Here is a 114,198-nt window from a genome sequence, read left to right on the forward strand (position 1 = left end):
GCTTCTGACACCTGAAATCCTTAGGGGTTCAGGTGTTTTTGTTACCTCTTAAATGGTGTCTGAGCTTTGACAATTGTTACTGTTCAGTTATAGCAAGATCCGTCATAGCATTTTTGTCGATTCATGTCTCTAACAAACATCATTTTGAAGAATTGACAGAAAACTCTGACAAAGAAAGCTAAATATGGTAGAATATAGAAAATATAGGATAAGAGGACAGGTTAATGACAGCTAATCATTTAAAAGACTTACGCCATCGTTCAGCAATCTATGATTCCATGGTCAAATCACCCAACCGTGCCATGCTTCGTGCAACTGGTATGCAGGACGAAAACTTTGACTCCCCAATCGTCGGAGTCATTTCAACTTGGGCGGAAAATACCCCTTGTAATATGCACCTGCATGACTTTGGAAAATTAGCCAAAGAAGGTGTCAAAGACGCAGGTGCCTGGCCTGTTCAATATGGTACCATTACCGTTGCGGACGGGATTGCCATGGGAACTCCTGGTATGCGTTTCTCCTTGACTTCCCGTGATATCATCGCAGATTCCATTGAAGCCGCCATGGGGGGGCACAATGTTGATGCCTTCGTCGCTATCGGTGGCTGTGATAAAAATATGCCAGGCTCCATGATTGCCATTGCCAACATGGACATTCCTGCTGTTTTTGCCTACGGCGGAACCATTGCTCCAGGCAATCTGAATGGTAAAAATATTGACCTCGTTTCAGTCTTTGAAGGTATTGGTAAGTGGAACAACGGCGATTTGACGGCCGAAGAAGTCCGTCAAATTGAGTGTAATGCCTGCCCTGGCCCTGGTGGCTGTGGCGGTATGTACACTGCTAATACCATGGCGACAGCCATTGAGGTCATGGGTATGTCCATTCCAGGCTCTTCCTCTCACCCTGCTGAATCTCCCGAGAAAAAAGCGGACATTGAAGAAGCAGGTCGTGCAGTTGTCCGCATGTTAGAACTGGGCATCAAACCATCTGACATTATGACGCGTGAAGCCTTTGAAGATGCCATTACAGTCACCATGGCACTCGGTGGCTCCACCAACGCTACTCTTCACTTGCTAGCCATTGCTCACGCTGCAAACGTTGACTTGACCTTGGAAGATTTCAATGACTTCCAAGAGCGCGTGCCTCACTTGGCAGACCTGAAACCATCAGGAAAATATGTCTTCCAAGACCTCTACAATGTCGGCGGCGTTCCAGCTGTCATGAAATACTTGCTTAAAAACGGCTTCCTCCATGGCGACCGCATCACCTGTACAGGTAAAACCGTTGCTGAAAACCTAGAGAATTTTGCAGACTTGACTCCAGGTCAAGATGTCATCATGCCACTTGAAAATCCAAAACGTGCGGACGGACCTCTGATTATCTTGAAAGGAAACCTAGCACCGGAAGGAGCTGTTGCTAAGGTTTCTGGCGTGAAAGTCCGCAACCATACTGGACCAGCTAAGGTCTTTGATTCAGAAGAAGAGGCAATTGAAGCTGTCTTGACTGACGAAATCGTCGATGGTGATGTTGTCGTTGTCCGCTATGTTGGACCAAAAGGTGGGCCTGGTATGCCTGAAATGCTGTCTCTTTCTTCCATGATTGTCGGAAAAGGCCAAGGAGACAAGGTAGCCCTTCTGACAGACGGTCGCTTCTCTGGCGGAACCTATGGTCTGGTCGTCGGTCACATTGCTCCTGAAGCCCAAGACGGAGGACCAATCGCCTACCTCCGCACAGGAGATTTGGTAACGGTGGACCAAGATACTAAGGAAATCACCATGCACGTGTCCGACCAAGAAATCGAAGACCGCAAGAAAACGACGGTCATTCCACCGCTTTACTCTCGCGGTGTCCTCGGTAAATACGCCCACACCGTGTCTTCTGCCTCTAAAGGAGCTGTTACCGACTTCTGGAATAGGGAGAGAAGTGGAAAATAATAACATTTAGCCCCTCTTGCTCCTGTCTATATGAGTAGAGGGAGGAGGAAGTAGATGACCGAAATAGACACCTCTCTTTTAACGTCCAAGTATCAAACCCAAGATGAACCAAAGAAAGAACTTCAGGCAGTCGTTTTAGCTGGTGACTATGGCTACATTCGCCAGATTGAAACCACAATGAAGTCGCTAATCTTTCATAACAGCCATCTTAAAATTTACATTTTCAATCAGGATATTCCTAAAGAATGGTTTATCCATTATAAAAGATTACTAAACCAGATAGGAAGTGATTTAGTTGATGTGAAATTATTAGATGTCCCTCTAAACACCGAATGGTACGCTGGTTTTTCACATATCACTTACATGGCTTTTGCACGTTACTTTATTCCTCAATTTGTCTCTGAGGATAAGGTGCTTTACCTAGACAGTGATATCATCATCACCAATCAACTTGATGACCTATTGTCCACAGATGTTAGTGCTCATTATCTAGCTGTTGTTCGAAGTTGTTTTGGTTATGGAATTGGCTTTAATTCTGGCATGATGCTAATCAACAACAAACGGTGGAGAGCTGAAAATATCACGGCAACATTAGTTGAAAGAACCCAGCAAGAAAAAGAAACAATCCGAGAAGGGGACCAAACCATTTTGAACATGGTTTTAGGGCATGAAGCTATTTGGCTAGATGATCGATACAATTTTCAAATTGGTTTTGATCAAGGTGCTTTTTCCTATCGACATAGGCGCTTATTTGAATTAAGTCTTGATCCTCTTCCTAAAGTTCTTCACTACATTTCTGGAGATAAGCCTTGGAACACCTATTCTTCTGGGCGTTTGCGTGGGGTTTGGTGGGAATACCATGTATTGGAGTGGGCAACTATTTTGAAAAAATGGGAGTCTCTTCAAGTGGCTCTTCCTCAAAAACGCTACAAGGGAAGGTTGCTCATGATAACCAATACCCATTGCTTACAAAACATAGAATACCTTGTGAAGCAGCTCCCTGATTATGAATTCCATATCACAGCTTTTACAGGTGTTGCCAATAACTTAAAAAAATTAAGTAGTCAAGAAAATGTCTTTCTCCATCCACGTGTTATTGGTTACATCTTAGAAGATATGATAAGGAATTGCGATATCTACCTTGATATCAATCATGGGACCAAATTAAATGAGCTGTTGGAGCACGTTATTACCAATCAAAAACCAGTGCTATCTTTTGATAATATCGCGGCACCTATTTTTGAACATTACCCCCTCAAACAGAGTTTTTCTTACCACCATCCCGAGGATTTTGTTGCCGCCATAAAAGGGCTTACCAAATAGAAGTGGTAAGGGATTCATCAGACTTCTGTAAGGACGGAAAAGTTCTATTTGAATATTGGAAAAGGCTTAGAAAATGTTCTAAGCCTTTTGATATGAAGGGCCTACAGTTTGACAAAATGGGCAATAGCTTGGCTGACAAACTGGCTAACCCCTTGTCCAGCATGCTGATCAATGGTCTCCGTAAATCGGCTATCCGAGCTGTACATTTCCCCAAGACCTTCTAGTATTTGATTGTTACAAGGGTAAAAGTGTTGGCTGATATAGCTTTGCAAGTGTTTGACCTGTCGCTGAACCAAGCTGTCGTCAACTGTCAAGGTCATCAAGGGCTTGAATTGTGCAAAGATCGTCATCATGTCGCTATTGAGTTTAGCGACATCGGCTACGGCATTTCTAGCTTGAAAGTCTTGATAGGCTTCAGTATGCCCCCATCTTGACTTAGCTTCTTCTTGTAAGGCTTTTAGCTCTTCTTGATTGAATGTTGTGAAATCCATTTTATCGTCTCCTTTTATCAGTGCTTGCGTGAGCCCGATGATTTTGTCTAAATGGCGCCGTTTTAGTTGCAAAATTTGAAGTTGCTCTGCTAAAATATGTTGCTTCGTGACTTCATCCGCATCAAGCAAGTCTAAAATGTATTTGAGAGGCATGTCGAGTTCACGAAATAACAGTATGGTCTGCAGACGCAAGAGTGCCTGGTCGTCGTAGAGGCGGTAGCCTGATTGGGACAAGGCCGTCGGTTTTAGTAACCCTACCTTGTCGTAATGATGTAAAGTACGAATACTAACGCCAGCTAGCTGACTCACTTCTTTTACAGTTTTCATCACTCTTCTCCTCTCAAAGTTTATATTAAAGGCTGACGTAAGGTCAGAGTCAAGCCTTTTTTGGTATTTTTGATAAAAAAATAAGCCCAGAGGCTCATTTTCCGCCACGAGGGCTAATCCCAAGGGCGATACGCCCGTAACGTGAAATGCGGGTCATCTTCCATACAGGGGTATAGGTAATGTTGACCTTAACGGAGTTAATGCCGTCAATCTTGGTTAATTTGTCAGCAATTTCGGTGGGCATAGTATCTGCGCAACCACAGTTAGTGTCCGTAAAGGTCATTAGTAATTCTAGATGTCCGCTTTCGTCTAGGTTGATGTCATAAATCAGTCCCAAATTGTAGATATCCAGCTCAATTTCAGGGTCAAATATGGTTTCAAAGACTGTAATCAGCTGATCTGACAGGGAAGCGGCACGACTATTTAAGGTGATATCGTCTCTCATGAGTCTCCTTTGCTCTGGTATTTGTCAGTTACGGATTTAATTTGGGCTAGGTGGGCTTGTATTTCCTGATTAAAAACTCGGAACTGGTAGGTTAAGTCTTGATTGATAGTTTCCAGGTTAGCTTTTTGTTCTGTTAAGGTTGTCAAGCTATTCTTAATCGTTGAAAGGCTTGTTTGGCTTTCTTTGATGCGAGCGCTTGTCTCATTGAACTGACGTGTGATTTTGTCTTGATTTTTGTAGAGATAAGTCGCTCCCGCAGCCAGAAGTCCTGTGATGAGAAAGGGTTTAAGCTTCATCAGTAACCTCCTTGGCAATCTGCTCTGCCATTTTTCCCAAAACCGCAAAATCAGGTTCGTTGGTCGTGTAACGGATAGAAAGGCCGTCTTCTGAGCCGTATCGGGGAACGAGATGAATATGGGCGTGAAAAACCGTCTGACCAGCTATTTCTTCGCTGTTGTTAATGATGTTCATGGCTGGTGCTCCAGTAGCTTTTTGTAGGGCACGCGCAATTTTTGGCAGGCGAGCAAAAAGGCTAGAAGCAGTGCTTTCGGTCATGTCTAGGATATTTCTAACGTGGATCTTTGGGATGAGTAGGGTATGCCCTTTAGTCGTTTGAGAAATATCTAGAAAAGCTAGCACTTCCTCATCCTCATAAATCTTACAGGAAGGGATATCCCCAGAGATGATTTTACAAAAAATACAATCTGCCATTTTACTTACCTAACTTTCCATCATTTTTGGTATAATCATTATATCAAAAAAGTGAGAGAAAAGAATGCTAAAACTAGAAAATGTAACAGGCGGATATGTCAATCTGCCAGTCTTAAAAAAAGTGACCTTTGAGGTTGCTGATGGTGAATTGGTGGGCCTTATTGGCTTAAATGGTGCAGGGAAATCTACCACGATCAATGAGATTATAGGACTTTTGACGCCCTATGAGGGGAGAATTGCCATTGATGGCCTCACGTTATCTGATGATGCAGCAGCTTATCGTTCAAAGATTGGTTTTATTCCAGAGACGCCGAGCCTTTATGAAGAGCTGACCTTACGTGAACATATTGAAACAATTGCCATGGCCTACGATATTCCTGTGGAGACAGCTCTAGATAGGGCCAAGTCTTTACTAGATACTTTCCGCCTCTCTGATAAGTTAGATTGGTTTCCAACCCAGTTTTCAAAAGGAATGAAACAGAAGGTGATGATTATCTGTGCCTTTGTGGTCAACCCAAGTCTCTTGATTGTGGATGAGCCATTCTTAGGGCTTGATCCTTTAGCCATCAATGATTTAATCGGTCTTCTAGCAGCTGAAAAAGAAAAAGGGACATCGATTTTGATGTCAACACATGTCCTGGACTCGGCTGAGAAAATGTGTGATCGCTTTGTCATTCTTCACAAAGGAGAAGTCAGGGCACAAGGGACACTAGATGACCTTCGAGAGACTTTTGGGAATAGCAGTGCTTCTCTTAATGATATTTATCTAGCACTGACGAAAGAAGGTTAAGATGAATCGTCTTTTTATTAAACGCAGGCAACAGTTTCATAAGCAGTGCCTCAACTATTTAAAATATGTTCTCAATGACCATTTTGTCTTAGTATTGCTTTTTTTAGCTGGTTTTCTGCTCTATCAGTATAGTCAGCTGTTGCGACAGTTCCCAGATAATCCTTTTGGAGTCATCACAGCTTTACTCGCCTTGATTTTGGTTTCACTGTCATTTGGAAGTCCAGCAACTTATTTGGAATCTGCTGATCAGCTCTACCTCCTTCCCAAAGAAAAGGAACTAGTAAGCTGGATCAAACAAGCAGGTTTATATGCTTTTCTGATCTGGGGGGGACTTCAGATGCTTCTTCTGATTGGCCTTTATCCTATTTTTCTAGCCTTAGGTCGCTCCTTATGGGAGTTTATAGCCCTTGCTACGATATTATTGATTGTAAAATTCTTAGTCATGCAATTCAAAGTAGGAAAACTGCTATCAGGAAATCAGTTGAATTGGCAAATTGCCATTGAGGCAGAGCGCAGGCGACAGCAGACAATTTTGAAATTTTTTGCTCTGTTTACAAAGGTTAAGGGGATTTCTTCTAGTGTCAAACGCCGTTCTTATTTAGATGGTGTGACAAAATGGCTTGCAAAGACTCCTAAAAAAACTTGGCAAAATCTTTATTTGCGTGCTTTTTTAAGGTCGGGAGATTACCTAGCTTTGACCCTAAGATTAGCTTTCTTGGCGCTTCTTGCGGTCCTATTTATCAAAGAATATTGGCTAGGAGCTGGGATAGCGTTCTTCTTCAACTACCTATTGGCATTTCAACTCTTAGCACTGGCTAAGCATTACGATTACCAGTACCTGACACAGCTGTTTCCAAGCGGAAATGCTTTAAAAAAAGCCAATCTGCATAGTTTTCTTAGAGTTGTCCTGTATCTATTGACGCTAGTGGAAATGGCTGGTGCAGGAGATAGGTATAAAATCGCTCTGCTATTGCTCACCAGCGTCCTTCTGGTTGAGGGTTACCTAGCCTACAAAGTAAAGAAGATAATTGACTAGAGGCTTGAAAACAAGTAAAATAATAAGGAATGACAAGAGAAAAAGGAGGGTTAAGGTGACTACGACAGATAAAGACTTAACCTTAAAACCCTTAATGGGAAAAAGTGGCCAAGCTTTTATGGGTGTTTATCCAAATGGCGAACGCGTTTTTGTAAAATTAAACACAACACCGATTTTGGCAGCCTTAGCTAAGGAGCAAATTGCGCCGCAACTGTTGTGGGCTAAACGCACAGTAAATGGCGATATGATGAGTGCTCAAGAGTGGTTAGACGGTCGATTATTAAGCAAATCAGACATGAACAGCAAGCAGATTGCTCAAATTTTACAACAGTTACATCGCTCAAAAGCATTAGTCAATCAGCTCTTACAACTGAATTACAGTATTGAAAATCCTTTTGAACTTCTTCAAGACTGGGATAAAAATGCTCCTATGCAACTGCGGGAAAATACCTACTTGCAATCCATTGTTAGTGAACTGAAACGGACGCTTCCAGATTTTAATCCCGAGCTTGCAACTATTGTTCACGGGGATGTTCGTCATAGTAATTGGATTATCACGACGAGCGGTATGGTCTATCTGGTGGATTGGGATTCGGTTCGCTTGACAGATCGTATGTACGATGTGGCGCACATCTTAAGTCACTACATTCCGCATGCTCGTTGGGAAGAATGGCTGAGCTATTATGGTTATAAAAATAATGACCTTGTTAAGAAAAAGCTCTATTGGTACGGCCAGCTTTCTTATTTGTCACAGATTTTGAAGTTCTATGACGGTAGGGATATGGAGCATGTTAACCGTGAAATTTATGAGCTCCGCCAATTTAGACAATTATTTTAGAAAGATGACATGAGAGTTAGAAAACGAAAAGGTGCAGAAGAGCACTTAGCAAACCATCCCAACTTAGTTATCCTGACCCCAGAGGCTTCCAAAGGAAAGTGGCACGAGGTTTTTGGTAACAATAACCCTATTCATATTGAGGTGGGATCTGGTAAGGGAGGATTTATCACAGGGATGGCCTTGAAACATCCAGATATCAATTATATTGGTATTGATATTCAACTATCTGTGATTAGCTATGCCTTGGACAAAGTTCTAGAAAGTGGCGCAACAAATGTTAAGTTGCTTCGTGTCGACGGGTCTAGTCTCACTAACTATTTTGAAGATGGTGAAGTTGATTTGATGTATCTAAATTTCTCTGATCCTTGGCCAAAGACTAAGCATGAGAAGCGCCGCTTGACCTATAAAACATTTCTAGAGACCTATAAACAAATCTTACCGGAAAATGGAGAGATTCATTTTAAAACAGATAACCGAGGACTTTTTGAGTACAGTCTAGCCAGCTTTTCGCAGTATGGTATGATTCTCAAGCAAGTTTGGCTAGATCTTCATGCTGATGATAGCTTTGAGGGGAATGTCATGACGGAATATGAAAAGAAATTTTCTGATAAAGGTCAAGTTATTTATCGGGTGGAAGCTAGATTTTAAAACTAAAATATGATATACTTGATGAGTTGAAAACTCATCGAATGGAGAGGTCGCATAGTGGCCGAGTGCGCACGCTTGGAAAGCGTGTAGTCCTTAACGGGGCTCGGGGGTTCGAATCCCCTCCTCTCCTTAACTAACTAACAAAACCTCAGCATTGCTGAGGTTTTGTTAGTTATGACATGATATAAACTAATAGGATAGTGCTCATGCCTCCACAGATAAATCAACCACGATTATTCATAAGCAAAAAACTACTAGCAGTGACTAGTTTCAATAAGATTTTTTGAGAAAGAAAAAAGCGCTGAAGAATCAGCCTTTTTACTTATCATACCCCCTACAGGGATCGAACCTGTGACCCACGGATTAAGAGTCCGCTGCTCTGCCAGCTGAGCTAAGGAGGCAAAAAAGCTGCATTGGCACCGGTGATTCACGTTTTGTATTGAACCCGCGCAATAAAAGCAGGTGGGCAACTCGCTTCGCCTTAGTTGTTTCCGCGTGTAACGGCCTACATACTGGAGAAAGACTTTTGTTTCCCGGTAAATACAAAAAATAGTCGGTCAACACATAGATGTGAATTCGTATGCCACAGCAAGATTTCTGTATCTTAATGATACCATTTTTTATCAAAAATTCAAGGGATTTTACAAAATTTTGTAACCGCTTATCAAAGATTGAAGTCAGTACTTATTTTCTCCAAGCATTGCTTAAGAAATCCTTTATTAAGAGTATATCGGGAGAGGTTTTTATCAATGGAAAAGTTGAGAAGGCCAGCGTTAATGAGTTTTTGGATGTGGAAAGAGACATTAGCAGGAGTGGTATCAAGTTGAGCTGCGATCTCTTTGTTTTTCAAAGTGGTGCTGGAAACAATGCTTAAAATCTCATAACGAATAGGGTCACTCAACGCCTTGATGGCGATATCTAGAGTGTCTTTTTGAAGTGCCTGACGCCCTTTGACAAAATGTTCAGCTCTAGCGTAAGTTTGAATATAGACCGGTTGGTCAGGGGCGTCTTCATCATTCATAAAGATGTTGGACAGGTGAAGTGGTGAAGTCACAAAGACGCGCGCTTTAGTTTTCTTGGTCTTTTCTAGGAAACCCACGCCATCAAAGGGAGAATCTCTGTACAGCTCTAGGATATCCAGACCCTCAATCATCTGATCAACCTCAGGTTCATACTTGGCATAGAAAGGCTGATAGATAGGGACGATTTTCTTGTAAAGTGCCACCATATTAGCAAGGGTTTCCTTGAGATGATGGTAGGACCAAAAGACCCGCCACTTTTGATTTTCTGAAATGCTATCTTCTTCCAAAAAATTGCGGAGCTCTTCTTCGGTTGAAATGGTTTCGCCGTCTGGCGAGATGACATCAAGAAAAATGTTGCGTAGCTTGTCCTCTGATGTCTCTAACAGGAGAGGGTAGAGTTCTTGTATGGTCTTGGGATCTTTTCCCTCCTTTAGGATGTTGCGGTAGAGCGCTAACATCAGATTATCAATATCGCGAGTTAGGACATACCGGGAAATACCATCTTTATAGGGCTCCAAGAGTTTTTTCAAGGTTTCCAGATCTGCATAAATATCACTGATAAGCTCGCGTTCTTCCCGTGTCAGATCCACCTGACTATAATCGGCTAACAGAAGGGTTGGAATGCAGAGGTATTCGATGATTTGGCTTTGGTGTTTGCTGATTAAGAATTCCATAGAGACACTTTCTTTTTGATAAGATCACTCATAGTATAACCCAAAAGTGCCAAGCTGAGCAAGAAAAGAAGCAGACTTATCCAAGTTACCGAAAGAATTGGCATGAGAGTTGATAGAAAAAGGCGCGTAGCAACAATACCTAAGCTAAACCATGTCACAATACCTGCAGTGACGGTAGCAATCTTATCTTCTGAAATAGAGTTGTAAATCACTGTTTGCAACTTTGGATTGACAGCTCCTGAAATGATGCCCATAGGGAAGAGAAAGATAAGGACAATCCAAATGTTTTGGCAATAAAAGCCAAAAAGACAACCAGTCATCAGAAATGTAGCTAGTTTCATGGCGTTAAAGGTTGAGAGAGGCTTCAAGAGATTCATAGAGAGAATGCCACCTAGTAGAGCACCGATAATATTGCTCGTATTGAAGATAGCAAGGGAAGTGGCAGGACTAATGATGATAAAATCCTTATTGTCACTCATGACAAGGGTCAAAATGGTTGTTAAAATAGCTCCGAGTCCGTTCAAAAGTGGCACAATGATGAGACAGTCCCTAAGTTCAGATATACCTTTCATCTCACTAAAGGCTAAGGTGAGATTTAGCCATATGTCCTTGAAAAGAGACTTCGTCGATTGGTTGTTAGTTTCCTCAAGTGGCTTCTGAATAAATAGTTGTCTGATTCTCGGCTTGATCAGCGAGAAGACAGTGAAAGATAGTCCAAAAGTTGCGGCATTGACAAAGGCCAATTGGGAAAAAGTCATGACCGTGATGAGAAGAGCACCTGCTGACTGAAACAGAAGGCTAGAGACAAGCCCCATACTCTGGCTAAAGCCTGTAAACTCAGCTCGGTCTTCTTTGGAAATGATACGCAGACTAATGGGGATGTAAAGGCCATTTTCGTATTGTCCCGCCAAATCCGAAAAAAAGTTAAAGACAGCCGCTATGATGACAATCCAAAGTGCGGGCTTAAACGTCATAATGAGTCCTAAGATACCATAGATGGCCATGCGCAGGAGCATGGTCATTTGAATAGTGCTTAGTTTGTTTGGTGTCCGATCTGCCCAGTAGCCAGTCAGTAAGCGACTAAAGGTGGGAAGGGTCTCAGATATGGTGATGATGGACAAAGCGAAGCTAGGATTGGGAAGAAGGAGAACATAGTTCATCAGTGCTATGTAGTAAAGGACATCACCGAAATTGGATAAGAGATCAGATGTGATAATCGCTAGATAGGTTTTATTGGCAAAAATCTTTTTCATAAAACACCTCAAGTAAATATTGTATAAAAAATAAAGTAATTACTTAATGAAAGGATATCACGTTAATTCTGAAAAGTCAACACTTGTTTTTTTGTAAAGTAAAAACTTTATCCTGAAATAGATTGACAGATCTTTTTAATTCTTATATGATAAGAGTAAAAATAAGGAGATTTTTAATATGAAAAAGAAATTATTGCTTTTGGTAACAGCTTTATCAGCACTCTTTGTAATGGTTGCTTGCAGTGGCAGTTCAAGTGATGGTACCTACTCACATACTGAGAGCGGTATGACGATGACTGTGACACTTAAAGGGGAAAAGGTTACGGGAACGCTATCCACTTCTCAACTTGGACTTGAGATGGAAATCCCAGTTACTGGAACACTTTCGCCTAAGGACAAAACCATCTCTATTGCTTATGATGATTCAAAAGCATCTGAACTAATCAAAGCAGCGATCGAAACAATCGGCGGTGCGGATGCCTTGTCTATTGAAGGGACGTATAGTATCAACAAAGCTAAAAATTTAGAAATAACGGTTAACGGCTCAACAGTTGAGCTTGAACGCCAAAAATAAATCAAAAAGGGGAGTAGGTCTCCCCTTTTTCTTATTTTTTGGTGTATAATGAGAGAAAATAGCTTAAAAAGGAGCACTTATGGACTGGAAAAGCTTATTTCCCAATGCTAGATTAAGCAGAAGCTTTGCGACAGAAACGGACATGATAACTGTTCCCTATAAGAAGTCATGGCTTCAGATTGCTAAAGCGGATTTGACAGAGAGAGAGTTAGCCTTCTTGCAACTGTTGCTAGAAGAAGAAGCTTGGCAGGAGAAGAAGTCTCCCTGGGCAAGTTTTTTACTGGGGGATAGTCAAGTACAACCCGAGCAATACCTGACCTACCAATTTCTTCATATCCAACATTCTCAAGACTTATCGCAAGATTTATTACAGCTTCTAGGGGACTTATTGATGGGACAAGTTGCCCTGATTCAAACAGAAAGAAATCGTACAGCTCTCTTGTTAGTAGAGGATCAAGGGGGAGATTTTTTGATTCTCTTGCGTGAATTACTGGCTACAATTGAGAGTGATTTTGGCCTGTCTTTAGAAGTGTTCTTGGGAAATAGTTGGTCTCAGTTAGATAGTGAGAGCTTGCCATCGATCTTTCAGGCTGAAATGGCCCTTTTTACAGACTTTATAGTAGGTCATTCTTCGGAAAAAGTTCAGAGCTTTTCGAAAATCATGCTCTGGGCTTTAAGCAACAACCGAGGAGGCGGTATTTTCAAGGAAAAACTCAAGTCCTATCTATCACAGCAATCTGAAATGGTAGATGTGATTCATGCTCTGTGGGAGAGTCACGGTAATCAGGTGCAGGCTTCCCAAATGCTATACCTTCACCGCAATAGCCTGCAATATAAAATGGACAAATTTCAGCGTTTATCTGGACTTAATCTGAAAAAACTAGATGATTTAGCCCTTTGTTATTGGCTTTTATTGGAAGATTAAGCCTACTATCCAAGTCAATGGTTGTCTTTCAGATTGTAGTAAAAGTTCTTTTAGCTACTTGCCTTAAGTGGTACGAACGACAGGGGTATCCTTTGAAAGTCTATACCTTATTTTGAGCTCAAGGTCTCAAAAATGACGAGCGGGGAAACGATAAGTGTTGCCATCACTTTTACCAATGCAGGAAGCATCTGATATTACGTGCTTTTTCTGACAAAATCGGGAACCAGTCCTTAAGCTAGCAGAACTAGTTAGTTTGTTTTAGTTGAAACTAAACTTTATCTACACGCTATGCCCAAGTCAATCTTGGGTTTTGTGCATGTTGCCCAAAAATCTGTTTAGGCTGACCATAGACAAAATAAAAGCGCTTTTGGTATGATTAGAGTATCAAAATAAGAGATAAGGAAATGCACTTATGACAACACTAAAACTGAATAACATTTATAAAAAGTATCCAAAAAGCACTCATTATTCTGTTGAAAATTTCAACCTAGATATCAAAGATAAAGAATTTATCGTTTTCGTAGGACCTTCAGGATGTGGTAAATCAACAACTCTTCGCATGATTGCGGGACTTGAGGATATTACAGAAGGTGAATTTTACATTGATGATAAACTCATGAACGATGAAGCGCCAAAAGACCGTGACATCGCTATGGTTTTCCAGAACTATGCCCTTTACCCACATATGACGGTGTATGACAACATGGCATTTGGTCTGAAATTGCGTAAATACTCAAAAGAGGAAATTGACAAGCGCGTTAAAGAAGCAGCTGAAATCCTTGGTTTGACAGAGTTCTTGACTCGTAAACCAGCAGACCTTTCAGGAGGACAGCGCCAGCGTGTTGCCATGGGACGTGCTATTGTCCGTGACGCAAAAGTTTTCCTCATGGATGAGCCTTTGTCAAACTTGGATGCAAAATTACGCGTGTCCATGCGTGCAGAAATTGCTAAAATTCACCGTCGTATTGGTGCGACAACGATTTACGTTACCCACGACCAAACAGAAGCGATGACATTGGCTGACCGTATCGTTATCATGTCGTCAACTAAAAACCCAGAAGGGTCTGGAACTATTGGACGTGTGGAACAAATCGGTACCCCTCAAGAGCTTTACAATGAACCAGCAAACAAATTTGTTGCAGGATTCATCGGAAGCCCAGCTATGAACTTCTTCACTGTAAAAGTAGAAGATGGCAAACTCATCAGCAAAGACGGTCTGTCATTGAAATTGCCAGAAGGTCAAGTGAAAATGCTTGAAACTGCAGGATACAAAGGAAAAGAACTGATCTTTGGTATTCGTCCAGAAGATATTTCAGGCAATCCAATCGTGCATGACACGTATCCAGATGCGACTGTTAAAGCTGAAGTTATGGTATCAGAGCTTTTAGGTAGCGAAACCATGCTCTATGTTAAAGTAGGTGAAAGCGAGTTTGCTTCTCGTGTTGATGCCCGCGATTTCCATAATCCAGGTGAGCAAGTTGAGTTGACATTTAACGTTGCTAAAGGTCACTTCTTTGACTTAGAGACAGAAAAACGCATTAAATAAGATACTCCTAAATCAAGCCCGCATTTGCGGGTTTTTATGCTTTCTTAATTTTAGACAGAAAGCTTTTTTTTGTGCTATAATAAAAGTTATGACTACAAGAGAATTTCACCACGTGACAGTCTTGCTTCAAGAGACCGTTGATTTACTTGATATTAAGCCAGATGGTATTTATGTTGATGCTACTTTGGGTGGGGCAGGGCATTCGTCCTATTTGTTATCCCAACTTAGCGATAAGGGGCATTTGTATTGCTTTGATCAAGATCAAAAGGCTATTGATAATGCTAAAATAAAACTCAAGGATTATATGGATAGAGGCATGGTGACTTTTATCAAGGATAATTTCAGGCATTTAAAAAGTCGTTTGAATCAGCAAGGGGTGTTTGAAATTGACGGTATCTTGTATGATTTAGGTGTCTCTAGTCCACAATTGGATGAGCGTGAGCGTGGCTTTTCTTATAAAAAAGAAGCACCGCTTGATATGCGGATGAATCAAGATTATCCATTGACAGCCTATGATGTCGTCAATGGCTATGATTACCATGAATTGGTTCAAATTTTCTTCAAATATGGTGAGGATAAATTTTCTAAGCAAGTAGCGCGAAAAATCGAACAAGCTCGGGCGATAAAACCGATTGAAACGACGACAGAACTTTCGGAGCTTATAAAATCAGCCAAACCTGCTAAAGAGCTTAAGAAAAAAGGACATCCAGCCAAGCAACTTTTCCAAGCAATCCGTATTGAAGTTAATGATGAGCTTGGAGCAGCAGATGAGTCTATTCAGCAAGCTATGGACATGCTCAGGGTTGGTGGGCGCATTTCGGTAATCACCTTCCACTCTTTGGAGGATCGTTTGACCAAACAACTCTTTAAAGCTGCGTCAACAGTAGAGGTGCCAAAGGGTCTGCCTTTTATCCCAGAAGAGTTAAAACCCAAGTTTGAATTGGTTTCTCGAAAGCCTATTTTACCTAGCCAAGAAGAACTTGATGCTAATAACCGTGCGCATTCAGCTAAGCTGCGTGTCGCTAGAAAAATACATCACTAAAAGAGGTTAATTATGTCAGCAGATAAACAGCAAGAGGCTCTTACTCAAATGGTTCAACGGCGCTTTCGTCAATTTACGCGCCTAGAAAAAGTTTTTTATGCCACAATTATTATCTCTGCTATTACTATGGCCATTAGCCTGATTTATTTACAAAGTAAAAACTTACAATTGCAACAAGTTATTTCAGAACTTAATGGAAGTTTAAATACACAACAGACAGAATACAATAATGCCAAGCAGGAAGTTAACGAACTTCTTCAGAGAGAGAGGGTTATTAAGATTGCTGAAGAGGCAGCATTGGAGCCCCGAACGGATAGCATCCAGAAAGTTGAATAATCATGAAAAAACTAAGCCAGTTATTTTTGGACTATGCTGTGAAAGATCGGAAGAGTCCTAACCTCAATAGAAAGCGTGTCGGACAGAATCTGATGATTGTGTCCATTTTTACCTTCTTTATTTTTTTGATTAACTTTGCCATTATTATTGGGACAGATAGCAAAAATGGTCAAAAATTATCTGAAAAAGCCTCTCAGGTTTACCAATTACAGGTAAAGGCTCAGGCAAAGCGAGGCACGATCTATGACCGACATGGTAATATCATTGCTGAAGACTCGACAACTTATTCTGTTTATGCGGTTATCAATAAGGATTATGTTGATGTTAAGGGGAATAAGCTCTATGTGCAGTCGTCTCAATTTGATGAATTAGCCACCATTTTTGAAGAGCATTTAGGCATGGAGAAGGACTATGTTGTCAGCCTATTGGAACAAGACGGTCTTTCTCAAACGTCGTTTGGTGTCAAGGGAAATAATCTCTCTTACAGCACGATGTTGACAGTTTCAAAGGCTGTTGAAGAAGCGGGGATTAAAGGTGTCGGTTTTGAAACGAACCCTGGGCGTATGTATCCAAATGGAACCTTTGCTTCTCAATTCATTGGCTTAGCCCAATTGGTCGAGGAAAAGGATGGCACAAAATCTTTTGAAGGAACGATGGGTCTAGAAGCCTCTTTAAATAGCCTTTTGTCAGGGACTGATGGCATTGTTAGTTATCAAAAAGATAAGAATGGTAACGTATTGCTAGGGGCAGCTACCCCAGTGAAACCCTCTGTTGAAGGCAAGGATGTTTACACGACCTTATCACAACCCCTACAAGTCACCTTAGAGACTCAGATGGACCTTTTGGCTGAAAAAGCCACTGCTAAATATATTAGTGCGACTCTGGTCAATGCTAAGACTGGGGAGATTTTAGCGACTAGTCAAAGACCGACCTTTAACGCTAGTACCCTAGAAGGTCTAAATAGTGACCAACTTGGGACTTGGAGCACATTGCTTTATCAGGGGCAATTTGAGCCAGGTTCAACCATGAAAGTCTTTACTTTGGCATCTGCTATCGACAATGGGACGTTTAATCCGAATCAGACTTATTATAGTGATAAGTATCAGATAGCCGATGCGACCATTAAAGACTGGGATGTCAACCAAGGATTGACTGATGGGAATTACCTGACGATGGCTCAAGGTTTTGCTCACTCTAGTAACGTTGGGATGTTGCACCTGCAACAAGCAATGGGAGACGAGCTCTGGCTTGATTACTTGTCGAAATTCCGTTTTGGTACTCGTACTCGATTTGGCATGTTAGAAGAAGGTGTGGGCTCACTTCCCGAAGATAACCTTGTAAGTATTGCCATGTCAGCTTTTGGCCATGCTATCAACGTTACTCAAATTCAAATGCTACGAGCTTTTTCAGCCATTTCAAATGACGGTGTTATGTTAGAACCACATATCATCAGTCAAATTTACGATCCCAATACAGATACTAGCCGTGTGATTTCACCAGAAATCGTGGGAAAACCCGTATCAGAGAAAGCCGCGAGAGAGACAAGGCAGTATATGGTAACGGTCGCAACAGACCCTGTTTGGGGAACGCTCTATGCTTCTTCTGTCGGTGGCCCTATTATTCAGGTTAACAATGAGAGTGTTGCCGTAAAATCAGGAAGCGCTGAAATCGCTGATGAAAAAAATGGCGGATACTTGGAAAAAAGTACGGACGTGATTAACTCAGTCATTGCCATGGTTCCTTCTAATGAGCCTGAATTTATGATGTATGTTACCGTACAGCAGGGTGAGACTTTCAATGGTATTTATTGGAAAGATATTTTCAATCCTGTCTTAGAGCAGGCGATGCTGATGAAAGAGGAACTCACTAGCCAGGTCGTACCAGTGAGCTCAAAGGTATCCACTTATAAACTTCCGACCGTCATTGGAAAACCGTCCGGAACCACAGCAGACACCTTACGCCGTAATCTGGTACATCCGATTCTCGTTGGAAATGGTGAAACCATTCTTCAAAGCTCTGTTAAAGAAGGCAGCAAATTGACTGAGAATGCTCAAGTGTTACTGCTCACAGACAATCTTAAAACCTTACCAGACATGTATGGATGGACTAAGGAAAATATGGATACCTTTGCGGAATGGCAAGGCATTACGGTAACTTACAAAGGTTCTGGAAAGGTCGTTGTTAAGCAGAGCGTTGATGCAGGAAGCGATATTTCCAAACTTAAGGAAATGACAATTACTTTAGGAGACTAAGATGTTATTAATTTTGATGGCAGGCCTAGTGGCTTTCCTATTGACGGCTATTGCCATGCCACATTTTATCCGATTTTTTCAAATCAAAAAAATTGGTGGACAACAGATGCACGAAGATGTTAAGCAACACATTGAAAAAGCGGGAACTCCGACTATGGGGGGGACAGTTTTTCTAATAGTAGCCTGTTTAGTGACCACGATCTTTTTTGTCATCGTTAATGCCAATGGTAGCTTGAAAACTCCTTGGACTGCAGTTGTCGGTATTTTATTTGTTCTCGCAATTTACGGCACGATTGGCTTTCTTGATGACTTCTTGAAAATTTTCAGGAAAGTCAACGAAGGTCTGACTTCTATCCAGAAATTGCTGGCGCAGATTGTAGGTGGTTTGATATTTTACCTTGTTCATGTGCAGTCGACTGGTCAAGACAGTCTCAATGTTTTTGGGCATCAGATTCATCTCGGTATTTTCTATATCGCTTTTGTCCTCTTTTGGCTAGTCGGTTTTTCCAATGCTGTTAACCTGACTGATGGTATTGATGGCTTGGCTTCAATTTCAGTAGTGATTAGCCTAACGTCCTATGCCGTTATTGCCTTTAAGCAAGGACAGTTTGATATTTTACTGACAATCGTCACCATGATTGGGGCACTGCTAGGTTTCTTTCTTTTCAATAGAAAGCCTGCCAAGATTTTCATGGGAGATGTTGGTTCATTGGCCTTAGGCGCATTGCTTGCAGCGCTTTCTATTGCACTCCATCAGGAGTGGACCTTACTACTGATAGGACTGGTCTATGTCCTTGAAACCTCATCAGTCATGCTTCAGGTGTCCTATTTTAAATACACCAAGAGAAAATTTGGTGAAGGTCGTCGGATTTTCCGTATGACGCCATTTCACCATCATCTAGAACTTGGAGGGCTTTCAGGGAAAGCAGAGCGCTGGAGTGAGTGGAAGGTTGATGCCTTTTTGTGGACTGTAGGAGCAGTTGCTAGTCTTCTCACCCTTGCCATTCTCTATCTATAAAGCAATCAGCGGATTTCCGCTGATTTTTGTGCTATAATAGATAAGATTAAGAATAGAAACGAAGTAACTAACATGTCATTTAAAGATTTTAATTTTAAAACCTACATTCAGGAAGCGCTTGATGAGATTAAGTTTGTCCAGCCGACGGATGTTCAGCAAAAGTTGATACCTGTTGTGCGTTCAGGTCGTGATTTGGTCGGAGAGTCAAAGACTGGTTCGGGTAAGACGCATACCTTTCTCTTGCCGATTTTTGAGAAATTAGACGAGACAGGCAAGGACGTGCAAGTCGTTATCACAGCACCTTCGAGGGAATTGGCAACGCAGATTTACCAAGCGACTAAGCAGATTGCTGATAAGTCTGAGACGGAAATTCGTGTGGCCAATTACGTGGGTGGAACAGATAAGCTTCGCCAAATTGAAAAGCTAAAAGTAGCGCAGCCTCACATTGTTATCGGAACACCAGGACGTGTCTATGATTTGGTGAAATCAGGGGATCTTGCCATTCACAAGGCGCATACGTTTGTGGTGGATGAGGCAGATATGACGATGGACATGGGCTTTTTGGAGACGGTGGATAAGATTGCTAGTTCCCTTCCAAAAGACGTGCAAATCTTAGTCTTTTCAGCAACCATTCCACAGAAGTTGCAACCTTTCCTTAAAAAATACCTGACAAATCCTGTCATGGAGAAAATCAAGACGTCAACAGTGATAGCTGATACCATCGATAACTGGTTGATTTCTACCAAGGGTCGCGATAAGAATGCTCAGATTCTGGAGTTGGCAAAGTGTTTAAGACCTTATCTGGCTATGATTTTTGTCAATACCAAGGAACGTGCGGATGACTTGCATGCTTACCTGGTGGCTAATGGGCTTAAGGTAGCCAAAATTCATGGCGGTATCCCGCCACGTGAGCGTAAGCGTATCATGAGTCAGGTGAAACATCTGGACTACGAGTATATTGTCGCCACAGATTTAGCGGCGCGTGGGATTGACATTGAAGGGGTCAGTCACGTGATCAATGATGCCATCCCTCAAGACTTGTCCTTCTTTGTGCACCGTGTGGGACGTACGGGTCGCAACGGTCTCCCGGGTACAGCTATTACCCTCTATCAGCCAAGTGATGACTCGGACATCAGAGAGCTTGAGAAGTTGGGCGTGGCCTTTGTACCGAAAATAGTCAAGGATGGGGAGATTCAAGATACCTACGACCGTGACCGCCGTGCCAATCGCGAAAAGTCTTATAAGAAATTAGACACTGAGATGATTGGTCTAGTCAAAAAGAAAAAGAAAAAAGTCAAGCCTGGCTACAAGAAGAAAATCCAGTGGGCGGTTGACGAAAAACGTAAGAAAGAACGTCGTGCAGAGGCGCGTGCCAAAGGCCGTGCTGATCGTAAGGCCAAGCGACAAAGCTTCTAAGGTGAGCAGAGGCTGGGACAGGGTTCCTGGCCTCTACGTTTTTGCCTAATCTGTTGGTACAAGAGCTGATGAGGGTTTAATTCCAGTTGCAATCAGCTGTTTGGCAGTTGAACGGTATGATTGATGGTTTTTTAGACGACAAGTTTCTGCGCTAATTTTATGCTATAGTTTTAGCTTATTAGAGAGATAGGTAAGACCTATCATGATGACGTAGCAAGTATTTTACACCTGACTAGCTAGCGTGTTACAATAAAAAGTAGTGAATGAGAGAATGAGGAGACAGCAGTGGCTTCAATAACAAAAATGTGGCAGCAGTACAGGAAATGGATATTAGTGGCACTTGCACTGATGGCCATTTTGCTTTTTTATCGTTTATGGTATCAGGATTTTGCAGTTTGGATTGCGGATGAGTATGGGAAATGGGTTCAACAGATTCCTACAGGCAAGCGGTTTTCACCACGAGCAATTTTTGATGCGGTACCTGACATTTTAGGGAAATTACCAACAACGGTTGGTCTAACTCTAGTAGGCGCTTTTTTTGGCCTCGTATTAGGGCTTGTTTTTGCTATTGTGAAAATCAAGCGTGTGCCGGTTCTTTATCAAATACAATCGGTAGCGGTTAGTTTTTTACGAGGGACACCAATCTTGGTGCAACTATTGCTTAGCTACTATGGGATTCCGATGTTGTTGCGTGAAATCAATGCGGTTTATGGCTTAGAGCTCAATGTAGACAATGTGCCAGCTGCGGTATTTGTCATCACAGCTTTTGCCTTTAATGAAGCGGCCTATGCTAGTGAAACGATTCGTGCAGCCATCCAATCAGTTAACGCTGGTGAAATTGAAGCGGCTCGTAGTCTTGGGATGACAGAAATACAGGTCTATCGCCGAGTGATTATTCCAAATGCTGCTGTCATTGCAACGCCTACCTTGATTAATTCTTTGATTGGATTAACCAAGGGAACTTCCCTAGCTTATAACGCTGGTATTACTGAAATTTTCAATCAGGCTAAGATTAGTTCAGGAAATGATTACCGCTATTTTGAGCGCTATGTGGCGGTGTCTCTGATTTACTGGTCTCTTAGTATTTTGATTGAGCGCTTTGGTCGCCGTGTGGAAAATAATCTTGCTATCAAAACGCCAGAACTTCAGTCGCTACCAGTGGGAGGTGATCGATAATGATTACAATTTCAAATCTGAGTAAAGAATTTTCAGGACAGAAGGTCCTAGATAACCTTAATCTTTCGATTAAAAAAGGTGAAGTGATTGCACTTGTAGGAGCATCTGGTGCGGGGAAATCAACTTTTTTACGTTCCTTGAATTATCTTGAAGAGGCTGATTCAGGGCGCTTAGCCATTGATGACTTTTCCGTTGATTTTACAGACATCAAAAAAGAAGAAGTGCTGATTCTGCGTCGCAAATTGGCGATGGTTTTTCAACAGTTCAATCTTTTTGAGCGTCGCACTGCTCTTGATAATGTCAAGGAAGGCTTGAAAATTGTCAAAAAAATGTCTGATGCAGAAGCGACAGCGATTGCCAAGGAAGAGTTGGCAAAAGTGGGGCTATCAGATCGTGAAAATCACTACCCAAGACACTTATCGGGAGGGCAAAAGCAACGGGTGGCCATTGCTCGTGCACTTGCCATGAAGCCTGATGTGCTTCTGCTTGATGAGCCGACTTCAGCTCTTGATCCAGAGCTGGTGGGAGAGGTCGAAAAAGCTATTGAAGCTGCTGCCGAGGCAGGACAAACAATGATTTTAGTGAGTCATGATATGGGCTTTGTCTATGAAGTGGCAGATCGGGTTCTCTTTTTGGAAAAGGGCAAGATCTTGGAAGAAGGAACACCTTCTCAGATTTTCCATGATCCAAAAGAAGAACGGACAAAAGAGTTCTTTGCTAATTACAAAAAGACGGTCATTTGATATAATAGACTTATCTTTAAAAGGAACGCTAGTTCCTTTTTCAATCTTTTTGAAAGGATCGTTTGCCCTAAAGGTAGACGAATGAGACTTGGGATGTGACATCATCAGACTCACCAAGCTCTATAGCTTAGTTATGCTTGCAACTATTTACCGTTTCTATTTAACAGGTTTGACAGTTTCTGCCTTGGTCACTTTCGTTGGCTTATTTGTCTGGCTCATTTTTCGGGCTAGTCGTCGACTTGATAAAACTAGGGAAGAGCGCCAAACGAGACTCTATGAGGCTCTCCTCATTTTCTTGATTACCACTCCCTTGCTTTCTTTTGCTGTTATAGCTATTCTTTTAATGCTTGAGGCTTAGGAAAATAGCGGAGCTTTTATAAAAAATAGAAGGAATGATTATGTACGATACAATTGTTATTGGAGCAGGTCCAGCTGGTATGACTGCTGCGCTTTATGCAGCACGTAGTAACCTCAAAGTGGCAACGCTAGAGCAAGGTGCTCCAGGTGGACAGATGAATAATACCTCGGATATTGAAAATTACCCAGGCTTTGAGCTGATTTCTGGACCAGAATTATCCATGAAAATGTTTGAGCCGCTTGAAAAATTGGGTGTAGAAAACCTGTACGGCATTGTGACTGGGATAGAAGATAAAGGCGATTATAAGATTGTCAAAACAGACGACGAAGAATACCAAACCAAGACAGTTATCATTGCCACAGGTGCTAAGCACCGCCATATTGGAGTGCCTGGAGAGTTTGAATACAATAGTCGCGGTGTTTCCTATTGTGCGGTTTGTGATGGTGCGTTTTTCCGTGGTCAAGAGTTGTTGGTTGTTGGCGGAGGGGATTCGGCGGTTGAAGAGGCTCTCTTTTTAACCCGATTTGCTTCTAGCGTGACCATTGTGCACCGCAGGGATGAGTTGCGTGCTCAAAAAGTTCTCCAAGACCGTGCTTTTAAAAATGAAAAAATTTCCTTTATTTGGGATTCTGTGGTGAAAGAAATCAAGGGTGATGATCTTAAGGTGCGTCGTGTTGATATTGAAAATGTCAAGACAGGTCAAGTGACCACTCATGACTTTGGAGGTGTCTTTATCTATGTTGGCCTTGATCCGGTTTCAGATTTTGTCAAAGATTTAGGGATTACGGATGAGGATGGCTGGATTCCAACAGATCATCACATGAGAACAGCTGTTGATGGTATATTTGCCATTGGTGATGTCCGTCAAAAAGACTTACGCCAGATTACAACAGCTGTCGGAGATGGCGCTATGGCAGGACAACAGGCTTACCAGTATATTGTAGAACATGACTAAGTAAGGGAAGTTAATAGCAGAGGTGTCGTTTCAGATAAGGGAAGTCACCTCAAACAAAAATCCATGAATGAGATGTCATGGATTTTTATTATTCAATCAGAATAACGGGATTTATGTTATAATAGTCACAAGAAAAATTGGGAGAGATAGCATGTATCAAGACGACAGTTTAACCTTACATACCGATTTGTATCAAATTAACATGATGCAGGTGTATTTTAATCAAGGCATTCATAATAAGCATGCCGTTTTTGAGGTGTATTTTCGTAAGTTGCCTTTTGAAAACGGCTTTGCTGTTTTTGCAGGTTTGGAACGGATTGTTCGCTACTTGGAAAATCTACGCTTTACGGAGAATGACTTGGCTTATCTGCGCCAGGAAGGCTACCCAGAAGACTTTTTGAACTATTTGAAAGATTTCAAGTTAACCTTATCTGTGCGCTCAGCTCGTGAAGGGGACTTGGTGTTTGCCAATGAGCCAATCGTACAAATCGAAGGACCACTGGCCCAATGCCAACTGGTTGAGACAGCCATTCTCAATATCGTTAACTTTCAGACCCTGATTGCTACCAAGGCTGCTCGCATCAAGTCTGTTATTGAGGATGAGCCTTTGTTGGAGTTTGGCACGCGCCGCGCTCAAGAAATGGATGCTGCCATCTGGGGAACCCGTGCGGCCGTTATCGGAGGCGCAGATGCGACTTCTAACGTTCGTGCAGGCAAAATTTTCGACATTCCCGTTTCTGGTACTCATGCCCATGCTTTGGTGCAGACCTATGGCAATGACTACGAAGCGTTTAAAGCCTATGCCAGCACTCACAAGGATTGTGTTTTCCTAGTTGACACCTACGACACCTTAAAAATAGGCGTTCCTGCAGCCATTCGTGTGGCAAAAGAATTTGGAGACCAGATTAACTTTAAAGGGGTTCGATTGGACTCAGGAGATATGGCTTATCTCTCCAAGCAAGTGCGTAAACAACTGGATGAAGCAGGCTTTACAGAGGCTAAAATCTATGCGTCAAATGACTTAGATGAAAATACCATTCTTAACCTTAAAATGCAAAAAGCTAAGATTGATGTTTGGGGAGTTGGAACCAAACTCATCACAGCCTATGACCAGCCCGCGCTGGGAGCTGTCTATAAAATCGTCTCCATAGAAGACGATAAAGGGCAGATGATTGATACAATCAAGCTCTCAAATAACGCAGAGAAAGTTTCTACCCCGGGTAAAAAGCAGGTTTGGCGGATTACCAGTCGTGAAAAAGGCAAGTCAGAAGGAGACTACATTACCTTTGATGGGGCAGATGTCAATGGTATGGATGAGATTTTCATGTTTCATCCAACCTATACTTACATCAATAAGACGGTGAAAAATTTTGATGCAGTGCCACTCTTAATCGATGTTTTTAAAGATGGCCGTTTGGTTTACAAACTCCCAACACTCCCTGAAATCAAAGCCTATGCCAAGTTTGTGCTTGATGCCCTTTGGGATGAGTATAAGCGCGTGCTCAATCCACAAGAATACCCTGTTGATTTGGCGCAAGAGGTTTGGGACAATAAGATGGAACTGATTGATAAGATGCGTCAAAAAGCTAAAAATGGAGAATTATCATGAGCCTACAAGCTAACATTATCAAGGAATTAGGGGTCAAACCAAGCATTGATCCGCAAGAAGAAATCCGCTTATCGATTGACTTTCTTAAGCAATACATGATAAAGCACCCTTTTCTTAAGACCTACGTTCTAGGTATTTCAGGCGGTCAGGACTCGACGCTAGCTGGGCGTTTGGCACAGCTAGCAATGGCAGAGCTCCGTCAGGAAACAGGAGATGAGAGCTATCAATTTATCGCAGTTCGCTTACCTTATGGCACTCAGGCAGACGAAGCTGACGCTCAAAAGGCACTTGCTTTCATCCAACCAGATATCAGCCTCACGGTCAATATCAAAGAAGCAGTTGATGGGCAGGTGGCTGCATTAGCTAAAGCAGGCCTAGAGATTTCAGATTTTAATAAGGGAAATATCAAGTCCCGTCAACGCATGATTAGCCAGTATGCCATAGCAGGGCACTATAGCGGAGCTGTTATTGGCACAGATCACGCTGCAGAAAACATCACCGGATTCTTTACTAAGTTTGGGGATGGCGGAGCAGATATTCTCCCTCTTTTCCGCCTTAACAAGCGTCAAGGGCGTCAACTCTTAGCAGAGCTTGGTGCTGACAAAGCCCTCTATGAGAAAGTTCCAATCGCAGATTTGGAAGAAGACCGCCCTGGTCTAGCAGATGAGGTGGCTTTAGGCGTGACTTATCAAGCGATTGATGACTATTTGGAAGGCAAGCCTGTTTCAGATGAGGATAAGGCGACTATTGAAGCTTGGTGGCACAAGACAGAGCACAAGCGCCACTTACCAATCACTATTTTTGATGAGTTTTGGAAATAAAGGATGGAGGAAGCTACTTTGTCACAAGCCCTGCCCCTTATCACACTTGATAGGCTTGATATTTTTGAACATTTAGACCGTGAAGTTGCTGTTTTAGTTGACGACCAAGGCAAACCGTGGGGAAATCACATTGTGGTGTGTTTATCTCCTAAGAGCCTAGCTCAACAAATACAGATTCATCAGCGACCTGCCAAGACTTTTCCCCTTGCTAGAGTGATTGATTTTCTTCTCAAAGAGAAGCGAGAAATCTTACAGCTTTACGGCTTTGCCCTTGGAGATTATGCCCTTGAGAGAGAGGAACTTTGTAAAATAGCAGGGCCTATTGAAACTTTTTGTCTCTTGTTAACCTGTATTAAAGAACAGTTAAGTCCAGAGGAAACCTTTGAGCGGATGAAACAGGCGACGGTTTATTATCTAGGTTCACCGATATTGAGTCCTCAAACAGCTAGTTTTGACTTTGAAGTACAAGAGATAGATGGGAAGGCTTATATTACCCTATTTTTATCCGAACAAAGTGCAAGGCGTTATGCCTTTCATCAAAAACAAGTTGTTCCGGTGCAGCTGGCTAGTTTTAGAAGTTTTGTCCAAGAAAAATATGGTTTAGTGCTAGAACCTCGCCGTCCGTACTGTTTACGATTTTAATTGAGGAGGAATATGGTGTGAAACGATTATTGGCTTATCTTTTGTGTGCGAGTCTACTGTTAGTGGCTTGCGGAAAATCTCAAAATACTGATAACACCTCTCAATCAATAAGGAGTCAGGTAACCAGCAGTAGCAGTGAAGCAAAAAATACAACCGCTCAAATATCCAGTGAGCGGTCTGAGAATACGACAGAGGTAGACCATACTGTCGCAACATCGACAACTGCCACTTACAATGGCCTATACTACAGTGTTCAAGGCAAATATGGTGATGTGATTATCGTGAATAAAAAACACCCTGTAGCCATGAATTACGCTCCAGGAGAAGATCTAACGGCACTGGAAGCTTTTCAGGTACTGGTGTCAGATATGCAAACGCAAGGTTTTTCAGTCAGCAATTCTTATAGCGGTTTTAGGTCTTATGAGACACAAGCAGGCCTTTACAACAATTATGTTGCTAGGGATGGTCAAGCTGAGGCGGATCGCTATTCTGCGCGTCCAGGTTATAGCGAACATCAAACTGGTCTAGCTTTTGATTTATTGGATGGCAATGGGCAATTACTGACAGAGACCACTGCCACTGCTTGGCTAGCTCAAAATGCCCATTACTATGGGTTTATTGTGCGCTATCTTCCAGGCAAAGAGTCTAGTACAGGCTATATGGCAGAGAGTTGGCATATTCGTTATATTGGTCTGGAGGCGACAGACATTTACCAATCTGGCTTAACCTTAGAGGAATACTTTGGTTTACCAGGTGGAGGTTACTGAGTTCTAGCCTTAACCAGTTGTTATTAACTCATAAAGAGTCTTGATAAAAAGTCTTAAAATAGAAAACAGCTTAGAATTGCCTTATCAGAAAGGGTAATTCTAAGCTGTTTTTGCTTGTTAAAATTTTAATCGGAGGGGGAATTTTTAAGTTTTTACCCAGCCTGTTTATTACGGCTTAATCACATCAACCCCACCCATGTATGGACGGAGAACTTCTGGAATGGTCACAGAGCCGTCCTCGTTTTGGTAGTTTTCAAGGATTGCCGCAACCGTACGACCTACTGCTAGGCCAGAGCCGTTGAGGGTGTGGAGCAATTTAACCTTGCCGTCAGCAGCATCGCGGTAGCGGATTTGGGCACGGCGAGCTTGGAAATCTTCTGTGTTTGAACAGCTGGAGATTTCACGGTAGGCATTTTGGGCAGGAATCCAGACTTCCAAGTCATAGGTCTTAGCAGCTGAGAAGCCCATATCTCCTGTACAGAGGGCTAACACGCGGTATGGCAAGCCTAATTTTTGAAGGATATTTTCTGCATTTGCGGTCATTTTTTCCAATTCATCATAAGATTGCTTCGGTGTGGCAAATTTGACCATTTCAACCTTGTGGAATTGGTGGAGGCGGATTAGACCACGGGTATCACGACCAGCAGAACCAGCTTCAGAACGGAAAGATGGACTCATGGCTGTGAAGTAGATTGGCAGGTCTTTTTCTTCCAAAATCTCGTTGCGGTAGTAGTTAGTCAATGGCACTTCCGCAGTTGGGATGAGGACGAAGTTGGTATCAGCCAACTCAAAAGTATCTTCCTTGAATTTCGGATATTGTCCTGTACCAAACATAGAGTCATGGTTGACCATGTAAGGTGTGATGATTTCTTGGTAGCCTTCTGCGATATGCTCGTCCAACATGAAGTTGTAGAGGGCACGTTCCAAGCGGGCACCCAAGTTTTTGTAGAAGAGGAAGCGGGCTCCAGTTACTTTTGCGCCACGTTCCCAGTCCAGAATATCTAGGTCTTCGCCCAAATCCCAGTGAGCTTTTGGCTCGAAAGTGAATTCACGAGGTGTGCCCCAGCGACGAACTTCCACGTTTTCTTCTTCGTCGGCACCAACAGGAACAGAATCATGTGGCGTATTTGGAAGGACTTGGATGATAGCTTGCACTTTGTCATCGATAGCAGCCAATTCGGCATCGATGGCTTTGATATCAGCAGACAGGGTCTGCATAGCAGCGATTTGGTCACTAGCATCTTCTTTATTGCGCTTAGCTTGTGCAATCGCCTCAGAAGCTAAGTTGCGCTCTGCTTTGGCTGTTTCAGCTTTGACCAAGAGTTGACGGCGTTTTTCATCGAGCTCTTTAAGCTCGGTCAGTGTCTCGGCAGCTACCCCACGTGTCGCCAATTTGGCAGCCAAGGCATCGAATTCTGTACGTAAGCGTTTAATATCTAGCATTGATCGTCTCCTTTTGAAAAAATAAAACACTCCCGTCAAGTGTTGGAGTGCATGATGCACGGTTCCATCCAACTTCACGAGAGTGCGCTTAATTACAAATTATAAAAGTTTTAATAACGGTAGAATTTCATTTGAGCCCCATATCTGCTCGCAGCAACCGCAGACTTTCTGAAAAGAGAAAACAAACTACTTATCCGTTGGGACTATTATACAGTATTGCTTTCCAAATGTAAAATGAAAAATTATGGTAAAATAAATTATCAAGAAAAAGAGGTGTTTTATGGCTAAATTTGGCTTTTTATCGGTGTTAGAAGAAGAATTGGAAAAGGCATTGTCTTGCGACTTTGCTATGGACTGGGATAAGAAAAATCACGCAGTCGAAGTGACCATTGTCCTTGAAGCGCAAAATCAATCGGGGGTTGAAACCATTGATGCTAATGGCGAAGTGTCTAGCGAAGATGTGGCCTTTGAAGACTATGTGCTCTTTTACCATCCTGAAAAATCCCGTTTTGATGCGGAGGATTACCTGGTTGCCATTCCTTACGACCCGAAAAAAGGGATGTCGCGTGAGTTTCTAGCTTATTTTGCTGGTCAACTCAATGACGTTGCCACAGAAGGTCTTAGTGATCTCATGGACTTTTTGACTGATGAGACAGCGATTGACTTTGGCTTGACCTGGGACGATGAAGCGTTTGAAAATGGCAGAGCAGAAGTGGTTGAGACAGACTTTTACCCTTATCCGAGGTATTGACTCAAAGACAGGTGTCACTAATTGAATGCACAAAGTGGCTAACCAATGGGTTAGTTGCTTTTTATTTTTTACGAGCAGTCCGTATCAAGAGCTTAGAATAGACCTAGAATAAAAGCTCCGATAAAAGAGGATTTTGTGTTATAATAAATCAAAAAAACAGGAGACATATTGTTGTGACGAAACTATCTAGTCTAGGAAAAACTGGTTGGCAGGCCATTCGAAATGGTTTGCTTGATATTCTTTTGGGTTTGGCGCTTGTACTGTATGGGCATATGGTGCCACGTCTAGGTTATCAGCTCTTCTTTACTTACGTGTTTTTCTCAGCAATATGGTCCCTCTTTAGTCGCTGGTTTCGTCCAAAGGCTCTCAGAGAAAACCTCTGGGTGACTTGGGCAAAAATCATCTTATCTGTTATTTTGTCGAATAGTCTATGGTTAGAAAATACAACGGTCTATCTCTTTGTATTTGCCATAGCCTTTTATCAGATTTTTATTGCTTTTGTTCATCTGGTCACTTGGTATCTTTATCGGAAAAACGGCATTAAACCACGTGGTCGCTATCTTTTTGACGGGCTATGGATTGGTTGGTTTGGTTTATATAGCTTATCACCCTTTCACAACGCAGCCGATTTTGAGCTTTTCTTGTTAGGCTGGTACTTGATCTCCCTAGGGATAACGCGGTTGCGGGACGGTATTTTCTTTGAAGCCGACCTGTCGCAAAATAAATTAAAACGCCGTGTTCGAGTGACCTTGCCGATTTTTCTGACTGCTCTTGTCCCAGCAACTACTCTCGCAAAGGTTAATAAATTTCTCCAAGAAAATGCGGAAGAGAGTGCAGAAGAGGCCTATAATCAAGTGAAATCTGGTAAGACAGCGGAGCTTGAGCTATTCATTCACACCGCGGAGACATCGCTTTTTTCTGCTATCGGGCATGTCGATCTCTGCTATAATGGGCGAGTCATTTCTTTTGGCAATTATGACCCAACTTCTGAACGTTTTTTTGGCATGATTGGTGATGGGGTGCTCTATACGTGTGATAGGGACAAATACATTTCACTTTGTAAGCGTGTCAGCCAGAAAACTCTTTTTGGATATGGGATTGATCTTACAGAGGATATGGAAAAAGCGGTGCAGACAAGACTTGCTGAGATTGAAGATTTATTGATTCCTTGGGAACCAAGTGACGAAAAAGTAACGGCTGCTGATGGCAGTAGCGATTACAGCTATGCTTATCGCATCAAGCATGAAACGGATGGCAAACTCTATAAGTTTACAAAGTCCAAATTCAAATCCTACTTTGTCTTATCGACCAACTGTGTCTTATTGGCGGATTCGATTGTCGGACAAGCTGGCACCGATATTCTCAGTCCTAAGGGATTTATTGCTCCGGGCACTTATCAAGCCTACCTAGATGAAGAATACGAAAAGCCAAACTCCTTGGTGGTGAGCAAGTCGCTTTATTAGGCAACTGAGTTATGGGCAATTTAATTGCTAGTTTTTTTGAAAAGGTAGAGGGGCTTGGAGTAAAGGGGAGTCTTATTGGAACATTGAGATAGGAGGAAAGGAAACAAATATGAACTCATGGCAAGAATTAACGATTCACGTACATCGTGATGCAGAAGAAGCAGTTTCAAATCTAATGATTGAAACGGGCAGTCAGGGGGTGGCGATTAGCGACTCGGCTGACTATGTGGGACAGGAGGACCGTTTCGGTGAACTCTATCCCGAGGTGGAGCAGTCAGACATGATTGCGATTACGGCCTACTATCCTGACACTTTGGATATTGAGGAAATCAAGGCAGATTTGGCTACTCGCTTGGCGGATTTGACAGGCTTTGGCTTGGAAACGGGTCGGGTCAGCCTAGAAAGTCAGGAATTGGCAGAGGAAGACTGGGCGGACAATTGGAAGAAATACTATGAGCCAGCTCGCATTACCCACGATTTGACCATTGTGCCGTCTTGGACGGACTATGAGCCGACGGCAGGTGAAAAAATCATCAAGCTGGATCCTGGCATGGCCTTTGGCACGGGCACTCACCCGACCACCAAGATGAGCCTTTTTGCTCTTTCTCAGGTCTTGCGTGGAGGTGAGACCGTCATCGATGTCGGCACGGGTTCTGGGGTTCTCTCCATTGCTAGCTCGCTTCTCGGAGCCAAGGAGATTTTTGCCTATGATCTGGACGAGGTGGCGGTGCGTGTAGCTCAGGAAAATATCGACCTCAACGCCAATACTAGCAACATTCATGTCGCAGCAGGTGACCTTTTACGTGGTGTTGACATTGAAGCGGAAGTCATCGTTGCCAACATCTTGGCGGACATTCTCATCCATCTGACCGAGGATGCCTACCGTCTGGTCAAGGACCAAGGCTACCTGATTATGAGCGGCATCATCGCGGATAAGTGGGACATGGTGCGAGCATCTGCGGAAGCGGCTGGCTTCTTCCTTGAGACCCACATGATCCAGGGCGAGTGGAATTGCTGCGTCTTTAAGAAGACGGCTGACCGCTCAGGTGTGATTGGAGGCTAAGATGCAGCAGTATTTTGTCAATGGCAGAGCACCGCAGGGCGTGTTCCAGATTAGCGATAAGGACACCGCCAAGCATATGTTTTCTGTCATGCGATTGCAGGCAGATGAACAGATTGTCCTAGTCTTTGACGACGGGATTAAACGCTTGGCACGGGTAGTAGACAGCCAGAACCAATCTGTTGAAATCATCGAAGAATTGGCAGACAATGTCGAATTACCTGTCTCCGTTACCATTGCCATGGGCTTTCCCAAGGGAGATAAGCTCGAATTTGTCGCCCAAAAGGCAACGGAATTAGGCATGACAGCCCTCTGGGCCTTTCCAGCGGACTGGTCAGTGGTCAAATGGGACGGCAAAAAACTAGCTAAAAAGGCAGAGAAGCTAGAAAAAATCGCCCAAGGAGCAGCCGAGCAAAGCAAACGAAATCGCATTCCAGTAATTCGCTTGTTCGAGAAAAAATCGGATTTCCTAGCTCAGCTGGCAGATTTTGACCAGATTATCTTAGCCTACGAAGAATCCGCCAAAGAAGGCGAGCAAGCCAATCTAGTAAAAATCTTGTCTGGCTTAGAAGCTGGTCAATCAGTTCTGGTTATCATCGGTCCAGAAGGTGGTGTGTCGCCTGAGGAAGTAGCCGCATTTGAAGAAGCAGGGGCGGTCAAAACAGGCCTTGGTCCTCGCATCCTCCGAGCAGAAACGGCTCCACTCTATGCTCTTTCTGCCATTAGCTACGCAACGGAATTGTTGAGGTAGTCTATGTTTGCTTTAGGAACGATTATCAATACAGTGGCGGTTGCATTGGGCGGTCTCTTGGGTGCTTGGTTCGGTCATCTCTTGCAACCTCGTCATCAGTCTGGACTAACGCTAGCTAGCGGTGTTGCCATTCTCTTTTTAGGGATTTCAGGAACGCTGACAGGCCTTTTAAGAGTAGAAAATGGTCAACTGGTCACCCAGAACACTATGCTCTTTGTGCTGAGTCTAGCCTTTGGGACCTTTCTGGGCGAAGTCCTGCATATTGAAGGCTGGTTTGAACGATTGGGCATTTGGTTACGGGAAAAGTCGGGCAATGGTCAAGACTCTCAGTTTTTAGATGCCTTTTTGACTGCCTCTCTGACTGTCTGTATCGGTGCCATGGCCATTATTGGCTCTATACAGGATGGTCTGACGGGAGATTATAGCCTTTTGGCCATTAAGAGTATTCTGGACTTTATTATTATTTTTATCATGACAGTCAGCTTGGGTAAGGGAGCAGGCTTTTCAGCAGTACCCGTCTTTCTGTTTCAAGGATTGATTACCTTCTTAGCCCGCCTGATTGAGCCTCTGATGACGACCCAAGCCCTTGCCAACCTTTCCTTTATCGGCTCTGTCCTCATCTTCTGCGTCGGAGTCAATATCATTTGGGACAGAAAGATTCGCGTCGCCAATATGCTACCAGCCATTCTCATTGCAGTGATTTGGAGCTATTTTGCATAAGAAATTAGAACGTGAGCAAGCTGTTACTTGGGTGACGAGGTAACAAGGTCTTGTTCGCTTTTTGATGAGGAGTCGCTTATAAACCAGAAAGTAGGGAGGTTACGGAGATGGCTAGCATGTGGAATGACTGCTTAAAGTTTATAGATGATGAGAAAGCTAGGAGCTTGTCCAGTTTTGTGCTATAATAAGAAAAAATCATTTTCAGAAGGGAAGTAAGATGGAAATCATTGAGAAAGCACCAGCTAAGATTAACTTAGGACTTGATGTTATGGGCAAACGTCCAGATGGTTTCCACGAATTGGCAATGATTATGGTGAGCGTTGATTTAAACGACTACGTCATCTTAAAATCATTGGAGATGGATCGGATTATCATGACATCTGATAGTCCTAAGATGCCACATAATGAAAAAAACGATGTCTACAAGGCAGCCCTTCTAATCAAGGAAAAATATGGCATTACGACAGGTGTCGAGATTAATTTGCAAAAGTCCATTCCAATTTGCGCTGGTTTAGGAGGAGGATCTAGTGACGCTGCGGCTACCATTCGTGGGCTCAATCAGCTATGGAATCTCAACATGAGTCGTGAGGACATGATTGAGATTGGTTTTAAAATAGGCAGTGATGTCCCTTATTGTCTAGAGGCAGGCTGTTCGCTGATTACGGGTAAGGGAGAGCTTGTGGAGCGACTAGATACTTGCCTATCTTCTTGGGTGGTTTTGGTCAAGCCGCATTTTGGGATTTCCACGCGGACGATTTTCCCAGAAATTGATCCCGAAACGATTTCACGGGTAAACATAAGCTCTTTGAAAGAGGCTCTGCTATCTAAAGATTATGCCCGTGTGGTTAAGTACATGGGCAATTCTCTAGAGGATGTGACTATTAAGCGCAAGCCATTTATTCAAAAAATAAAGGATCGTATGATTAAGGCGGGTGCTGATGTGGCTTTGATGACTGGATCAGGGCCGACAGTTTTTGCCCTTTGTGCTACGGAAAAACGTGCAGATCGTGTGGTCAATAGCATGAAAGGCTTTTGTAAGGAAGTCTACAAGGTTAGAATTTTGCAGGGGTGATTCTTGCCCTTGTTTTTTCTTTGTGCTATAATTAACCAGTTAACAAAGGAGGTCGTATGAAAATACTTGCAAAAGAAATTGATACCTTAGTATCAAAAATCTTGCTGAAAGCAGAAAATCATAATGAGCTTTTGATCGGTTCTTGTCAGAGCCCTATTCAACTAACCAACACACAAGAGCACATTCTCATGCTTTTATCACAGGAAAATTTAACCAATACTGATCTTGCTAAGCGTCTCAAGGTCAGTCAGGCGGCAGTCACTAAGGCTGTTAAAGGATTGATTCAAAAAGGGCTATTGGAAAGCAGTAAAAAGACAGAAGATGGCAGAAGTTTGCATTTGACTTTGACGGAGCAGGCTCATCCGATTGCAGAAGAACATCATCACCATCATGTCAAAACACTTGCAGTTTACGAACAAGTATTGGAAGAATTTTCGACCAGCGAAAAGGCTATTATTAGCCGATTTGTGGCAGCTTTTGAACGAGAGTTGGAGAAATAAATGCGTTACATCACAGTTGAAAATCTGACCTTTCAGTATGATAATGAACCTGTCTTAGAGGGTGTTTCTTATCATCTAGATAGTGGAGAGTTTGTCACCTTGACCGGTGAAAATGGTGCAGCAAAGTCCACCCTTATCAAAGCAACGCTAGGTGTTTTAAAGCCTAAAGTGGGTCAAGTCACCTTGTCTAAAACCAATAAAGATGGTAAAAAATTGCGTATTGCTTATTTGCCACAGCAAATAGCTAGTTTTAATGCAGGCTTTCCTTCTACGGTCTATGAGTTTGTCCGCTCAGGCCGTTATCCAAGAAGAGGATGGTTTCGAAGGCTCAACCAGCATGATGAAGAGCACATTAAGGTGAGTCTTGAAGCTGTAGGAATGTGGGAAAATCGTCACAAGCGTTTAGGTGCTTTGTCAGGAGGTCAAAAGCAAAGGGTTGTTATTGCTCGCATGTTTGCCAGTGATCCAGATATTTTTGTCCTTGATGAACCGACTACCGGCATGGATGCTGGCACAGCAAAGACCTTCTATGAACTGATGCATCACAGTGCTCACAAGCATGGCAAGTCTGTCTTGATGATTACCCATGACCCTGAAGAAGTGCGCGATTACACAGATCGCAACATTCACTTGGTTCGAAATCATGATTTACCGTGGCGTTGTTTTAATGTCCATGAGGCTGATGAGGAAGGAGAAACACATGTTCACTGAGATTTTAGCTTATGATTTTATGCAACGTGCTTTATTGGCTGCGGTAGCCATTTCTCTTTTTGCTCCGATTTTGGGAATCTTTCTCATCTTGCGTCGCCAAAGTCTCATGTCTGATACGCTGAGTCACGTTTCTCTGACGGGGGTAGCTCTTGGAGTTATTATGGGGGTAAACCCTACTTGGACGACGATTTTAGTGGTGTCAGTGGCAGCGCTTGTCTTAGAGTATCTCCGAACGGTTTATCGCCATTATATGGAGATTTCGACCGCCATCTTGATGTCAATGGGACTAGCTCTCTCTCTGATTTTGATGAGTAAATCTAATGCCCGATCAGGCGTTAGTCTAGAGCAATATCTTTTTGGCTCTATTATTACTATCAGTCCCAGCCAAGTCATTTCACTCTTTGTGATAGCAGCTTTGGTTCTGTTATTAACGGCTCTTTTTATCCGTCCTATGTATGTCCTGACCTTTGATGAAGACACAGCTTTCGTTGATGGGCTACCAGTAGGCCTCATGTCTGTTCTCTTTAACCTGGTAACAGGCTTGGCCATTTCTTTGACGATTCCAGCAGCAGGAGCTCTTTTAGTATCGACAATCATGGTACTACCAGCAGCTATTGCTATGCGTTTGGGGGATAATTTTCGATCAGTTATTGGTATTGGTGTCATCATAGGCTTCATTGGAATGGTGTCTGGCATTTTTCTGTCCTATTATTGGGAGACGCCAGCTAGTGCTACTATTACCATGATCTTTATTAGCCTCTTTTTACTGACAAATGTCGTGAATGCCTTAGTTAAAGAGTAAAATGTTGAGCTATCTTCGGATAGCTTTTTTCTTTTGCCATTAAAAAAATATATTTTTTGTAAAATGAGCTTGACATTTTTTGTAAAGCAAGCTATACTTTATTTGTAAAGTGAACTTGACAAAAGGAGTTGAAGCAATGAAAAAACTCACTGAAGATAAGATTATCAAAAAATCGAAGGAGACTCTCTTAGCCTTTCTCATTTTAGTGGCTATATTTTTCTGGCTTGCTAGTCAGAGAGACTTTAGCACGATTGAGTGGTGGATTACTGGCGGGGTGTTTACCTTGATGGTAGCAACAGAGGTCTATCCGTCCACACGCCTTCTATATGACAGTGCTTATCGTAGACGGTATCTGATAGCGCGTAATGATGAGCGTAATCTAGCGGTTGAAAATATGGCTTACCGTAAGCTTGTTCACGTGATATCCTACACCTATCTCTTTATTGCAGGTCTTGTGATTGGTTATTTCTCAGACAGTCTGACAAATGAGCAAACAGGCTTGCTCACTCTAGCTTTTTTAGCTTTTGCTCTCTTTGGGTTAATGGCTTACCTTGTGACAAAGTGGTACTACCAACACCAGCTGTAATGGAAAGGATGTGTCACGATGGAGACAAGGATTCAAGAGCTGCGTAAGGCTCAGAAACTGAGTCAGGCGGAGTTAGCAGATCAAATGGAAGTCACAAGACAAACCATTATTTCATTGGAAAAAGGACGCTACAATGCTTCTTTGGAATTGGCTTATAAAATTGCTAAATTTTTTGGCAAGACCATAGAAGAAGTTTTTATATTTGAAACGGTAGGAGAAGGTCGTGAAAAAGAGTAAGACATGCTTAGAGATTATACCCCAAGCCATTCCTTTATCTATGATAAAACGATTTTTGCATAAAATCCGTGTTGTTTTGTCTATAGGCTTCTTTGCGATTTCAGTGATTCAAAGGGTTACAGATTGGATGAGACGGAGAAGGGGGAACTTATATGCTTAATACCTTACAATCTTTTGGTCAGAAAAAATCTAAAACCGCTTTAAGAAAATCTCTACGCTTTAATGCCCTCATATCTGCTGGCTTAGGTGCGGTAAGTATCTATTTTGGACAATATGGAGACATGACAGACTTCGGCTCAGGATTTCTTTTTGGAATGGCGATTGCTCTGATGGCCGGAAGTCTCTACTTTCTGGTATTAACGAGTCAGGACAAAGCCTTCAATCGCTATTATGTCACCTATTATGATGAGCGGCAAAAACAGATTCGAGGGCTAAGTTTACAGCTAACACTGACTTTAGTAGTAATCTTACTAGTCGCACTCATTAGTCTATATGCCTTCTGGCAGATCAAACTGCCTTATCTAACCTTGATGATTACCTTGCTCTATACCATCCTTATTGGGAGAGTGTTCATCACTGTGATATTGAATAAATTGATTTAAGCAAATGTAAGGAGAAAATATGACTCTTATTAAAGTGACACAACTAACCAAAACTTTTGGGACACAGACAGCCCTTGATGATATTTCATTCGAGATTGGACAGGGACAGATTTTTGGCTTTTTAGGCCCATCTGGATCTGGTAAAACGACCACGATCAATATCCTGACAGGTCAGCTGTTAGCAGACAGTGGTTCGGCGGAAGTTTTTGGCAAGGCGGCACGAGAACTAGATGCCAAAGATTTAGCTCAGATTGGGATTGTCAGTGACACCAGTGGCTTCTATGATAAGCTGTCGCTTTATAAAAACATGCAAGTTTACGCTAAATGGCACGGTGTTTCTAATGAGCGTATTGACGATCTTTTGAAAGCTGTCGGCATTTATGAGGCTAAAGATAAACTAGCTGAAAAATTGTCTACAGGGATGAAGCAGCGGATGCTTCTGGCGCGTGCTCTGCTCAATGCTCCGAAAGTTCTTTTTTTAGATGAGCCGACTAGTGGGCTTGATCCTTCAACATCACGTGTCATTCACCAATTGCTCATCGATTTGAAAGAAAAGGGAACAACCATCTTTCTAACGACCCATGATATGCACGAAGCAACGCTTTTATGTGACCACTTGGCTTTGCTTCACAAAGGAAAGCTTGTAGAGACAGGAAGCCCAGCGGAGTTGATTCGTAAGTATTACACCGATAAAAAAGTGAGAGTCAACAGTATTGATGGTAAGTCCGTAGAGATATCGTATGACGAACTCGCACAGCTTGACCCCTCACAAATCGAGACACTTCATTCATGTGAACCCACATTGGAAGATATCTTTATTACCCTAACAGGAGGAAGTTTGAATGTTTAGACGCCTATCAGCCTTACTTTGGAGTCGCAAGGAGATTCTTCTTGCCAATAAACAATCTGCACTTATGCTGTTTATGCCAGTTATCATCATTGCTCTCTATAGCTTCATGTTTAAAGATATGATGGGTGCATCTGAGATGATTTTTAGTTTGGTATTACCCATGATTCCAATTATGATTGGCTATATCTTGCCGACCTTAGTTTCTGAAGAAGCTGAAAAACATAATCAGCAAACTTTAATCCTATCAGGTGTTAAGGTTTGGGAGTATATCACTTCTAGTCTTATCATACCTCTTAGCCTTATCTCCATTTACCTACTCGCTCTGCCATTTGCCTTAGGAATTAGTATCCGTAATTGGCCTGCTTATTTGGGCGTCAATATTGTGACAGGCCTTGTCCTTGTCCTTCTTTATATGGCTGTAGCGCTAGCTTGTGATACGCAAGCCAAGGCTTCCATCGTCGCTATGCCTATCATGATGATGGGGATGCTACTTCCTATGATGTCAAGGACTAGTGAAGGCATGGCAAAACTGACTAGCTACAGCTTCATGGGTGCTTACAGTGCTTGGGACAAGACTGGTTCAGATTACCAATTGACTGACAAGAGTTTTTTAGTCTTACTGCTTTGGTTGGTGCTTGCTGCGGTTACGACCTTGTATGTGACCAAGAAAAAACAGGTCAAAAATTGATTGACCGATTTTTAGGATAATCGAAAAATAAAATAGGGAGAGAATTGTGAACAACACATTTTTTAGAACATCAGTATTTGGTCTCTTGGCAATAGGATTCTACTATGCCAGTCAATATGTACAACTACCAGCCCTCCTCTTTTTGAAGGAAAATCAAGGGGCTTCTTTGACCTTGGCTCAAACCAGTATCAGCATAGGGATTTATCTTCTGCTGATAGTGACAGCACTGGCGTTAGCCATTTACTGGAAATTTGTCAACATCAAGGAAAAGTTGAGTTTTAAAATGTTGGCCTTGACCTTATCGGTTGGAGAGATAGCTACCTATATGGTTGGATTTATAGGTGCCTTGATTTCCTTTGCTTTGGGAGATGAGCTGATCTCTAGTAATCAGCAAGCCATTAATGAGTTGGTCTCTCTGTTACCAATAGCCCTTCTCTTTACCATGACTGTCATTGGAGCACCAGTTATCGAGGAAGTCATCTTTCGTGGTTTTCTTCCGGCTATTTTTTCAGAAAAATGGCGCTGGATAGGTTATGTCATCGGGGCAATTTTGTTTGGTTTGGCACACCATCCTAACACTGTAGGAGCAGCTGTCCAGTATATTGGCATGGGGGCGGTATTCTCTCTGGTGGCTTATTTTGGCAAACGTTTGGAATATAGTATCTTCCTACACATGCTCCACAATGGCATTGCATTTTTTGTGATGATGTCTCAAAGATAAAACGTTAATGTCTTTTTTAGGGAAAGTGAAAAGATTTTCTAGAGCTACCCTTTGATAACAAAAAGGAATCTCCTTATGGTAGGGGATTCCTCTTTTTTGTACATAGAATCTGAGATTGTGCTATTTTAAAGCGTTTTAGCTTTCTCAATGGTTTTGTCAATGGCAGAGCAGAGGGCTGGGGTCAGTCCTTCTTTTTCAAGCTCCATAAGGCCAGCAATGGTGGTGCCCCCAGGACTACAAATTTTATCAATCAAATCACTTGGACTGTCTTTGCTGGTAAGAAGGTTTTGAGCGGTAGCTTGGACAGTTTGATTGATAATGGCTAAAGCTAGGTTTTTAGGCATGCCGTTTTTGACACCAGCTTTAGCTAAAGCTTCGATAAACAGAGCGATGTAAGCAGGGCTAGAACCTGCCAGTGCTGTAAAGGTATCAAAATCTTTTTCCGCAATCTCAAAAGTCGACCCCAAACTTTCACAGATAGCCTTACAGTTTTTAGCCAAATCAGGGGAAACATTAGCGTTAAAGGTAATAGCTGTTGTGCTGGATAGTATTTGAGCGTTGATATTAGGCATGATACGGATGAGTGGCAAGTCTCTACCAACTAAATGGGCTAAGCGTTCCAAAGTGATGCCTGCTGCCATAGATAGAACTGGCTGTTTGAAAGTCAATTCCGACAGGACTGTCTCAAAAAGTTGGGGTTTGATACCTAGGATGATAAGGTCAACAGTCTCAATTAATTCTTGATGAGAAGTTGCATAATGGAGATTGAGTTGATCCGCAATTTCCTTGGTTCGTGTTAGGGAAGAGCCTGAAATGAAGAGTTTGTGCTCTGTTTTTTTTAGCCCGGTAATAATAGCAGAAGCCATTTTTCCGACACCGATGAATCCAATTTTCATAGTTGAAGTACAAAGGGACTTCTGAAATCTCGTCCCATGTTCGGTTGAGAGTGACAAACCGAACCTTCCTTTCTAAAATTTAATATCCTTTAATGGTATCGACCGTCGAGCGATCTAAGCGCTTGATGATAGCTTGTAGGAAGGCTTGTGCCTCAAGGAAATCATCCATAGCATATAGGGTTTGATGACTGTGGATATAGCGGGCGCAGACTCCAATTGTGGTTGATGGAACACCACCATTTTTCAGGTGAGCAGCTCCAGCATCTGTCCCCCCTTTGCCACAGTAATACTGAAATTTGACTCCAGCTTCTTCAGCGGTTGTCAAAAGAAAATCTTTCATGTCTTTTAACATGACATGGCCTGGATCATAGAAGCGTAGTAGGGTACCCTCTCCGATTTTTCCTTGATCGCCATAGACATCACCAGCAGGTGAGCAATCTACCGCGAAGAAGAGTTCTGGATCAAACTTAGTGGTTGAGACATGTGCTCCGCGTAGCCCAACTTCTTCTTGGACATTAGCCCCCGCGATGAGCGTATTCTTAAGTGGGGTATTTTTGAGGTTTTCAAGAAGTTCGGTAACCATGAGGATACCGTAACGGTTATCCCAAGCTTTTGAAATCACATTTTTACCGTTAGCGGTTAAGATAGTTTCTGCTTCTGGAACGATAATATCGCCAGGCCTCACCCCAAAATTTTCTGCTTCAGCTTTATCCGAAAAGCCAGCATCGAAAATGATGTCAGAGACTTTTGGGATATTAGCTCCGCTATTGCCACGCATAAGATGTGGAGGCACAGAACCAGAAATGGCAGGGAGTTTAGCCCCACTTTGAGTGTGGAGGGTAAAGCGTTGGGCAGAGACAACAAGCGGGCTCCAACCTCCAATCTCAACGACTCGGAAAGTCCCGTCTGCCTTAATATCTGAAATCATAAAGCCAACTTCATCCATGTGAGCGGCTACCATAATGCGAGGGGCATTTTCTGTGGTAGAGTCCTTGATACCAAAAATTCCCCCCAGACCATCTGTTTCTATACGGTCAACTAGAGGACTTATTTTTTGGCGTAAGTGGTTGCGGACATCATGCTCAAAACCAGCGATGCCATGTAGCTCAGTTACTTCTTTAATTTTTGTGAATAAATCTGTCATAGGGCCTCCCAAAGATGAATCTTATTGCTTTCTATTCTATCACTAAGTGTTTCTTTTGTCAGTTTTTATCAGACATGGATTTCTGTGGGACAAATTCCTATCTTTTTGTTAAAATAGACTTATGAAACAAAAAAAGTGGGCCTTCCTAGCGGGTCTATTGGGGCTAGGTGGTTTGGCAGCAGCAGGTGTTGTTGCCCACCAGAAGCAACAAGAAAAGGAACGTCAGCAACTTCTATCTGAAGTTAGGGATTTTTTTGCCCCTTTCGGAGCTATTTCAGTGGTTTACGTCAATGATTTTGAGACGGTTGGCCGATTGGTAACTGGTGGCGTTGTCTTTGAAGATGGTGTGACTTATTATTTTAGTTACGACAAAGGAGAGATTAATTATCGCCTAGAAGAGGAGCTCAATCAGTGATTTATCCAAAACATATGGAAGAATTGGCGGTCTTGGTAGAAAGCTCAGAAAAGGTCGTCTTCTTTTTCACGGCGGATTGGTGCCCGGATTGTCAATTTATCTATCCCTTTATGCCTGAAATTGAGGGGACTTTTCCAAGTATGACCTTTGTTCGTATTGACCGTGATGTTTTTATTGAATTGGCACAACTTTGGAATATTTTGGGGATTCCTAGTTTTGTCGTGACTCAAAATGGCAAAGAGCTGGGTCGTTTGGTCAATAAGCTACGCAAAAGCAAGGAAGAAATTGTAGCTTTTCTAAAGAGTGTAGAGTAAATGACAGGCGACAATGCCCAATCCCACTATGGATGTGACAGCTACCAAAGCCTGATTTTTAGCAGAAGAAAACTTTTCTGCCATTGATAAGCTTTGCGCTGTTCTTAAGTAGCTTTATCAGATTGCAGGTGGCATCTGGATGAAGCAAGAGACCTTTTTCATGACAAATCTGTCAAAGGTCTTCTGAGACTTTAGAGAAGGATAGAAAGTGGCCTGGCAAGTGTGCCTTTGTCTAATAATAAAGTGATAACAAGAAAAGAAATAGAAAGTAATATGATGATTTTTGCATATAATAAAGAACAAGTCGGAGATGTCCTTATGGTCATTCTTCAAGATACTTCGGACGTTAAACGTTCGGTCGAGCGAAAAGGGAAGGTTGCGCGTGTTTTTGAGCAAGCGACAGGAAAAACGTTAGCTTGGAATATTTTTGAAGCATCTAGTCTTATCCCTATCGAAGGTAAGGGACAGGTGTTCTTGACCGAAGATCAAGTTGCAGTGCTTAATCAGGTTTTTGTTCAGGAAGGGTTTGAAGCGGTTCTTGAAGCAGATACAGCTCCTAAATTTGTGGTTGGGCAAATTGTTGAGATGGTTGCTCATCCAGATAGTGATCATCTGAATATCTGCCAGGTACAGATTTCTGCTGATAAGATAATTCAGATTGTTGCAGGAGCTCCAAATGCTGTTGTCGGTTTGAAAACCATTGTAGCCTTACCGGGGGCAATGATGCCTAATGGAAGCTTAATTTTCCCAGGGAAGTTACGTGGCGAAGAGAGCTACGGCATGATGTGTAGCCCAAGAGAGTTGGATTTGCCAAATGCTCCTCAAGTTCGTGGCATTATCGAGTTGGATGAGAAAGCTCAGGTAGGTGAAGCTTTGGACATCGCGAAACACTGGAAGGCGTAATGGATAGATGGAGAAGCCAAATCCCTAGTGGTATTGGCTTTTTTTCCTTTTGTGGTATAATGTATAGGAAAATGTATTAGATGGGATTGTCGTGTGAAAAAAAGCTATCGTCTAAAGCGAGAAAAAGATTTTAAGCAAATTTTTGGCAAGGGGACTAGCGTCGCTAATCGAAAATTTGTGGTCTATAGTCTTTCCAAAGAACAGTACCATTTTCGAGTAGGGCTTTCAGTCAGTAAAAAATTAGGGAACGCAGTCGTCCGAAATCACATTAAACGTAGGCTACGTCATTTGGTTCAAGAATTATCTCCTCATCTTGAATCCATGGATTTTGTGATTATCGCCCGTAAGGGCGTTGAACTGCTGACCTATCAGGAAATGAGGCGACATTTGATTCACGTCCTGAAGCTGGGACATCTTTATAGGGAAGGAAATCAAGGTGAAGAACATTAAATTATTGGGAATAGGTCTCTTAGGGCTTATGGTTTTATCAGGTTGTGCGAGTAGTGGTCAGAGTTTAGCGCCAATCACTGCTGAGAGTACAGGGCTTTGGGCTCAGTTTGTTTATTTCTTTGCGCAAGCTATTTCGGCTTTGTCCTTTGGTAGTATCGGTATTGGGATTATCTTATTTACCGTCATTATTCGTACGGTACTTTTACCTCTTTACAATATGCAAATCAAGTCCAGCCGTAAGATGCAGGATATCCAGCCTAAAGTGCGTGAGTTGCAAAGACAATTTCCAGGTAAGGATAGAGATAGTCGCTTGGCCTTTGCCGAAGCTCAGAGTGCTTTATTTAAGGAAGAGGGAGTCAGTCCCTATGCTAGTCTGTGGCCACTTCTGATTCAATTACCTGTCATGCTTGCGCTTTATCAGGCAACGACTCGTGTTGAATTTCTTAAAACAGGTTCTTTCTTATGGTTTAAATTGGCAGAGCCAGATCCATACTATATTTTACCGGTTTTAGCAGCACTGTTTACTTTCTTGTCGACTTGGTTGACCAACAAAGGGGCGCGTGAGAAAAATATGGCTCTAACCATTTTATCTGCAGTAGCTCCGGTTATGATTTTGATTGTTGGCCTTAATTTTGCTAGTGGGGTCTCTCTATACTGGACCGTATCAAATGCCTATCAAGTCGTACAAACCTTGATTTTCAATAATCCATTTAAACTCATTGCAGAGCGTGAGCAATTGGCGCAAGCCGAAAAAGAAAAAGAAGCGAAAATTCGTCGTGCTAAAAAGAAAGCGCAAAAGCGCAAGTAAGGAGAAATAACATGGTTATTTTTACAGGAAAAACAGTTGAAGAAGCAATTGAAGCAGGTCTACGCGAGCTTAACTTGCCACGTATGAAAGCCCACATTCGTGTTGTTGCACGTGAGAAAAAGGGATTCTTAGGATTTGGTAAGAAGCCTGCTCAAGTGGATATTGAGAATATCGATGAGAAGACCGCGCATAAGGCAGATCAAAAAGCTGTAAAAGGTGTTCCAGATGAGATCAATCAAAAAAATGCGCCTGTGACCTCTAGTCTTGAGGACACCATCGAATTGAGCAAGGTGACGAGCTTAATTAAAGAGATGGAAGCGCGTGGGGAATTGGAAGTTGATCAAGAGGTCAAGGAACAATTTTTAGTCAATAAAAAATCACCACAGACAATCTTAGAAGAGACTGGTCACTTTGAAGTGTTAAAAGAGCTTCAGGTAACCGAGGAAGCTTCCCAAAAGGTTGAAGAAGCACCAGAGGAAAAACAAGCTGACAAGGACGATTTCCAGGCTTTTGTTGACAGTGAATTTAGCCAGGAAAAACCTGCTGAGGCGCCAACTGCCGATATCGAAGAGGCGGCACAGGCTGTTAAATCTTATGTCGAGACGATTATCTACGAAATGGATGTTGAAGCGAGTTTTGAAATCCATACCAATCGTCGTGACATCACGATTCAAATTGAAACACCAGATGCAGGTCGTGTGATTGGTTATCATGGTAAGGTCTTGAAGTCATTGCAACTGTTGGCGCAAAACTTTCTACATGACCATTATTCTCGCTACTTTTCAGTGTCACTAAATGTTCATGATTACCTCGAACATCGTACTGGTGTTGTTATTGACTTCACTAAGAAAATGGCTAAGCGCGTGCTCGAAACAGGTCAGGACTATGTTATGGACCCTATGAGTAATAGCGAGCGTAAGATAGTTCATAAGACGGTTAGTAAGATAGCAGGTGTAGAGAGTTATTCAGAGGGAGATGACCCTAACCGCTACGTTGTGATTAGCAGAGTTGATTAAAAAAGCTAGAAAGTTCTAGCTTTTTTCTACGTCTCTAGTAGGATTTCTCGATCTTTGTAGGACGAAAATGAGCAGCTTTTTAGGGTCTATGTTATAATATTGCTATGACTTTTATTGAATTGTTGAAGAAAAAATTTCGACCAAATAAGGCTTCCAAAGCAAGTACAGCAGAGGTATCGCAGCAAGGGAATGACACGATACCCTTCGAAAGTAACGAGGCTAGTCAAGATAAGCATCTTACAGATTACAGTAATCAGGTAGAACAAGATGTGTTAACCTATCAGCGCCGTCGCTCGAAAGTCCAAAAGGATGATAAGGGACCAGAATTACTTAAGCAAGCTCAGAAGCTCAAGTTAGCACCTCAAAACCCTTTGAGACAGTTTTGGCGTAGGTATCAAATCGGAAAGATTATCCTGATTGGAATGGCTGGCTTTACACTCTTAGTAGGAAGTTACCTTTTTTACTTAGCTAAGACAGCGAAAGTGTCTGATTTACAAGAGGCTTTAAAAGCAACGACAGTTATCTATGATAGGGCTGGGGAGTACGCAGGAAGCTTAACAGGACAAAAAGGAACCTATGTGGAGCTTGATAGCATCTCTGATGATTTGGAAAATGCGGTGCTAGCTACTGAAGATAGAACCTTTTATGAGAATAATGGTGTCAATTTTCAGCGTACCATTTTAGCAGTTTTAACTCTTGGGAAATCAGGTGGTGGGTCCACCATTACACAACAGCTAGCCAAAAATGCTTATCTCACACAAGACCAAACCATTAAACGTAAGGCACGTGAGTTTTTTCTTGCTCTAGAGTTGACTAAAAAATACAGCAAACAAGAGATTCTAACCATGTATCTCAATAATGCTTATTTTGGAAATGGTGTCTGGGGAGTTGAGGATGCTAGTCGTAAGTATTTTGGAACGAGTGCAGCCAATTTAGCTTTAGACCAAGCAGCAACATTAGCTGGCATGCTCAAAGGTCCAGAAATCTATAATCCCTACTATTCTATCGAAAACGCGACCAATAGAAGGGACACCGTTCTACAAGGAATGGTAGCAGCTGGCTATATTGATCAAGAAACAGCAGATGCTAATATGGCCATAGGCATTGGAAATCGCTTAGCAGATACTTATTCTGGTAAGAGTGATGATTACAAATACCCGTCGTATTTTGATGCGGTTATCAGTGAGGCAATTGAGACCTATGGCTTAAGTGAGAAGGATATTCTCAATAACGGCTATAAAATTTATACCGAGCTTGATCAAAATTATCAAACCGGTATGCAAGATGCCCTTAATAATTCTGATTTTGTTTATGTGTCTGACTATGATGGCCAAAGTTCCCAAGCAGCCAGTGTTGCCCTAGATCCGACAACAGGGGGCGTTAGAGGATTGGTGGGGAGAACTTTCAGTACCCAAAATCCGACATTCCGCAGTTTTAACTATGCAACGCAAGGGCGCCGTAGTCCTGCATCAGCAATCAAACCTCTTCTGGTTTACACCCCTGCTGTTGCATCGGGTTGGGACATCAATCAATTGTTACCAAATACCGTCCGTGATTTCAATGGTTATGCCCCTTCTAACTATGCTGGAATAGAGACAGAAGACCTTCCAATGTATCAAGCTTTGGCAAATTCTTATAATATCCCAGCGGTTTATACATTGGATCAGATTGGGGTCAAAAAAGCTTTCTCATACGGGAAGAAATTTGGTCTGGACATGTCACAAGTTCCTGAAGAGCTAGGAGTGTCCCTAGGGGCTAGTATGACGGTTAGCCCTCTTCAGATGGCTCAAGCCTATGGCGCTTTTGCCAACGGCGGTGTCATGAATAAGGCGCATCTTATCACCCGTATTGAGACGGCCAGTGGTCAAGTGGTTAAGAAATATACCCCATCTGCACAGCGAATTTTCAGCAGAAGCGTAGCAGATAAGATGACGAGCATGATGCTAGGAACCTTTACCAATGGAACAGCAACAGGAGCTAATGCTTATGGCTATACCATGGCTGGTAAAACAGGAACCAATGAAGCAAGCTTTAATCCCAATGTCATCAGTGATCAGTGGGTTATTGGTTACACGCCTGATGTGGTCATTTCTCAGTGGATTGGCTATGATAAGACGGATGAAAATCACTATATTCAGGATCCTTATGGCAATGCCTCTTCTCTCTTTAGCACAGTGGCCAGCTCTATTTTACCTTATACCGAAGGAAAGGCCTTTACGGTGGAAAATGCTTACGCTGCTAACGGAATAGCTGCTGTTTATGGTAGTGATGCAGAAGCTAGTCAGGAAGAGTCGCGAAGCATTATTGATGATTTAGCTGACTCCGCAGCACAGGCCAAAGAAGATTTGCAAAAGGCGCTAGAAGAAGCAGATATTCCAGGAAGGGCAGAGAACCTTTGGAATAATATCGTGGACTTTTTCAGATAAGTTGCCAAGCCTTTAAGAAAATGGTATAATGGCAGTTACGGAGGCAGTATGGCACAGAAAAAAGCAAGTTTAGCGTGCGCAGATTGTGGCAGTCGTAACTACTCAATCGCAGTGAGTAGCACGCCAAAACCGACACGCTTAGAAGTTAAGAAATTTTGTAAGCATTGTAAAGGCTACACCCTGCATAAAGAAACACGCTAAGGAGTTAAGATGTTTAAAAAAAGTATTTTTCAGGTCTTAAAAGAGACAAGCTGGCCGACGCGTAAGCAACGTTGGAAAGATTTTATCTCAGTCCTTGAATACACAGTATTTTTCACCCTGATTATTTTTTTGTTTGACCGTTTGATTTCAACGGGACTTCTAGAATTCTTTAAACGCTTCTAGAATTAAGAAATGTGAAAAATAGTCAGAAATGATGGCTTATTTGGTTAAAACTGTGATATAATATCAGTAAACGTAAAAAGCCGCTTTGCCGGCTTTTTTACATGGTTGTTTGAGTTGAGAAGACATAAGACTTTTCTGATTCAAATCAGGTAATATGACAAAATAGGAGCAAGATATGTTAGATTCATTTGATAAAGGTTGGTTTGTTCTCCAGACTTATTCTGGTTATGAAAACAAGGTTAAAGAAAATCTTTTGCAACGGGCGCAGACTTATGACATGCTTGAAAATATCCTTCAAGTTATCATTCCAACGCAGACCGTGAATGTGGAGAAAAATGGTACCACTAAGGAAGTTGAAGAAAACAGATTCCCTGGTTATGTCTTGGTTGAAATGGTCATGACAGACGAGGCTTGGTTTGTGGTTCGTAATACGCCTAACGTTACAGGATTTGTGGGTTCTCATGGAAACCGTTCAAAACCGACACCACTTTTGGAAGAGGAAATTCGTTCCATTCTCATCTCTATGGGACAAAAGGTAGATGTGATCGATACCAATATCAAAGTGGGTGATATGGTTCAAATTATTGATGGTGCCTTTATGGGACAAGAAGGGCGCGTGATTGAACTTGATGGTAATAAAGTTAAGTTGATGCTCAGCATGTTTGGTACAGAGACTCAGGCGGAAGTAGAACTTTACCAAATTGCAGAGTTGTAAGATAGGGATTAGAAAGAAATCTTACCCCTTTATTAAAAATAGCACTTGGCGTGAAAACCAAGTGCTATTTTTTTTCGACAAATAATTGTTGGGCGACAGCAGCTGGAATGGCAAGTTCCTTGCCCTTGAAGGCAATGGTCGTGGTCTGAGCAAACTGGTCCATGTCCAGAATGGTCAGGGAATCGCCGATAGCTAGGTCATGCTGCTCCAGATATTGCAAGAGCTGGTAGTAGTCGTGGACGCGGACTAGCTGGTAGTTGCCTAGCTGGTCCAGACTGGCCAAGGTGGTCTGGTAGCGTTCTTTTAGAAGCTGATTAGGCTGAGGAATGGTGCCGCCGTGTGGGCAGGTTTGCGGTTGCCCTAGAAGCATATCCAAGCGGTCGATGAAGCGGTCGGACACAGTGTGTTCTAGGATTTCGGCTTCTTGGTGGATTTCTTCGGGGGAATAGCCCAGCTGTTCAACCAGAAAAACTTCAATCAGTCGATGCTTACGGTAGAGGTTGGCGACCATTTCCAAGCCTTCTTGGCTGAGCAGGTAGCCAGCTTCCTTGTCCTTGCTGATGAGATCTTCTGCCAGCATTTTTTTCAACATTTCAGACACAGCAGGGGCTGAAAAATTCATCTTTTCCGCAATCTGTTTATTGGTGATTTTTTGCTGGAGCTGGCCCAGTTCATAAATGGTTTTCAGGTAATCTTCTTTGTTAGGGGTCATAGTCTTGCCTTTCTTTTTTTATTATACCAAAATTTTTAATAAAGAGTTGACAAACGTCTCTAGTTAATGTATATTAAAACTATAATTAGGTATACATAAAAATATAAAAAGGAGAACATAATGAAACGATTTGTAAACTTTATAGCTCTGCTATTGTCCCTCGTGATCTTGGGAGCTTGTGGTCAGAAGGTTGGTCAAGAGGTGGAAGGAAAGCCCAAGGTGGCTGTGACGACCTCTTTCTTGTACGATATGGTCGGTCAGTTGGCTGGTGATGAGGTGGAGCGGGAACTCTTGATTCCTGCGGGAGAAGACCCGCATCTCTACGTGGCAAAGTCTAGCGATTTGACTAAGTTGCAGTCGGCAGATTTGGTCCTCTATCATGGTTTGCACTTTGAGGGGAAAATGGTGGAGGCTTTGGAGCAGTCGGGCGTGGCAGTGACCAAGGAGATGAAGGAGGCAGACCTTCTTCGCATGGATGAGGATGGTGAGTCGGTGGTTGACCCGCATTTTTGGTTTTCGATCCCCCTCTATCGCTCTGCAGTTGGTGTAGCTTCTGACGAGTTGCAGAAACTTTTACCGGAAAAAGCAGAGCAGATAAAGGCTAATACGGAGGCTTATCTGAAGCAGTTGGATGAGTTAGATAGTTGGGTCAAGGCAGAGCTGTCTAGCTTGCCAGTAGAAAAACGTTATTTGGTGACGCCGCATGATGCCTTCAACTATTTGGCGGCCAGCTATGATTTCACACTCTATGCACCGCAAGGAATTAGTACGGAGTCAGAAGTTGCCAATAGTGACATGATTGAAACGGTCAATATGATTTTGGAGCACGATATTCAGGCAATTTTTACAGAATCGACCACTAATCCTGAGCGTATGGAAAAATTGCAAGAGGCCGTTGCAGCCAAGGGCGGTCAGGTTACAGTCGTTAGTGGAGAAGGTAAGGAATTATTTTCAGATTCATTGGCACCTGCTGGGCAGGAGGGTGATAGCTATATCGCGATGTACCAGCACAATATCCGTTTGATTGTGGACCATTTGAAGTAGGAAGAGGAAGATGCAGGAAGCGATTAGAGTAGAAAAGGTGAGCCTGACCTATGTAGGCAGTCAGGTGAAAGCCTTGGAAGAGGTTGATTTTGTCTTACCAAGGGGCGTACGAGCTGCCTTGGTTGGACCAAATGGAGCTGGAAAATCCAGCCTAATGAAAGTTTTGTTGGGGCTTGAGCCTGTCAGTGAAGGAAGGATTTCTTTATTGGGTCAGTCCACTGGTCTGGCACGGCTATTGGAGCAGAAGATGGCCTATATTCCACAGGCTAATCAGGTCAACTGGTCCTTTCCTGCGACGGTTTTTGAGATTGTTCTCATGGGACGGTTTGCTCATACCAAGGGTTTCTTACGGAGACCAAGTCGGAAAGACAAGGAGTTGGCAGAAGAGGCTATGAAAAAAATGGGTTTAGAGGATCTGCGGCATCGGCAGATTGACCAGCTGTCAGGTGGTCAACGGCAACGGGTTTTTATTGCCAGGGCCTTGTGTCAGGAGGCGGAGCTCTATCTGCTGGATGAGCCCTTGGCTGGGGTGGATCGTGTGACAGAACAGATTATCATGGATAGCTTGGTGGATTTTCAAAAGGAGGGAAAGACGTCTTTGGTCATTCATCATGATTTGTCTACGGTGGCTAGTTATTTTGACTATCTGGTCTGGTTTAATCGTCGTGTGATTACTTCGGGTCCTGTAGACCAGGTCTGGACGAATTCGTTCTATGAGAAGACCTACGGACGAGGGCTGAGTTTGCCTGTGCAGGAGGGAACCAATGATTGAGGTGTTAGGGGATTATTCCTTTTGGACGGTGGCCGCTGGGACCATGTGTTTGGCTGTGGCTAGTAGCGTGATTGGAACGATTAGTGTGCTGACACGGCAGAGTTTGATTGGGGATAGCTTGGGGCACGCTTCTTATCCTGGTGTTCTCCTATCCTTTATGGTCTTTCAATCCCGCAATCCCTTTCTGTTGATGCTGGGAGCTATGCTGTCTGGCTACCTTTCCTATGCTCTTGTCCGCTGGATGACCAAATCTGCTAGGCAAAGTCTGGTCAATGCCTTGTCTCTTGTATCTGCTGGATTTTTTGGTCTAGGCATGGTCTTGAAGCAATATCTACAGGGAAACGCCGCTTATCAAGGAGTAGCTCAGGCGGGTTTGCAGACTTATTTGTTTGGACAGGCGGCTTTTATCCAGCGAGATGATGTCCTCTTGATTTTTGGGGTTTCGATGATTAGTTTGCTCCTGTTCCTTCTTTATTACCAGTCTTTCAAGCTGTATTTATTTGACAAAGCCTTTGCTCAGGTTAGCGGTGTGAAGGTGGCGTTTTTGGAAAGGATGACCACGCTGTTGATGATTGCCTTGATTGCCCTTGGTTTGAAGGTAGTCGGAGCTGTCCTGATGAGTAGTTTCTTGATTGCTCCTGCTGTATTTGGTCTGCTCTTGGGGACTTCCTACCGGCAGGCTCTCCTTCTCTCTGCTGCTAGTGCGGTCCTGTCTGCTTTTTGTGGAACTTTCATCAGTTCGCTGGTGGCAGGCTTGTCTACGGGTCCGACTATGATTGTTTTTCTCAGTTTGTTTGCCTTTGGGGCTTTCATCTGGATCAATCTGTTTTCAAGGGGAGGCAAGCATGGTTGAGGTGTTCTGGATTTTACTAACAGTGGCCAGTTCCTGCGGTTTGCTGGGCTCTACTCTAGTGGTGCGAAATCAAGGGATGTTGGCAGATGCCTTGTCGCATTCGGTCTTATTGGGGATTGTGCTGGGCTTTTTCATCAGTCAGAGTTTGGAATCGCCTCTTCTGGTCATCGGTGCGACTGGTTTTGGCGTCCTTTCGGTCTTTGTGATTCGAAGTTTGCACAGGCCTAAATTGGCTGAGGATGCGGCGACAGGACTGGTCTTTACCTTCTTTTTTGCCCTAGCCGTTTTATTGATTTCCCTCTTTGCCCGCAATGTCCACTTGGACATGGATATGGTCCTGATGGGAGAAGTGATTTTTGCTCCCTTGAATCGTGTGGCTTTTGGCACTATTTCCCTGCCGCTAGCCTTGGTTAAGGCAGTGGTGCTCTTGTTTTTGAATAGCTTGTTCCTTCTGCTGACCTACCAGCCTTTGAAGTGCTACCTGTTTGATGCCAGTCAGGCTAGATTAACAGGTGTTCGGACAGGCTTGTTGGATACTGGTCTCTTACTCTTAGTATCTCTGACAACGGTTGTCTCCTTTGAATCAGTTGGGTCCATGACTGTGATTGTTTTTCTACTGGCGCCTGCGATGACAGCTCTGCCTTGGTCACGGTCCTGGGGGCACTTGTTGGGGATGGGTCAGCTGGTAGTCTTTGTATCAACCTTCTTAGCTTATCTGGTTGCGGTCAGCTTTGACTTGACCATGTCAGGAATGTGTGCGGTGGTCAGTCTGGTCTTGGTCTGCGTCAGCATTTTCTTGAAACAGTTATGGAGAGTTTTAATCTTTTAGTAATAATGTCAAAGAAAAGGCTACAAAATGGCTAAGAGGTGTTTATCAAATAGTCAGTAATGAATGAAATGGCTAGTGCGCTCTTAGGCTTATTGGGATTAAAGCTAAAAAACAGCTCACAATAATCGGCTAAAGCAATGGTTCTTTTATAATATAAAAACTCTTAACGATAGTAGTCGCTCGTTAAGAGTTTTTGATTATTTGGACTGTCAATGCTTAGGCATGATCTCATGGACTTACTTATAAGTTTTTCTCCAACGTTGAGGCGATATTTGATAGTGTCTTTTAAAAGCCGTTGAGAAATTGAACTGATTTGAATAGCCGATGGCTTCTGCAATTTCTTGCAAGGTTTTATCGGTGTTTTTTAGGAGTTCACAGGCTTCGCTGAGCCGATATTGGATGATAAATTGTTGAGGAGAAATATTCATCTGCTCCTTGAAAAGGCGACTGAAGTAGTGGCGATTGAGATTGCAGACCTGTGCCAAATCATCGACGGAAATGGCTTTTTCATAATTTCGCTCGACAAAATTGATGGCTTCACGGATATAAAATTCTTTACTTTCGTTGTGATGACTGGTTGTTTTGGTCAGAGAGTAATCGATGAGATTAGAAATAAACAGGTATAGGTGTCCGATGATGGCTGAGCTCTTTTGATGGTGCAGTGAGAGAACTTGTTTCATTGTATGATAAACAGGACTTTCTGTTGGGGCTGCATGCTGTGAAAAAATGGGTTGTGTTTTTGAAAGTCCAGCTTGATGAAGGAAGTGTTCCGTTTTTAAGCCATCAAATTCAATCCAAATATAAGTCCAAGGATTGTCTTTATCAGCCTCGTAGCTACAAATCGTATTGGGACAGATGAGGAAGCCTTGCCCTGCTTTTAGCCGATATTGCCGCTGTTCGGAAGTGTCATAAAAAGTTCCAGACCCTGAAATAATGTAGTGAAATAAGTAATGTTGTCGCATGGTTGGACCGAATGAATGGAGTGGTTTACAGGCCTCCATTCCGAACTGAACGGGATAAAAATCAACATAGGAACGGTTATTAAAAACATAAAACTCAGGTTGTATTTTCATGGGAACTCCTCTCATAAAAATCTGCAAAGGCTTACATTTAGTATAACATATTTATATGTAAATGTGACATTTTATTTGAAAAAATTAGAAAACATCGCAAAATCATATAGAAGATGTCAAATATTCCTATTCAATATTAAAACGTTTACATGGTATAGTTGTATTGAAAAAAACAAAGATAGTCGACTTAGTCGACAACAAGAAAAGGAGTGTTACCATGAAGAAATTTGGTCGCTATATTGCCCTGTTTACGGCCAGCTGCTTGCTTGCGGCGTGCTCACCATTAACGGAGTCCAGCAAAGCATCAGGAGGCAGTAGTTCTGATAAAACAGAAATATCCTATGCCATTTGGGATTCTGGTCAGGAACCTGGTTTGAGAAAGATTGCAGATGAATTTGAGAAAAAGAATCCAGATATTAAAATCAATATTCAAGTATCGGATTGGGATTCTTACTGGACCATGTTAGAAGCGGGTGCCACAGGCGGTTCACTTCCAGATACTTTCTGGATGCACTCAAATGAAATCTACCGCTATGGTTCCAATGAAATGTTATTGCCATTGGATGACTATTTGGCTAAGAGTGAAGATGCCAAATTAGCTAATTTCCCTGAAGGCTTAAATGAGATTTACAATATCAATGGCAAGCAATATGCCATGCCAAAAGATTTCGATACGATAGGTCTTTGGTACAATAAAAAATTATTTGATGAGGCAGGTATTGCCTATCCAGATGAGACTTGGGATTGGAATAAGCTGAAAGAAGTGGCTAAACAATTGACCAAGGAAGATGGCAGTCAGTATGGCTTTGGGGCTGGTTTGAGTAACCAAGAAGGCTACTATAACTTTATCTATCAGAATGGTGGAACAGTCATTACCGATGATTTGAAATCAGGCTATGATAATCCTAAGACCATTGAAGCCTTGGATTACTACTTTAGCTTTATCAAAGAAAAAATCTCTCCTGCCATTACAGTGGACAAAGAGCGGGCGGAAGCTTTCCAAAACGGCCAAGTGGCCATGAGTGTCTTTGGATCTTGGAATTTGTCAGGATTTACTGCCAATGACTATATCCGTGAAAATGCTGATGTTGCTGTCTTGCCAAAAGGTCCAGATGGCACACGTGCAACCATCTTTAACGGCTTGGGGCATGCCATCGCTGCGACTACTAAACATCCAGACGCTGCTTGGAAATGGGTAGAGTACCTCAGTTCAAAAGAAGCACAAGAAATGCAAGCAACCCTCGGTGTAGCCATTTCAGCCTATAAAGGTGCAGCAGATACTTGGGTAGCATCAAACAAAAACTTTGCCATCAAGAACTATGTTGACATGGTAGACTATGCACAGATTCGTCCTTATTCACAAACAACCATCAAGTGGGAAGATAAAGCTTATGAACTTTTGAAACCTGCTTATCTTGGCGAAAAAGCAACTGAAGAGGCTGCTAAGGAAACAGCTGATATGATGAATGCCCAATTGGCAACTGAAAAATAGCGAGGAGGTCTTGGGGAGTGATACTTCCCTAGACCTTCTTATTAGATAGAGGAGGAAGGGGATAAGATGTTCCGAAAAAAAGGAAGTTTAAATGAGGCCATGTGGGGATGGGGAATGGTGGCGCCGACCATCATTGGCCTAATAGTGCTTAATATCATCCCTATTTTCCAAACCATGAAGATGAGTTTTCATAAGAGTGGAGACTTTGGTAGGAATGATATTTTTGTAGGATTGGCTAATTATCAGCGAATGCTAGGAGATGTTCAAGTGTGGCAGGCAACTTGGAATACCTTGAAGTATACGATTCTAGTTGTTCCAGCTACTGTTGCCTTGGCTATGTTGCTTGCGGTTTTGCTAAATTCTAAGATTAAAGGAAAGCATATTTATCGCACCATTTTCTTCTTACCTATGGTGGCGGCACCAGCTGCGGTCACTATGGTTTGGAAATGGCTCTACAATACAGACTTCGGCTTGATAAATTATGTTTTACGCCGTCTAGGATTTGGAACGGTCAATTGGATTGAAGATCCAAAGATTGCCCTCTATTCCATTGCTCTGATTGGAATTTGGAGTACAGTTGGCTATAGCATGATTTTAATCTTGGCAGGTTTGCAGGAGATTCCAACGGATTTTTATGAGGCGGCTCGCATTGATGGGGCTAGTCCAACCAAGCAATTTTTCTCCATCACCTTGCCCTTGGTTTCACCGACCTTATTTTTTGTGGTGGTGACCAGTGTGATTCAATCCATGCAAGTCTTTGATGTTATCTATATGATGGAGGATATTCGTAGTCCTGCCTATGATAAGACGGTATCTCTGGTTTATCTGTTTTACAACAATTCCTTTAAATATTCGGATAAGGGCTACGGCTCTACCATTGTCATGTTGTTGTTATTGATTATTCTTGTCATTACTTTCGTTCAAATGAAGGTACAGAAAAAATGGGTGCATTACCGTTAAGGAGGTTCATGTGAAACAATCAGCTTTTAAATCAACTATTTGGATGCATGCCTTCTTGATTTTAGTGGCAATGGGCATGCTGATCCCGTTTGTTTGGATGGTGTTGACGTCTTTTAAAACGGTGACGGAATCTACTCAAATGAATCCTTTCCAATTTTTACCAAGTCAGTGGATGGTGAGCAATTATACGGAGGCTATTCGGACTAATAATTTTCCGATACTCTATCTGAACACCATTTTGATGATGTTATGGCGTATTTTTAGTTCGGTCATGTTCTCAGCTATGGCAGCTTATGCCTTTGCTCGCTTGGAATTTCCTGGGCGGAATGTCTTGTTTGGTCTGGTTCTTTTCCAGATGATGGTACCGCCTCAGCTATTCGTCATTCCTCAGTATTTGATGATTGACCAACTTGGTATGCGCAATACGATTTTTGCTCTGGTATTTCCAGGAATTGTCAGTGCCTTTGGTACATTCTTACTCCGTCAATTTTTCATGGGTCTTCCAAAAGAATTGGAGGAATCTGCAAAATTGGATGGTTGTAATATTGGGCAGACCTTCTTTAAGGTCATGTTGCCTCTGGCCAAGTCTGGCTTGATTGCCTTAGCGATTTTTACGGCTTTGTTTGCTTTCAAGGATTTGTTGTGGCCATTGATTATCAACTCAGAAGCGGACAAGGCTACTCTGTCTAGTGCACTTTCTAAGATTCAGGGAGCTTACGCTGTTAACTATCCTCAGCTCATGGCTGCAAGTGTTTTGGCTATTTGGCCCATGTTGGTACTTTATGTGGTATTCCAGAAGCAGTTTATCCAAGGGATTGCGACATCTGGTGGAAAATTATAGGAGGCTACAATGGGAATTATCTTTCATGAAAAGACAAAGGAATTCCATCTTTACAATGAGTTTATTAGCTATGTGTTGACGGTTTTGCCTAATGGTCATATTGGTAGTTTGTATTATGGAAAGCGTGTAACAGAAACAGCTTCCTATCAGTATGTGCGTGAAGATGAGTATCGTGCTTTGACTTCCTTTGTAGAAGACGATGACCGTTTCTTTTCACTCCAATATGCTAATCCTGAATTTGCTTGTTATGGTACAACGGATTATTTTTCTCCGACCTTTGAGTTGGTGCAGAAGGATGGTAGCAGCTTATCGCATTTTGTCTATCAAGGGCATAGGATTTATGCTGGACGTTCGGCTTTGAAGGGTCTTCCTCATCTTTATCTGGATGAGGAGGGACAGGCAGATAGTTTGGATATTTATTTGTTGGATGAAGCGTCGCAAACTCGTTTGGTCTTGTCTTATACGATTTTTCGAGATTATCCAGCGGTGACTCGCTCTGCTCGTTTTGAACAACTCGGAGAAAAATCTATCTGTTTGAACCGTGCCTTGAGTATGACACTTTGTCTGCCTGATATGGACTATGACTGGTTACATTTGGACGGGGCTTGGGGGCGCGAGCGGCATCTGCAAATATCGCCTCTTCATCAAGGTTGTCAGTCTATTTACAGTCTCAAAGGGGCAAGTAGTGCGGAGCATAATCCTTTCATGGCTTTGAAACGACCAAATGCGGATGAGCAACAGGGAGAGGTACTGGGCTTCTCGCTCGTCTATAGCGGAAATTTTTTGGCGCAGGTAGATGTGAGTTCTTTCCAAAAGACGAGAGTGAGTATGGGAATCCATCCTGACCGTTTTTCTTGGACATTAAATAAGGGAGAAGAGTTCCAGACGCCTGAGGTCGTTATGGTTTATAGCGAGCATGGTTTGAATGGCATGAGCCAAACCTATCACCGCCTCTTCCAAAAACATCTGGTACGTGGCTATTGGCGTGATAGAGAACGGCCTGTTCTCTTGAATAACTGGGAAGCTATGAGTTTTGATTTTGATGAGGAAACAATTCTTTCCTTGGCCAAAGAGGCTGCAGGTCTTGGTGTTGAACTCTTTGTCATGGATGATGGTTGGTTTGGCAAGCGAAACCATGACCGAGCAGGCTTGGGAGACTGGACGGTCAACCGTGAGAAATTGCCAAGTGGCTTGACAGGGATTATTGACCAAGTGCATGCTATGGGAATGAAATTTGGACTTTGGATCGAACCTGAAATGGTCAATAAAGACAGCGAACTTTACCGAGCGCATCCAGACTGGATTTTCCATCATCCTCAGCATAGTCAATCGCATGGACGCCACCAATATACCTTGGATTTGTCAAGAGAAGATGTTTATCAAAATATTCATGACCAACTCCATCGGCTGTTGGCTGAGCATGATATTGACTATATCAAGTGGGATATGAATCGCTATATGACAGAGGTCTTTACATGTACGCGGGAGTCGGAGCGGCAAGGTGAGACCTTCCATCGCTATATTCTCAATCTCTACCGCTTATATGATAGCCTGATAGCAGCTTTTCCGACGGTTCTATTTGAATCTTGTTCAAGTGGTGGAGCTAGATTTGACCCGGGAATGCTCTACTATGCACCGCAAACCTGGGTCAGCGATGACACGGATGCCATGGAACGCTTGAAAATCCAATATGGAACGAGCATGGTTTATCCTCTAAATAGCATGGGTTGCCACGTGTCAGCTAGTCCCAATCAGCAGTTGGGGCGAGCTACTCCACTAAGCACACGTGCCAACGTTGCTTTCTTTGGTAGTTTTGGCTATGAATTGGATTTGTTTGAGTGTAGCCAAGAAGAGTTGGAAGAGATGAAGGAGCAGATTGCCTTTTACAAGGCTCACCGTAAGATCTTCCAACAGGGTATTTTCACTCGCCTTAAAAGTCCATTCGATGGTGAAATAACGGCTTGGCAGGTCCAATCCTTAGATGGTCAGCAAGTTATCGTGGGCTATTACCGTCGGTTAACAACTGCCAATCTTTCCTATCAACGCTTGTACTTGCAGGGGTTGGAAGAAGATGCGGTCTATCACCTTGATGGAGAAGTTTATACTGGTAGCCAATTAATGCATACAGGTCTATCTATTCGACATGGGGACCATGTTGGAGACAATAAGGACTTTACATCGTGGGTAATGGTCTTTGAAAAGCAGGGCTAATAACTTGTTACAGAAGATGTTCACTATATAAAAAACGAGGTTAACGGTTGGTTAGACCTCGTTTTTCTATGGGGCATGGAAGGAACTCTCTTTATCCCTTATTTCTGCCTTTTTTCTTTCCTGTTTTCGTGATATAATAAGAAAATAATCAATTTTATTGGAGAAATGACATGAGCTTCTACAATCACAAGGAAATCGAGCCCAAATGGCAAGAATTTTGGGCAAAAAATCATACTTTTAAGACGGGAACAGATGTGGACAAGCCAAACTTCTATGCCCTAGATATGTTCCCTTATCCGTCTGGTGCAGGCTTGCACGTTGGTCACCCAGAGGGTTATACGGCGACAGATATTCTCAGCCGTTACAAGCGTGCCCAAGGCTACAACGTCCTTCACCCAATGGGTTGGGATGCCTTTGGTCTGCCAGCTGAGCAATATGCTATGGATACGGGCAATGACCCAGCAGACTTTACAGCGGAAAATATTGCCAACTTCAAGCGTCAGATTAACGCCCTTGGCTTTTCTTACGACTGGGACCGCGAGGTCAATACGACAGACCCTAACTACTACAAGTGGACCCAGTGGATTTTCACTAAGTTGTATGAAAAAGGCCTAGCCTACGAGGCAGAAGTGCCTGTTAACTGGGTAGAGGAATTGGGAACAGCTATCGCCAACGAAGAGGTCCTTCCTGACGGAACATCTGAACGTGGTGGCTATCCAGTTGTCCGCAAACCAATGCGTCAATGGATGTTAAAAATCACAGCCTATGCAGAGCGTCTGCTCAATGACTTGGAAGAGGTTGATTGGCCTGAGTCAATCAAGGATATGCAACGCAACTGGATTGGCAAGTCAACAGGTGCCAATGTGACCTTCAAAATCAAGGGCACAGACAAGGACTTCACTGTTTTCACAACTCGTCCAGACACCCTTTTTGGTGCGACCTACGCAGTTCTTGCCCCTGAGCATGACTTGGTGGATAGCATTACCTCACCAGAGCAGGCAGAAGCGGTAGCAGAGTACAAACGCCAGGCCTCTCTCAAATCAGACCTAGCCCGTACAGATCTGGCAAAAGACAAGACAGGTGTCTGGACAGGTGCCTATGCGATCAACCCTGTTAATAACAAAGAAATTCCAATCTGGATTGCGGACTATGTTCTCGCAAGCTATGGAACAGGTGCTATCATGGCTGTTCCTGCCCACGACGAGCGTGACTGGGAATTTGCCAAGCAGTTTAACTTGGCTATCATTCCAGTTCTGGAAGGTGGCAATGTAGAAGAAGCTCCTTACACAGAGGACGGTGCCCATATCAACTCTGATTTCCTAGATGGTCTTAACAAGGAAGAAGCTATTGCCAAAATGGTGGCTTGGTTGGAAGAAAATGGTGTCGGTCAGGAGAAAATTTCTTACCGCCTCCGTGACTGGCTTTTCAGCCGTCAGCGTTATTGGGGTGAGCCAATTCCAATCATCCACTGGGAAGACGGCACTTCCACAGCAGTACCAGAAAATGAGTTACCTCTGGTATTGCCAAAAACCTCAGACATCAAGCCTTCAGGTACAGGGGAGTCACCTCTTGCTAACTTGACAGACTGGTTGGAAGTGGTGCGGGAAGACGGCGTAAAAGGTCGCCGTGAGACCAACACCATGCCACAATGGGCAGGTTCTAGCTGGTACTACCTCCGCTATATCGACCCACACAACGATGAGAAATTGGCAGACGAAGAGCTTCTCAAAGCTTGGTTGCCGGTGGACATCTACATCGGTGGTGCCGAGCACGCAGTCCTTCACCTGCTCTACGCTCGCTTCTGGCACAAGTTCCTCTATGACATCGGTGTTGTGCCGACCAAAGAGCCTTTCCAAAAACTCTTTAACCAAGGGATGATTTTGGGGACTAGCTACCGCGACAGCCGCGGTGCGCTTGTAGCGACCGACAAGGTGGAAAAACGCGATGGTTCTTTCTTCCACATCGAAACTGGTGAAGAGCTGGAGCAGGCGCCTGCTAAAATGTCCAAATCCCTTAAAAACGTGGTCAACCCAGATGATGTGGTTGAGCAGTTCGGTGCGGACACCCTCCGCGTTTATGAAATGTTCATGGGGCCACTTGACGCTTCGATTGCCTGGTCAGAAGAAGGCCTTGAAGGCAGCCGTAAGTTCCTTGACCGTGTTTACCGCCTCTTGACCACCAAGGAGATTGTGGCGGAAAATAGCGGAGCTTTGGATAAGGTGTATCATGAAACCGTGAAGACGGTGACTGAGCAGATTGAGAGCTTGAAATTCAACACGGCTATCGCTCAGCTCATGATTTTTGTCAACGCAGCCAACAAGGAAGATAAGCTCTACGTCGAATACGCCAAAGGCTTTGTTCAATTGATCGCCCCATTTGCACCACACTTGGCAGAAGAACTCTGGCAAGGTTTGACAAACACTGGTCAGTCAATCAGCTATGTCGCATGGCCAAGCTATGACGAAAGCAAGCTGGTAGAAAGCGAAGTGGAAATCGTTGTCCAAATCAAAGGCAAGGTAAAAGCTCGCTTGACCGTAGCTAAAGATCTGTCACCAGTTGACCTTGAAAAAGCAGCTCTGGCAGACGAAAAAGTCCAAGCTGAAATCGCTGGTCAAACAGTGGTGAAGGTGATTACGGTTGTAAACAAATTGGTTAATATTGTGGTGAAGTAACCAATTTAGTTGCTCATTTCCTACCTTCAACTAATTTATTGAACTGTTTTACGCACGAAGCTGTTAGAAGGTTCATCAAAAAGACTTTTTGATTAAGAAAGTTTTAAGAAAGAGCTGTTATACTTTATTCATCCTAGAAATAGGAACCCTAAAACTTTTTCTTTTTCATATCTCCTAAACTGCCCTAGCTCAATAGTGCTAGGGCAGTTTTTTGTCTGTTAAGATGACTTTTCTTAACCAAAACTTAAAAATAATTTGTAATGATTCTAAATTATTGAAATAGCGTTTTTACCATGTTATAATGTTCCAAGTTTGCAAAGAACGATGTTAAAAATAGAGAATAAGAGGATTTTCCGTGCTAAAAAAATTCAAGCAATGATTATTGCTGCTATCGCTCTAGTTGCTGGTACAATCAGTACCCTGCTTATTTTTTTGACAACAAACCAGGATGTGACATCTTCATCAAGTGCTTTAAGTCAAGAAACTGGTAATGAAACAAATGAGGCAAGCCAGACAGTTCAAGCATCTATAGCGACCTCAGATGCCGTTAACTCAAGTACCGATCAAACGGCTAAAAAGCTGGCTGATGGTATTTATACAGGAGCTATCACCTCTACGCGCCGAGGGGATTATCAGGTTCAAATGAGCGTTAGTGGTGGTACAATTACAGATATCACTGTCCTAGAGTATCCCAATAAAGACCGTGAATCGCAACAGATCAATGCCAATGCCCTTCCTACTTATACAGCGGAGGCCTTGACCAGCCAGTCCGCAGACATCAATGCCATTTCTGGAGCAACAGAAGCCTTCAATGGTTTTACAGGCTCGCTCCAAGATGCCATTAATCAGGCACAAGCATGATAGAGGAAATCCGTTTAGTGAGTCGGTTAGTGGGAGCTATGACTATTCCCTTTACCATTACAGTGGCCAGCAGCCAACCAGAATTAGTAGAGGAAAGGATGGACCAACTAGCGACCAAAATCTTAGAAGAGTTGCAACGTTTGGAGGCAAAATTTTCAGCCTTTCGAGCAGATTCTATGGTCAGCCGTTTTCAACAGGGAGACCAGACAGTCTTGCTGGATCCAGAATTTCAGGAAGTATATGCCCTAGTATTAGTGGCAGAAAAAGAGACTGGAGGAGCTTTTGATTCCTACTATAAGGGTGTTTATGACCCGACAGGTTTGACAAAGGGCTGGATTATCGAGAAGATTTTTCATCAACAGCTCAAGCCACTTTTGGCTTATCCATGGATTGAGGCAGTCAGCCTTAACGGTGGTGGGGATATGCAGTTTGAAACCAAGGCAGGTAGCGATTTTGTATGGAAGATTGGCATTGAAAGTCCAGAGGATGCACAGCATCTTTTGGCTTCCCTAACTATGAAGACAGGGGCTGTTGCCACCTCTGGTTTTAGCAAGCGGGGCCAACATATTCAATCAGCTAACTCTTTCCAGCAGCTAACCATTGTAGAGAAAAGTCTGACGCAGGCTGATGTCTGGGCAACGGCAGGCTTGGTCATGACAGAAAGTGACTTTCTGGATGCCATTGCTCAGCATGGTCTTAGTGGGCTCTATATCAAAGAAAATGCCCCTCACTTTTTTCAAGAAGGAGAACTGAAAATTGATTAAAAAAAATAATTATGCTTTAGGATTGGCTTGGCTAGTAGCCGTCTTCATCCTGCCGTTTCCATTTATTGCCACCTTTGCGACAGGGTTACCAGCTGTCTATGCCAATATGAAACCAAGCATTGCCAACGGGATTGTGGCTTATGTGTGGCTTTTACTGGCCATTTACATCGGGACCAAGCCCAAGTGGTTGGATCGTTTGATTGGCTTGCCAGCAGTCTATATGATTCACGGGATTTTGAGTTTGGTGGCGATTGTCTTGGCTTTCATGCACAAGAGTATGTTGCCGTCAGCTGGTTTGGTGAAGAATACAGGGGATTGGGCTTTTGCTCTCTTGCTCGGTTTGGCTATCTATTCCATGGTCTTCATGGCAGGCTGGTTGACCAGTCGTGTGCCGCTCTTGGCGAAAATCAAGAGAAGCTTGGAGAAGTTCTTCAAGCATGAAATTTCCGTTTGGTTGCACCGTTTGAATCTGTTGGCTGTTTTCCTGATTTTTGTTCATGTGCAGCTGATTGATTTCATCGCAAGCATCACTAGTTTTATGATTTTGTTCAACCTTGCGACAGCTTTTGTCTTTGCTAGCTATCTCTGGGCTAAGTTTAAGCCCGCAGCCAAGGGTTATGCGGCCAAGCTGGTTACCAGTCGTTTGTTGGCGGACAATATCACAGAGTTGGTCATCCATATTCCCAAAAACAAGGTCAAAAACTTGAAAGCGGGTGATTACGTCTTCATTTCCTTCCCGCAGGTGAAGGGACTCAAGGAGCCACATCCATTTTCCATTGTTAATGCTCCAACAAGCTCAGGCGAGTTGATCTTGGCCATTCGTGGTGACGGGGACTTTACCCGTGCCTTACAAGGCGTTCAAGCTCCGAGTCGGGTTGTGGTTGACGGTGGTTATGGTATGTTCCAGACCATTGTTGATGACCAGCAACCACGTCAGCTCTTGATGATTTCAGGCGGTATCGGAATTACTCCGCTCTTGTCCATTATCGATGCGAATCCAGAGATTACCACTCAGGTCTTCCACGGAGCGACGACAGAAGCAGCTCTCATTTATGGGGATAAATTTGCCCAGTGGTCAGAGGAACGGGATAATTTTCAAGTTCACCGTGAAGTTGGTCAGATTGAGGAGGGATTGATTTTATCCAGCTTACCAGATGATGTGGCTGACTTGACAGTTCTTATCAGTGGGCCGCCAGCTATGGCTCGTTACTGGATGAAAACCTTGGCGAAAAATGGCGTGCCCAAAGGCCAAATCTTCTACGAAGAATTTGGTTGGTAGACAGCTACAGAGAAGTCACGATGATGCCAGTGATGATCATGTTACTCTGGGGTCATCATTTGTGTAGGGGATTAAAAATGTGGCAGAACAAGTAGCATAAGATGATCTCAACTAACTGAAAACAGAAAACGACTTAACATCAAGTGAGTAAAGCTCGATGTTAAGTCGTTTTTAGTTTCTAAGGGCATGTTAGTTTATCAATAATCATCCTATTAATTGTCAAGTGGCAGGCTGATTTTTTCTACTCTCATTAAGCCAAAAGACATCATGGTGGTAAGCACTAAAAAATCAGAAGAAAAGGAGCAAATTCTCCACAAAACAGTCAGAGGTTTGCTCATTTGATCCCGATAGGACGATTACAGTAATTCCGCATGGTCAATTTTGATACAGCGGTTCATGACGATGTGATTTCGGTCTGCCTCTCGAAGGATTTTTTCGGCTTCCTGGCTTTCCAGTCCTAGTTGTGCCCAGAAGATTTTGGCATCTGTGTCAAGAAAATCTTTTGCCACGTCAGGCAGATAATCACTTCGTCTAAAGACATCAACGATATCAATATGAACAGGGATTTCTTGTAAACGAGCATAAGCTTTTTCTCCAAGAATCTCTAGCCCAGCTAACTTAGGGTTGACGGGAATAATGGTGTAGCTAGCGTTTTTAAGGTAGTTGGCTACACGGTATGCTGCTGTATCTTGACGGTCAGAAAGTCCGACAATAGCAATCGTTTTTGCGTTTAAGAGATATTCACGGATAAGAAGGTCCGTTGGATTTTGAAAGGAATAAGTCATAATTACCTCCATTAAGATAAATCAAATTGGAACACAAATAACAATAAAATGAGGGCAAGGCAAACAACCAAGTGGCTGGTCTTCTCATTTCAGCCTCTTTTTGAGCCTCTGGTTTATATAGGGTAGTGGTTAAACTATCTCAAGAATGTGGCTTTTACGCTTTTTTGGAGAGTTGATAAAGAACAGTTTTCAAATAGCCGATGGTTGTGTGTAAGTCGGATTCTAAGTCGCGACCTTCAGCTGAGATTGGGAAAATAATGGCCCCAACAAGAATAGAATCATCAAAATTCCCAGTATTTTCTAATCTGTAAAAAGTGAGCTTAGCAGTATTGTTATTTTCCTTTTCTTCATAGCCGACATACCATTCTTGATCGTCAATCTGAATGTTCGTTATAGCTTGAAAATACTGACCATCACGAGTCATGACCTCATTAAGGTTCTCAATGTCATGAATTTCTCCCCCATCAAGCGGAGATTGCTCATAAGCATCGAGAGTATAAAGCTGGACAATAGGTTGGATATGTTGCCCGTAAGCTATGTAGTCAATATCTGCATCAGGAATACGTGATTGATAAAGTTCCCAGGTAGAGGGATAGATATAATCACGGTAATGAATGATTGGATTACCTTGTAAATCAGTCTGAACAATACCGTTATCAGCAGGTGCTAAGCGAGCTTTATTGACGGGAGCGACTGAATCTGTTATTGGTTTGATAGGAACAGCTGCTAGTGTTTCCAAGCGCTCTTTTTGGGAAGGATTAGCTAGCTCTGAGCTTGTCTTATTTGTAGTTGTTTGAACATCGGTCTCTAGCGAGTAGGAACGACAAGCCACCAAGGCTAAGCTAAGCAAACAGGTGGTCAGGAGATAGTAGCGTTTCATATTGGATAGACTCCGTTCTAATTAGATGTGATGCTATGATTTCTTTGACAAAAATAATCCTAGTTTTTGATGAGGTTGGAAGTAATTGTCTGTTGCAATTTTTTATTTAGCCTCATACCAGTTTCCACCTGTCTCGGCTTCGGCGATGAGGGGAACCGCTAGTTCTACAGCTGATTGCATCGTATCCTGGACTAAAGTTGTCACAGCATCTAGCTCATCTTTTGGCACTTCAAGAACAATTTCATCGTGTACTTGGAGCAACATTTTAGCCTTGTAGCCGGCGGCAAGCAAAGCCTTATCTAGGTTAATCATCGCGATTTTGAGAATGTCAGCTGCGCTCCCTTGAATCGGTGAGTTGATGGCTGTTCGTTCTGCAAAATTACGGACATTGAAGTTGCGTGAGTTGATATCAGGTAATTCGCGACGGCGCTTAAAGAGGGTTTCGACGTAACCTTTGTCTTTAGCATCACGAACCACTGACTCCATATAATCTTTAATGCCTGGATAACGTTTGAAATAGGTATCGATGTATTCTTTAGCTTGCTTTCGGAAAATCCCAAGGTTATTGGCCAAGCCAAAATCAGAAATCCCATAAACGATACCAAAGTTGACTGCCTTGGCATTGCGACGATCATTATCTGTCACATCTTCTGGTCTTTCAATTCCAAAAACACGCATAGCCGTTGCGGTATGAATGTCCGCGCCCTCATTAAAGGCAGCGATGAGGTGCTCATCTTTTGAGATATGGGCTAAGACCCGCAGTTCGATTTGTGAATAGTCAGAACTCAGTAGCACAGCATCTTCAGAAGATGGCACAAAAGCCTTACGGATCAAGCGCCCTTGCTCTAGACGAATGGGAATATTCTGCAAGTTGGGATCAATGGAAGACAAACGACCGGTCTGAGTTAAATCTTGTACGTAACGGGTATGAATCTTGCCATCAGCCAAGATATAATTGGGCAGACCTAGAAGGTAGGTAGATTGCAGCTTGGTGATTTGACGGTATTCTAAAATCTTAGAGACTATAGGAGCGATCGGGGCGAGACGTTCCAAGACGTCTACAGCTGTCGAATAACCAGTCTTGGTTTTTTTAGTGTATTCAAGTGGCAGTCCCATCTTGTCGAAAAGGACTTCTCCCAGTTGTTTTGGCGAGTTGATGTTGAAATCAAATCCCGCCATTTCATAGATTTCCTGTGTCAAGCGGTCAATAACGACTTGGTTTTCGATAGCCATTTCAGCTAAGGTGCCACTTTTGACGGTAATGCCTGCGATTTCCATCTTAGCCAAGACATTTGCCAGTGGTTGCTCCATGTCAAAAAGCAGGTCTGACTGACCGTTTTCAGCCAGTTTGTCAAGCATGGTAGTTTTGGATGCTATCAAGACTTTGACTTTTTTGGCTAAATGGCTGAGCAGTACGTCTTTTTCTGGAACAGCACGTTTAGCGCCTTTTCCATAGACAACTTCATCTGTTTCAAGAGGCAGAGCAGTATAGAGACGAGCGATTGTTGACAGTTCATTGTCTTCGACGGTTGAAAGAAGGTACTTGGCCAGACGAGCATCAAAGGCGAGAGTTGGCAAATCAATCCCCAAACGATTGAGCAAAACTTTTCCGCGTTTAAAATCATAGGTGTTGATAGCAGAGCTTAGAGCTTTTTGGAAAGGCTCCGATGACAGCAAGGTCAAATCCGTAGAGGCATAGATAGTGTCAGCATTCCCCCAAGCAAAACCAATCATGTCTTCCATGTGGTAGTTATCGTTGAGGATTTCAAAATAAAAGAAATCGTCTACCGTAAAATGGTCTGAGCTGACCTGCTCAGGCTCAGTGTAAGCCACATCAAAGGTCTCAAGGACAGCCTCGCCAGCTAGGGCATTTTTAAACTGGACAAAGCCCATGTCATCGTAAAAACGAGCTAATTTTTCCAAATCAGGTCCTGCAAAAAGGGTATCGTCAAGGCTGATTTCAATAGGTGCTTGGGTATTAATGGTAGCAAGGGTCTTAGAAAGGAAAGCCTGTTCTTTATCCATGATAAGGTTTTCTTTCATTTTAGAGGCTTTCATGCTATCGATATTGTCATAAATGCCCTCCAAGCTACCGTATTCGTGTAGGAGTTTAAGACCAGTTTTTTCACCAATTTTGGTCACACCTGGGATGTTGTCAGAAGCATCTCCCATAAGTGCTTTTAAATCGATAAACTGATCTGGCGTGATGCCCATTTTTTCCATCAGGTAAGCGGGAGTAAATTCTTCGAATTCAGCGACCCCTTTCTTAGAAATCTCGACAATGGTATTTTCGTCGGTCAACTGAACCAAGTCTTTGTCTCCGCTGACAATGGTCACCTCAAAAGGCCTGTCAGATCGCTCTGCCATTTTGTCCAAGGTGCCGATAATATCGTCTGCTTCGTAGTTAGTAAGGTCATAATAAGAAATGCCACGTGCTGCAAGCATTTCTCGAATATAGGGAAATTGCTCACGAAATTCCTCAGGCGTCTTGGCACGACCCGCCTTGTAATCGGCGTACATTTCCGTACGAAAAGTCGTCTTACCAGCATCAAACGCGACTAATATATGAGTAGGCTGGATGCGTTCAATCAGGTGATCTAGCATTAGGTGAAAGCCGTAGATGGCATTAGTGTGTAGCCCTTTACTGTTTTTAAAACGATCAATTTGATTGTAAAGGGCAAAGAAGGCACGAAAGGCTACAGAAGAGCCGTCAATAAGTAATAGTTTATTCTTAGTTTCCATAGGCTTATTATAGCATAATGGAGCAATAAGCGTGAACAATTCAATCTCTCTAAGGCTTCTTATCTTAACGTGTCATCAAAAAGATAGAGTCAATCTCAAAGAACAAAATAAGGTCACGCTGAAAGCAATAACAAAAAGTGATAGCAGCGCCACTATCATCGAACTATTGAGAGAGCAACTAGTAGTTATAGTGGCTTAAATGTTGCTAGCTATTTTCACTAATATTAGCTTGATTTGATACGATGAAGGGACCTCTTGATGATGTAAGGTCACTCAAGTCATGGCGCGGGTAGGAAGACGGATTAGCTAAATAAAGAGCGTGACAAGTGATCTTTTTACACGTTCCTTCTCCTTTTCCAAAAGTGTTTGCTGAGCTTTTTTAACCGACTTGTTTCGTAAAAATTATGGGCAACTTTCACTAGGTAAATTGGCCAACTTATGATAGAATAAAAAGGATGGAAAATAGAAATAAGGAGTGATTTTGTGGAACCCAAATACAAACGTGTCTTGATTAAATTATCAGGGGAAGCTTTAGCTGGGGAAAAAGGTGTTGGTATTGATTTGCCAACGGTTCAAGCCATGGCTAAAGAAATTGCAGAAGTGCACGCTTCAGGGATTCAGATTGGCTTGGTCATTGGTGGTGGTAACCTTTGGCGAGGAGAACCAGCTGCCGAGGCAGGTATGGATCGTGTTCAGGCAGACTACACAGGGATGCTTGGGACGGTTATGAATGCTCTGGTGATGGCAGATAGTCTTCAACAGTATGGTGTTGATACACGTGTCCAAACCGCCATCGCCATGCAAAATGTAGCAGAGCCTTATATTCGGGGACGTGCCCTGCGTCATCTTGAAAAAGGTCGTATTGTGATTTTTGGTGCTGGTATCGGCTCTCCTTATTTCTCAACAGACACAACTGCTGCCCTTCGTGCAGCTGAGATTGAAGCGGATGCTATTCTCATGGCTAAGAATGGTGTGGACGGTGTCTATAATGACGACCCTCGTAAAAATGCTGATGCTGTCAAATTTGACGAATTGACGCACGTAGAAGTGATTAAACAAGGCCTTAAAATCATGGATGCTACCGCCTCAACCCTTTCTATGGACAACGATATTGACTTGGTGGTCTTTAATATGAACGAACCAGGCAATATCAAGCGCGTGGTCTTTGGAGAAAACATCGGAACAACCGTTTCAAATAAGGCCAATAACTAAATGGCTAGTGTCATTACAAATAGATAAAGAAAAGGAAACATTATGGCAAACCCAATTATTGCAAAAGCTCAAGAACGTTTTACCCACTCACACGAGTCATTGGCGCGTGAATTTGCTGCTATCCGTGCAGGTCGTGCTAATGCTAGCCTCTTAGACCGTATTCAAGTAGAGTACTACGGAGCACCAACGCCGCTTAACCAATTGGCTTCTATCACCGTGCCAGAAGCTCGTGTTCTTCTCATTACACCGTTTGACAAGTCAGTTTTGAAAGATATTGAGCGCGCGATCAATGAGTCAGATTTAGGCATTAACCCTGCAAACGACGGTTCTGTGGTGCGTTTGGTTATTCCTGCTTTGACTGAAGAAACACGTAAAGAATTAGCCAAAGAAGTGAAAAAAGTTGGTGAAAATGCCAAAGTGGCTATCCGTAACATCCGTCGTGATGCTATGGATGAGGCTAAAAAGCAAGAAAAGGCTAAAGAAATCACGGAAGACGAACTTAAAACGCTTGAAAAAGACATTCAAAAAGCGACAGATGATGCTGTTAAGAAAATTGACAGCATGACTGCGGACAAAGAAAAAGAACTCCTAACTGTCTAAGGGGTTAATAAGATAAGTCATGAGGAGGTGGAGGATCTGCCTCCTCCATTTTATAGGGAATTAACGATGAATACACTATTAGCAACTGTTCTCACGGGTCTTGTGACAGATGAGAATGATCAATTTTACTTTGTGCAAAAAGATGGTTTGACCTTTGCACTTGCAAAAACCGAAGGTGACTTCAAGCTGGGTCAGTCTGTGTCAGGTTTTGCCTATACAGACATGAAGCAAAAACTCCGTCTGACAACTATGGAAGTGACGGCCAGTCGGACCAGCTTTGGTTGGGGGACGGTCACTGAAGTTCGCAAGGACTTGGGTGTTTTTCTGGATACTGGTTTGCCAGACAAGCAGGTGGTGGTTTCCTTGGATATTCTGCCAGAAATCAAGGAACTTTGGCCTAAAAAGGGTGACCAGCTCTATGTCAAGTTGACGGTGGATAAGAAGGATCGGATTTGGGCCCTTCCGGCTTTTCAGGAGGACTTTCAAAAGTTGGCTGGTCCTGCTTATGACAATATGCAAAATCAGACGGTACGTGCCATTGTCTATCGCTTGAAACTGAGTGGGACCTTTGTCTATCTGCCTGACAATAATATGCTGGGCTTTATCCACCCAAATGAGCGGTTTTCGGAGCCGCGTTTGGGTCAGGTAGTGGAAGCTCGGGTCGTTGGTTATCGGGCGGTGGATCGGACCTTGAATTTGTCTTTGAAACCACGCTCATTTGAGATGTTGGAAAATGATGCTCAGATGATTTTGACCTATCTGGAAAGCAATGGTGGCTTTATGACCTTGAACGACAAGTCTGCTCCGGAAGATATCAAGAGCACCTTTGGTATTTCCAAGGGACAATTCAAAAAGGCTCTTGGTGGGCTGATGAAGGCTGGAAGGGTCAAGCAGGACGCCGTTGGTACGGAGTTAATCTAGGAGGTTGTTATGTTAGTCTATATCGCAGGTAGTGGGGCCATGGGCTGTCGTTTTGGTTATCGTTTGTCTAAGACGGAACACGAGGTCATTCTTTTGGACAACTGGGAGGCTCATATCGAGGCGATTCGCAGTCAGGGGCTGAAGGTGACGGGGGATTTTGAGGAAACGGTTCAGCTACCGATTATGAAGCCGACGGAGGCGACGCGAGAGGCGGATTTGATTATCCTCTTGACCAAGGCGGATCAGTTGCCTAAGATGTTGCAGGATATCAAGGGGATTATTGGGAAAGATACCAAGGTCCTTAGTCTGCTCAATGGTCTGGGGCATGCGACAACCATGCGGCGTTATGTGCCTGATGAAAGCATTATGGTCGGTGTGACCATTTGGTTGGCCCAGTTAAAAGGGCCAGGTCATGCACATTTGCAGGGACCAGGCTCGCTATCAGTGCAAAATCTGGTCGGTGACGGTCAATCTGCGGCAGCCATTATTGAGATGTTTAATGAGGCTGGGCTCAATGCGACCTACGATGAGCAGGTGATTGGTGCCATTTGGCAAAAAGCCTGTGTCAACGGGGTCATGAATCCGACCTGTACTATTTTGGACTGTACCATTGGTGAGTTATTCGGTACAGAAGGTGGTCTGAATTTGGTGCAGGGTATTTTCAAGGAATTTATCGCTGTGGCCAAGGCGGAAACAGATGTAATTGATGAAGCTGCTATTTGGAAGTACATCATGGATGCCTCCAAGAAGGCTTCTAATCATTACCCGTCCATGCATCAGGACTTGGTCCAACATGGGCGTAAGACGGAAATTGATTATCTCAATGGAGCTGTTGTCTTCAAGGGCAGACGGGCAGGTATTCCTACGCCTTATTGCCAAATGATTACAGAAATGGTTCATGCAAAAGAAAGTATTCTGGGACTGCGTTGATAGCAACTAAGAAGAGATGTTATTAAGGTTACCTGCTGTTTTGTAGAGCACCTATTGTCGACTTTCAATCTTTTAAATCAGAATGAAACACGCTTTTATGGGCAGATTAGGGACTTTTCGCAGAAGGAAGTCACACCTATTTTGTTGAAGCCTAGCAGATAAATACAAGTATTGGGGCTGGACCTGTGTCAGCCTCTTTTTGTACCCGATTTTTTCGATTTAATCGATTGCTGATTAAGGAAAGATGTTGTGAAGTGTTTAAAGAAAAAGCAAAGTTTGTAGAATAATATATCAATATTTGATATACTAGATGAGGTCATTATTCATTACGAACATGAAGACAACTAGGAGGAGTGACTATGCCTATGAAAAATGAACAGCGTTCGATTTTTTCCATTCGGAAATTAACGGTTGGTGTCGTTTCCTTATGTATCGGGCTAGGGCTATTTTCTCTGAATAGCTCTTGCAGTTTAGTTGAGGCAAGTGAACGGATTGCCAGAGTGGATCAGGAAGTTCACTTTCAATATGTCTTGGAGGAAGAGCTGACAGAGGAAGAAAAGAGCAGGATTGTCCAAGCCTTGCCTGAGCAATTACGGCAAGAAGCAACGTATTTTTTGGTCTATCGTCCTCGTGTATCAAAGGCTCTGCCTACAACTGGGGATAAGTTTTCATCAGCCCCACTTTGGTTTGCGGCAGGTTTTTTGGTTATCGCTGTGACAGCGTTTGGGTCAAAGAAGGCTCGTATTTACGGTCTCTTTTGTTTGATGATTGGCGGCAGTGTCCTCTCTGTTTTTGAGGTGGAGGCTATTACAGGTCAGGCTCTAGCTGCTTATAATCAAACCAAACGATTGAAGGCGGGAGATTCCTTGCCGGATGGGAAGTTGCAGTTGGTAGACTATGACTTTGTCGGCTATATCCTTGAAGAAGGACAATTTACCAAGGAAATCCGTCCAAAGAGTGAGGAGCAGGGACCGGAAGTTGAGACGCTTGAGCCCTCGGCTGAGTCTTTTGGTTCAGACAGTAGGGATTTGCTTTCTACGGGACTGGAAAATGAGGCTATTGCCCCAGAGAGACGGTATCGAGAGGAACGTCTGCCTTTACCTCTGGAACAAATGGTAGTCGAAGATGCCCAATTGCCTTCGGGTCAGGAGAGAATAGAGGCAGGGGTTGCAGGAACTCGTATCAATCGTTATGAAGAAATCTGGCTAGACGGTAGACTCTTGTCTAGTCAATTAATAGAAACGATGGAAGAGGCAGGAAAACCTGAGATTATCTATCGTGGGACAAAGGTAGAGCTGTCTGAAGAGCAGCCATTCCTCACTGAACTTCCTACTACCGCTCCGCAAATCCTCCCTCCAACCCAGCTGGAATTTAGTCTGGCAGAACGGGTAGACCGGCAACCCCTTGCCATTCCTGAAGAAATGATAGAGACAGACCGTCTGGCTCAGGGTGAAAGAGAAATTGTTGAAGGTCAGGAAGGCTGGTTGGAGATCACCTATCAGGATGTTGTGGTTTCAGGCCAAGTCGTAGCCAGCAATGAAATCAGTCGTCAGGAAACGCCTCCTGTAAGTCGCAAGATTTATGTGGGAACTCGTGTGGATTCCGCCACTGAGGATCTCAGTCAAACAGAACCGCTGGAAGTCCAGGTTCCTACTACAGCTCCGCAAAGTCTTCCTCCAGTCCAGCTGGAATTTAGTTTGGCAGAACGGGTAGACCGGCAGTCCCTTGCCATTCCTGAGGAAATGATAGAGACAGACCGTCTGGCTCAGGGCGAGAGGGAGGTTGTTGAAGGCCAGGAAGGCTGGTTGGACATCACCTATCAGGATGTTGTGGTTTCAGGTCAGGTTGTAGCCAGCAATGAAATCAGTCGTCAGGAAACGCCTCCTGTAAGCCGTAAGATTTACGTGGGGACTCGTGTGGATTCCAAAGTTGTTGCTCCATTGACACATCATCTACCAGACGCGACGCTTATCACCGAAGAGGTTTCTATTCCTTATGTTCATCAGGAAGCCACGGATCCTGATTTGTCTCAGGGTGAGAGTCGTGTTGTTCCAGGTCAAGTGGGTCTTCAGCGTTTGACTTATGCGGAGCTGGATGGTATTCGCACACTCATAGCAACTGAGGAAGTGCGGGCACCGCAGGCTCAGATTACCTACCGCGGAACCCGTGTGGTTGAGGAGAGTATTGAGGAGGAACTGCCTCTGGTTGAACGGATTATTGAGCATGAGGATCAATATGAGGACTACCTTTGGGTCGAACAGACAGGACGTCCTGGTCGCAGACGAAAAATCTACCAGAATGGCCAGTTTATCAGAGAGGAAGAACTGGATGCTGGTCAGGAGCGGATTGTACACAAGGGAACAAAACCGATTCAAGGAAGTCTGGTTGACAGGGTTAGAGAAGAGCTAGCTTATCAACTTATTTTCCAAGCCGATTCGGAACTGGATTATGGCATTCGAGAAGAAAGTGGCGGTCAGCTTGGTGAGGAGATATATGAGGTTACCTATCGAACGGTGAAGGGGCAAATCGCAGAAGAACTGGATAGACGATTGCTATCACGCACCGCTGCGGTTGATAAAGTGATCAGAGTTGGTACCAAGCCGACAGAGGAGATTGAGACAGAGGCTTTGGCTCCTGTCTATCAGGCAGATGAAAATCTTGTTCTCAATCAGCAAGTCCCACTCAGTCCAGGTCGGGAGAGAGTGCGGGTTTATCGGACGACCTACCATTTGGATCAGGCGACTGGTCAGCTTACCAGTCAGCGAGACCAGGGGCAAGTGAGAGATCCAGGTCAGGCTCCGATTGTGCGAGTGGGAACCCAGGCTACTATTGAGCTTGTGCGAGAAAGTCTGCCTATGGTCTACCAGGCAGATAGCAGTAGACCGATATCAAGTCCTCATTTGCACCAAGCAGGTCGGGACAAGGTCACACGTCTGACGACAACCTATAGCCTGAATGAGCAAACTGGAGAGACCAGTCCGCTTGTGACGACCAGTCAGGTGATTGATGTAGGTCAAGCAGGTCAGATATTAGTTGGTGCGGCACCAAGTGTGCGACAAGAGTCGCTTGATTTACCGACGATTTATAGAGAACGGGCAGATGAGGAGCCACCGTATCGGGTGGAGCTTACCCCAGCAAGACCAAAACGGACGGACTATGTGACGACCTATCAGGTTGATGCTCAGACAGGCCAGCTCATTCCGCAGGCAGAAACAAGTATCCTGGTGGATTCAGGGCAATCCGCTGTCTATGAAGTTGGCATTAAAGCCAAGGTAGAAAGACAGGTCTTACCTCATCGGATTATTCGAGAGGATGATGAGAGTCTGCCAATCGGAGAGGAAGAGATTGGACCAGTGGGAAGTGACGGCAGTATCACTCGGACTACCCCTTATCGTCTGGACCAAGTGACAGGACTGGTGGAAACTCTTCCAACGATTGAAGAGGTTATTCCAGCTCAAGACCAACTGATTCGAGTGGGGACCAAGGTAAGGGAGGTTCCGCCTCAAGCACTTGAAAAACCAAATGTCAGCTTAGATAGTCAGCGGACCGAGGGAGCTTTGGTGATTGATGAGGAGCATTCCTTGGTAGAACTCTACTATCGTGTGGCAGATCCAGATAGGACCTTACTTGGTCTACGTTTAGAAATTTACCATAATGACCAGCTGGTCAAGACGATTGATCATACCCACCAAGGCTTAGACACAGATAAGATTCAGGTCACTGGCCTTGAACACTATGTACCTTATCAAGCTCGGCTATCCTTCCGCTATCAAAGTCCAGAGGGCGAGCGAGAGGAGGAAGTTGTTTCCTCTCTACCATTTGAACTGAGTCCTAAAGCCATTGAATTGAACAGGGTCAGCCAGAGGGACTTGTTCTATCGCAATCAACAGGGAGAATTAAAACAGGTAACAGGCCTTTTCCAAGAGCCGGCAGATTTAACGGGCTACTTTGTTCGTTACCAGACACGTGATGCCAAGGAATTCCTCTGGGAAGTCCAGTCTATTCAGGATGGAGGAGATCAGTTTGAAGTGTCTGTTAGCCTGCCAAAATTAGTTCAGGCAAGAAATCAATCGGATGCCAACCAGCTAGAAGCCTTGGATCGGTTCAGCATTCCTAAAATTCAATTAGCTGAAGGAACTTATGCGGACTTTGACCAACTGATTGAAGCCATGCGAGAGAATCCAGAGGGCAGCTTTAAGTTGGCGGCAGATTTGGTGGCCAGTCCAAAATCGACTGGAGCCTACGTCGAGAACTTTAGTGGTCGTCTGGAAGGATTGGACGGCAAGACCTTCCGTATCCTCCAGCTGACCAAGCCACTGTTCCAAAATATGACCGGAGCTCAGATTGAACATATCCGACTTGACGATGTAGCCTTGGAGGGTGAGAATTCACCTACGGCAGCCCTGGCAGTTACCGCAACCAATAGCCAAATTCGGGATGTCCATGTGACTGGCCGAGTACAATCTTATGCAGGAGCAGCTGGACTTGTCTATGACGCTAACGCCAGTCAGTTTGAGTCGGTTTCCTTCAAGGGGCAAATGGACCTGTCTGACCACCATACAAGTAGTCAGATTACCTCAGGTGGCTTGATTGGTTATCTACGACTTGGCAGCAGTTTACGCAAGGCCTATGTTGATCTGACAGCACAATTTGGCCCACGTTTGTCCATGCAGGATCGATTTGGGGCAGTCGTTGGCAATGCTGTGCTTTCGACCATTGATTCGGTCTTTGTTGACGGGCAGGTTGAGAAGACGACTTCAGGCGGTACACTTGCAGGAATTGGTACGGGAGGGTACGGAGTTGGCATTTCCAATCTTGCTTCTGCTCTAGCCTTGCCAGAAGAGGGCTTCTATTCTGGCTTATGGACCAGCCTTCCTTTCCAACTCATCCTTCAAGAAGGTCAAGCGACAGGTAGGACGGGTGACAATCTACAAATCAGCTGGAAATCAGCAGAAGAAATCCAGCAGTTCCTCAGAGAACGAGGTCTGGATCTACTTGTTAATCCGCCTCAGTCAGCAGGAAGTGCTGAGAATTTGGCTCCGTCATCACAGCCTGATTTCCACCTTCTGCGAAATGGTAGGGAAGAACGGAAACTGGCCTATGAAAATATGTCCAAGTTACTGCCTTTCTATGACCGTCATACCATTGTCAGATTGGGCAACCAGCTGGCAGATGATTCCTTATTTGTGACCAAGAGTATTCAGTCCATCCTGGCTCTCAAGGATAGGGAGGTGGTATCAGACTTTTCTGACCGACCTGACCAGGTCAACAAGCTCTTGGTGCACTTTGCAGACCAGGATGTTCAGATATTTGACCTGACCTATCAAGGAGCCTTTGATCAAACAGGCGTTTTGGAATACGGATTTGGTGACAACTTGCTCTTCACCCCTTATCAGTGGGTGACGGGTGCCACAAGTAGTTCCTTGCTGTCTACTCTTCGGAGCTCGTTTGAAGGCCTGGATGTTGAGTCTGAGGACTATGCCCAGAAGACTCGAATGGACGATTACCTACAGGAGCTCCGCTTTACCCGGGGCAATCCAAATCTGGTTATTTCCATGAAGCAACTCTACCTCAAGCATAGCCAGCAGCAGTTGAAAGACCAGCTGGACAAGGAACTCCGGTCTCTGATTGCTAGTCAATGGGTGACCAGCCAGCCTTCCGCTGCCATTGAAGGCTATATTCAAGAGGAAATCGAGAAGCACAAGGAGTCCATCTGGCTTGCCTGGACCTACTTGGCACGCTACTATGCTATCGACTACGACAGGCTCAATACACGCAATCTGGCGACCTACCATCCAAACTTCTATGGACAAAACCTGTCTACTCTGGATTGGTTGAAGCAGGTGGGCGAGTTAACCTATAAAGACTTGGCTCCATTTAGAGCACCTCAAACCTTTGAAAGTCTTTTTGAGAAACAGTTGGCACAGCCAAGCAACCTGTTTGACTACCTAGAGTTAAACCGCCGTCTCTTCTCACCAACTCAAACAGATGCGGCTTGGTTCAAGCAGTCCAGCAAGGCCTTTATACATGAGGAGGCAAGCCCGAGCCGACCAGACCAGTCAGTTCAGGTTTACGACCAGTTGAAAGGCCATAGCGACTACCACCGCTATGTCTTGCCACTGCTCAATCTACCAGAGGAAGACCAGATTTACCTGGTTTCCCTAGCCAATGTCCTTGTCTTTGGTAGCTACGGCCGCTATGTTGACCACCAGTTGCAAAAGACACAAGCAACTGCTTATCAGGCTAAGGTCAAGGAGATTCAAGAACAAGCGATTCCAAAACACGCTCGCATTTGGAACAGCTACATGGAATTTATCAAGTCCCTAGTCTCTCCAGAAGCCCGCCAGTCTATCGAATCCAAGTTGATTACCGTCCGTGAGGGCTATAATATCAAGGATGCTGCTGGCAAACCGCTCCGAGGAGATGAGGCCGACCATCGTCGTTGGGCTAGTGAATTTGGTGATTCCTACCGCCCAATCGATGATTTCTTTGGTCCGACAGAGCTCTACTATGGCAGCTTTGAGATGTCAGGAGCAGCTGACTTTGAGTTCAAGAAATACATCATCTATGGCAATGCGGACCTGCTAACTCCTACTGGCAATTCAACCTTCACCCATGAGATGACCCACATCCTAGAAGATGAATTGATGAATCTAGCGGGCAGAAGACAGGGGCAGGAATCCGAATCCTATGCCCTGGGTCTCCTACAATCCATCGCTTCTTCCAATGCCTACTATTACGGTTTCAATCTGACAGAGGAATTGGACAGTCGTGCCAGTCACAACTCTAGCCCAAGCCGTCTGACCAGTAAGGAAGACTTGAGGGACTACCTCAAGGGCTCCTTTGACACCACCTACTTCCTGGATGCTCTGGAAGCAGAAGAGCTCCTGAAGCTACCAAAAGCCCAACAGCAGACTGTCTTGCGTAAGATTGAACTAGAGCTCGGAACAGCCTACTCTCAAAATGGACAGACCTACCGCGACGCCCATGACAAGATTCGGAATCTAAGTCCGGAAGAGTGGCAAAACATTCAACTGACCAAGGTGGAAGATCTGGTTACCCACAATCTCCAGTTGGCCAATACCATCAACAATGTCGGTACCTATCTCAGAGACAACGATAAGAATTACTACTTTGTGCCTCTCTACTACCCAATTTATGCAGGCTTACTCAATGATCAAGGTACAGTTGGCGGGCTCCAGTTCCGACGGACTGCTCTGGAACTCTTGGCCGAAAAAGGTTGGGACCAAGGCTTCCTGCCATATGTCAGCAACCAATTGGCTCAGGAAGCTCAGGCCAATGGCAGAGCTTTGACAGATAGCTATATCTGGGAAAAGATGATGCCTGATTACCAAGATTATGCCAGCTTCAAGAAGGCCCGTTATCAGACCAGTCTGAGCCAGAAAAATGCCATGAAACCGATCCAGATACACTGGAATGGCAGGCAGTATGACCTGCAAAATGGCCAAGCCATCCAAGACCTGATGAGAGCAGCTATTGCTGCAGATGTGGCCAATCCAACAAGTAGCTTCCAACGCCAACAGCTTAAAGAGGTCTTGTACAAGGCCTTCCATGAAAGCAGTCAGGAATTTAGAGAAAGTATCTTCCAAGCTCAACCAAGTCAACCAACTGCACGGAGCTTGGAGCCACGATTTGAACTCAAGTCGGTGGAGGGAGCAGAGCTCTTCTATTTAGAAAATGCGACTGCGAGACCAATCCTGGCTCTGACAGAAAAACCAGCAGATTTGACCAACTATGTTGCCAAATTCACCTCTGACCAACACCAGGCAGTCTATCTTCCAGTCAGTGATATAGTAGAAGTGCAGGAGGCAGGGCAGACCTACTTCAAGGTCCTTACAAGTTGGGGAAGACAGGCTTCTAGCCTAAGAAGTAGCCAGCAGTCTGTAGCTCCTAGCTTCCTGCTCGCCAAAACGGGCAGTCCTTCCACAAGTCAGGGAATTTCCAGCTTCCAAGACCTCCTGACACAAATCGGTCAGAACAGCAACGGGAACTTTGTCTTGGCTAATGACTTGTACGTTCCAGCAGGAGAAGTAGCAACCAGTACCTACATCCCTCATACCTTTACAGGCCAGTTGGACGGCCGAGGATACCGAATTTACGGCCTTCAGGCCCCCCTCTTTAAGACGGTGGCAGGAAGAGTGGCCAATCTGCATTTAGAACAGGTTGCCATTCAGCGACCGACGGCTTCCAATCTTGGTAGCCTAGCAGAAACCATTCGAAATGGGCAAGTGGAAAATGTCCATATCACAGGTGATCTGCGAGCCAGTCACAACCTAGGAGGCCTGGCTGGCGAAGTCTATGACCGGTCCCGCCTTTCCAATGTGAGCTTTACAGGTACCATCACGAGCAGCTACACAGGCAGTCAGAATAATTTTGTCGGTGGTCTGGTTGGTTGGCTAGCAACAAGCCAGCTTGAGAAAGCGAGAGTATCAGCTGACATCAGTGCCTATTCTGCTAGCCTTCGGGCTGGAGGCTTGGTTGGTCAGGCTGAACGGACAGGCACTAGCATCGGACAAGCCTATGCAGAAGGGGCTATCTATACTGTACGGGCTAGCGATGCGGAAGCCGGTGGTTTAATAGGCTCTGTTCCAGACGGAGGCAGCGTTAGTCTACGGGATGCCCTTACGGCTGTTCAGGTCTTCAACGGCAAACAAGTCTACGGTTTTGCGACAGATTCTAGCCTAGCTGTTGAGCGTGTGGCCGCCCTCGCAGGTCAAGCCAGTGGAAGAGAGCAGGCAGGGATTGCCAGCTTGCAGTCAGGCGACTTGCCAGCTCGCCTACAGGCCCTGGGTCTTCATGCCCCAACGAGCAACCAACCGAGTGGAGCTATTATAAACCGTAGGCAAGTTGACTACCTGGCCTTGCCAGATGCCAGACCAGAACGCCTACAGGCCTATAAAAATGTCGCCCGTCTCCTGCCTCTTCTGGTTAGTGACTTGATAATTTCCCATGCCAATAGTCTGGATGCCGAAGATGATCTTGTTCGCAAGGTACTGGTATCCGTTCTGCCAATGGTTGACCAGCAATTTGTCTATGATACATCGCAGCAAGCGAATGCAATCAATCGTCTGGCTCTTCACTTTGCGGATCATAGTCTGACCTACCATGACCTTGAAAAAGTACAGGAATTTCCAGACCTGGCACTGGTGGAATACCGCTTGTTAGACAAGGGCATTTCCTATACCAGTCATCAGGCAGTTGAGGGATCAGTCCTTGAGCAAATTGTGACTGCTGTTCTGCCTCAACTACAAGAGCTGGACTGGTATTCCCCTGCTGTTCGCCAGGCACTTGGTTTGAGCCAATGGGCCCCTCGTCAAAATCTAGACCAGCTTCAATTGCGGGATAGTTTTGAGGCTATCAAGGCCAATCTTGGTCAAGACCTTCGAGACCTCCTGGCGACTAGCGGTCTCAGTTATCAGGTCAGCCCAGCCTATCAGACCTACTTGACCAATTATCTGATTCAGAACAAGGCAGAAGTGATGCTGGGGCTTGCCTATCTCAACAAGTGGTATGCCCTTCAATTTGGTCAGACTGCTGTTCGAGATTTGCTGGTGAAAAAAGGGGATTTCTTCGGTCGTCCAGTAGACTCTCTCCAACAAGTAATCGAAATTGGTCGTTTGGGTCAGGCCTTCTTGAAACCCAAACAAAATGCCTTGGTAGCCAAGAAAGTTCTGGGAGAGACACGCATAGGTGGCGATCTCTTTACCCTTCTGGATGCCTACCGCAAAACCTTCTTACCAACTACCACGACAAATGACTGGTTTAAGCAGGCTAGCAAGGCCCGGATTATAGAGACCTATTCTCGAATTGAGGAGGTGCGTGCCAAACAAACCCAGTCTCCGACAGGAGTCTATCACAATACCCTCTTCGAGAAAATGGCTGATCCAAACTGGACCTATAAGGAACTGGCTTTGCTGCTCCTGCATTTGCCGAAAAAGGAACTCTTTCTCCTGACTGATATGACCAATACGGTCATTGGTAGCTACGACCGCTATGCTGACCCAGAGCAATTGGATAAGGAATTGGAACAGATTGCTCAGCAATGGGCAGGTCATGCAGACTTCTGGTACTCTATTTTGCCAGCAGCTCATAAGGACAAGATGTTCAAGCGGGTTATGACGTGGGATAGTCGCTATTTTGGAAATGATTGGGCAGATTCCAAGGACAGTCACCTTTCTGTTGTCCGCCATTTCTATGCCCCTATGGAACTGGATTATGAGATCCAGCCTGCTTCCAATGCTTACTCAGATTTGACGGATATTTACTTCATGCGAGCGGATATTCGTGGCATGGAAGGAGCCAGAGTCTATTCTCATGAAATGGTCCACGTGTCTGACGACGATACCTACCTCTTAGGACATGGTCGCCGTGCAGGTATGGGCTTGGAGTCCTTTGCCCAAGGCCTCTTCCAGTCCAACACCTGGCTGACCCAAGAGAATCTCAGCCTTAACACTATCATGGACTATACTGCCTATGCAGCTCAGTCACCTGGTAAACTCTTGACCAACAGCTCGCCAAGTCGCTTCAACAGCCCAGAGGATGTGCAAGTCTATATGAGGAACTACATGGATGTGTTCTATAGTTTGGATTATCTAGAGGCTGAGGCAGTCCTGCAACTGTCCAATCCAGAAGCCAAGGCCAATTGGTTTAACCGAATGGTCACACTGGATAACAACCACACCCAGATTCAGCAAACGGCGTCTTCTATTCAGACCTTCAATGACCTCTTGGAACAGGGACTGGTATCCCGCCGTTCCTATGATCCATGGTCAGGTACGACGGCCAACGAGTTTCACAATGCCTACCTAGATGTCAATGCCCTCAATCCGCTCTTTGCAGCGACAGGCAACAACGGAACCAGTCGAAACGAGTACGAATTCCGCAAGATTGCCTTTGAACTGCTGGCGGAGAAGGGCTACGAGGCTGGCTTTGTACCTTATGTCTCCAACCAGTACGGCCAACAGTTGACTGGCAGTTCGACCAAGCCAATGGCAGACAGCCAGCTACTAGCCCTGATTACTGAAAATCAGTATGGAAACATACTGGAGTTCAGAAAGGCCATGTTTGAGCGACGGATACAAGGCTTAGGAAATCTCAAACCAGTACAACTCATCGGCAAGCAAGAAGGTGGCTATTTCCATGGACAGAGTCAGACGGTTTCATCCATAGATGAAATCCGAAGGCTCATGGCAGCAGCTGTCGCCTACGATGCAAGTAATCGTTACTACAGCTCGCAAACCCCAGGCTATTCTCCAGAGAAATCTGCCGTTTATAGCTTAAAAGCAGCCCTTCTGAATGCTTACTTACGAGAAACCAAGGAGTTCAGAGAGAGCATTTATCGGAATTGATAGTATCTGTTCAGATGCAATAAAAAAAGAAGCTTCCAAATTCATGCTCTAGGAGCAATTGGAAGCTTCTTTATTACTCTAACAGATGGCTTAAAATGGAGGTTACCATTTTGCAAGAATAGCCTGTTTGAGCTTGTTCTCAAGTAAACCTTCTTTTTCTAAGGTCATGTACATACCGGTTAAGACTTGTTTCGTGTTAAGCGATCTAAAGTAGTCTGTAGGACTACTATCAGGAATGTCAAGCTGCTCAACCCAATCGGCCAGTTGTTTCTGTAGGAGTTTTTGAGCTAAGATGGAGGAAATAAAAATATTAGCCAGTCGGTCAGCTTCTCCTGCTGAAAAAACAGTTTCTTGATTTTTGAGGAGTTTCAGAGCACTGTTCCAAAGGTCCTTTAACTGTTCCTCGGGAAAATCTCTGTGAGAGCCAACGGACATGAGGTAGTCAGATCCGTGAGCAATCGCATGAATCCAGCCTAGATCGACATCGTAGCCTCTGTTATCTTTTTCATTTTCAAGAAAGGTCTTGGCAAGTGAAAAGAATCTTGCTTTGCTAGAATCGGTCATTTGCCCGTAGTAGGCTCCTTCTGGCTGATTATCATAAAAGAGAAGCAGTGCAGCTAATAGCGCTGCAAAGGAGCGGGTAAGAGAATCGGAACTAACCAACAGTTGCCGCTCAAGGATCTCTTGACATAACAAATGATACTGTTCCGTATGAATGCATTCTTGCTCAAAAGCATGGCAAAATGTGCTATAAATAAGCCCATCTCTGATATCAGGATTGGGATGACCGATATGGTCTAGACACCACATAAGCTCTGTATTAGTGTAGGGCTGTTTTTGGACAAGTTTTTGACATAATTGTTCTTGCATCATTTCCTCCTTATCTTGTTCTCATTTTATCATAACTGCCACATAAAAGTAGAATTATAATGGTCAAAAAGCTTGGTGATATGGTAAAATAAAGTTGTATCTTTCTTTTATTGAGGTGTTTTGTGAAAAAACTATTGGCTTTTTTAGTCACCGTTTCATGTCTTGTGTCGTCGATGATGGTTAAAGCAGAAGATATTATGGATATTACACGTGCTGCGGGTTACGAGGTCTACGATATCAATCGCCCAAAATCGTCAATTGTTATTGATGGTAAGACTGGTGCGATTTTATGGCAAGATAATATTGATGCTGTTAGGGACCCAGCTAGTATGAGCAAGATGATGACCTTGTATCTGGTTTACGAAGCTATAGCTGAGGGGAAACTCACAGAAGATACGGTCATTCGAGCTACAGCAAGCGATCAAGCTATTGCAGGGATTTATGCCATTTCTAATAATAAAATTGTAGCTGGAGTGGACTACACCGTCAGTGAGTTAATTACTATGACTGCTGTGCCTTCTTCAAATGTTACAACGGTTATGCTGGCAAACCACCTATCAGATGGCGATCCAGATGCTTTTTTAGATTTGATGAATGCCAAGGCTCAAGAACTAGGGATGACAAATACCAAGTGGTTTAATGCGAGTGGAGCTGTAGCAGTCGCATTTGGAGGTTATTATACGCCAAAACGCTACGATAATGAGGCGACAAACCAGACGACGGCCAGAGACATGTCCATTTTGGCCTACCACTTTGTCAAAAATTATCCAGGCATTCTAGAGCATACAAGATACCCTCAGATCACCGTTAAAGCTGGAACACCATATGAGGAAACCTTTGAAACTTATAATTACTCCTTGCCAGGAACAACATATGGTATTGAGGGAGTGACAGGGTTGAAGACAGGTTCTAGTCCAAGTGCTGCCTTTAATTATATGGCAACGGTTGATCGTGGCGGCCAACAAGTCATCGCAGTTGTTATGGGAGTGGGCGATTGGTCAGATCCCAACGGCGAATATTACCGTCATCCTTTTGGAAATGCTTTGATTGAGAAAGCCTACGCAGAATACGACTACCGCCTATTACTCAAAGCAGGTCAGGAGAAAATTGACGGGGTCTCTTACGAGCTTAGTCAAGACTTCTATGGCACTGTTAAAAAAGGCGACAGTCCGAGTTATCAAGTAGAGGCTGAACAATTGACAGTGAACAATGGTCTAGAAAGTGTCAGCCCACAAATCACAGCCAGTCAAACGGTCCTCAAAGTGGAAAATCCAGTTGTAGCAACCGTTAAAAGTCTCCTACCTAAGGACTCAAAAACAGGTGAGTACCATCTGGGCATCCTTTTAATCCCCTTAGGGTTGATTCTTTTGGCAATTATCCTCTACGAGGTCAAAGGCCGTAAAAAATAAAAGGCTAGGACAATGATGTCCTAGTCTCTTATTTTAAAAACCATGTCTAACTAATCTCCAGTCAAGGATTCAGTGGGAGGACAATGGCAGATGTTTTATCCGTCTCTATCACCTAAAAAATGTCGTGAAAAGTCTTTTTTGCCAAGGAACAATAGCTTTTGTCGCTAGAAAATCTTTCAAGTCATCTTTTTTAACCCAACGGAAATCAACAGTTTCCCCTTTTTGTAGCCTAATAGCTGCTTTCTCAGCATCGACTCGACAATAATAGCGGTAGAACAAACAAGCATCCTGAGGATCAGCTATTTTTTCCAAAAGTTCAAAATGAGTAGCGATGATACCAGTTTCTTCAAACAATTCACGTTGGATAGCTTCGGTGGGACTTTCCCCAAAAAGAGCAGACCCTCCAGCTGTTATTTCCCAATAGTTAGGATAAGAGGACTTGCGACTGTCTCTCTTCATAAAAAGAAAGCTCCCGTCGTAGTGTTGCACCACAACTTCGACGACCAAGTGATAGAGTCCACTGGGAATTGCTTCCCCGCGGATCAACATGTCAACCGTCATTGTGCCATCAGCCAAATATGCGTTCCATTTCTCTAGCATTTTTTCTCCTTACTTATCCAAACCATTTCTGCCAGAAAGATTTCTTTTCAATGGTGCTGTTTTCTTTTTTGGGTAATAGCAGAGCTAATTCTTTTCTTCCTTCAGCAATCGCATGATCAGTATGGAGCACAAGGGCATAAGATTCAAAATCTCCATTTTCCTGTACAATAGTAGCAGGAATTTTTTCTGCTTCAGCTAGTTTCATCAAAGACATTTGCAGATGAATAGGCAATCGTCCGGAAATCTTTAAAAAGAGTGGTTGATATTCCTTTTTAGCCACTGCAAAAAGAGAGGGTATTTCTGAGAGGCTATCAGGACTTAGGTCACTCAGCTCTGCTGAGAGAACCATGCGTTCTTCAAAGGTCCCCAAACAACGTCTTTGTTGGTCGGGATCAAGTCGATGTTCACCACTAGCTTTGGATAATATCGTTTTTTCAAGTGTATTCATAGCAATCTCCTTGCCTCTATTATAGCAAAAGTTCTCTTAGGGAAGGATTTTTCTTTGCTAAAAGTCTCACATTGTGATATCATAGATAAGTAAAAATTAAAAACCATAAGGAGAGTAATAACATGTCAATTATTACTGATGTTTACGCACGCGAAGTCCTAGACTCACGCGGTAACCCAACACTTGAAGTAGAAGTTTACACAGAATCAGGCGCATTTGGTCGTGGTATGGTTCCTTCAGGAGCTTCTACAGGTGAGCACGAAGCAGTTGAACTTCGTGACGGTGACAAATCTCGTTACCTTGGTCTTGGTACTCAAAAAGCTGTTGACAATGTAAACAATGTCATCGCTGAAGCAATCATCGGTTTTGACGTTCGTGACCAACAAGGAATCGACCGCGCAATGATTGCTCTTGATGGTACTCCAAACAAAGGTAAACTTGGTGCTAACGCTATTCTTGGTGTATCTATCGCTGTAGCTCGCGCAGCTGCTGACTACCTTGAAGTGCCACTTTACACTTACCTTGGCGGATTCAACACTAAAGTTCTTCCAACTCCTATGATGAATATCATCAACGGTGGTTCTCACTCAGACGCGCCAATCGCTTTCCAAGAGTTCATGATCATGCCAGTTGGTGCACCTACTTTCAAAGAAGGTCTTCGTTGGGGTGCTGAAGTTTTCCACGCGCTTAAGAAAATCCTTAAAGAACGCGGCCTTGTGACAGCTGTTGGTGACGAAGGTGGATTCGCTCCTAAATTTGAAGGAACTGAAGATGGTGTAGAAACTATCCTTAAAGCTATCGAAGCTGCTGGTTACGAAGCTGGCGAAAACGGCATCATGATCGGTTTTGACTGTGCGTCATCTGAGTTCTACGACAAAGAGCGTAAAGTTTACGACTACACTAAATTCGAAGGTGAAGGCGCTGCTGTTCGTACATCTGCAGAGCAAATCGACTACCTTGAAGAATTGGTTAACAAATACCCAATCATCACTATCGAAGATGGTATGGATGAAAACGACTGGGATGGTTGGAAAGCTCTTACTGAGCGCCTAGGCAACCGTGTTCAATTGGTTGGTGACGACTTCTTCGTTACAAACACTGACTACCTTGCAAAAGGTATCAAAGAAGGTGCGGCTAACTCAATCCTTATCAAAGTTAACCAAATCGGTACACTTACTGAAACATTCGAAGCGATTGAAATGGCTAAAGAAGCTGGTTACACTGCTGTTGTATCACACCGTTCAGGTGAAACTGAAGATTCAACAATCGCTGACATCGCCGTTGCAACTAACGCTGGTCAAATCAAGACAGGTTCATTGTCACGTACAGACCGTATCGCTAAATACAACCAATTGCTTCGCATCGAAGATCAATTGGGAGAAGTTGCAGTTTACAAAGGTATCAAATCTTTCTACAACTTGAAAAAATAATCTCTTTACGGGGTTAAGGGCTGTAAAGCCTTGATATTAAGCACTTTGGGGCATCATCCCAAGGTGCTTTTTTAGAATTTACTACCCTTTGTACTACCCCTAGTGAAAATTAGGTATAGTAAGAGGGTAACCCAAAATGGGGCAACCCTTATAAACTATTGATTGCTGTTTCATAATTTGTGACAGCTTTTTTTGCGTTTTCTTGGTTAGTGTGCCAATAAACATTTTCAGTCATCATTAAGTTAGAGTGCCCTAGTCTGTATTGTACATCTTTGGGGCTAGCTTGAGCGTAGAGCATCATAGTAGTATGTGTGTGACGGAAACCATGAAATGATACATTAGTCACGCCAGCAGCCTTAAAATGCTTATTTAGGCGCTTTCTCAAATTACAAGCATAAGCATACTTTTCTGTAAATACAGAGAATACAACCGTTTCAGACCGCCCTAGTTGCCATGATTGCACTTGTTGACGGTTCTTGTATTGCTTGAGCATAAGTAACGTAGCATTGTCTATTGGTATATCACGATAACCAGCGCTTGATTTAGGCGAGTTTATCTCTTGGAATCTGTTGAGTGTCTTGTTAATGCTGATAATACCATTGTCTAGATCAATATCAGACCATTCAAGAGCTAGAGCCTCACCGATACGGCAACCAGTAGCTAACAAAGTCTTGTATAGGACAACATCAAACAAGTTTTCATAGTTTGATTGGTCTAAGGTATCGAGATAATCAAGAAATTGTTTTAGTTCTTTGTTGTCCAGATATTTTACAGTAGCTTTTTCTTTTTGTTGCTTACGTGGCACTATAACATCATTAGCTGGGTTATATGTTATCACTTGTAGAGACACACCGTATTTCAAAATACGCTTATTCATATTATGGAGCAAGGAGTAGTTAGCAAACGCCCCTTTTTGCCCTGTATTAGCCTTGTCAGCCCATTTGTTTACTTGTTGTTGGATAATAGGCGTAGTGAGTTTAGATAGCTTGTAATCGCCAAACACAGGCAATAGATGCACCCTAACCAATCCCTCCATAGATTGGCGAGTATTTGGCTTAACTGTATTTTTGTAACTATCCCACCAAACTTTTACAAGCTCCTCATATGTTGTAATTGTCGGCTTGGCTTTAACTGTATAGCCATTAGCAGCAAAAGCATTGATAGCATCACGCGCTTTTACTCTAACCTCCTTTTTAGTGGTTGCTGTAACAGTTGTGCGGGATTTTTTTCCTGTTAGTTGGTCAACGCCTAGATAAACACTAGCATAGTAAACTTTTTGACCATTCTTTAGAAATTTTTCTTTGATATTCATGTATTCGTACCTTTCTTTCCATCAGCAGGCAAGGCGCGTGGTTTTGTTAGGTATTTATACACGAAAAGACTTGATTAGTTTTTATCGATTTTAATGGTTTTATGCTTTATTAGCTGATTTTCTAAGATATTTACGGTATAACCAGAAATATCTATGTTTTCTAAGAGAAATCCCATTTTTAGTATTTGTTCTAATATTTTAGGTACAATCTTAGAACGTTGACGAATATATGTACTAAAAGGGATAACCTCGGATGGTGTAAGATAATCAATATTTTGTAAAGACGAATTAGGAATATCATTTCCAAAGAAATTGAAAAATCTTTGTGTACTTATATCGTCAAGATACAAAGTTTTTGTTGGCTCGTTAAGTATAGCCAATAATGCGGTATATAGTTTTTTTTCTTGGTAGGTCAGTCTATACCCAAAATAAAAATATTCCCTGTTTCTAACTCCTCCGAAAAGAGAATAGTCAAAGTTAGATAAGTCATTTTTTAGTATATTTCCTTGTAAATCTATTGATTGTTCGATAGCTAATTTAATAAATTTTTTGATCGTTTCGTCTGAAATTTGATAATCAACTTTAGAAATGGTATTTTTAGCAATCTCTAACGCTTTATCTGTTATATTATCGTGTAAGGAATTGTACTCGTCGTAGTTTTCCATACTCTTTGGAGCAAGCTCCATTATTTTTAAGTGTAGATAAGTATAATAGTCACCGTATAGTAGTTCTTCAACACTTATTTTTCCAATATATGAAATTTTTAGTAAGTTATCTTTGTTAGGTAGATTACGACCTTTCTCCCAGTTGTTTACCGTACCTTTGCTGGTATTAAATCTTTCTCCAAATTTATCCATAGATTCACCTAAACTCAATCGGATATTTTGGATACGTTCACCAACAAGTTTGTTATTTATCTCCATGCCATCCCTCCTTGTAATTATATAATAAACTTTTTTTTGAAAAAAGTAAACAAAAGTATTGACTTAATAAAAACAAAGTTTTATAATTATGGTATTCAAAAGTAAAGGAGGGTGAAACATGATTTGTACTAACAAGGTTAGAGGTTACAGAAATATGCTGGGTTTAACACAAGAAAGACTCGGAAAAGAGCTTGGTATATCTAAGCAAAGTTACCATAACAAGGAAAGTGGGAAAACACAGTTTTCAGATTCAGAAAAAATCAAAATTAAAAATCTATTGTTACCTATGTTCCCAAACATCACGTTGGAAGATATATTTTTTTGAATAAAGGTATGCAAAAGTAAACAAAAGCCGTTTGGAAAAACAATCTAGGCTATAAGGCTAACAGTACAAAAAAGCCATGTACAGGCGACCAAACCAACGTACATGGCTAAGGAAAAATAACAAAACTCAAGCAAAGGCAAGGCGCGTGGTTTTGTTAGGTATTTAGTAAGAGTGAAAAAATCGCCCTTATAAAATATATCACTTTAATTTTACCAAAAACAAAGGAGAAAATCAAAAATGACTAAAAAACAAACTAGAGTAACTTTATTAGATTTTGCTGAAAAAATCCATCTAGTAGAGGGAAAAACATTAGCAGAGTTGACCAATATACTAGGTTTCAAAAGCAAAGACACCACTAAAGGTGGGTTAGCTTATTGGAAAAGAAATGGAAAAATCAATTATAAATGCCAAGGGGGAATTTATAGTAATTTTGAACTTATTGACCTAGAGGTAAAAGGTACGATTAACGAAAGAAAAAATATCACAATAGGGCGAAAGCTAAAAGCTGAAATTTATTTTAAACAGGTAACGGAGATTGAATTGATTATGGCAACACCAGCTATCAGCGTAAAAGATAAATTAAAAGCTATCGAGTTACAGCAAAAAGCATTACAGAAATTGTCAGATGATATGATGGCAGAACTAACAAATTAAGTATAAAGGAGAAAATCAAAAATGGGATTAAGCACACGAAACATTAAACAGCAGGGCAACCAGATTGCTGAGTTGCTCCCACGTATTGAAATTATCCAACAACTAAGCAATGCTTTATTACTTGCTGATAATGCTGGAGCAGATAGCACTGTTTTACATTATCAAACAAAACAAGCATTTAGCGTTATTTTTGAAATGACTGAACAGCTATATATAGACTTGGATTTAATTGCTTATAAATTGATAAATTGTGATGATGATAAAGAATTGGAGGCTATTAGACAACATGAACGCTAAGATTTTAAGTAACTACGAATTGTTATGCACAGAGCTAGTAAATGTTATCAGCACTTTAGAGATAGCTAGCGGCGATATTGAACCAGGCAAGGCAACAGCCCTTGTAACAGTAGCAACTAATGGGTTAAAGCATCTTGTTTCAGAACACACAGGATTATCAGATAGTTTTTTCAAGGAGTATGGCAATGAATGAATTGATCCCAACATTGACTGAAAGTGTTATTTTGATTATTGTTTCCTTGGTTATTCTAATCTTATTATGGCGTCATGAGAGCTATATAGAGCTTGATATTAGCCCACAAACTGAAAACACCACAGACTACGTAAAAGAGCGCTATGGTGCTTATGTATGGCTTGCTGGTAAGAAATTTAACTAGGAGGGGGAATATGGCGACATTTTCGGTTGAATTTGAACAAGGCTTATTAGATAGGGTTGATAAGTTGGCACAACAAAAACTAGAGCTAGAGAAGAAGTTGCAAAAGAAAACCGGTCTAATCACGGCTAAGGAACTTAAGGATGAGTTGGATATTTCCGGAACAACATTAAAAAATTGGATGGATGTTGGACTTGTATCGTATCAATCCCCCTTTGAAAGCAGCAAGAAACTTTATTTTAAGGTTTCTGATGTGATTAACTTTCTTACAATACGCTAGGAGGTATATTTTGAAAGTATTTACTATTGATGGTGATGCGTGGAGAGGTAAGGCACATTACAGTCCTGCCTTAGATGTTGTGTTTATCAGCAATAAAGTGGATAAGCACGCGCGTGATGAATTGATTGAGCGTGTGACGAAATCAAGTAATAGAACGATCTGGAGGTAAAATTGTGGCTAAAGAACATTACGAAGTAACAAGTGTCTTTCCAGCAGGCTGGATTGTTAACGGAAAGACACTAACAGAACCTATTGAAATGTCAGCAGAAGAACTAAGAAAATCCGAGGTATATCCGCCTGAAAACAGTTCGGTATATGACATTTTCAAAAAAATAAACGAAGAGAGATGGGAGGAGACGCGGAAAGATGGCAACAAGGCGAATGATCAGCAAGGAAGTTGTTATGACTGACAACTTTCTAGATTTACCTCCCACTACAAAAGTTTTGTATTTTTTTCTAAACTTAGAGGCAGATGATGATGGTTTTGTCGGAAATCCTAAGACTGTTATGAGATTAACTGGAACAACTAAGGATGATATGAAACTTTTAATTGATAGTGAGTATGTGCTATTGTTTGATACTGGAGTAGTAGTTATAACAGATTGGACAGAGCATAACGCTATCAGAAAAGATAGAAAAAAAGATACTAGATTTACAAAAGAAATGCAACAAATAATATTGGTAGACGGTGGGAAATATTTTTGGTTGTCAGATGGTCAACCAAACGACAACCAATCGGCAACCACTAATACACCGAATGGGTGCGTAGGAGAGGATAGGAGAGGTAAGGATAGTATAGGTAAGGAGAGAGTAGTAGAGGTAGATAAAAATCAAAAACAATCACCTACTTCCCCTCCCTTTAATCAAGACTTTGTAAATCTCTATAAATCTTTTGAGCAAGAAACAGGTAAAGCTCTATCACCAATACAGATGCAAGAATTGCAGTACATGCTAGAAGATTTTAGCGCTGATGTTATTCATGAGGCGTTAAGAGAGGCAGTAGGTCAAGGTAAGGCTAATCTTGCTTATATTCAAGCTATTCTCAAGCGATGGAAACAGGACAACCTATTGACAGTTGAACTTGTTAGAAATAGCAAGGCGGCGCGTGAGGCTAAAAAACAACAGAATAAATCAAAACCAGAGCCTCAAACCCGCGAGGAGTGGTTGGCGAACTGGTCAGAAGAAAACCCATTTTAGAAAAAGGAGTTACACATGCTAACACAAGCTGAATTTATCGCAAATACAAAAACACTAGAAGAGACTTGCTCCATTCATGGTATCCAGTTAATACAACTTGATAGAGTTGTTAAAATCGCTGGGGAAGATAAACCACGGAAACCGTCTCCGTTTTGTCCTAAATGTGCCCAGGAGCAGATAGACAAACAGGAACAGGAAGAGGTAGAAAAGCACTTAAACGCTAGTATCTATCAGAAAAGCTATAATGTGCTTATGCGTGACAGTACAATCCCAGAAGACTTAAAAGCGGCAACTTTTGATAATTTCATTATTGAGACACCAGAGGAGAAACAGCTGTTAGATTTTGTAAAAAATCAAACTCAAAAATATCTTGCTGGCATGAATGGAAATACTTTGCTAACAGGTACTACAGGGGTTGGAAAAACTCATTTAGCTATTTCTCTTGCCAAAGAGCTAAACGAGGCGTATAGAGCCAATGGAGAGCCTAAAAGTGTATTGTTTATTAACCTTACCGAGATTCTACGAGAAATCCGAGAGAGTTTTAAGTTTACCAGCAAAGAGGGGTATTATTCACGGATGCTGAAGGAGGTTGATTATTTGATTTTGGATGATTTAGGAGTCAAACTTGGTAACTCATCGGGTCAATCAAAGTCAGCATGGGAGGAAGAGTTTGTTTTTGATGTGCTTAGTCATCGAAAAAATACTATCATCACAACCAATTTAAGCAATGACGAAATAGCAAACCTTTATAGCGAACGTGTCGCAAGTCGTGTCCGCACAGGATTAGAGGAGAACTATTTTAAAATATTTAGTATCAAAGATAAGCGGTACTCAATCAATAAGCTAAAGAGTAGTATGTGATAATGGACTAACTTACAAACTTAAACAAAAATAGACACTTTTCATGGGGTGAGAAATTGCCCCAATTTATAAGAAATTGCCATGCTTTCCACGACCATATAAACTAAGCATGGCAAACTAATCAATTTGAAAAATCAGCCATAGGGTACACAAAAAGGGTAGTATTTTAGCATACATCCCCTAAAAACGTAGTGAAATCAATAGACTAGGGATATTCAGATTATAATAAAATCAAATAAAGGAGAAAAAGATGACTGATAAAACCGATAATAAATTATTACAAATGATGGAGAATGGCTTTGTTTTATTCTTAAAAAATGGTATAATTAACTATGTTGAAATTCCTGAACATGGAGCGATCAAGCTAAAAGCTCAAGAAAGCAAAATTGTTTGGAAAGAAGTTACAACATCAAACAAAGTATAATACTGACTTGAATAAACAAGAGGTATGACATACAGATTTTATTAGTCTGTTTGTTGTACCTCTTTTTATTGTCATAACAATAAGGAGGATAACATGACACTAACAACAATTAAGAATGACATCAAGGCATTTGGAAAGAAAAAATTAGAATATATGCGTGGTTATATCGCTATGCAGGAGGATTTTCAAGATAAGTTACAAAAACAATTGATCGGGAAAGTGTATGCAGAGCAAGAACTTTTGAAATATAAAAAAGAGGGTGAAAACTATTCCCAAAATACTGCTCAGCTATTGTATCAGCAACTAGAAAAAGAGAAAAACGCTGAACTAGCAATCCATAAATCAAAAGAAGAGCCTATTACAGCAGATGATGCAGCTGAACTAAGTTTGTTATCTAGTATTAAATTAACAACAGCAGAGATGCAAGAATACCTTGAAAAGTATAAGAATAAACCTTTAGCCCTAAGAAAATTAGAGGATATTGTGGCGAACGATACTACTCTTGCTTATATAGAAATTGACATGGAGCAATTCAATCAACAACAACGCCTTGAAAAGTTAGTGCATTTCCTTAATAGAAAAATTGATTATTTCCATGGCGGTTTACTTATTAACGGAGATAAGATTGATTTAGTGCAGCATGAAATGATTGTTGAGGGCAGTTTAGAGGCAATGGATAAAGAATTGCAGAACTATCTATCGTAAGAAATAAAGGGGAAACCCTTTATTTTGAAAATAAGGAGGTATCAGATGGCAGGAAATGAAAATGATAGCCTTACAACTAAACAAGTGAAGTTTATTGATGCCATGCTTACTGAACCAACGATAGAAAAAGCATGCGAAAAAGCAGGGATAGCTAGGGCAACAGGACATAAGTATCTGAATATTGCAGCTGTTAGAAAGACATTGAGGATAAAGCAAGATGAGATGATGGATAAAACAACTCAAATGCTATACCTAGCATCGTCTAATGCTGTTTCTGTACTCAATGATATTATGATGGATAGCAAAGTTAATCCATTCATCAGAACTCAAGCCGCAAAGGCTATACTTGAACAATCGTACAAGACCCATGAAATTTTTGGAGTTGTAAGGCAGATTGAAGAATTGAGGTTAGAAATTGAGGAAGTATCTAAAGGAAATTAAAGAGTTACGAGAACTCAAGGAGTTATTAAGTAATAGAAATATGCCAGAGTTTATTATTGTTGAGGGAAACAATGACCTAGGAGAATTTTTCCAAATTGATGGCGAGCTATTTAGTGATAGTGAACTTTTAGAAAACCTTAAAAAATGGCATGAGTGGGAAGTGCCGGTTATTATTGATGATGATGCTAACCGTATGTTAAGTGAGGATGAAACAGAAATACTATACTTTCCCACTCATGAGGATATGATGGACTATATTAGAGTGAACAAAGGCTTAGAACCTTTGTATCATACGCCGAACAAGCCCTATACAATAATTTCTAAAAGTGAATGGTTAGAATTGTTAGATTGGTGATTTGGGAGGTAGAAATGACTAAGAAGAAAATAGAGCGTATTTCTGTAATACATAGAGAGAAGATTTTATGGCTTAAGTGGTATTTCATGCGAGATAAAGAACAGCCTAAGTATAGTGTTCTTGAGCGAAAAATGTTTGATGCTGCTAAAAATCAAGATATGCTAGCTTATCAAAAATACGCAACTATTAAGCAGATCACAGATATTAGGGTACAGACAAGCCCAGAGGATATACTAGAGACTGTAAAAGAGGTTTATGTATATAATCGTATGAATGTTATTGGAGCTTGTCAGAGGATACTATTTCTTACTCAATCAACAGCATATACTAAGCTTAATAAGTGGTTTGATACCTATTCGGATTTGTATTTTAGTATTGTACCGCTGCCTAATATCGGGGTATATCATGAGATGGTAGGCAACTAGTAGATCGTGTGGTATAATGTTCTAAAGCACAAGGAGTAGTATATAGGGATTACGCCTTGATGGAGGAGATTCCGGTTCGAATCCGGGCTATTGTGCTAGCATCTAGGAAACTAGATGCGTTTTTTGTTTTAATAACTTAAAAGTATTTACAAATAATAACTTTTAGGTTATAATAGTTTTTAGAAAGAGGTGCTAATAGTGCATAATATCTATTTTTATAAGGATAAGAATGGGAATGAGCCTGTTTTAGATTATATGCGAGAGCTTGCCAGTAAAAAAGGGAAAGATAGTAGAATTAAGCTCAATAAAATCAATGATTATATTGAGTTACTAAGCCAGAATGGAACACGCGCAGGCGAACCCTATATTAAGCATTTAGATGCTGAAATTTGGGAACTAAGACCACTTAGAGATAGAATTTTATTTGTGGCTTGGATTGATGGTAGCTTTGTTTTACTGCATCATTTTATGAAAAAGACACAGAAAACACCTAAAAGAGAGATTGATCAAGCTAAACGTGAGCTAGCAGATTTGAAAGAAAGAGGTTTAGATAATGAAAAATAATGCTATTGGTAGTAACTGGAAAGATGTAAGAGCTGAATTATTCAGCAAAGAAGAAATTTTGGAAAGTGATATGCGCGTGGCTATCATGAGCGAGCTTATCGAGGCTAGAAATGAAAAGGGCATTAGCCAGAAGAAACTAGAGGAGATGAGTGGTGTTAGTCAACCTGTTATCGCTAGGATGGAAACAGGAAAGACAAGCCCACAGCTTGATACAGTGCTAAAAGTATTGGCTAGTTTGGGTAAGACTTTAGCTGTTGTACCCATAGAGGGCGAACAGGTAAGCTAGATTTATTACAGGAGGTAGAATATGACGGCTGAAATTAGTATATTAAACAAACATGGCATCGTCCTAGCGGCTGATAGTGCAGTAACTGTTAGTTTTGGACAGGGGCAAGCAAAGACATATAACGCAGTAAATAAACTATTTTCACTTGGTGGACATCATGATATAGGGATTATGATTTATGGAAATGCTGAGTTTATGGATATACCTTGGGAAATTATTATCAAGGAATTTAGAAAAGAGTATTGTAATAAAATATTTGTTAGCTTGGAAGATTGCTCTATAGCTTTCCTTGAATTTCTTAAGAATGAAAAATTCAAAAATGATGCTATTTCACAGCGAATGATCCAATCTGTAATTTTATCATTACTACAGAAATTACTGGATATTTCAAGTAAAAAACTCAATGATATACAGGCAGACAATCCAGAAGTCCCAATTTCTTCAGAAAAAATAATTGAAATTATTTCGGAAATTGTTATTGAAAACCTTAATACAGATAATGATATTATATTATTAGAAAATCTTGATAAAGAAACTTTTCACTCAGACTTCTCAGAATATTGTAAAGGGATATTACGAGAGAATGTTTACTTGGCAGACGAGTATTTACAAAAAATAACGGATATCTTTATAGAATTGTCATACCAGATTGTCGTTTCTAAAAATAGTTTTGATTCGATTTCTGGGATAGTTATAGGTGGATATGGTAGTGAAGAATTATTCCCTTCCTTGGTATCATATGAAATAAGTTATGCATTTAGAGATGAAATAAAAATAGAGAAGACTAATAGTAATAATGTAGATCTTCTAAACAGTGATGCCTCGATAGTCCCATTTGCCCAGTCAGACATGATTTCAACTATCTTGACAGGCATGGATCCTTTTATGAATGAAGTAGTAAGTCAGTCAATTATCGGTCTAGACAATTTATCAGAAGATGAGAAATATAATATAATTAATCAAATTAGTGAACAGCAGAAACAACAATTTATAAATCCGATTTTAGGTGTCGTAAGAACGTTAGCGTTACCAGAGTTAGCGAATATGGCTGAAACGTTAGTAAACTTAACATCTTTTAAACGTCATATAACAGATTCACTTGAAACGGTAGGGGGACCAGTTGATGTCTTGGTGATATCCAAAGGAGATGGGCCAATTTGGATTAATAGGAAAGAATATTTTGACATCTCTAAAAATTTGGAGTATTCTAATAGGAAAAGGAGGTAGATTTTCATGTCACTAATTTTTCAAACTTATTTTAAATCTCAAGAAACTAAACATAGTCAAACTGAAAGTCTAAAATTACAGAATTCTCCTATTCTAAAATTGAGTCAAAAAGATATTGACTTAACGATTAAAGATGTATATAATGAAATTTTAAAATTAGATAAGCGCAAATAAAAAGTAAAATATGTAAAAAATAGCACCTAATAGGGTGCTATTTTCTTGCCTGCTGAACTCATAATTTAATACCTTTTTTACTACCCCTTTAGTATATTGTATTTGTTTGTACTTTAAATTTTAGAGTTAAACGGGTAAAAAGTAGGTTAGTAATTTAGCATATTTTATTGAACTGTTTGATATTGGGATAACTTGAAAAAATAAAACAGTCTGGGAGACTGTTTTATCCCCGAGCACTATAGCGAGGGATAAGTGAAACTCCCTAGGTTTTCCTAGGGAGTTTTTTGCGTTGCTATTAATAAAATGCTATCCTAAAAAGAAATGATACTAGTGTAAGTGTTCGCATTTTGAATGTAAATGGAGAGTGAAATGATTGAATGGCTATTTTTTGATTTGGGGTCTACTCTTTTAGATGAGGAAGTAGCTTATCGCTATTATATAAAGAGGTGCGTGAAGAAGTTACAGTTGCTTGGCATAGAGGTTTCTGCACCATCTTACCGTGAGAAAATGAAAAACTTTGCACAACAAAATCTAGATCCAATTCGTTCGACTTGGCAATATTTTGCACCGACCGAACCACGCCCTTTATGGACAAATGAGGGTGTGAGCTTGTATCCTGAAACAATAGATGTTCTAGAAAAATTATCTCAAAACTATAGATTGGGGATTGTTGCTAATCAATCTAGTGCTGCTAGAGAATTATTGAAAGAGTGGGGGCTGGACTTGTATTTTCAGGTTATTATTCTCTCTGAAGAAGTTGGTATAGGCAAACCAGAAATAAGAATCTTCAAGCTAGCTTTGGAGGAGGCAGGCATTCCAGCAGATAAGGCTGTCTATGTCGGAGATAGATATGAAAATGATATTCTCCCTGCTAAATCCTTGGGAATGCGAACGGTACGAATACTGACAGGTTTCGGGAAGTACACAAGAGAAAACGATGGATGGAAGAGCGATTATGTAGTTTCTTCATTGCAAGAGCTACTAGCGATTTTTTAAAGCAAATAGAAAACTAGACTGAGTCTTTGTATTCTTGAGCATAAAATGATGTAATGCTGCTAAAACTGAAGATATGCTTCTGTCAAACTGATAGTGCAAGCAAGCGAGGATGATATTTTTGAGGCTATCAAAGAGGTTTATGTGTTCAATCACATGAATGTTATTGGAGCTTGTCAGCGGCTATTACTTATTAGCCAATCATCAGCTTATGACAAGTTGAACAAGTGGTTTAATACCTATTCTGATTTGTATTTTAGCGTTGTTCCCTTGCCTAACATGGAAGTATATCATGGGTTAGTGAGCATCTACACAAATTGTGTGATATAATGCTTTCAAGCACGAGGAGTAGCATATAGGGATTACACCTTGATGGAGGAGATTCCGGCTCGAATCTGGGCTATTGTGCTAGCATCTAGGAAACTAGGTGCTTTTTATTATTTTGAAAATTGACAAATGTACTAAAATGTGTTACAATGTGACACAAAGAAACGAGGTCAGTAACGTGAGTACAGTAACAATCAGATTAAACCAAGAGGAAGAAACATTTTTCAAAAGCTATGCTCAATTAACAGGTCAAAGTCTTTCTAGCCTTTTCAAAAAAGCTTTAGAGCGTGATATTGAAGATGAGTACGATTTAAAAATCTATCATCAAGCCTATGCTGAATACAAAGCAGACCCAGAGACAATTAGCCATGCTGATTTTAAGAAAGAGCTAGGCTTGTAAGATGTATCATATAGAATATTCTAAAAAGGCTCAAAAGCAGATTAAGAAACTAGATAGGCAGATACAGCGATTGTTATTTGCTTGGATTGATAAGCACTTAGAGGGGATAGATGACCCACGAGCCCACGGTAAAGGGTTAACAGAAAACCCTACAAATGAATGGCGTTATCGTATTGGTGCTTATAGGCTTATTTGTGATATTCAAGATGATAAGATGGTTATTTTGGCTATTGAATTTGGACATCGCAAAGATATTTATTAAATTGATAATAGCACCCGTTAAGGTGCTGTTTTTCATAGTCCGCAAGATTGTGTTATCCCCGAGCACTATAGCGAGGGATAAGTGAAACTCCCTAGGTTTTCCTAGGGAGTTTTTTGTGCGTCAACAGTTCATCAGATATTCGCTAAAAACACTTTCTTAGGCCGTGTTGAAATCATTTTAACAGAGAATACCAATCAACGTTTTCATAGGATGACATAGGTGCCCATTTTTTCAAAAAATAACGAATAATAAGATAGAAAGGAGTGGTTAGAAGATGAATTGGTTTAAATACCTGAAATACATTAGCATTATGCTTTAACAGTGAAACACTATTAAAAATAATCATGAAAAGGGGAAGAAAGATGGCTCAATTTGAAACAATGGACAATCTAAATCGGAATGTTGAAGTTCTGTCAGAGAGAGAATTGATGGAAATAGAAGGTGGAGCTATCCCTCTCATTGGAGGGATAGCAGTCTGGAAGGTAGGAGTAGCTGTTGTGGGTGGCGTAGTAACCTTATTTGGAGGCGGAGCAGCCTTAGGATACTATGCTAATCGTCCTTAAGGGGTTGGAACAAGGATGTGATTGCTATGGAATTACTCAAAGAGAAGAAAATGATTATTATCATTGTGCTTATTATACTACGTATTGGCTTATCCATCTTGCAAATTACTAGAGACTTTAAAGTCTTAAAGATAGATTCTGATGTCAATTTCATGGACATATCAAATAGTTTAAGTTTTCTAGTGATTGCTGCAATTAGTTATGTTGCAATTAGTGCTTATTTAAAGGGGAATTAATGATGAAAGAACATATGAAACACTATAACTTACTATCAGCAGATGAATTAGTAGCTATTAACGGAGGATTTAGATTGGCAGAAGGTGTCGCCATTGCAGGCATTTTAAATGCAGCTGTTGGCATCTTTAATGCCGGTTATAAGTTTGGAGCTGACCTTGCTAAGCGCCGTCGCTAATAGTTTACAAAGATAATTAAAAAAGCTGATGTCAGCTTTTTTAATTTGTCTCAGTTTGAAAAAGTCTTTTCGTTCCTTTGTTAGTTGTATCGACCATATTATCTTTAGGGGGTTCAAAACTCCTGGAGGGATCACGACTGGTCGTTAGGCTCTTTATCAGGGGAAAAGTATCTGACGGAGCTTGTAAAATCTGTAGCCACATCTTAAGTTAGTAGAGCTTTTGAGTTTGCTTAAGTGGAAAATAATGTTTGTCTAGTTTGTTTAATCATCATAAAGGATACCTTGGTGTGACAGATATAGGCAAATAGTATCTTTATTGGCAAAATATGGTATAATAGCAATACTATATTATTTTTTAGGAGTAATTTCATGGAAGACCCTGGTAGTCAGGACTTGTTGATACAATTTCTTTTGTTGCTTATTCTAACCTTTCTCAATGCTTTTTTCTCGGCATCAGAGATGGCTTTAGTGTCTCTAAATCGTTCACGTGTGGAGCAGAAAGCTGAGGATGGGGATAAAAAGTATATTCGTCTGCTGAAGGTTTTAGAAAATCCAAATAATTTCTTATCCACCATTCAGGTGGGCATCACCTTTATTTCTCTGTTACAAGGGGCCAGTTTATCTGCATCACTTGGTGCAGTCATCTCTGAATGGCTTAATCACATCCAATATGCAGAGACGATTGGTTCAGTTGCCTCTTTGATTTTTCTGACTTACATCTCCATTGTTCTAGGAGAATTGTATCCTAAGCGCATTGCGATGAATTTAAAGGAAAACTTAGCGGTGGTTTCTGCACCGATTATCTTATTTTTAGGGAAAATTGTTAGCCCATTTGTCTGGCTTTTATCTGCTTCGACGAATCTTCTCAGTCGCATCACCCCGATGGAATTTGACGATGCCGATGAACAGATGACTAGAGACGAGATTGAGTATATGCTAACACGAAATGATACCAGCCTTGATGCAGACGAAATTGAAATGCTACAAGGTGTCTTTTCTTTAGATGATATGGTAGCTCGTGAGGTCATGGTGCCACGTACGGATGCCTTTATGGTTGATATCAATGCTGATTTAAAAGAAAGCATTCAAGATATTCTCAGGCAAAATTTCTCACGCATACCCGTTTATGATGGCGATAAAGATAAGGTTATTGGCTTGATTCACATCAAGACCTTACTAAGCGCTGCTTTTGAACAAGGTTTTGAAAACATTAACTTTCGTCGCATCATGCAAGAGCCACTTTTTGTTCCTGAAACAGTCTTTATTGATGATCTCTTGACAGCCTTTCGTAGTAGTCAGAAGCAAATGGCTATTTTGCTAGATGAGTATGGTGGGGTATCGGGTCTTGTTACCTTAGAAGATTTACTGGAAGAGATTGTTGGTGAAATCGAAGATGAAACGGATAAGTCAGAAGTTTTTGTTCGAGAAATTGCTGAAAATACCTACATCGTTCAGGGAAATATGACAATTAACGACTTCAATGAGCATTTTGAAACAGAACTAGAAAGCGATGATGTCGATACGATTGCAGGTTTTTACCTTACGGGTGTCGGAGCCATTCCTAGTCAAGACGAAAAAGAAATCTATGAGCTTGATAATGCCGATAAACATTTAATGTTGATTAATGATAAGGTAAAACACGGTCGTGTGACCAAACTCAAAGTAGTTATAACTGACTTGGAAATTTTAGAAGAAAATGAATAAAGAACGTCCCTAGGCTTTGTGCCAGGGACGTTCTTTATTCTAAGTTAAGTTTGTACCTTATGATGGTATGGGTAGCAATATAAGCAACAATGATAATCATAATGGTTGTGATTAAGTTTGCCATGAGAAGACTAGTTCCTGTCAATTGAGAGGATAATAGAAGTCCTATCAAGGTTGTTAGGATAAAGAGTCCGCCATAGCTAACAAACCCCATCAAAACACGGTAATTATTTGAAAGTTGACCGAGTGCTATGGCTAGATAGATGAGAAGCACAGCACTGACATTGGTTAGGATGGCATTCACATGAAATACTGTGGTCCAAAATGGTGTTACCTGAGTAATCACTTCCGAATAGAAGGATTGAAGCATCGCTGAGAAGGTAGACCAACCGCTAACAGGGATGACAAAGGCAAAAATAACGATAGCGAAGATGCAATAGGTTGCAATATAGAGTAGAAAAGCAACTAAGAGTTTCGACAATATGATGTGATGTGTGGAAACTGGGAGCGTCATGGTCAAGTAGCCTTGTCGGCTAAAAACACTTTGGTAAAAACGACGGATAATAATGGCATAGGAGGCGAGGGTAAGTGTCATGATGAGCCCCGCAAGAATAATCAGAGATAGAATCATCATAATATCACTAGATGATAAGGCCTGTCCAGTGGAGTAGGCGATATCGTAACTAGAAGAGTTTTCTACAGCTGAAGTAATCAGAGATTTTAATTGATTTCCTGTAAGGATAGCAATCAGTGTGGTGACCACAAGAAGTCCGAGATACCATTTACTGATGGATTTAAATTCATACTTTAATAACTTTCCAAACATGTTAGTCTCCTATGCTCTAAAATGTTCTCTAAAAAGGGAATCGATAGATTTACCATGTTCAAAGCGTAAATCATCTGCATTTCCTTGGAGGGTAATTTTCCCTTCATGTAGAAACAGCACCTCATCAAGAATGGGCTCAACATCAGTAATCAAATGGGTAGAAATAATGACAGAAGCCTCTTCGGAGTAATTGTTGATAATAGTGCGAAGGATATAGTCTCTGGCAGCAGGATCGACACCAGCGATAGGCTCGTCAAGGACATAAAGTTTAGCCCTGCGGCTCATCACTAAAATCAACTGAACCTTTTCCTTGTTCCCTTTTGAAAGGGTTTTGATACGCTTGCTTGGTTCAATAGCTAAATCAGCTAACAGTTTTTCAGCGCGTTCACGATCAAAATCAGCATAAAAATCTTGGAAAAATTTGAGGGTTGCAGTAATTGTCATGTTTTCATTCAGATAAGTGGTATCTGGTAGGTAAGAGACAATTTTTTTGCTATCAATGGAAGGGCGGAAACCGTCTATAACAACCTCACCAGAATCAGGCTGCAAAAGACCGCTGATGAGTTTAATCAAGGTGGTTTTACCGCTACCATTTGGCCCTAAGAGTCCTATGATTTTACCTGCGGGAAGATTGAACGTCACATCATCCAAAGCCGTCTGTTGGCCATAGGACTTGATCACGTGATGTAGTTTTAGAATGTCAGTCATTTACAGGGTCTCCTTTAAAAAACGGGTTAATTCGGGAATGATATCATCACGGTTAAATCCGATTTTTAGCATATTATTGACAAAGTTATCAAGTTCGAGTTGAGCAACTTCGAGGCGCTTTTCGGCAATAAGTTCAGCGTCTTGTGTTACAAAACGACCAGCCGTGCGTTGTGAATAGACCATGCCCTCACGTTCTAATTCGATAAAGGCGCGTTGCATGGTATTAGGGTTAACCCCTGCTTCTTCGGCGTAGTCACGAACTGTGGGAAGCTGATCGCCACTTTTAATGTGATTGCTGACAATCTGCATTTTGATATGCTGAGCAATCTGGGCATAGATGGGAGACTTTTCGTCAAATTTCCAAGCCATGGTTAAAATACCAAGAGGTATCAGATGGTGTTTGCCCATCTGAAGCAAGAGGATAAAGCCAAAAGGCAGGTTATTCTCTTGGTAGTACTCAATTCCTTTCTATTATGATAAATGATTAAATTGGATAGTCAATTTTTGTACTATAATTATAATACGGAAAAAGCTCTCGCTTGTCAAATATTTTTCCTTGACATTAAGACCAGATAAGGGATAAAGGGCTGTTACTTTTAGTCATAGAGTCTTTATAGTATAATAGGTGTAAAACCAGAGGAGGTTGGCATGTTTATTCCCTTAGATACCAAGACCGTTTATACTTTTTTGGATAGTTTAATTGACATTCCAACCTATATTAATCGTGCCAAGGAACTTGGCTATACCCATCTAGGCATTATGGATAAAGACAGCCTCTATGGCGCTTATACTTTTATCCAAGAGGCTAAAAAAGCAGGATTAGTGCCGATTTTAGGGCTAGATTTATCCACTATTGTAGCCGGAGAAGAAATCCGCCTCAAACTGATTGCTAAGAACACGGCAGGCTATCACAGTCTCTTGAAACTATCAAGTCAACGCATGCTAGGAGAGAAAGATTGGTCGGTTTTACAAGAGTCTCTTGATGGTGTCATCCTCATCTTACCTGAGCATTTTTTAACCTATGGTGATAAACTTGGTGTGGACTATTTAATAGGTGTCTATGCCAATAGCCCGCAGATGCCGTATGAAAAAGCCTTGATACCTCTGCATACGGTTCGTTATTTTGACAATGAAGACCGAGAAACCTTACAGGTGCTTCGTGCGATTAGGGACAATGTCGCTCTAACAGAGGTTCAACCGCCAGAGGCCAACCAGTTTCTCATGCCAGTAGATACTATGACCAAAGTCTTCTCGGAACGATTTCCTGGTGCTTTGGAAACACTGACTGATCTACTTGAAGGGGTTTTCTATGATTTTGACACCAACCTAAAACTTCCGCGTTTTAACCGCAATAAGCCTGCGGTGGAGGAGCTTCGTGAGCGAGCAGAAGCTGGACTTTTGGCCAAAGAACTGACAGCATCTGTGTATCAAGAACGTTTAGATAAAGAGCTGTCCATCATCCACAAAATGGGTTTTGATGATTACTTTTTGATTGTTTGGGACTTGCTGAGATTTGGGCGCAGTCAAGGCTATTATATGGGTATGGGGCGCGGTTCGGCAGCAGGTAGTTTGGTTGCTTTTGCTTTAAATATCACAGGCATTGATCCAGTAGCTAATAACCTTCTCTTTGAACGCTTTCTTAATGAAGAACGTTACTCGATGCCTGATATTGACATTGACTTGCCAGATATTTATCGGAGTGAATTTCTACACTACGTTCGTGATCGTTATGGAAGCCAACATTCTGCACAGATTGTGACTTTTTCAACCTTTGGAGCTAAGCAAGCTATTCGAGATGTCCTAAAACGTTTTGGGGTACCAGAATATGAACTAGCCACTATTTCTAAGAAAATTGGTTTTAGAGATAGTTTAACTTCTGTCTATGAGAAAAGCATGAGTTTTAGACAAGTCATCAATAGCAAGGCTGAATATGCTAAAGCTTTTGCCATTGCCAAAAAAATTGAAGGGCAACCACGTCAGACCTCTATCCATGCTGCAGGGATTGTCATGAGTGACGATGATTTGACGGATCATGTTCCCCTAAAAATGGGAGAGGACATGTTAATTACCCAGTTTGATGCACCTAGTATTGAGGCTAACGGTCTTCTCAAAATGGATTTTTTAGGCTTACGTAATCTGACTTTTGTTCAGAAAATGCAAGAGAAGGTTGCAGATAGATATGATAAGGTCATCGATATTGCAGCAATAGATTTAGAGGATCCGCAGACCTTGAAACTTTTTGCGGCAGGTCGCACCAAAGGGATTTTCCAATTTGAGCAGCCAGGAGCGATAGCACTATTGAGACGGGTTAAGCCAGAGAGATTTGAGGAAGTTGTTGCTACGACAAGTCTTAATCGTCCGGGTGCTAGTGATTATATTGATAATTTTATTAAGCGGAAATTTGGTCAGGAAGCGATCGATTTAATTGACCCAATTGTGGCTCCTATTTTAGAACCTACCTATGGTATTATGCTCTATCAGGAGCAAGTCATGCAGATTGCACAAGTTTTTGCTGGTTTTACCCTCGGTAAAGCTGACTTGTTACGTCGAGCCATGTCTAAAAAGGACAAGACCGAGATGCAAGGCATGGCATCTGATTTCCTAGAAGGGGCAAGGGCTTTAGGAAGGTCAGAAGCGGTTGCTCGTGACCTCTTTGAGCGTATGGCTAAGTTTGCAGGTTATGGCTTTAATCGAAGCCATGCCTATGCCTACTCAGCTCTGGCTTTTCAATTGGCTTATTTCAAAGTTCATTATCCTGAAATCTTCTATGATGTGATGCTTAATGATTCTAGCAGTGACTATATTGTAGATGCTATTCAAGGGGGATTCACTCTGGGTAAAATGGGGCTAAACACAGTCCCTTACCACGATAAAGTATCACATAAAGAAATTACCCTTGGGCTAAAGACGGTCAAAGGTCTTTCACGTGACTTGGCTCTTTGGGTCATTGAGCATCGTCCATATCAAAGTATTGAGGATTTTTTAGAGAAATTACCAGGAAAATATCAGAAAGTAGCGCTTTTAACGCCTCTGATTCACATTGGTCTTTTTGATGATTTTGAACCTAATCGCCGAAAGGTTGAACATAATTTGGAGCACCTCTTTACCTTTGTCAATGAACTAGGGAGCTTATTTGCAGATTCGTCTTACCTGTGGCTTGAGGTGGATGATTATAGTTTGTCTGAAAAATATCGTATGGAACAGGAGCTTCTGGGCGTTGGCCTAAGCCCTCATCCGCTGACTAAATTAGAACAAGAGTTGAAGGGGCAATTTACGCCAATCGACCAATTGGTGGCAGAAAAAGAGGTGACACTTCTAGCACAAATTGATACTGTGCGAACCATCCGAACGAAAAGCAAAGGACAGCAAATGGCTTTTTTAACCGTGAGTGACACCCAAAGAAAACTTGATATCACCCTCTTTCCTGAAACCTTTACCAAATGGCAGAGCTTCCTATCAGAAGGAGTGATTTACTTGTTTAAAGGGCGAACCCAGCTAAGAGATGGTAAGCTCCAGATGGTCTTGAACAGCCTGCTAGAACCTCATCTTGAAAGATGTTGGTTGCAACTTGAGAATCATGCTTTTGATAAGGACATTTCAGCAGTGCTTGCTAAGCATCCCGGTGATTTGCCTGTTGTGCTCCACTATGTAGACACTAAAGAAACCATACAAGTGGAGGAATACCGTGTCGAAAAAACAGCTGCATTGGTTGAGGCCTTATCATCTTATGTTATGAAAACGGTTTTTCGATAATTTCTGCTCTCAATTTAGAGCAAAAAAAAAACAATTGTGATATAATAGGGAAGTTAGAAATATAAAAGGAGAAAACCAAAAAATGAAGCGTATTGCTGTTTTGACCAGTGGTGGTGATGCCCCTGGTATGAACGCTGCTGTTCGTGCAGTTGTTCGGAAAGCACTTTATGAAGGCATGGAAGTTTATGGTATCAATCGTGGCTATGCCGGTATGGTTGCTGGTGACATCGTCAAGTTTGAAACCAAAGATGTGACTGGTATCATGTCAAAAGGTGGGACATTCCTACGTTCAGCTCGTTACCCTGAATTTGCCCAATTGGAAGGCCAATTAAAAGGGATTGAGCAATTGAAAAAACTTGGTATTGAAGGTGTGGTCGTTATCGGTGGTGACGGCTCATACCACGGTGCTATGCGTTTAACCGAGCACGGATTCCCAGCGATTGGTGTTCCTGGAACAATTGATAATGATATCGTTGGTACAGACTACACAATTGGGTTTGATACAGCTGTTAGCACAGCGGTTGACGCAATCGACAAAATCACGGATACTTCCTACAGTCACAAACGTACCTTTGTTGTAGAAGTTATGGGACGCCATGCCGGAGATATTGCTGTCTGGGCAGGTCTTGCGACAGGTGCAGATCAAATTATCATTCCAGAGGAAGAGTTTGACATCAAGGAAGTTGTCAGACGCAATATGGACGGTTATGAAAATCGTGGTAAGAGTCATGCCATTATCGTTCTGGCAGAAGGCGTGATGTCTGCTGATGAATTTGTTGCCAAGATGAAAGAAGCTGGCGATACAAGTGATTTACGAGCGGCTAATTTAGGACATATCCAACGTGGTGGTAGTCCAACACCGCGTGACCGCGTTCTAGCATCATGGATGGGAGCGCACGCTGTTTCTCTTCTTAAAGAAGGCAGAGGTGGTTTAGCGGTTGGTATTGAAAACGAGAAATTGGTGGAATATCCAATTCTTGGAACAGCAGCAGAAAAAGCGCTGTTTAGCCTCGGAGAAGACGGCAAAATTATTGTCAACACCCCACACAAAGCTCGACTTGATCTTGCTCAACTTAGCCGTGAATTGCGTCGCTAAGTCTTTAACAAAATAATTAGGAGTATGTATAACATGAATAAACGCGTAAAAATCGTTGCAACACTTGGTCCTGCGGTAGAATTCCGTGGCGGAAAAAAATTCGGTGACTCTGGTTACTGGGGTGAAAGCCTTGATGTCGAAGCTTCAGCACAAAAAATTGCTGAACTCATCAAAGAAGGTGCTAACGTTTTCCGTTTCAACTTCTCGCACGGTGATCACGCAGAGCAAGGTGCTCGTATGGCTACAGTACGTCGCGCTGAAGAAATTGCAGGGCAAAAAGTAGGTTTCCTTCTTGATACTAAAGGTCCAGAAATCCGTACAGAATTGTTCGAGTCTGGTGAAGGTGAGTACTCATACAAAACGGGTGAAGTGATTCGCGTTGCGACTAAACAAGGAATCAAATCAACTCGCGATGTGATTGCTTTGAACGTTGCGGGCGCACTTGATGTTTTTGATGACGTTGAAATTGGTAAACAAGTTCTTATCGATGATGGTAAACTTGGTCTTAAAGTTATCGAAAAAGATGCAGCAAAACGTGAATTTGTTGTCGAAGTTGAAAACGACGGCGTTATCGCAAAACAAAAAGGTGTTAACATCCCTTACACTAAAATTCCTTTCCCAGCGCTTGCTGAGCGTGATGATGCGGATATCCGTTTCGGTCTTGAGCAAGGACTTAACTTTATCGCGATTTCATTTGTACGTACAGCACAAGATGTTGAGTCAGTCCGTGCGATCCTTAAAGAAACTGGTAATGAGCACGTTCAACTCTTCTCAAAAATCGAAAACCAACAAGGTATCGACAACATTGATGAAATCATCGAAGCTTCAGACGGTATCATGATTGCTCGTGGTGACATGGGTATCGAAGTACCATTTGAAATGGTTCCAGTTTACCAAAAAATGATTATCACTAAAGTGAATGCGGCTGGTAAAGCTGTTATCACAGCGACAAACATGCTTGAAACCATGACTGATAAGCCACGTGCGACACGTTCAGAAATCTCCGACGTCTTCAACGCTGTTATCGATGGTACAGATGCGACAATGCTTTCAGGGGAATCTGCAAATGGTAAGTACCCAGTTGAGTCAGTTCGCACTATGGCAACAACAAGCAAAAACGCTCAAACACTGCTTAATGAGTATGGCCGTCTTAATTCAGACAAATTTGAGCGTAACGGTAAAACAGATGTTGTGGCTTCTGCTGTTAAAGATGCGACACGTTCAATGGACATTAAATTGATTGTTGCATTGACAGAATCAGGTAACACAGCACGTCTTATTTCAAAATACCGTCCAGATGCAGACATCTTGGCAGTTACTTTTGATGAGAAAACACAAAAATCATTGATGATTAACTGGGGTGTTATTCCAGTTGTAACAGAAAAACCAGCTTCAACAGATGATATGTTTGAAGTAGCTGAAAAAGCTGCTATTGCATCAGGTCTCGTTGAATCAGGCGATAACATTGTTATCGTTGCTGGTGTTCCAGTTGGTTCAGGTGGAACAAATACTATGCGCATCCGCACAGTGAAATAATCCTTATGACACTAAGATACCGCTAGATAGACCTAGCGGTATTTTGGCTCATTGTCAACTGTAGTGGGTGACTTATAACTAAGCACGAGAGAGAATCAAATTGGTTCTCTCTCTTTGCATGTTCAAAGCGATGAG

Annotated in this window: 117 protein-coding genes, 2 tRNA genes, 1 other RNA gene and 1 pseudogene; 97 read left to right on the forward strand and 24 right to left on the reverse strand. The window is 42.4% G+C overall.

What is annotated here, in order from left to right; all coding sequences use genetic code 11:
- Positions 1–224: 224 nt before the first annotated feature.
- Together ilvD and G575_RS11140 are read left to right on the forward strand one after the other, a co-directional pair.
- Positions 225–1,934, forward strand: a complete 1,710-nt coding sequence (gene ilvD / locus G575_RS0104350) for a dihydroxy-acid dehydratase (RefSeq protein WP_027971630.1) — start codon at positions 225–227, stop codon at positions 1,932–1,934.
- Between the two features lie 54 nt (positions 1,935–1,988).
- Positions 1,989–3,257 (forward strand): glycosyltransferase family 8 protein, encoded by a 1,269-nt coding sequence (locus tag G575_RS11140; protein WP_083958844.1) that lies wholly within the window; start codon positions 1,989–1,991, stop codon positions 3,255–3,257.
- Between the two features lie 101 nt (positions 3,258–3,358).
- Here the strand turns inward: G575_RS11140 and G575_RS0104360 are convergent, their stop codons facing one another.
- From G575_RS0104360 to G575_RS0104375, 4 genes are all read right to left on the reverse strand, one after another.
- Positions 3,359–4,075, reverse strand: coding sequence for a MerR family transcriptional regulator (locus G575_RS0104360; RefSeq protein WP_027971631.1), 717 nt, complete (start codon positions 4,073–4,075; stop codon positions 3,359–3,361).
- A 94-nt stretch (positions 4,076–4,169) separates the two neighbouring features.
- On the reverse strand, positions 4,170–4,520 hold the full coding sequence (locus tag G575_RS0104365) for a metal-sulfur cluster assembly factor (protein WP_027971632.1): 351 nt from the start codon (positions 4,518–4,520) through the stop codon (positions 4,170–4,172).
- Positions 4,517–4,816 (reverse strand): hypothetical protein, encoded by a 300-nt coding sequence (locus G575_RS0104370; RefSeq protein ID WP_027971633.1) that lies wholly within the window; start codon positions 4,814–4,816, stop codon positions 4,517–4,519. Before G575_RS0104370 ends, G575_RS0104365 begins: the two co-directional genes overlap by 4 nt.
- On the reverse strand, positions 4,806–5,231 hold the full coding sequence (locus tag G575_RS0104375; protein ID WP_027971634.1) for an HIT family protein: 426 nt from the start codon (positions 5,229–5,231) through the stop codon (positions 4,806–4,808). Before G575_RS0104375 ends, G575_RS0104370 begins: the two co-directional genes overlap by 11 nt.
- A 64-nt stretch (positions 5,232–5,295) precedes the next feature.
- On the opposite strand from G575_RS0104375, the gene G575_RS0104380 reads away from it, so the two are divergent.
- The 5 genes from G575_RS0104380 (at position 5,296) to G575_RS0104400 (ending at position 8,673) form a co-directional block, all read left to right on the forward strand.
- Positions 5,296–6,021 carry an ABC transporter ATP-binding protein gene (locus tag G575_RS0104380; RefSeq protein ID WP_027971635.1) on the forward strand — a complete coding sequence of 242 codons (726 nt, stop codon included), beginning with the start codon at positions 5,296–5,298 and terminating at the stop codon, positions 6,019–6,021.
- A 1-nt stretch (position 6,022) separates the two neighbouring features.
- Positions 6,023–7,057 (forward strand): ABC transporter permease, encoded by a 1,035-nt coding sequence (locus G575_RS0104385; RefSeq protein ID WP_027971636.1) that lies wholly within the window; start codon positions 6,023–6,025, stop codon positions 7,055–7,057.
- Between the two features lie 55 nt (positions 7,058–7,112).
- Positions 7,113–7,895 carry a cell cycle regulator CcrZ gene (gene ccrZ / locus G575_RS0104390; protein WP_027971637.1) on the forward strand — a complete coding sequence of 261 codons (783 nt, stop codon included), beginning with the start codon at positions 7,113–7,115 and terminating at the stop codon, positions 7,893–7,895.
- Between the two features lie 9 nt (positions 7,896–7,904).
- Entirely contained in the window at positions 7,905–8,543 is a 639-nt protein-coding gene (gene trmB / locus G575_RS0104395) for a tRNA (guanosine(46)-N7)-methyltransferase TrmB (protein ID WP_027971638.1), read from the forward strand.
- A 43-nt stretch (positions 8,544–8,586) separates the two neighbouring features.
- Positions 8,587–8,673, forward strand: a tRNA-Ser gene (locus tag G575_RS0104400).
- A gap of 198 nt (positions 8,674–8,871) precedes the next feature.
- Here the strand turns inward: G575_RS0104400 and G575_RS0104405 are convergent.
- From G575_RS0104405 to G575_RS0104415, 4 genes are all read right to left on the reverse strand, one after another.
- Positions 8,872–8,944: transfer RNA gene (locus G575_RS0104405), tRNA-Lys, on the reverse strand.
- Positions 8,945–9,138, reverse strand: a non-coding RNA gene (gene ssrS / locus G575_RS11905) — 6S RNA.
- A 69-nt stretch (positions 9,139–9,207) separates the two neighbouring features.
- Positions 9,208–10,239: a winged helix-turn-helix domain-containing protein gene (locus tag G575_RS0104410; RefSeq protein ID WP_027971639.1), complete on the reverse strand. Its 1,032-nt coding sequence runs from the start codon at positions 10,237–10,239 to the stop codon at positions 9,208–9,210.
- Complete coding sequence (locus tag G575_RS0104415; protein WP_027971640.1) at positions 10,227–11,492, reverse strand: MFS transporter; 1,266 nt, start codon at positions 11,490–11,492, stop codon at positions 10,227–10,229. The genes G575_RS0104410 and G575_RS0104415 overlap by 13 nt, the downstream gene beginning before the upstream one ends.
- Before the next feature lie 178 nt (positions 11,493–11,670).
- Here G575_RS0104415 and G575_RS0104420 point away from each other — a divergent pair, with 178 nt between their 5' ends.
- The 16 genes from G575_RS0104420 (at position 11,671) to ldcB (ending at position 27,672) form a co-directional block, all read left to right on the forward strand.
- A complete protein-coding gene (locus tag G575_RS0104420; RefSeq protein WP_027971641.1) occupies positions 11,671–12,066 on the forward strand; it encodes a hypothetical protein in 396 nt (131 codons plus the stop codon).
- A 79-nt stretch (positions 12,067–12,145) separates the two neighbouring features.
- Positions 12,146–12,991 carry a helix-turn-helix domain-containing protein gene (locus G575_RS0104425; RefSeq protein ID WP_027971642.1) on the forward strand — a complete coding sequence of 282 codons (846 nt, stop codon included), beginning with the start codon at positions 12,146–12,148 and terminating at the stop codon, positions 12,989–12,991.
- A 412-nt stretch (positions 12,992–13,403) separates the two neighbouring features.
- Positions 13,404–14,537: an ABC transporter ATP-binding protein gene (locus G575_RS0104430; RefSeq protein WP_027971643.1), complete on the forward strand. Its 1,134-nt coding sequence runs from the start codon at positions 13,404–13,406 to the stop codon at positions 14,535–14,537.
- Between the two features lie 88 nt (positions 14,538–14,625).
- Positions 14,626–15,579: a 16S rRNA (cytosine(1402)-N(4))-methyltransferase RsmH gene (gene rsmH, locus G575_RS0104435; RefSeq protein ID WP_027971644.1), complete on the forward strand. Its 954-nt coding sequence runs from the start codon at positions 14,626–14,628 to the stop codon at positions 15,577–15,579.
- Positions 15,580–15,591: 12 nt separating this feature from the next.
- The gene (gene ftsL, locus G575_RS0104440; protein ID WP_027971645.1) at positions 15,592–15,915 is read left to right on the forward strand and encodes a cell division protein FtsL; all 324 of its coding nucleotides are present in this window, start codon (positions 15,592–15,594) and stop codon (positions 15,913–15,915) included.
- 2 nt (positions 15,916–15,917) lie between these two features.
- Complete coding sequence (pbp2x, locus tag G575_RS0104445) at positions 15,918–18,167, forward strand: penicillin-binding protein PBP2X (protein ID WP_027971646.1); 2,250 nt, start codon at positions 15,918–15,920, stop codon at positions 18,165–18,167.
- 1 nt (position 18,168) lies between these two features.
- On the forward strand, positions 18,169–19,185 hold the full coding sequence (gene mraY, locus G575_RS0104450; protein WP_027971647.1) for a phospho-N-acetylmuramoyl-pentapeptide-transferase: 1,017 nt from the start codon (positions 18,169–18,171) through the stop codon (positions 19,183–19,185).
- A 72-nt stretch (positions 19,186–19,257) separates the two neighbouring features.
- Positions 19,258–20,601, forward strand: coding sequence for a DEAD/DEAH box helicase (locus tag G575_RS0104455; RefSeq protein ID WP_027971648.1), 1,344 nt, complete (start codon positions 19,258–19,260; stop codon positions 20,599–20,601).
- Between the two features lie 285 nt (positions 20,602–20,886).
- Positions 20,887–21,777, forward strand: coding sequence for an amino acid ABC transporter permease (locus G575_RS0104460; protein WP_425423300.1), 891 nt, complete (start codon positions 20,887–20,889; stop codon positions 21,775–21,777).
- Entirely contained in the window at positions 21,777–22,520 is a 744-nt protein-coding gene (locus tag G575_RS0104465; protein WP_027971650.1) for an amino acid ABC transporter ATP-binding protein, read from the forward strand. The genes G575_RS0104460 and G575_RS0104465 overlap by 1 nt, the downstream gene beginning before the upstream one ends.
- 133 nt (positions 22,521–22,653) lie before the next feature.
- Positions 22,654–22,878, forward strand: coding sequence for a DUF4059 family protein (locus G575_RS0104470; protein ID WP_027971651.1), 225 nt, complete (start codon positions 22,654–22,656; stop codon positions 22,876–22,878).
- Positions 22,879–22,918: 40 nt separating this feature from the next.
- Complete coding sequence (trxB, locus tag G575_RS0104475; RefSeq protein ID WP_027971652.1) at positions 22,919–23,833, forward strand: thioredoxin-disulfide reductase; 915 nt, start codon at positions 22,919–22,921, stop codon at positions 23,831–23,833.
- A 151-nt stretch (positions 23,834–23,984) separates the two neighbouring features.
- Positions 23,985–25,442, forward strand: coding sequence for a nicotinate phosphoribosyltransferase (locus tag G575_RS0104480; RefSeq protein ID WP_027971653.1), 1,458 nt, complete (start codon positions 23,985–23,987; stop codon positions 25,440–25,442).
- Positions 25,439–26,263, forward strand: a complete 825-nt coding sequence (gene nadE, locus G575_RS0104485) for an ammonia-dependent NAD(+) synthetase (RefSeq protein ID WP_027971654.1) — start codon at positions 25,439–25,441, stop codon at positions 26,261–26,263. Before G575_RS0104480 ends, nadE begins: the two co-directional genes overlap by 4 nt.
- A 3-nt stretch (positions 26,264–26,266) precedes the next feature.
- Positions 26,267–26,905, forward strand: a complete 639-nt coding sequence (locus G575_RS0104490) for a hypothetical protein (protein ID WP_027971655.1) — start codon at positions 26,267–26,269, stop codon at positions 26,903–26,905.
- Between the two features lie 17 nt (positions 26,906–26,922).
- A complete protein-coding gene (ldcB, locus tag G575_RS0104495) occupies positions 26,923–27,672 on the forward strand; it encodes an LD-carboxypeptidase LdcB/DacB (protein WP_027971656.1) in 750 nt (249 codons plus the stop codon).
- A gap of 168 nt (positions 27,673–27,840) precedes the next feature.
- On the opposite strand, the gene serS is transcribed toward ldcB, so the two are convergent.
- A complete protein-coding gene (gene serS, locus G575_RS0104500) occupies positions 27,841–29,115 on the reverse strand; it encodes a serine--tRNA ligase (RefSeq protein WP_027971657.1) in 1,275 nt (424 codons plus the stop codon).
- Between the two features lie 280 nt (positions 29,116–29,395).
- Here serS and G575_RS0104505 point away from each other — a divergent pair, with 280 nt between their 5' ends.
- From G575_RS0104505 to G575_RS11145, 15 genes are all read left to right on the forward strand, one after another.
- Complete coding sequence (locus G575_RS0104505) at positions 29,396–29,866, forward strand: DUF3013 family protein (protein ID WP_027971658.1); 471 nt, start codon at positions 29,396–29,398, stop codon at positions 29,864–29,866.
- A 173-nt stretch (positions 29,867–30,039) separates the two neighbouring features.
- Positions 30,040–31,329, forward strand: a complete 1,290-nt coding sequence (locus G575_RS0104510; RefSeq protein WP_027971659.1) for a hypothetical protein — start codon at positions 30,040–30,042, stop codon at positions 31,327–31,329.
- A gap of 109 nt (positions 31,330–31,438) precedes the next feature.
- Positions 31,439–32,392, forward strand: coding sequence for a 50S ribosomal protein L11 methyltransferase (gene prmA / locus G575_RS0104515; RefSeq protein WP_027971660.1), 954 nt, complete (start codon positions 31,439–31,441; stop codon positions 32,390–32,392).
- A 1-nt stretch (position 32,393) separates the two neighbouring features.
- Positions 32,394–33,140 (forward strand): 16S rRNA (uracil(1498)-N(3))-methyltransferase, encoded by a 747-nt coding sequence (locus G575_RS0104520; protein WP_027971661.1) that lies wholly within the window; start codon positions 32,394–32,396, stop codon positions 33,138–33,140.
- A gap of 3 nt (positions 33,141–33,143) precedes the next feature.
- Positions 33,144–33,860, forward strand: a complete 717-nt coding sequence (locus G575_RS0104525; RefSeq protein ID WP_027971662.1) for a DUF554 domain-containing protein — start codon at positions 33,144–33,146, stop codon at positions 33,858–33,860.
- Between the two features lie 217 nt (positions 33,861–34,077).
- Positions 34,078–34,932: a 4-(cytidine 5'-diphospho)-2-C-methyl-D-erythritol kinase gene (gene ispE / locus G575_RS0104530; RefSeq protein ID WP_027971663.1), complete on the forward strand. Its 855-nt coding sequence runs from the start codon at positions 34,078–34,080 to the stop codon at positions 34,930–34,932.
- 56 nt (positions 34,933–34,988) lie between these two features.
- On the forward strand, positions 34,989–35,432 hold the full coding sequence (locus G575_RS0104535) for a zinc-dependent MarR family transcriptional regulator (protein WP_027971664.1): 444 nt from the start codon (positions 34,989–34,991) through the stop codon (positions 35,430–35,432).
- Complete coding sequence (locus G575_RS0104540) at positions 35,433–36,143, forward strand: metal ABC transporter ATP-binding protein (protein WP_027971665.1); 711 nt, start codon at positions 35,433–35,435, stop codon at positions 36,141–36,143.
- Positions 36,133–36,945 carry a metal ABC transporter permease gene (locus tag G575_RS0104545; protein ID WP_027971666.1) on the forward strand — a complete coding sequence of 271 codons (813 nt, stop codon included), beginning with the start codon at positions 36,133–36,135 and terminating at the stop codon, positions 36,943–36,945. The genes G575_RS0104540 and G575_RS0104545 overlap by 11 nt, the downstream gene beginning before the upstream one ends.
- Before the next feature lie 136 nt (positions 36,946–37,081).
- On the forward strand, positions 37,082–37,531 hold the full coding sequence (locus G575_RS0104550) for a hypothetical protein (protein WP_027971667.1): 450 nt from the start codon (positions 37,082–37,084) through the stop codon (positions 37,529–37,531).
- A gap of 18 nt (positions 37,532–37,549) precedes the next feature.
- Positions 37,550–37,768, forward strand: a complete 219-nt coding sequence (locus G575_RS0104555; protein ID WP_027971668.1) for a helix-turn-helix transcriptional regulator — start codon at positions 37,550–37,552, stop codon at positions 37,766–37,768.
- A 152-nt stretch (positions 37,769–37,920) separates the two neighbouring features.
- A complete protein-coding gene (locus G575_RS0104565; RefSeq protein ID WP_027971669.1) occupies positions 37,921–38,370 on the forward strand; it encodes a hypothetical protein in 450 nt (149 codons plus the stop codon).
- Positions 38,371–38,389: 19 nt separating this feature from the next.
- Positions 38,390–39,220, forward strand: coding sequence for an ABC transporter ATP-binding protein (locus G575_RS0104570; protein ID WP_027971670.1), 831 nt, complete (start codon positions 38,390–38,392; stop codon positions 39,218–39,220).
- Complete coding sequence (locus tag G575_RS0104575) at positions 39,213–39,908, forward strand: ABC transporter permease (RefSeq protein WP_027971671.1); 696 nt, start codon at positions 39,213–39,215, stop codon at positions 39,906–39,908. Before G575_RS0104570 ends, G575_RS0104575 begins: the two co-directional genes overlap by 8 nt.
- Before the next feature lie 46 nt (positions 39,909–39,954).
- Positions 39,955–40,629 carry a CPBP family intramembrane glutamic endopeptidase gene (locus G575_RS11145; RefSeq protein ID WP_051176916.1) on the forward strand — a complete coding sequence of 225 codons (675 nt, stop codon included), beginning with the start codon at positions 39,955–39,957 and terminating at the stop codon, positions 40,627–40,629.
- Positions 40,630–40,754: 125 nt separating this feature from the next.
- On the opposite strand, the gene proC is transcribed toward G575_RS11145, so the two are convergent.
- Together proC and pepA are read right to left on the reverse strand one after the other, a co-directional pair.
- On the reverse strand, positions 40,755–41,525 hold the full coding sequence (proC, locus tag G575_RS0104585; RefSeq protein ID WP_027971672.1) for a pyrroline-5-carboxylate reductase: 771 nt from the start codon (positions 41,523–41,525) through the stop codon (positions 40,755–40,757).
- Between the two features lie 79 nt (positions 41,526–41,604).
- Positions 41,605–42,669, reverse strand: a complete 1,065-nt coding sequence (gene pepA, locus G575_RS0104590) for a glutamyl aminopeptidase (protein ID WP_027971673.1) — start codon at positions 42,667–42,669, stop codon at positions 41,605–41,607.
- 121 nt (positions 42,670–42,790) lie between these two features.
- On the opposite strand from pepA, the gene G575_RS0104595 reads away from it, so the two are divergent.
- The 10 genes from G575_RS0104595 to nusG all read left to right on the forward strand — a co-directional run bounded on the left by G575_RS0104595 (position 42,791) and on the right by nusG (position 50,100).
- On the forward strand, positions 42,791–43,084 hold the full coding sequence (locus tag G575_RS0104595) for a DUF4651 domain-containing protein (RefSeq protein ID WP_027971674.1): 294 nt from the start codon (positions 42,791–42,793) through the stop codon (positions 43,082–43,084).
- Positions 43,081–43,398 carry a thioredoxin family protein gene (locus G575_RS0104600; protein WP_027971675.1) on the forward strand — a complete coding sequence of 106 codons (318 nt, stop codon included), beginning with the start codon at positions 43,081–43,083 and terminating at the stop codon, positions 43,396–43,398. The genes G575_RS0104595 and G575_RS0104600 overlap by 4 nt, the downstream gene beginning before the upstream one ends.
- Positions 43,399–43,674: 276 nt before the next feature.
- Complete coding sequence (gene ytpR, locus G575_RS0104605; RefSeq protein WP_027971676.1) at positions 43,675–44,301, forward strand: YtpR family tRNA-binding protein; 627 nt, start codon at positions 43,675–43,677, stop codon at positions 44,299–44,301.
- Between the two features lie 93 nt (positions 44,302–44,394).
- Positions 44,395–44,751 carry a ribonuclease P protein component gene (gene rnpA / locus G575_RS0104610; RefSeq protein ID WP_027971677.1) on the forward strand — a complete coding sequence of 119 codons (357 nt, stop codon included), beginning with the start codon at positions 44,395–44,397 and terminating at the stop codon, positions 44,749–44,751.
- Positions 44,752–44,779: 28 nt separating this feature from the next.
- Positions 44,780–45,559, forward strand: coding sequence for a membrane protein insertase YidC (locus G575_RS0104615; RefSeq protein ID WP_051176924.1), 780 nt, complete (start codon positions 44,780–44,782; stop codon positions 45,557–45,559).
- An 11-nt stretch (positions 45,560–45,570) separates the two neighbouring features.
- Positions 45,571–46,575, forward strand: coding sequence for an RNA-binding cell elongation regulator Jag/EloR (gene jag / locus G575_RS0104620; protein ID WP_027971679.1), 1,005 nt, complete (start codon positions 45,571–45,573; stop codon positions 46,573–46,575).
- A 104-nt stretch (positions 46,576–46,679) separates the two neighbouring features.
- Positions 46,680–49,001 (forward strand): penicillin-binding protein PBP2A, encoded by a 2,322-nt coding sequence (gene pbp2a, locus G575_RS0104625; RefSeq protein ID WP_027971680.1) that lies wholly within the window; start codon positions 46,680–46,682, stop codon positions 48,999–49,001.
- A 48-nt stretch (positions 49,002–49,049) separates the two neighbouring features.
- The gene (rpmG, locus tag G575_RS11910) at positions 49,050–49,202 is read left to right on the forward strand and encodes a 50S ribosomal protein L33 (protein ID WP_083958848.1); all 153 of its coding nucleotides are present in this window, start codon (positions 49,050–49,052) and stop codon (positions 49,200–49,202) included.
- A gap of 9 nt (positions 49,203–49,211) precedes the next feature.
- Complete coding sequence (gene secE / locus G575_RS0104630) at positions 49,212–49,385, forward strand: preprotein translocase subunit SecE (RefSeq protein ID WP_027971681.1); 174 nt, start codon at positions 49,212–49,214, stop codon at positions 49,383–49,385.
- A 175-nt stretch (positions 49,386–49,560) separates the two neighbouring features.
- Complete coding sequence (gene nusG / locus G575_RS0104635) at positions 49,561–50,100, forward strand: transcription termination/antitermination protein NusG (RefSeq protein WP_027971682.1); 540 nt, start codon at positions 49,561–49,563, stop codon at positions 50,098–50,100.
- A gap of 64 nt (positions 50,101–50,164) precedes the next feature.
- Here the strand turns inward: nusG and G575_RS0104640 are convergent, their stop codons facing one another.
- Positions 50,165–50,812 carry a metal-dependent transcriptional regulator gene (locus tag G575_RS0104640; RefSeq protein ID WP_027971683.1) on the reverse strand — a complete coding sequence of 216 codons (648 nt, stop codon included), beginning with the start codon at positions 50,810–50,812 and terminating at the stop codon, positions 50,165–50,167.
- Positions 50,813–50,932: 120 nt separating this feature from the next.
- Between G575_RS0104640 and G575_RS0104645 the strand changes: the two genes are divergently transcribed.
- From G575_RS0104645 to G575_RS0104660, 4 genes are read left to right on the forward strand one after another with little or no spacing between them, the layout of a single operon-like run.
- Positions 50,933–51,856 carry a metal ABC transporter solute-binding protein, Zn/Mn family gene (locus G575_RS0104645; protein ID WP_027971684.1) on the forward strand — a complete coding sequence of 308 codons (924 nt, stop codon included), beginning with the start codon at positions 50,933–50,935 and terminating at the stop codon, positions 51,854–51,856.
- A gap of 10 nt (positions 51,857–51,866) precedes the next feature.
- A complete protein-coding gene (locus G575_RS0104650; protein ID WP_027971685.1) occupies positions 51,867–52,628 on the forward strand; it encodes a metal ABC transporter ATP-binding protein in 762 nt (253 codons plus the stop codon).
- Positions 52,621–53,481, forward strand: a complete 861-nt coding sequence (locus G575_RS0104655; protein ID WP_027971686.1) for a metal ABC transporter permease — start codon at positions 52,621–52,623, stop codon at positions 53,479–53,481. The genes G575_RS0104650 and G575_RS0104655 overlap by 8 nt, the downstream gene beginning before the upstream one ends.
- Positions 53,474–54,310 carry a metal ABC transporter permease gene (locus tag G575_RS0104660; protein WP_027971687.1) on the forward strand — a complete coding sequence of 279 codons (837 nt, stop codon included), beginning with the start codon at positions 53,474–53,476 and terminating at the stop codon, positions 54,308–54,310. The genes G575_RS0104655 and G575_RS0104660 overlap by 8 nt, the downstream gene beginning before the upstream one ends.
- Before the next feature lie 236 nt (positions 54,311–54,546).
- Here G575_RS0104660 and G575_RS0104665 read toward each other — a convergent pair whose 3' ends face one another.
- Complete coding sequence (locus G575_RS0104665; RefSeq protein WP_027971688.1) at positions 54,547–55,383, reverse strand: AraC family transcriptional regulator; 837 nt, start codon at positions 55,381–55,383, stop codon at positions 54,547–54,549.
- A 217-nt stretch (positions 55,384–55,600) separates the two neighbouring features.
- Here G575_RS0104665 and G575_RS0104670 point away from each other — a divergent pair, with 217 nt between their 5' ends.
- From G575_RS0104670 to G575_RS0104705, 8 genes are all read left to right on the forward strand, one after another.
- A complete protein-coding gene (locus tag G575_RS0104670) occupies positions 55,601–56,875 on the forward strand; it encodes an ABC transporter substrate-binding protein (RefSeq protein WP_027971689.1) in 1,275 nt (424 codons plus the stop codon).
- Positions 56,876–56,941: 66 nt separating this feature from the next.
- Positions 56,942–57,835 carry a carbohydrate ABC transporter permease gene (locus G575_RS0104675; RefSeq protein ID WP_027971690.1) on the forward strand — a complete coding sequence of 298 codons (894 nt, stop codon included), beginning with the start codon at positions 56,942–56,944 and terminating at the stop codon, positions 57,833–57,835.
- A 10-nt stretch (positions 57,836–57,845) separates the two neighbouring features.
- Positions 57,846–58,676 carry a carbohydrate ABC transporter permease gene (locus G575_RS0104680; RefSeq protein WP_027971691.1) on the forward strand — a complete coding sequence of 277 codons (831 nt, stop codon included), beginning with the start codon at positions 57,846–57,848 and terminating at the stop codon, positions 58,674–58,676.
- A 9-nt stretch (positions 58,677–58,685) separates the two neighbouring features.
- The gene (locus G575_RS0104685) at positions 58,686–60,887 is read left to right on the forward strand and encodes an alpha-galactosidase (RefSeq protein ID WP_027971692.1); all 2,202 of its coding nucleotides are present in this window, start codon (positions 58,686–58,688) and stop codon (positions 60,885–60,887) included.
- A gap of 170 nt (positions 60,888–61,057) precedes the next feature.
- A complete protein-coding gene (leuS, locus tag G575_RS0104690) occupies positions 61,058–63,559 on the forward strand; it encodes a leucine--tRNA ligase (protein WP_027971693.1) in 2,502 nt (833 codons plus the stop codon).
- 324 nt (positions 63,560–63,883) lie between these two features.
- Complete coding sequence (locus G575_RS0104695; protein ID WP_051176918.1) at positions 63,884–64,420, forward strand: FMN-binding protein; 537 nt, start codon at positions 63,884–63,886, stop codon at positions 64,418–64,420.
- A complete protein-coding gene (locus G575_RS11150; RefSeq protein WP_037622680.1) occupies positions 64,417–65,184 on the forward strand; it encodes an FAD:protein FMN transferase in 768 nt (255 codons plus the stop codon). The genes G575_RS0104695 and G575_RS11150 overlap by 4 nt, the downstream gene beginning before the upstream one ends.
- Positions 65,177–66,463: a ferric reductase-like transmembrane domain-containing protein gene (locus tag G575_RS0104705; protein WP_027971695.1), complete on the forward strand. Its 1,287-nt coding sequence runs from the start codon at positions 65,177–65,179 to the stop codon at positions 66,461–66,463. Before G575_RS11150 ends, G575_RS0104705 begins: the two co-directional genes overlap by 8 nt.
- Positions 66,464–66,819: 356 nt before the next feature.
- Here the strand turns inward: G575_RS0104705 and G575_RS0104710 are convergent, their stop codons facing one another.
- The 3 genes from G575_RS0104710 to polA all read right to left on the reverse strand — a co-directional run bounded on the left by G575_RS0104710 (position 66,820) and on the right by polA (position 70,870).
- Positions 66,820–67,248 (reverse strand): CoA-binding protein, encoded by a 429-nt coding sequence (locus G575_RS0104710; protein ID WP_027971696.1) that lies wholly within the window; start codon positions 67,246–67,248, stop codon positions 66,820–66,822.
- Between the two features lie 154 nt (positions 67,249–67,402).
- Positions 67,403–68,128, reverse strand: coding sequence for a hypothetical protein (locus G575_RS11155; RefSeq protein ID WP_051176920.1), 726 nt, complete (start codon positions 68,126–68,128; stop codon positions 67,403–67,405).
- A 102-nt stretch (positions 68,129–68,230) separates the two neighbouring features.
- The gene (polA, locus tag G575_RS0104720; RefSeq protein ID WP_027971697.1) at positions 68,231–70,870 is read right to left on the reverse strand and encodes a DNA polymerase I; all 2,640 of its coding nucleotides are present in this window, start codon (positions 70,868–70,870) and stop codon (positions 68,231–68,233) included.
- Positions 70,871–71,353: 483 nt separating this feature from the next.
- Between polA and pyrH the strand changes: the two genes are divergently transcribed.
- The 5 genes from pyrH to G575_RS0104750 all read left to right on the forward strand — a co-directional run bounded on the left by pyrH (position 71,354) and on the right by G575_RS0104750 (position 85,902).
- Positions 71,354–72,082, forward strand: coding sequence for a UMP kinase (gene pyrH / locus G575_RS0104730; RefSeq protein WP_027971698.1), 729 nt, complete (start codon positions 71,354–71,356; stop codon positions 72,080–72,082).
- Between the two features lie 42 nt (positions 72,083–72,124).
- The gene (gene frr / locus G575_RS0104735) at positions 72,125–72,682 is read left to right on the forward strand and encodes a ribosome recycling factor (protein ID WP_027971699.1); all 558 of its coding nucleotides are present in this window, start codon (positions 72,125–72,127) and stop codon (positions 72,680–72,682) included.
- A 66-nt stretch (positions 72,683–72,748) separates the two neighbouring features.
- The gene (cvfB, locus tag G575_RS0104740) at positions 72,749–73,603 is read left to right on the forward strand and encodes an RNA-binding virulence regulatory protein CvfB (protein WP_027971700.1); all 855 of its coding nucleotides are present in this window, start codon (positions 72,749–72,751) and stop codon (positions 73,601–73,603) included.
- A 9-nt stretch (positions 73,604–73,612) separates the two neighbouring features.
- A complete protein-coding gene (locus G575_RS0104745) occupies positions 73,613–74,533 on the forward strand; it encodes a 2-dehydropantoate 2-reductase (protein ID WP_027971701.1) in 921 nt (306 codons plus the stop codon).
- Between the two features lie 359 nt (positions 74,534–74,892).
- Positions 74,893–85,902 (forward strand): ZmpA/ZmpB/ZmpC family metallo-endopeptidase, encoded by an 11,010-nt coding sequence (locus G575_RS0104750; RefSeq protein WP_027971702.1) that lies wholly within the window; start codon positions 74,893–74,895, stop codon positions 85,900–85,902.
- 102 nt (positions 85,903–86,004) lie between these two features.
- Here G575_RS0104750 and G575_RS0104755 read toward each other — a convergent pair whose 3' ends face one another.
- Positions 86,005–86,772 (reverse strand): DUF2785 domain-containing protein, encoded by a 768-nt coding sequence (locus G575_RS0104755; RefSeq protein ID WP_027971703.1) that lies wholly within the window; start codon positions 86,770–86,772, stop codon positions 86,005–86,007.
- A gap of 122 nt (positions 86,773–86,894) precedes the next feature.
- On the opposite strand from G575_RS0104755, the gene G575_RS11160 reads away from it, so the two are divergent.
- Complete coding sequence (locus tag G575_RS11160; protein WP_037622705.1) at positions 86,895–88,181, forward strand: DUF1958 domain-containing protein; 1,287 nt, start codon at positions 86,895–86,897, stop codon at positions 88,179–88,181.
- Positions 88,182–88,289: 108 nt separating this feature from the next.
- Here G575_RS11160 and G575_RS0104765 read toward each other — a convergent pair whose 3' ends face one another.
- Both G575_RS0104765 and G575_RS0104770 read right to left on the reverse strand, forming a co-directional pair.
- Positions 88,290–88,781, reverse strand: coding sequence for an NUDIX hydrolase (locus tag G575_RS0104765; protein WP_027971704.1), 492 nt, complete (start codon positions 88,779–88,781; stop codon positions 88,290–88,292).
- A gap of 13 nt (positions 88,782–88,794) precedes the next feature.
- A complete protein-coding gene (locus tag G575_RS0104770) occupies positions 88,795–89,229 on the reverse strand; it encodes a DUF1694 domain-containing protein (RefSeq protein WP_027971705.1) in 435 nt (144 codons plus the stop codon).
- Between the two features lie 122 nt (positions 89,230–89,351).
- On the opposite strand from G575_RS0104770, the gene eno reads away from it, so the two are divergent.
- Entirely contained in the window at positions 89,352–90,659 is a 1,308-nt protein-coding gene (eno, locus tag G575_RS0104775; protein WP_027971706.1) for a surface-displayed alpha-enolase, read from the forward strand.
- A gap of 148 nt (positions 90,660–90,807) precedes the next feature.
- Here eno and G575_RS0104780 read toward each other — a convergent pair whose 3' ends face one another.
- Together G575_RS0104780 and G575_RS0104785 are read right to left on the reverse strand one after the other, a co-directional pair.
- A complete protein-coding gene (locus G575_RS0104780) occupies positions 90,808–91,971 on the reverse strand; it encodes a tyrosine-type recombinase/integrase (protein ID WP_027971707.1) in 1,164 nt (387 codons plus the stop codon).
- Between the two features lie 74 nt (positions 91,972–92,045).
- Positions 92,046–92,894 carry a helix-turn-helix domain-containing protein gene (locus G575_RS0104785; RefSeq protein ID WP_027971708.1) on the reverse strand — a complete coding sequence of 283 codons (849 nt, stop codon included), beginning with the start codon at positions 92,892–92,894 and terminating at the stop codon, positions 92,046–92,048.
- Between the two features lie 118 nt (positions 92,895–93,012).
- On the opposite strand from G575_RS0104785, the gene G575_RS0104790 reads away from it, so the two are divergent.
- From G575_RS0104790 to G575_RS0104915, 27 genes and pseudogenes are all read left to right on the forward strand, one after another.
- Positions 93,013–93,219 carry a helix-turn-helix transcriptional regulator gene (locus G575_RS0104790; protein ID WP_027971709.1) on the forward strand — a complete coding sequence of 69 codons (207 nt, stop codon included), beginning with the start codon at positions 93,013–93,015 and terminating at the stop codon, positions 93,217–93,219.
- Between the two features lie 237 nt (positions 93,220–93,456).
- The gene (locus G575_RS0104795) at positions 93,457–93,873 is read left to right on the forward strand and encodes a hypothetical protein (protein ID WP_027971710.1); all 417 of its coding nucleotides are present in this window, start codon (positions 93,457–93,459) and stop codon (positions 93,871–93,873) included.
- 21 nt (positions 93,874–93,894) lie between these two features.
- Positions 93,895–94,170, forward strand: coding sequence for a hypothetical protein (locus G575_RS0104800; RefSeq protein ID WP_027971711.1), 276 nt, complete (start codon positions 93,895–93,897; stop codon positions 94,168–94,170).
- On the forward strand, positions 94,160–94,363 hold the full coding sequence (locus tag G575_RS0104805) for a hypothetical protein (protein WP_027971712.1): 204 nt from the start codon (positions 94,160–94,162) through the stop codon (positions 94,361–94,363). Before G575_RS0104800 ends, G575_RS0104805 begins: the two co-directional genes overlap by 11 nt.
- Positions 94,356–94,547, forward strand: a complete 192-nt coding sequence (locus G575_RS0104810; protein WP_027971713.1) for a hypothetical protein — start codon at positions 94,356–94,358, stop codon at positions 94,545–94,547. Before G575_RS0104805 ends, G575_RS0104810 begins: the two co-directional genes overlap by 8 nt.
- A 10-nt stretch (positions 94,548–94,557) precedes the next feature.
- Complete coding sequence (locus G575_RS0104815) at positions 94,558–94,824, forward strand: hypothetical protein (protein WP_027971714.1); 267 nt, start codon at positions 94,558–94,560, stop codon at positions 94,822–94,824.
- Between the two features lie 10 nt (positions 94,825–94,834).
- A complete protein-coding gene (locus G575_RS12275) occupies positions 94,835–94,993 on the forward strand; it encodes a hypothetical protein (RefSeq protein WP_169365896.1) in 159 nt (52 codons plus the stop codon).
- A 4-nt stretch (positions 94,994–94,997) separates the two neighbouring features.
- The gene (locus G575_RS11165; RefSeq protein ID WP_037622683.1) at positions 94,998–95,234 is read left to right on the forward strand and encodes a hypothetical protein; all 237 of its coding nucleotides are present in this window, start codon (positions 94,998–95,000) and stop codon (positions 95,232–95,234) included.
- The gene (locus G575_RS0104830; protein WP_027971715.1) at positions 95,227–96,021 is read left to right on the forward strand and encodes a DnaD domain-containing protein; all 795 of its coding nucleotides are present in this window, start codon (positions 95,227–95,229) and stop codon (positions 96,019–96,021) included. The genes G575_RS11165 and G575_RS0104830 overlap by 8 nt, the downstream gene beginning before the upstream one ends.
- Positions 96,022–96,036: 15 nt before the next feature.
- Positions 96,037–96,882, forward strand: a complete 846-nt coding sequence (locus tag G575_RS0104835) for an ATP-binding protein (protein WP_027971716.1) — start codon at positions 96,037–96,039, stop codon at positions 96,880–96,882.
- 250 nt (positions 96,883–97,132) lie between these two features.
- Positions 97,133–97,306 (forward strand): hypothetical protein, encoded by a 174-nt coding sequence (locus G575_RS12280; protein WP_169365898.1) that lies wholly within the window; start codon positions 97,133–97,135, stop codon positions 97,304–97,306.
- A gap of 93 nt (positions 97,307–97,399) precedes the next feature.
- Positions 97,400–98,011: a hypothetical protein gene (locus G575_RS0104845; protein WP_027971717.1), complete on the forward strand. Its 612-nt coding sequence runs from the start codon at positions 97,400–97,402 to the stop codon at positions 98,009–98,011.
- A gap of 45 nt (positions 98,012–98,056) precedes the next feature.
- The gene (locus G575_RS0104850) at positions 98,057–98,452 is read left to right on the forward strand and encodes a hypothetical protein (protein ID WP_027971718.1); all 396 of its coding nucleotides are present in this window, start codon (positions 98,057–98,059) and stop codon (positions 98,450–98,452) included.
- Between the two features lie 40 nt (positions 98,453–98,492).
- The gene (locus G575_RS0104855; protein ID WP_027971719.1) at positions 98,493–98,807 is read left to right on the forward strand and encodes a hypothetical protein; all 315 of its coding nucleotides are present in this window, start codon (positions 98,493–98,495) and stop codon (positions 98,805–98,807) included.
- 14 nt (positions 98,808–98,821) lie between these two features.
- Entirely contained in the window at positions 98,822–99,232 is a 411-nt protein-coding gene (locus G575_RS0104860) for a hypothetical protein (protein WP_027971720.1), read from the forward strand.
- Positions 99,233–99,430: 198 nt separating this feature from the next.
- Positions 99,431–99,796: a type II toxin-antitoxin system RelE/ParE family toxin gene (locus G575_RS0104865; RefSeq protein ID WP_027971721.1), complete on the forward strand. Its 366-nt coding sequence runs from the start codon at positions 99,431–99,433 to the stop codon at positions 99,794–99,796.
- Positions 99,786–100,082, forward strand: coding sequence for a helix-turn-helix domain-containing protein (locus G575_RS0104870; protein WP_027971722.1), 297 nt, complete (start codon positions 99,786–99,788; stop codon positions 100,080–100,082). The genes G575_RS0104865 and G575_RS0104870 overlap by 11 nt, the downstream gene beginning before the upstream one ends.
- A 21-nt stretch (positions 100,083–100,103) precedes the next feature.
- A complete protein-coding gene (locus G575_RS0104875) occupies positions 100,104–101,309 on the forward strand; it encodes a hypothetical protein (protein WP_027971723.1) in 1,206 nt (401 codons plus the stop codon).
- Positions 101,310–101,315: 6 nt separating this feature from the next.
- Complete coding sequence (locus G575_RS12285; protein WP_165626014.1) at positions 101,316–101,483, forward strand: hypothetical protein; 168 nt, start codon at positions 101,316–101,318, stop codon at positions 101,481–101,483.
- A 369-nt stretch (positions 101,484–101,852) separates the two neighbouring features.
- Positions 101,853–102,479 (forward strand): HAD family hydrolase, encoded by a 627-nt coding sequence (locus G575_RS0104885; protein ID WP_027971724.1) that lies wholly within the window; start codon positions 101,853–101,855, stop codon positions 102,477–102,479.
- Between the two features lie 90 nt (positions 102,480–102,569).
- Positions 102,570–102,806 (forward strand): annotated as a pseudogene (locus G575_RS12440) (hypothetical protein); the annotation flags it as partial.
- Positions 102,807–102,981: 175 nt separating this feature from the next.
- On the forward strand, positions 102,982–103,203 hold the full coding sequence (relB, locus tag G575_RS0104890; RefSeq protein WP_027971725.1) for a type II toxin-antitoxin system RelB family antitoxin: 222 nt from the start codon (positions 102,982–102,984) through the stop codon (positions 103,201–103,203).
- Between the two features lies 1 nt (position 103,204).
- On the forward strand, positions 103,205–103,465 hold the full coding sequence (locus G575_RS0104895) for a type II toxin-antitoxin system RelE family toxin (RefSeq protein WP_027971726.1): 261 nt from the start codon (positions 103,205–103,207) through the stop codon (positions 103,463–103,465).
- 362 nt (positions 103,466–103,827) lie between these two features.
- The gene (locus G575_RS0104900) at positions 103,828–104,028 is read left to right on the forward strand and encodes a class IIb bacteriocin, lactobin A/cerein 7B family (protein ID WP_245562370.1); all 201 of its coding nucleotides are present in this window, start codon (positions 103,828–103,830) and stop codon (positions 104,026–104,028) included.
- A gap of 26 nt (positions 104,029–104,054) precedes the next feature.
- Complete coding sequence (locus G575_RS0104905; protein ID WP_027971728.1) at positions 104,055–104,264, forward strand: hypothetical protein; 210 nt, start codon at positions 104,055–104,057, stop codon at positions 104,262–104,264.
- Complete coding sequence (locus tag G575_RS0104910; protein ID WP_245562371.1) at positions 104,264–104,440, forward strand: class IIb bacteriocin, lactobin A/cerein 7B family; 177 nt, start codon at positions 104,264–104,266, stop codon at positions 104,438–104,440. The genes G575_RS0104905 and G575_RS0104910 overlap by 1 nt, the downstream gene beginning before the upstream one ends.
- A gap of 369 nt (positions 104,441–104,809) precedes the next feature.
- On the forward strand, positions 104,810–106,144 hold the full coding sequence (locus G575_RS0104915) for a hemolysin family protein (RefSeq protein WP_027971730.1): 1,335 nt from the start codon (positions 104,810–104,812) through the stop codon (positions 106,142–106,144).
- 34 nt (positions 106,145–106,178) lie between these two features.
- On the opposite strand, the gene G575_RS0104920 is transcribed toward G575_RS0104915, so the two are convergent.
- Genes G575_RS0104920 through G575_RS0104930 form a run of 3 tightly spaced genes read right to left on the reverse strand, consistent with a single transcriptional unit; the run spans position 106,179 to position 108,047 of the window.
- Entirely contained in the window at positions 106,179–106,970 is a 792-nt protein-coding gene (locus G575_RS0104920) for a hypothetical protein (protein ID WP_027971731.1), read from the reverse strand.
- 9 nt (positions 106,971–106,979) lie between these two features.
- Positions 106,980–107,678, reverse strand: a complete 699-nt coding sequence (locus G575_RS0104925; RefSeq protein ID WP_027971732.1) for an ABC transporter ATP-binding protein — start codon at positions 107,676–107,678, stop codon at positions 106,980–106,982.
- Positions 107,679–108,047: a GntR family transcriptional regulator gene (locus G575_RS0104930; protein ID WP_027971733.1), complete on the reverse strand. Its 369-nt coding sequence runs from the start codon at positions 108,045–108,047 to the stop codon at positions 107,679–107,681.
- A 279-nt stretch (positions 108,048–108,326) separates the two neighbouring features.
- Here G575_RS0104930 and G575_RS0104935 point away from each other — a divergent pair, with 279 nt between their 5' ends.
- From G575_RS0104935 to pyk, 3 genes are all read left to right on the forward strand, one after another.
- The gene (locus G575_RS0104935) at positions 108,327–111,431 is read left to right on the forward strand and encodes a DNA polymerase III subunit alpha (RefSeq protein ID WP_027971734.1); all 3,105 of its coding nucleotides are present in this window, start codon (positions 108,327–108,329) and stop codon (positions 111,429–111,431) included.
- An 82-nt stretch (positions 111,432–111,513) separates the two neighbouring features.
- Positions 111,514–112,527, forward strand: a complete 1,014-nt coding sequence (pfkA, locus tag G575_RS0104940; RefSeq protein WP_027971735.1) for a 6-phosphofructokinase — start codon at positions 111,514–111,516, stop codon at positions 112,525–112,527.
- 33 nt (positions 112,528–112,560) lie between these two features.
- A complete protein-coding gene (gene pyk, locus G575_RS0104945) occupies positions 112,561–114,063 on the forward strand; it encodes a pyruvate kinase (RefSeq protein ID WP_027971736.1) in 1,503 nt (500 codons plus the stop codon).
- The last annotated feature ends 135 nt before the right edge of the window (positions 114,064–114,198 follow it).

It is taken from the genome of Streptococcus plurextorum DSM 22810 (assembly GCF_000423745.1).
In the GTDB taxonomy this organism is placed as follows: domain Bacteria; phylum Bacillota; class Bacilli; order Lactobacillales; family Streptococcaceae; genus Streptococcus; species Streptococcus plurextorum.

Bases quoted from the DNA above. Each gene is read 5' to 3' on its own strand.
- G575_RS0104650 (WP_027971685.1), top strand. From the start codon at position 51,867: ATGCAGGAAGCGATTAGAGTAGAAAAGGTGAGCCTGACCTATGTAGGC.
- ilvD (WP_027971630.1), top strand. From the start codon at position 225: ATGACAGCTAATCATTTAAAAGACTTACGCCATCGTTCAGCAATCTAT.
- G575_RS0104520 (WP_027971661.1), top strand. From the start codon at position 32,394: ATGCAGCAGTATTTTGTCAATGGCAGAGCACCGCAGGGCGTGTTCCAG.
- G575_RS11150 (WP_037622680.1), top strand. From the start codon at position 64,417: ATGATAGAGGAAATCCGTTTAGTGAGTCGGTTAGTGGGAGCTATGACT.
- G575_RS0104420 (WP_027971641.1), top strand. From the start codon at position 11,671: ATGAAAAAGAAATTATTGCTTTTGGTAACAGCTTTATCAGCACTCTTT.
- ftsL (WP_027971645.1), top strand. From the start codon at position 15,592: ATGTCAGCAGATAAACAGCAAGAGGCTCTTACTCAAATGGTTCAACGG.
- prmA (WP_027971660.1), top strand. From the start codon at position 31,439: ATGAACTCATGGCAAGAATTAACGATTCACGTACATCGTGATGCAGAA.
- G575_RS0104910 (WP_245562371.1), top strand. From the start codon at position 104,264: ATGATGAAAGAACATATGAAACACTATAACTTACTATCAGCAGATGAA.
- G575_RS0104430 (WP_027971643.1), top strand. From the start codon at position 13,404: ATGACAACACTAAAACTGAATAACATTTATAAAAAGTATCCAAAAAGC.
- G575_RS0104780 (WP_027971707.1), bottom strand. From the start codon at position 91,971: ATGAATATCAAAGAAAAATTTCTAAAGAATGGTCAAAAAGTTTACTAT.
- ytpR (WP_027971676.1), top strand. From the start codon at position 43,675: ATGATTTTTGCATATAATAAAGAACAAGTCGGAGATGTCCTTATGGTC.
- G575_RS0104830 (WP_027971715.1), top strand. From the start codon at position 95,227: ATGACTGACAACTTTCTAGATTTACCTCCCACTACAAAAGTTTTGTAT.
- G575_RS0104900 (WP_245562370.1), top strand. From the start codon at position 103,828: ATGGCTCAATTTGAAACAATGGACAATCTAAATCGGAATGTTGAAGTT.
- G575_RS0104885 (WP_027971724.1), top strand. From the start codon at position 101,853: ATGATTGAATGGCTATTTTTTGATTTGGGGTCTACTCTTTTAGATGAG.
- G575_RS0104800 (WP_027971711.1), top strand. From the start codon at position 93,895: ATGGGATTAAGCACACGAAACATTAAACAGCAGGGCAACCAGATTGCT.
- pepA (WP_027971673.1), bottom strand. From the start codon at position 42,669: ATGACAGATTTATTCACAAAAATTAAAGAAGTAACTGAGCTACATGGC.
- G575_RS0104815 (WP_027971714.1), top strand. From the start codon at position 94,558: ATGGCGACATTTTCGGTTGAATTTGAACAAGGCTTATTAGATAGGGTT.
- G575_RS0104370 (WP_027971633.1), bottom strand. From the start codon at position 4,816: ATGAAGCTTAAACCCTTTCTCATCACAGGACTTCTGGCTGCGGGAGCG.
- eno (WP_027971706.1), top strand. From the start codon at position 89,352: ATGTCAATTATTACTGATGTTTACGCACGCGAAGTCCTAGACTCACGC.
- G575_RS0104660 (WP_027971687.1), top strand. From the start codon at position 53,474: ATGGTTGAGGTGTTCTGGATTTTACTAACAGTGGCCAGTTCCTGCGGT.
- G575_RS0104930 (WP_027971733.1), bottom strand. From the start codon at position 108,047: ATGGCTTGGAAATTTGACGAAAAGTCTCCCATCTATGCCCAGATTGCT.
- G575_RS0104575 (WP_027971671.1), top strand. From the start codon at position 39,213: ATGTTTAGACGCCTATCAGCCTTACTTTGGAGTCGCAAGGAGATTCTT.
- G575_RS0104710 (WP_027971696.1), bottom strand. From the start codon at position 67,248: ATGACTTATTCCTTTCAAAATCCAACGGACCTTCTTATCCGTGAATAT.
- G575_RS0104665 (WP_027971688.1), bottom strand. From the start codon at position 55,383: ATGAAAATACAACCTGAGTTTTATGTTTTTAATAACCGTTCCTATGTT.
- G575_RS0104540 (WP_027971665.1), top strand. From the start codon at position 35,433: ATGCGTTACATCACAGTTGAAAATCTGACCTTTCAGTATGATAATGAA.
- G575_RS0104915 (WP_027971730.1), top strand. From the start codon at position 104,810: ATGGAAGACCCTGGTAGTCAGGACTTGTTGATACAATTTCTTTTGTTG.
- G575_RS11140 (WP_083958844.1), top strand. From the start codon at position 1,989: ATGACCGAAATAGACACCTCTCTTTTAACGTCCAAGTATCAAACCCAA.
- cvfB (WP_027971700.1), top strand. From the start codon at position 72,749: ATGAATACACTATTAGCAACTGTTCTCACGGGTCTTGTGACAGATGAG.
- G575_RS0104490 (WP_027971655.1), top strand. From the start codon at position 26,267: ATGGAGGAAGCTACTTTGTCACAAGCCCTGCCCCTTATCACACTTGAT.
- pyk (WP_027971736.1), top strand. From the start codon at position 112,561: ATGAATAAACGCGTAAAAATCGTTGCAACACTTGGTCCTGCGGTAGAA.
- pfkA (WP_027971735.1), top strand. From the start codon at position 111,514: ATGAAGCGTATTGCTGTTTTGACCAGTGGTGGTGATGCCCCTGGTATG.
- G575_RS0104365 (WP_027971632.1), bottom strand. From the start codon at position 4,520: ATGAGAGACGATATCACCTTAAATAGTCGTGCCGCTTCCCTGTCAGAT.
- mraY (WP_027971647.1), top strand. From the start codon at position 18,169: ATGTTATTAATTTTGATGGCAGGCCTAGTGGCTTTCCTATTGACGGCT.
- G575_RS0104685 (WP_027971692.1), top strand. From the start codon at position 58,686: ATGGGAATTATCTTTCATGAAAAGACAAAGGAATTCCATCTTTACAAT.
- G575_RS0104855 (WP_027971719.1), top strand. From the start codon at position 98,493: ATGCCAGAGTTTATTATTGTTGAGGGAAACAATGACCTAGGAGAATTT.
- G575_RS0104695 (WP_051176918.1), top strand. From the start codon at position 63,884: ATGTTAAAAATAGAGAATAAGAGGATTTTCCGTGCTAAAAAAATTCAA.
- G575_RS0104465 (WP_027971650.1), top strand. From the start codon at position 21,777: ATGATTACAATTTCAAATCTGAGTAAAGAATTTTCAGGACAGAAGGTC.
- G575_RS0104410 (WP_027971639.1), bottom strand. From the start codon at position 10,239: ATGGAATTCTTAATCAGCAAACACCAAAGCCAAATCATCGAATACCTC.
- G575_RS0104640 (WP_027971683.1), bottom strand. From the start codon at position 50,812: ATGACCCCTAACAAAGAAGATTACCTGAAAACCATTTATGAACTGGGC.
- G575_RS0104535 (WP_027971664.1), top strand. From the start codon at position 34,989: ATGAAAATACTTGCAAAAGAAATTGATACCTTAGTATCAAAAATCTTG.
- trmB (WP_027971638.1), top strand. From the start codon at position 7,905: ATGAGAGTTAGAAAACGAAAAGGTGCAGAAGAGCACTTAGCAAACCAT.
- G575_RS0104655 (WP_027971686.1), top strand. From the start codon at position 52,621: ATGATTGAGGTGTTAGGGGATTATTCCTTTTGGACGGTGGCCGCTGGG.
- G575_RS0104375 (WP_027971634.1), bottom strand. From the start codon at position 5,231: ATGGCAGATTGTATTTTTTGTAAAATCATCTCTGGGGATATCCCTTCC.
- G575_RS0104785 (WP_027971708.1), bottom strand. From the start codon at position 92,894: ATGGAGATAAATAACAAACTTGTTGGTGAACGTATCCAAAATATCCGA.
- G575_RS0104845 (WP_027971717.1), top strand. From the start codon at position 97,400: ATGACACTAACAACAATTAAGAATGACATCAAGGCATTTGGAAAGAAA.
- G575_RS0104920 (WP_027971731.1), bottom strand. From the start codon at position 106,970: ATGTTTGGAAAGTTATTAAAGTATGAATTTAAATCCATCAGTAAATGG.
- G575_RS0104795 (WP_027971710.1), top strand. From the start codon at position 93,457: ATGACTAAAAAACAAACTAGAGTAACTTTATTAGATTTTGCTGAAAAA.
- G575_RS0104905 (WP_027971728.1), top strand. From the start codon at position 104,055: ATGGAATTACTCAAAGAGAAGAAAATGATTATTATCATTGTGCTTATT.
- G575_RS0104505 (WP_027971658.1), top strand. From the start codon at position 29,396: ATGGCTAAATTTGGCTTTTTATCGGTGTTAGAAGAAGAATTGGAAAAG.
- serS (WP_027971657.1), bottom strand. From the start codon at position 29,115: ATGCTAGATATTAAACGCTTACGTACAGAATTCGATGCCTTGGCTGCC.
- G575_RS0104850 (WP_027971718.1), top strand. From the start codon at position 98,057: ATGGCAGGAAATGAAAATGATAGCCTTACAACTAAACAAGTGAAGTTT.
- rpmG (WP_083958848.1), top strand. From the start codon at position 49,050: ATGGCACAGAAAAAAGCAAGTTTAGCGTGCGCAGATTGTGGCAGTCGT.
- pbp2a (WP_027971680.1), top strand. From the start codon at position 46,680: ATGACTTTTATTGAATTGTTGAAGAAAAAATTTCGACCAAATAAGGCT.
- secE (WP_027971681.1), top strand. From the start codon at position 49,212: ATGTTTAAAAAAAGTATTTTTCAGGTCTTAAAAGAGACAAGCTGGCCG.
- leuS (WP_027971693.1), top strand. From the start codon at position 61,058: ATGAGCTTCTACAATCACAAGGAAATCGAGCCCAAATGGCAAGAATTT.
- nusG (WP_027971682.1), top strand. From the start codon at position 49,561: ATGTTAGATTCATTTGATAAAGGTTGGTTTGTTCTCCAGACTTATTCT.
- G575_RS0104670 (WP_027971689.1), top strand. From the start codon at position 55,601: ATGAAGAAATTTGGTCGCTATATTGCCCTGTTTACGGCCAGCTGCTTG.
- G575_RS0104805 (WP_027971712.1), top strand. From the start codon at position 94,160: ATGAACGCTAAGATTTTAAGTAACTACGAATTGTTATGCACAGAGCTA.
- G575_RS0104525 (WP_027971662.1), top strand. From the start codon at position 33,144: ATGTTTGCTTTAGGAACGATTATCAATACAGTGGCGGTTGCATTGGGC.
- G575_RS12285 (WP_165626014.1), top strand. From the start codon at position 101,316: ATGTCACTAATTTTTCAAACTTATTTTAAATCTCAAGAAACTAAACAT.
- G575_RS0104765 (WP_027971704.1), bottom strand. From the start codon at position 88,781: ATGCTAGAGAAATGGAACGCATATTTGGCTGATGGCACAATGACGGTT.
- G575_RS0104425 (WP_027971642.1), top strand. From the start codon at position 12,146: ATGGACTGGAAAAGCTTATTTCCCAATGCTAGATTAAGCAGAAGCTTT.
- G575_RS0104770 (WP_027971705.1), bottom strand. From the start codon at position 89,229: ATGAATACACTTGAAAAAACGATATTATCCAAAGCTAGTGGTGAACAT.
- G575_RS0104615 (WP_051176924.1), top strand. From the start codon at position 44,780: ATGGTTTTATCAGGTTGTGCGAGTAGTGGTCAGAGTTTAGCGCCAATC.
- G575_RS0104745 (WP_027971701.1), top strand. From the start codon at position 73,613: ATGTTAGTCTATATCGCAGGTAGTGGGGCCATGGGCTGTCGTTTTGGT.
- G575_RS0104675 (WP_027971690.1), top strand. From the start codon at position 56,942: ATGTTCCGAAAAAAAGGAAGTTTAAATGAGGCCATGTGGGGATGGGGA.
- G575_RS12280 (WP_169365898.1), top strand. From the start codon at position 97,133: ATGACTGATAAAACCGATAATAAATTATTACAAATGATGGAGAATGGC.
- proC (WP_027971672.1), bottom strand. From the start codon at position 41,525: ATGAAAATTGGATTCATCGGTGTCGGAAAAATGGCTTCTGCTATTATT.
- G575_RS0104545 (WP_027971666.1), top strand. From the start codon at position 36,133: ATGTTCACTGAGATTTTAGCTTATGATTTTATGCAACGTGCTTTATTG.
- G575_RS0104835 (WP_027971716.1), top strand. From the start codon at position 96,037: ATGCTAACACAAGCTGAATTTATCGCAAATACAAAAACACTAGAAGAG.
- G575_RS0104480 (WP_027971653.1), top strand. From the start codon at position 23,985: ATGTATCAAGACGACAGTTTAACCTTACATACCGATTTGTATCAAATT.
- G575_RS0104415 (WP_027971640.1), bottom strand. From the start codon at position 11,492: ATGAAAAAGATTTTTGCCAATAAAACCTATCTAGCGATTATCACATCT.
- G575_RS0104380 (WP_027971635.1), top strand. From the start codon at position 5,296: ATGCTAAAACTAGAAAATGTAACAGGCGGATATGTCAATCTGCCAGTC.
- G575_RS0104470 (WP_027971651.1), top strand. From the start codon at position 22,654: ATGCTTGCAACTATTTACCGTTTCTATTTAACAGGTTTGACAGTTTCT.
- G575_RS0104385 (WP_027971636.1), top strand. From the start codon at position 6,023: ATGAATCGTCTTTTTATTAAACGCAGGCAACAGTTTCATAAGCAGTGC.
- G575_RS0104790 (WP_027971709.1), top strand. From the start codon at position 93,013: ATGATTTGTACTAACAAGGTTAGAGGTTACAGAAATATGCTGGGTTTA.
- G575_RS0104750 (WP_027971702.1), top strand. From the start codon at position 74,893: ATGCCTATGAAAAATGAACAGCGTTCGATTTTTTCCATTCGGAAATTA.
- G575_RS0104645 (WP_027971684.1), top strand. From the start codon at position 50,933: ATGAAACGATTTGTAAACTTTATAGCTCTGCTATTGTCCCTCGTGATC.
- G575_RS0104550 (WP_027971667.1), top strand. From the start codon at position 37,082: ATGAAAAAACTCACTGAAGATAAGATTATCAAAAAATCGAAGGAGACT.
- pbp2x (WP_027971646.1), top strand. From the start codon at position 15,918: ATGAAAAAACTAAGCCAGTTATTTTTGGACTATGCTGTGAAAGATCGG.
- trxB (WP_027971652.1), top strand. From the start codon at position 22,919: ATGTACGATACAATTGTTATTGGAGCAGGTCCAGCTGGTATGACTGCT.
- nadE (WP_027971654.1), top strand. From the start codon at position 25,439: ATGAGCCTACAAGCTAACATTATCAAGGAATTAGGGGTCAAACCAAGC.
- frr (WP_027971699.1), top strand. From the start codon at position 72,125: ATGGCAAACCCAATTATTGCAAAAGCTCAAGAACGTTTTACCCACTCA.
- G575_RS0104870 (WP_027971722.1), top strand. From the start codon at position 99,786: ATGAAAAATAATGCTATTGGTAGTAACTGGAAAGATGTAAGAGCTGAA.
- G575_RS0104810 (WP_027971713.1), top strand. From the start codon at position 94,356: ATGAATGAATTGATCCCAACATTGACTGAAAGTGTTATTTTGATTATT.
- rsmH (WP_027971644.1), top strand. From the start codon at position 14,626: ATGACTACAAGAGAATTTCACCACGTGACAGTCTTGCTTCAAGAGACC.
- G575_RS0104755 (WP_027971703.1), bottom strand. From the start codon at position 86,772: ATGCAAGAACAATTATGTCAAAAACTTGTCCAAAAACAGCCCTACACT.
- G575_RS0104565 (WP_027971669.1), top strand. From the start codon at position 37,921: ATGCTTAATACCTTACAATCTTTTGGTCAGAAAAAATCTAAAACCGCT.
- polA (WP_027971697.1), bottom strand. From the start codon at position 70,870: ATGGAAACTAAGAATAAACTATTACTTATTGACGGCTCTTCTGTAGCC.
- G575_RS0104935 (WP_027971734.1), top strand. From the start codon at position 108,327: ATGTTTATTCCCTTAGATACCAAGACCGTTTATACTTTTTTGGATAGT.
- G575_RS0104925 (WP_027971732.1), bottom strand. From the start codon at position 107,678: ATGACTGACATTCTAAAACTACATCACGTGATCAAGTCCTATGGCCAA.
- G575_RS0104875 (WP_027971723.1), top strand. From the start codon at position 100,104: ATGACGGCTGAAATTAGTATATTAAACAAACATGGCATCGTCCTAGCG.
- G575_RS0104360 (WP_027971631.1), bottom strand. From the start codon at position 4,075: ATGAAAACTGTAAAAGAAGTGAGTCAGCTAGCTGGCGTTAGTATTCGT.
- G575_RS0104895 (WP_027971726.1), top strand. From the start codon at position 103,205: ATGTATCATATAGAATATTCTAAAAAGGCTCAAAAGCAGATTAAGAAA.
- G575_RS11155 (WP_051176920.1), bottom strand. From the start codon at position 68,128: ATGAAACGCTACTATCTCCTGACCACCTGTTTGCTTAGCTTAGCCTTG.
- G575_RS0104595 (WP_027971674.1), top strand. From the start codon at position 42,791: ATGAAACAAAAAAAGTGGGCCTTCCTAGCGGGTCTATTGGGGCTAGGT.
- G575_RS0104570 (WP_027971670.1), top strand. From the start codon at position 38,390: ATGACTCTTATTAAAGTGACACAACTAACCAAAACTTTTGGGACACAG.
- G575_RS0104860 (WP_027971720.1), top strand. From the start codon at position 98,822: ATGACTAAGAAGAAAATAGAGCGTATTTCTGTAATACATAGAGAGAAG.
- G575_RS0104455 (WP_027971648.1), top strand. From the start codon at position 19,258: ATGTCATTTAAAGATTTTAATTTTAAAACCTACATTCAGGAAGCGCTT.
- G575_RS0104555 (WP_027971668.1), top strand. From the start codon at position 37,550: ATGGAGACAAGGATTCAAGAGCTGCGTAAGGCTCAGAAACTGAGTCAG.
- ispE (WP_027971663.1), top strand. From the start codon at position 34,078: ATGGAAATCATTGAGAAAGCACCAGCTAAGATTAACTTAGGACTTGAT.
- jag (WP_027971679.1), top strand. From the start codon at position 45,571: ATGGTTATTTTTACAGGAAAAACAGTTGAAGAAGCAATTGAAGCAGGT.